This is a genomic window from Kouleothrix sp. 19917 (assembly GCF_057073505.1).
The window spans coordinates 634,388-749,730 of the sequence record NZ_CP097099.1; the positions used below are offsets into that span (position 1 = coordinate 634,388).

Annotated in this window: 85 protein-coding genes (1 of these 85 cut by a window edge); 43 read left to right on the top strand and 42 right to left on the bottom strand. The window is 64.0% G+C overall.

The genetic code is table 11. From position 1 onward, the window contains the following. Nucleotides 1-13 precede the first annotated feature (13 nt). The 3 genes from M1P90_RS02590 to M1P90_RS02600 all read left to right on the top strand — a co-directional run bounded on the left by M1P90_RS02590 (nucleotide 14) and on the right by M1P90_RS02600 (nucleotide 10,070). Nucleotides 14-2,278, top strand: a complete 2,265-nt coding sequence (locus tag M1P90_RS02590; RefSeq protein ID WP_483701096.1) for a LamG domain-containing protein — start codon at nucleotides 14-16, stop codon at nucleotides 2,276-2,278. Between the two features lie 2 nt (nucleotides 2,279-2,280). Then, complete coding sequence (locus tag M1P90_RS02595) at nucleotides 2,281-3,675, top strand: ComEC/Rec2 family competence protein (protein WP_483701097.1); 1,395 nt, start codon at nucleotides 2,281-2,283, stop codon at nucleotides 3,673-3,675. 89 nt (nucleotides 3,676-3,764) lie between these two features. Further along, nucleotides 3,765-10,070: a DUF6603 domain-containing protein gene (locus M1P90_RS02600; protein ID WP_483701098.1), complete on the top strand. Its 6,306-nt coding sequence runs from the start codon at nucleotides 3,765-3,767 to the stop codon at nucleotides 10,068-10,070. A 45-nt stretch (nucleotides 10,071-10,115) separates the two neighbouring features. Here the strand turns inward: M1P90_RS02600 and M1P90_RS02605 are convergent, their stop codons facing one another. The 3 genes from M1P90_RS02605 to M1P90_RS02615 form a co-directional block, all read right to left on the bottom strand. Next, nucleotides 10,116-14,285: a tetratricopeptide repeat protein gene (locus M1P90_RS02605; RefSeq protein ID WP_483701099.1), complete on the bottom strand. Its 4,170-nt coding sequence runs from the start codon at nucleotides 14,283-14,285 to the stop codon at nucleotides 10,116-10,118. A 163-nt stretch (nucleotides 14,286-14,448) separates the two neighbouring features. Beyond that, nucleotides 14,449-14,745: a GNAT family N-acetyltransferase gene (locus M1P90_RS02610; protein ID WP_483701100.1), complete on the bottom strand. Its 297-nt coding sequence runs from the start codon at nucleotides 14,743-14,745 to the stop codon at nucleotides 14,449-14,451. 172 nt (nucleotides 14,746-14,917) lie between these two features. After that, nucleotides 14,918-15,571: a CDGSH iron-sulfur domain-containing protein gene (locus M1P90_RS02615; RefSeq protein WP_483701101.1), complete on the bottom strand. Its 654-nt coding sequence runs from the start codon at nucleotides 15,569-15,571 to the stop codon at nucleotides 14,918-14,920. 126 nt (nucleotides 15,572-15,697) lie between these two features. Between M1P90_RS02615 and M1P90_RS02620 the strand changes: the two genes are divergently transcribed. The 3 genes from M1P90_RS02620 (at nucleotide 15,698) to M1P90_RS02630 (ending at nucleotide 19,575) form a co-directional block, all read left to right on the top strand. Continuing rightward, complete coding sequence (locus M1P90_RS02620) at nucleotides 15,698-16,777, top strand: hypothetical protein (RefSeq protein ID WP_483701102.1); 1,080 nt, start codon at nucleotides 15,698-15,700, stop codon at nucleotides 16,775-16,777. 216 nt (nucleotides 16,778-16,993) lie between these two features. Then, nucleotides 16,994-17,986, top strand: coding sequence for a hypothetical protein (locus M1P90_RS02625; RefSeq protein WP_483701103.1), 993 nt, complete (start codon nucleotides 16,994-16,996; stop codon nucleotides 17,984-17,986). 269 nt (nucleotides 17,987-18,255) lie between these two features. After that, nucleotides 18,256-19,575, top strand: coding sequence for an adenylosuccinate synthetase (locus M1P90_RS02630; RefSeq protein WP_483701104.1), 1,320 nt, complete (start codon nucleotides 18,256-18,258; stop codon nucleotides 19,573-19,575). Nucleotides 19,576-19,801: 226 nt separating this feature from the next. Here M1P90_RS02630 and M1P90_RS02635 read toward each other — a convergent pair whose 3' ends face one another. After that, nucleotides 19,802-20,227, bottom strand: coding sequence for an ester cyclase (locus tag M1P90_RS02635; protein ID WP_483701105.1), 426 nt, complete (start codon nucleotides 20,225-20,227; stop codon nucleotides 19,802-19,804). Nucleotides 20,228-20,476: 249 nt separating this feature from the next. Here M1P90_RS02635 and M1P90_RS02640 point away from each other — a divergent pair, with 249 nt between their 5' ends. Continuing rightward, nucleotides 20,477-21,280: an STAS domain-containing protein gene (locus tag M1P90_RS02640; protein ID WP_483701106.1), complete on the top strand. Its 804-nt coding sequence runs from the start codon at nucleotides 20,477-20,479 to the stop codon at nucleotides 21,278-21,280. A gap of 59 nt (nucleotides 21,281-21,339) precedes the next feature. Next, the gene (locus M1P90_RS02645) at nucleotides 21,340-22,002 is read left to right on the top strand and encodes an endonuclease III domain-containing protein (protein WP_483701107.1); all 663 of its coding nucleotides are present in this window, start codon (nucleotides 21,340-21,342) and stop codon (nucleotides 22,000-22,002) included. A 63-nt stretch (nucleotides 22,003-22,065) separates the two neighbouring features. On the opposite strand, the gene M1P90_RS02650 is transcribed toward M1P90_RS02645, so the two are convergent. Next, nucleotides 22,066-23,484, bottom strand: coding sequence for an amidase (locus M1P90_RS02650; protein ID WP_483701108.1), 1,419 nt, complete (start codon nucleotides 23,482-23,484; stop codon nucleotides 22,066-22,068). Between the two features lie 187 nt (nucleotides 23,485-23,671). On the opposite strand from M1P90_RS02650, the gene M1P90_RS02655 reads away from it, so the two are divergent. The 5 genes from M1P90_RS02655 to M1P90_RS02675 all read left to right on the top strand — a co-directional run bounded on the left by M1P90_RS02655 (nucleotide 23,672) and on the right by M1P90_RS02675 (nucleotide 32,967). Continuing rightward, nucleotides 23,672-26,584 (top strand): insulinase family protein, encoded by a 2,913-nt coding sequence (locus M1P90_RS02655; RefSeq protein ID WP_483701109.1) that lies wholly within the window; start codon nucleotides 23,672-23,674, stop codon nucleotides 26,582-26,584. A 200-nt stretch (nucleotides 26,585-26,784) separates the two neighbouring features. After that, a complete protein-coding gene (locus M1P90_RS02660; protein WP_483701110.1) occupies nucleotides 26,785-28,104 on the top strand; it encodes a BCD family MFS transporter in 1,320 nt (439 codons plus the stop codon). Nucleotides 28,105-28,875: 771 nt separating this feature from the next. Then, nucleotides 28,876-29,304 (top strand): chorismate mutase, encoded by a 429-nt coding sequence (gene aroH / locus M1P90_RS02665; protein ID WP_483701111.1) that lies wholly within the window; start codon nucleotides 28,876-28,878, stop codon nucleotides 29,302-29,304. A gap of 145 nt (nucleotides 29,305-29,449) precedes the next feature. Further along, nucleotides 29,450-30,499, top strand: a complete 1,050-nt coding sequence (gene aroF, locus M1P90_RS02670) for a 3-deoxy-7-phosphoheptulonate synthase (RefSeq protein WP_483704739.1) — start codon at nucleotides 29,450-29,452, stop codon at nucleotides 30,497-30,499. 671 nt (nucleotides 30,500-31,170) lie between these two features. Then, on the top strand, nucleotides 31,171-32,967 hold the full coding sequence (locus M1P90_RS02675; RefSeq protein WP_483701112.1) for a PPC domain-containing protein: 1,797 nt from the start codon (nucleotides 31,171-31,173) through the stop codon (nucleotides 32,965-32,967). A 73-nt stretch (nucleotides 32,968-33,040) separates the two neighbouring features. Here the strand turns inward: M1P90_RS02675 and M1P90_RS02680 are convergent, their stop codons facing one another. The 3 genes from M1P90_RS02680 to M1P90_RS02690 all read right to left on the bottom strand — a co-directional run bounded on the left by M1P90_RS02680 (nucleotide 33,041) and on the right by M1P90_RS02690 (nucleotide 33,825). Further along, entirely contained in the window at nucleotides 33,041-33,196 is a 156-nt protein-coding gene (locus tag M1P90_RS02680) for a Flp family type IVb pilin (RefSeq protein ID WP_483701113.1), read from the bottom strand. A 76-nt stretch (nucleotides 33,197-33,272) separates the two neighbouring features. Next, a complete protein-coding gene (locus tag M1P90_RS02685; protein WP_483701114.1) occupies nucleotides 33,273-33,428 on the bottom strand; it encodes a Flp family type IVb pilin in 156 nt (51 codons plus the stop codon). Nucleotides 33,429-33,669: 241 nt separating this feature from the next. Then, complete coding sequence (locus M1P90_RS02690; protein ID WP_409570920.1) at nucleotides 33,670-33,825, bottom strand: Flp family type IVb pilin; 156 nt, start codon at nucleotides 33,823-33,825, stop codon at nucleotides 33,670-33,672. Nucleotides 33,826-34,043: 218 nt separating this feature from the next. Here M1P90_RS02690 and M1P90_RS02695 point away from each other — a divergent pair, with 218 nt between their 5' ends. Beyond that, a complete protein-coding gene (locus tag M1P90_RS02695) occupies nucleotides 34,044-35,267 on the top strand; it encodes a hypothetical protein (protein WP_483701115.1) in 1,224 nt (407 codons plus the stop codon). A 102-nt stretch (nucleotides 35,268-35,369) separates the two neighbouring features. Here M1P90_RS02695 and M1P90_RS02700 read toward each other — a convergent pair whose 3' ends face one another. From M1P90_RS02700 to M1P90_RS02725, 6 genes are all read right to left on the bottom strand, one after another. Continuing rightward, on the bottom strand, nucleotides 35,370-36,515 hold the full coding sequence (locus M1P90_RS02700; RefSeq protein ID WP_483701116.1) for a carboxylate-amine ligase: 1,146 nt from the start codon (nucleotides 36,513-36,515) through the stop codon (nucleotides 35,370-35,372). Between the two features lie 58 nt (nucleotides 36,516-36,573). Then, nucleotides 36,574-37,938, bottom strand: coding sequence for a circularly permuted type 2 ATP-grasp protein (locus M1P90_RS02705; RefSeq protein ID WP_483701117.1), 1,365 nt, complete (start codon nucleotides 37,936-37,938; stop codon nucleotides 36,574-36,576). Between the two features lie 70 nt (nucleotides 37,939-38,008). Then, nucleotides 38,009-38,947 carry an ATP-grasp domain-containing protein gene (locus M1P90_RS02710; protein ID WP_483701118.1) on the bottom strand — a complete coding sequence of 313 codons (939 nt, stop codon included), beginning with the start codon at nucleotides 38,945-38,947 and terminating at the stop codon, nucleotides 38,009-38,011. A 129-nt stretch (nucleotides 38,948-39,076) separates the two neighbouring features. After that, entirely contained in the window at nucleotides 39,077-39,769 is a 693-nt protein-coding gene (locus M1P90_RS02715; RefSeq protein ID WP_483701119.1) for a dienelactone hydrolase family protein, read from the bottom strand. 30 nt (nucleotides 39,770-39,799) lie between these two features. Next, on the bottom strand, nucleotides 39,800-40,093 hold the full coding sequence (locus M1P90_RS02720) for an antibiotic biosynthesis monooxygenase family protein (protein WP_483701120.1): 294 nt from the start codon (nucleotides 40,091-40,093) through the stop codon (nucleotides 39,800-39,802). Between the two features lie 16 nt (nucleotides 40,094-40,109). After that, complete coding sequence (locus M1P90_RS02725) at nucleotides 40,110-40,829, bottom strand: esterase family protein (RefSeq protein ID WP_483701121.1); 720 nt, start codon at nucleotides 40,827-40,829, stop codon at nucleotides 40,110-40,112. A 226-nt stretch (nucleotides 40,830-41,055) separates the two neighbouring features. Here M1P90_RS02725 and M1P90_RS02730 point away from each other — a divergent pair, with 226 nt between their 5' ends. Together M1P90_RS02730 and M1P90_RS02735 are read left to right on the top strand one after the other, a co-directional pair. After that, nucleotides 41,056-41,688 carry a zinc ribbon domain-containing protein gene (locus M1P90_RS02730; protein ID WP_483701122.1) on the top strand — a complete coding sequence of 211 codons (633 nt, stop codon included), beginning with the start codon at nucleotides 41,056-41,058 and terminating at the stop codon, nucleotides 41,686-41,688. 143 nt (nucleotides 41,689-41,831) lie between these two features. Beyond that, entirely contained in the window at nucleotides 41,832-42,719 is an 888-nt protein-coding gene (locus M1P90_RS02735) for a hypothetical protein (protein WP_483701123.1), read from the top strand. A gap of 24 nt (nucleotides 42,720-42,743) precedes the next feature. Here M1P90_RS02735 and M1P90_RS02740 read toward each other — a convergent pair whose 3' ends face one another. The 14 genes from M1P90_RS02740 to M1P90_RS02805 form a co-directional block, all read right to left on the bottom strand. Beyond that, nucleotides 42,744-43,523, bottom strand: coding sequence for a nucleotidyltransferase domain-containing protein (locus M1P90_RS02740; protein ID WP_483701124.1), 780 nt, complete (start codon nucleotides 43,521-43,523; stop codon nucleotides 42,744-42,746). Nucleotides 43,524-43,748: 225 nt separating this feature from the next. Continuing rightward, nucleotides 43,749-45,005 carry a glycosyltransferase family 4 protein gene (locus M1P90_RS02745; protein ID WP_483701125.1) on the bottom strand — a complete coding sequence of 419 codons (1,257 nt, stop codon included), beginning with the start codon at nucleotides 45,003-45,005 and terminating at the stop codon, nucleotides 43,749-43,751. Nucleotides 45,006-45,195: 190 nt separating this feature from the next. After that, nucleotides 45,196-46,230 carry a glycosyltransferase family 2 protein gene (locus tag M1P90_RS02750; RefSeq protein ID WP_483701126.1) on the bottom strand — a complete coding sequence of 345 codons (1,035 nt, stop codon included), beginning with the start codon at nucleotides 46,228-46,230 and terminating at the stop codon, nucleotides 45,196-45,198. Further along, a complete protein-coding gene (locus M1P90_RS02755) occupies nucleotides 46,230-47,261 on the bottom strand; it encodes a glycosyltransferase family protein (protein ID WP_483701127.1) in 1,032 nt (343 codons plus the stop codon). Before M1P90_RS02755 ends, M1P90_RS02750 begins: the two co-directional genes overlap by 1 nt. A 107-nt stretch (nucleotides 47,262-47,368) precedes the next feature. Next, a complete protein-coding gene (locus tag M1P90_RS02760) occupies nucleotides 47,369-48,073 on the bottom strand; it encodes a class I SAM-dependent methyltransferase (RefSeq protein WP_483701128.1) in 705 nt (234 codons plus the stop codon). A 2-nt stretch (nucleotides 48,074-48,075) separates the two neighbouring features. Further along, nucleotides 48,076-48,822: a DUF268 domain-containing protein gene (locus tag M1P90_RS02765; RefSeq protein ID WP_483701129.1), complete on the bottom strand. Its 747-nt coding sequence runs from the start codon at nucleotides 48,820-48,822 to the stop codon at nucleotides 48,076-48,078. Nucleotides 48,823-48,850: 28 nt separating this feature from the next. Continuing rightward, on the bottom strand, nucleotides 48,851-49,549 hold the full coding sequence (locus tag M1P90_RS02770; protein WP_483701130.1) for a hypothetical protein: 699 nt from the start codon (nucleotides 49,547-49,549) through the stop codon (nucleotides 48,851-48,853). A 24-nt stretch (nucleotides 49,550-49,573) separates the two neighbouring features. After that, nucleotides 49,574-50,827 (bottom strand): ABC transporter ATP-binding protein, encoded by a 1,254-nt coding sequence (locus tag M1P90_RS02775; RefSeq protein ID WP_483701131.1) that lies wholly within the window; start codon nucleotides 50,825-50,827, stop codon nucleotides 49,574-49,576. 120 nt (nucleotides 50,828-50,947) lie between these two features. Then, nucleotides 50,948-51,370 (bottom strand): four helix bundle protein, encoded by a 423-nt coding sequence (locus M1P90_RS02780; RefSeq protein ID WP_483701132.1) that lies wholly within the window; start codon nucleotides 51,368-51,370, stop codon nucleotides 50,948-50,950. Nucleotides 51,371-51,417: 47 nt separating this feature from the next. Beyond that, entirely contained in the window at nucleotides 51,418-52,341 is a 924-nt protein-coding gene (locus M1P90_RS02785) for an ABC transporter permease (protein ID WP_483701133.1), read from the bottom strand. Between the two features lie 13 nt (nucleotides 52,342-52,354). Next, nucleotides 52,355-53,278 carry a glycosyltransferase family 2 protein gene (locus tag M1P90_RS02790; RefSeq protein WP_483701134.1) on the bottom strand — a complete coding sequence of 308 codons (924 nt, stop codon included), beginning with the start codon at nucleotides 53,276-53,278 and terminating at the stop codon, nucleotides 52,355-52,357. A 6-nt stretch (nucleotides 53,279-53,284) separates the two neighbouring features. Continuing rightward, the gene (locus M1P90_RS02795; protein WP_483701135.1) at nucleotides 53,285-54,352 is read right to left on the bottom strand and encodes a glycosyltransferase; all 1,068 of its coding nucleotides are present in this window, start codon (nucleotides 54,350-54,352) and stop codon (nucleotides 53,285-53,287) included. Beyond that, nucleotides 54,349-55,020, bottom strand: a complete 672-nt coding sequence (gene udk / locus M1P90_RS02800; protein WP_483701136.1) for a uridine kinase — start codon at nucleotides 55,018-55,020, stop codon at nucleotides 54,349-54,351. Before udk ends, M1P90_RS02795 begins: the two co-directional genes overlap by 4 nt. Before the next feature lie 286 nt (nucleotides 55,021-55,306). After that, a complete protein-coding gene (locus M1P90_RS02805; RefSeq protein ID WP_483701137.1) occupies nucleotides 55,307-56,977 on the bottom strand; it encodes a PA14 domain-containing protein in 1,671 nt (556 codons plus the stop codon). 319 nt (nucleotides 56,978-57,296) lie between these two features. On the opposite strand from M1P90_RS02805, the gene ilvA reads away from it, so the two are divergent. The 4 genes from ilvA to M1P90_RS02825 all read left to right on the top strand — a co-directional run bounded on the left by ilvA (nucleotide 57,297) and on the right by M1P90_RS02825 (nucleotide 64,509). Further along, entirely contained in the window at nucleotides 57,297-58,529 is a 1,233-nt protein-coding gene (ilvA, locus tag M1P90_RS02810) for a threonine ammonia-lyase (protein ID WP_483701138.1), read from the top strand. Between the two features lie 251 nt (nucleotides 58,530-58,780). After that, complete coding sequence (locus M1P90_RS02815) at nucleotides 58,781-60,256, top strand: PP2C family protein-serine/threonine phosphatase (protein WP_483701139.1); 1,476 nt, start codon at nucleotides 58,781-58,783, stop codon at nucleotides 60,254-60,256. A 422-nt stretch (nucleotides 60,257-60,678) separates the two neighbouring features. Continuing rightward, the gene (locus M1P90_RS02820; protein WP_483701140.1) at nucleotides 60,679-62,442 is read left to right on the top strand and encodes an ABC transporter ATP-binding protein; all 1,764 of its coding nucleotides are present in this window, start codon (nucleotides 60,679-60,681) and stop codon (nucleotides 62,440-62,442) included. A gap of 297 nt (nucleotides 62,443-62,739) precedes the next feature. Next, nucleotides 62,740-64,509 carry an ABC transporter ATP-binding protein gene (locus tag M1P90_RS02825; RefSeq protein WP_483701141.1) on the top strand — a complete coding sequence of 590 codons (1,770 nt, stop codon included), beginning with the start codon at nucleotides 62,740-62,742 and terminating at the stop codon, nucleotides 64,507-64,509. Nucleotides 64,510-65,581: 1,072 nt separating this feature from the next. Here M1P90_RS02825 and M1P90_RS02830 read toward each other — a convergent pair. From M1P90_RS02830 to M1P90_RS02850, 5 genes are read right to left on the bottom strand one after another with little or no spacing between them, the layout of a single operon-like run. Continuing rightward, nucleotides 65,582-66,076: a hypothetical protein gene (locus tag M1P90_RS02830; RefSeq protein ID WP_483701142.1), complete on the bottom strand. Its 495-nt coding sequence runs from the start codon at nucleotides 66,074-66,076 to the stop codon at nucleotides 65,582-65,584. Next, complete coding sequence (locus M1P90_RS02835) at nucleotides 66,073-67,347, bottom strand: DUF58 domain-containing protein (protein WP_483701143.1); 1,275 nt, start codon at nucleotides 67,345-67,347, stop codon at nucleotides 66,073-66,075. The genes M1P90_RS02830 and M1P90_RS02835 overlap by 4 nt, the downstream gene beginning before the upstream one ends. After that, on the bottom strand, nucleotides 67,347-68,312 hold the full coding sequence (locus M1P90_RS02840; protein WP_483701144.1) for an AAA family ATPase: 966 nt from the start codon (nucleotides 68,310-68,312) through the stop codon (nucleotides 67,347-67,349). The genes M1P90_RS02835 and M1P90_RS02840 overlap by 1 nt, the downstream gene beginning before the upstream one ends. Continuing rightward, nucleotides 68,309-68,941 (bottom strand): hypothetical protein, encoded by a 633-nt coding sequence (locus M1P90_RS02845; protein ID WP_483701145.1) that lies wholly within the window; start codon nucleotides 68,939-68,941, stop codon nucleotides 68,309-68,311. The genes M1P90_RS02840 and M1P90_RS02845 overlap by 4 nt, the downstream gene beginning before the upstream one ends. Next, nucleotides 68,938-69,798: a DUF4129 domain-containing protein gene (locus M1P90_RS02850; protein WP_483701146.1), complete on the bottom strand. Its 861-nt coding sequence runs from the start codon at nucleotides 69,796-69,798 to the stop codon at nucleotides 68,938-68,940. Before M1P90_RS02850 ends, M1P90_RS02845 begins: the two co-directional genes overlap by 4 nt. Before the next feature lie 629 nt (nucleotides 69,799-70,427). Between M1P90_RS02850 and gatB the strand changes: the two genes are divergently transcribed. From gatB to M1P90_RS02865, 3 genes are all read left to right on the top strand, one after another. Then, entirely contained in the window at nucleotides 70,428-71,879 is a 1,452-nt protein-coding gene (gatB, locus tag M1P90_RS02855; RefSeq protein ID WP_483701147.1) for an Asp-tRNA(Asn)/Glu-tRNA(Gln) amidotransferase subunit GatB, read from the top strand. Nucleotides 71,880-72,880: 1,001 nt separating this feature from the next. Next, entirely contained in the window at nucleotides 72,881-73,792 is a 912-nt protein-coding gene (locus tag M1P90_RS02860; protein WP_483701148.1) for an ABC transporter ATP-binding protein, read from the top strand. A 341-nt stretch (nucleotides 73,793-74,133) separates the two neighbouring features. Then, nucleotides 74,134-75,018: an ABC transporter permease subunit gene (locus M1P90_RS02865; RefSeq protein WP_483701149.1), complete on the top strand. Its 885-nt coding sequence runs from the start codon at nucleotides 74,134-74,136 to the stop codon at nucleotides 75,016-75,018. A 147-nt stretch (nucleotides 75,019-75,165) separates the two neighbouring features. Here M1P90_RS02865 and M1P90_RS02870 read toward each other — a convergent pair whose 3' ends face one another. Next, nucleotides 75,166-76,011: a phosphodiester glycosidase family protein gene (locus M1P90_RS02870; RefSeq protein WP_483701150.1), complete on the bottom strand. Its 846-nt coding sequence runs from the start codon at nucleotides 76,009-76,011 to the stop codon at nucleotides 75,166-75,168. Nucleotides 76,012-76,062: 51 nt separating this feature from the next. Then, nucleotides 76,063-76,977 carry a murein hydrolase activator EnvC family protein gene (locus M1P90_RS02875; RefSeq protein WP_483701151.1) on the bottom strand — a complete coding sequence of 305 codons (915 nt, stop codon included), beginning with the start codon at nucleotides 76,975-76,977 and terminating at the stop codon, nucleotides 76,063-76,065. A 298-nt stretch (nucleotides 76,978-77,275) separates the two neighbouring features. On the opposite strand from M1P90_RS02875, the gene M1P90_RS02880 reads away from it, so the two are divergent. After that, nucleotides 77,276-77,590 (top strand): hypothetical protein, encoded by a 315-nt coding sequence (locus tag M1P90_RS02880; protein ID WP_483701152.1) that lies wholly within the window; start codon nucleotides 77,276-77,278, stop codon nucleotides 77,588-77,590. A gap of 164 nt (nucleotides 77,591-77,754) precedes the next feature. Here the strand turns inward: M1P90_RS02880 and M1P90_RS02885 are convergent, their stop codons facing one another. Both M1P90_RS02885 and M1P90_RS02890 read right to left on the bottom strand, forming a co-directional pair. Then, on the bottom strand, nucleotides 77,755-78,762 hold the full coding sequence (locus M1P90_RS02885; RefSeq protein WP_483701153.1) for an AAA family ATPase: 1,008 nt from the start codon (nucleotides 78,760-78,762) through the stop codon (nucleotides 77,755-77,757). A gap of 773 nt (nucleotides 78,763-79,535) precedes the next feature. Next, entirely contained in the window at nucleotides 79,536-80,252 is a 717-nt protein-coding gene (locus M1P90_RS02890) for a PQLLE family protein (protein ID WP_483701154.1), read from the bottom strand. Nucleotides 80,253-81,249: 997 nt separating this feature from the next. Between M1P90_RS02890 and M1P90_RS02895 the strand changes: the two genes are divergently transcribed. After that, nucleotides 81,250-83,007: an AAA-like domain-containing protein gene (locus M1P90_RS02895; RefSeq protein WP_483701155.1), complete on the top strand. Its 1,758-nt coding sequence runs from the start codon at nucleotides 81,250-81,252 to the stop codon at nucleotides 83,005-83,007. Nucleotides 83,008-83,387: 380 nt separating this feature from the next. Here M1P90_RS02895 and M1P90_RS02900 read toward each other — a convergent pair whose 3' ends face one another. Continuing rightward, nucleotides 83,388-84,602, bottom strand: a complete 1,215-nt coding sequence (locus M1P90_RS02900; protein WP_483696970.1) for an IS701 family transposase — start codon at nucleotides 84,600-84,602, stop codon at nucleotides 83,388-83,390. A gap of 143 nt (nucleotides 84,603-84,745) precedes the next feature. Between M1P90_RS02900 and M1P90_RS02905 the strand changes: the two genes are divergently transcribed. The 15 genes from M1P90_RS02905 (at nucleotide 84,746) to M1P90_RS02975 (ending at nucleotide 107,891) form a co-directional block, all read left to right on the top strand. After that, nucleotides 84,746-85,927 (top strand): AAA-like domain-containing protein, encoded by a 1,182-nt coding sequence (locus tag M1P90_RS02905; RefSeq protein ID WP_483701156.1) that lies wholly within the window; start codon nucleotides 84,746-84,748, stop codon nucleotides 85,925-85,927. Continuing rightward, nucleotides 85,890-87,377: a WD40 repeat domain-containing protein gene (locus tag M1P90_RS02910; RefSeq protein ID WP_483704741.1), complete on the top strand. Its 1,488-nt coding sequence runs from the start codon at nucleotides 85,890-85,892 to the stop codon at nucleotides 87,375-87,377. The genes M1P90_RS02905 and M1P90_RS02910 overlap by 38 nt, the downstream gene beginning before the upstream one ends. A gap of 1,793 nt (nucleotides 87,378-89,170) precedes the next feature. Further along, nucleotides 89,171-89,536: a hypothetical protein gene (locus M1P90_RS02915; protein WP_483701157.1), complete on the top strand. Its 366-nt coding sequence runs from the start codon at nucleotides 89,171-89,173 to the stop codon at nucleotides 89,534-89,536. Between the two features lie 95 nt (nucleotides 89,537-89,631). Then, the gene (locus M1P90_RS02920) at nucleotides 89,632-90,795 is read left to right on the top strand and encodes an IS256 family transposase (RefSeq protein ID WP_483701158.1); all 1,164 of its coding nucleotides are present in this window, start codon (nucleotides 89,632-89,634) and stop codon (nucleotides 90,793-90,795) included. A 134-nt stretch (nucleotides 90,796-90,929) separates the two neighbouring features. Then, nucleotides 90,930-91,781 (top strand): TolB family protein, encoded by an 852-nt coding sequence (locus tag M1P90_RS02925; protein ID WP_483701159.1) that lies wholly within the window; start codon nucleotides 90,930-90,932, stop codon nucleotides 91,779-91,781. Nucleotides 91,782-92,876: 1,095 nt separating this feature from the next. Continuing rightward, nucleotides 92,877-93,881, top strand: coding sequence for a LacI family DNA-binding transcriptional regulator (locus M1P90_RS02930; RefSeq protein ID WP_483701160.1), 1,005 nt, complete (start codon nucleotides 92,877-92,879; stop codon nucleotides 93,879-93,881). A 203-nt stretch (nucleotides 93,882-94,084) separates the two neighbouring features. Further along, nucleotides 94,085-96,247, top strand: coding sequence for an amylo-alpha-1,6-glucosidase (locus tag M1P90_RS02935; protein WP_483701161.1), 2,163 nt, complete (start codon nucleotides 94,085-94,087; stop codon nucleotides 96,245-96,247). Nucleotides 96,248-96,361: 114 nt separating this feature from the next. Next, nucleotides 96,362-97,840: an extracellular solute-binding protein gene (locus tag M1P90_RS02940; RefSeq protein WP_483701162.1), complete on the top strand. Its 1,479-nt coding sequence runs from the start codon at nucleotides 96,362-96,364 to the stop codon at nucleotides 97,838-97,840. Nucleotides 97,841-97,916: 76 nt separating this feature from the next. Further along, on the top strand, nucleotides 97,917-98,906 hold the full coding sequence (locus tag M1P90_RS02945) for a carbohydrate ABC transporter permease (protein ID WP_483701163.1): 990 nt from the start codon (nucleotides 97,917-97,919) through the stop codon (nucleotides 98,904-98,906). A gap of 28 nt (nucleotides 98,907-98,934) precedes the next feature. After that, complete coding sequence (locus M1P90_RS02950) at nucleotides 98,935-99,834, top strand: carbohydrate ABC transporter permease (RefSeq protein WP_483701164.1); 900 nt, start codon at nucleotides 98,935-98,937, stop codon at nucleotides 99,832-99,834. A gap of 69 nt (nucleotides 99,835-99,903) precedes the next feature. Continuing rightward, the gene (locus M1P90_RS02955; RefSeq protein WP_483701165.1) at nucleotides 99,904-100,656 is read left to right on the top strand and encodes an HAD family hydrolase; all 753 of its coding nucleotides are present in this window, start codon (nucleotides 99,904-99,906) and stop codon (nucleotides 100,654-100,656) included. A 69-nt stretch (nucleotides 100,657-100,725) separates the two neighbouring features. Further along, nucleotides 100,726-101,283, top strand: a complete 558-nt coding sequence (locus tag M1P90_RS02960; RefSeq protein ID WP_483701166.1) for a hypothetical protein — start codon at nucleotides 100,726-100,728, stop codon at nucleotides 101,281-101,283. Nucleotides 101,284-101,373: 90 nt separating this feature from the next. Next, nucleotides 101,374-103,710, top strand: coding sequence for a glycoside hydrolase family 65 protein (locus tag M1P90_RS02965; RefSeq protein WP_483701167.1), 2,337 nt, complete (start codon nucleotides 101,374-101,376; stop codon nucleotides 103,708-103,710). A gap of 303 nt (nucleotides 103,711-104,013) precedes the next feature. Next, nucleotides 104,014-105,033 carry a TIGR03617 family F420-dependent LLM class oxidoreductase gene (locus M1P90_RS02970; protein ID WP_483701168.1) on the top strand — a complete coding sequence of 340 codons (1,020 nt, stop codon included), beginning with the start codon at nucleotides 104,014-104,016 and terminating at the stop codon, nucleotides 105,031-105,033. Nucleotides 105,034-105,587: 554 nt separating this feature from the next. After that, the gene (locus M1P90_RS02975; RefSeq protein ID WP_483701169.1) at nucleotides 105,588-107,891 is read left to right on the top strand and encodes a sodium-translocating pyrophosphatase; all 2,304 of its coding nucleotides are present in this window, start codon (nucleotides 105,588-105,590) and stop codon (nucleotides 107,889-107,891) included. Nucleotides 107,892-108,045: 154 nt separating this feature from the next. Here M1P90_RS02975 and M1P90_RS02980 read toward each other — a convergent pair whose 3' ends face one another. Continuing rightward, complete coding sequence (locus tag M1P90_RS02980; RefSeq protein WP_483701170.1) at nucleotides 108,046-108,474, bottom strand: zinc-ribbon domain containing protein; 429 nt, start codon at nucleotides 108,472-108,474, stop codon at nucleotides 108,046-108,048. A 220-nt stretch (nucleotides 108,475-108,694) separates the two neighbouring features. Continuing rightward, a complete protein-coding gene (locus tag M1P90_RS02985) occupies nucleotides 108,695-110,335 on the bottom strand; it encodes a DUF2357 domain-containing protein (RefSeq protein WP_483701171.1) in 1,641 nt (546 codons plus the stop codon). A 102-nt stretch (nucleotides 110,336-110,437) separates the two neighbouring features. Here M1P90_RS02985 and M1P90_RS02990 point away from each other — a divergent pair, with 102 nt between their 5' ends. Continuing rightward, nucleotides 110,438-111,331: a hypothetical protein gene (locus M1P90_RS02990; protein WP_483701172.1), complete on the top strand. Its 894-nt coding sequence runs from the start codon at nucleotides 110,438-110,440 to the stop codon at nucleotides 111,329-111,331. A gap of 118 nt (nucleotides 111,332-111,449) precedes the next feature. Here M1P90_RS02990 and M1P90_RS02995 read toward each other — a convergent pair whose 3' ends face one another. Then, nucleotides 111,450-111,977, bottom strand: coding sequence for a DUF2867 domain-containing protein (locus tag M1P90_RS02995; RefSeq protein WP_483701173.1), 528 nt, complete (start codon nucleotides 111,975-111,977; stop codon nucleotides 111,450-111,452). A gap of 183 nt (nucleotides 111,978-112,160) precedes the next feature. Beyond that, nucleotides 112,161-112,391, bottom strand: coding sequence for a hypothetical protein (locus M1P90_RS03000; RefSeq protein ID WP_483701174.1), 231 nt, complete (start codon nucleotides 112,389-112,391; stop codon nucleotides 112,161-112,163). 494 nt (nucleotides 112,392-112,885) lie between these two features. On the opposite strand from M1P90_RS03000, the gene pabB reads away from it, so the two are divergent. Both pabB and M1P90_RS03010 read left to right on the top strand, forming a co-directional pair. Beyond that, entirely contained in the window at nucleotides 112,886-114,640 is a 1,755-nt protein-coding gene (gene pabB / locus M1P90_RS03005; protein WP_483701175.1) for an aminodeoxychorismate synthase component I, read from the top strand. After that, nucleotides 114,637-115,343, top strand: the 5' portion of a protein-coding gene (locus M1P90_RS03010; RefSeq protein WP_483701176.1) for a glycosyltransferase family 4 protein. 481 nt of this gene lie beyond the right edge of the window; only the first 707 of its 1,188 coding nucleotides appear in the window; the start codon lies at nucleotides 114,637-114,639; its stop codon lies off the right edge, out of view. Before pabB ends, M1P90_RS03010 begins: the two co-directional genes overlap by 4 nt.

Here is a 115,343-nt window from a genome sequence, read left to right on the forward strand (position 1 = left end):
GAGGAACTCAGCAATGAGCATTGTCGAGAGCCATCTGGTGCTGCACCTGCCACTCGACGAAGTGACGAACGCAATGGCGGTTGATCGCTCGGTTCACAATCGGCACGGCCGCATTGCCGGCAACCCGCAGCTGGTCGCCGATAGCACGTTTGGCAGCTGTATGCGCTTTGATGGGCAGGATGACGCGATCACGGTGGCAAATGCCGACCTGCGCGCGCCAGCCGAGCCCGATTCGCCCGCGCCCGACCCGCGCAACCCCGCGCATACGGTCGCTGGCTGGGTGCGCGCCGAGCGCTACCCAAGCGGGCGGGCCTGGCTGCTCAGGCAGGGGCAGAACAGCCCGGGCGCGCACCACTGGCTGCTGATGCCCAGCGGCGAGCTGGCGATTGGCGTGTGGAGCGGCGTGCAGTTTGCGCCAGCGCTGCCGCTTGCTGCCTGGACACACATCGCCACCACCTACGATGGCGCGCAGCTGCGCTGCTACCTGAATGGCACGCAGGTGGGCGAGCCCAAAAATGCGCGGTTTGATTTTGCGAATTTCGATCTGGCGCTGGCAATGCCAGGCATGGCCGAGCTGTATTTCGCGGGCAGCATGGCCGGTGTGCGGCTGTATAGCAAGGCGCTCGACGCCGACGACATCCGCCAGATCATCGAGGACGACCGCAGCGCGCGCGCGGCTTTTCGCGCCAGCCACCCGATTGAGTTTAGCCTGCACGATGACGACGCCCAGCCCGTGCTGGCGATTTTCGACACGCCCGACGGGCACAGCGCCCAGCTCGAGATCGCCAACCGCTCGGGGCAGCCCCTGCTGCTCGACACGCTGACGGGCGACGCCAGCAAGAGCAACCACCACTTCGAGCTGCGCTTTCGGCCGGGCGTGCTGGCGAGCGGCGGCGGCGCAATTGCCGTTGACGAAGACGGGTGGAAGGTTGGGCGACTGCAGCAGGCCGATGGCAGCAGCTCGCTCTACCTGCTGGCAACGCAGGCCGTCACGCTCGACCCTGGCGGCGCGCTGCGGCTGACTTTACAGAATATTGCTGCCGATGGCCGGCGCGGCGCGCGCGGCAGCCGGGTTGAGCTGCACTATGGCCGGCTGACCTATGGCGGCACTGCGCTGAAAGTCAGCGGCTACCGCACCCAGCACATCAATATCATCAACCAGCGCGGCCTGCAATACCTCCCGCTCCATGTGGGCTTTGTTGGCACAAGCACCGTCGTCAACAACGGGCAGGACCAAACCCTGCGCCTGCGGATCGTGAACGCCGCGCCCCAGCCCATTCAGCTTGTGCCAGGCTCGGCCGACCCGCAGGCCTACTCGCGCTTTATTCTCTCCTTCGACGCGCCCGACGACGCCGACCCGCAGGGCGACTGGGCGCTGGCGACTGCCAGCCAGCTGCGCCGAATCAAGCCCGCCGCCAGTGGCTGGAGCGTGATCGAGCCCACGGCCAGCGCCAAATCGCTGGAGTGGGAAATCCGGCCGCCCACGCAGACCGCGCTGGCAGCCGGCCAGGAAGTTGTGGTGAGCCTGGGGCCGATCGCTACCACGCTGGCAGCCGGCCACACCAACCTCTACCTGCGCTACCAGAACATTCCCGGCTACTGGGACGGCCAGTTCGCCTGCGTGATCGAGAAATCGCCGCTGTTCTACGACAAGCAGAATAATGTGGGCGTTGGCACTTCGACGCCCCAGGCCAAGCTACAGGTGATCAACACCAACCAGGATCCCAATGGCAACACCCTGATTCTGGGGCCAACCAATGCTACGAACCTGCGCATGGGCTACGACCAGAACTACAGCTGGATACAATCGCATGGCAGCAAGCCACTGGCGATCAATGCGATTGGCAATAATGTCGGCATTGGCATCAACATCCCCGATGCCAAACTGCATGTGGCCGGCGGCCCGGCGCTGTTCAGCGGTGGCCTGAAGGTGGCCGGCGGGCAGCCGGTGTCGGGCATCCCGATCATTGAATTTCGTGAGCAGCAGCTGCGTTTCGAGAACCACACCGGCTCCGAACGCATCCTCACCTACACCTTCACCTTCTCGCGCCCGGTGCTGGCCGCCCAGCCCATGCTGAAAACATGGTTTCTGCGCTACAACCGCGGCCGCGAATATGTGCAAACTGCTGGTGTGGGCTGCTACAAAACCGAGATCAGCGGCAACGTGGTGACGGTGTATACCACCTTTTACCTGAAAGACAACACAGGTTACTACGACGACCCCTACGAAGGCGAGGCCGTGGTGGTGGTGATCGCCAGCTTGAGCCAGGCGGTGTAAGCATGGATATTGATGTGCCGGCGCCAGCAGCCGAAGGCTGGAAACGTGGCTTGCTGCAGATTTTGTTTGTGTCGATGGGCCAGGGCGATTGCTGCGTGATCACATGCCCGGATGGTAGGCATGTCATGATCGACTGCGGCTCGAAGGTCGATGAAAAGGATAGCTCGTGGGACCATGTTGCCGGCCCCGAGCTGCTGCGCTCCCCATATGTGTTTGAAGCCGCAGGCGCGGAACGGGACCTTGAAGCCCTGATCCTGACACATCCCGACATCGATCATATCAGCAAGGTCAGCGAGCTGCTGGGCGCTGAGACTGCCAGCTATACCTATGCGCCCGCAGACGATGACCCGGGATCAAAACCCAAAGGAAAGCTGACTGGATCGAAGCGCCCAAAAAACGAAGGTTTCCGCATGGTCAAGGCTAAAAAGGTCTATTTCAGCCATACACAGCGCACCACAGACGACTTTTTCAACAGCCCGCTCCTGATCTATCCGACCAACGATTGCAGCGGCACAATCTACAATCTTCTGCATGTCGAGCAGCTGTGCTGTGTGAGCATCAATGCGACAGAAACGAAGCTGGATACCTGGACCAAATCCACAACTGAGCCAATCACCGCAACGCGCAAGCCGTTTTCTCGGGCCGATCATGCCACGAAAAATATCGACCGTAATGGCGTGGTGGTGTGCAGCGGCAAGTATAAAGAAAAAGACTGGTCGATCAAGATCATCGCGGGCAATGTTGCGAAAAGCCTGATCGACCGAGATCCTTCGGATGGTGATGGGCGGAACGCGGGCAGCCTGGTGACCCTGATCACCTATGGTGCGGACAAGATCCTGATCTGCGGCGATATGACGGTAAGCACCGAGAGCTACCTGCTTTCCGGCATCTGCCTGGTCAAGAATGATCTGCAGAATTTATCCCTGATCCAGCTGCCGCACCATGGCAGCAGTCTCACGTCCTTCGGACAGGGGTTTGCCGACTGGGTGAAAGCCAAGCGCGCCGTAGTGAGCGTGCAGCTCTACGAGCATGCGCACCACCTGCCCGGCGGCGCTGTGATCGATCGGGCGCTTGCGCACGCGCAAGACTATGATTCTCATTTTATTCACTACTGGCGCTCTATATCAGATGACCGCTTTGTAGAACTCAAGAACGAATGGGAAGATGTGACCAAAGGGGTGAAATATACGCCACTGCCCCTTCCCCAGCCGAACGCCAGGCGCTATCTACGCACAAACGCGCCTGCCGATGCCGAGACTGTCATTATTCTCGATGGTTTGAACACACCATCATCGAGCAAAAAATATGCGCTGTATCAGAAGCCGATTGCCAAGGAAGTGCGCTCGACTGCGCAGGAAGGCCATATCTGGTACTACTTCGACGGGTCGGGCACGTAAGATCCTGCAGGCGGCTTGCCCGTGAACGCGCTGCCCAGCCGGTTTTGAGCGTCTGAAAGGGCAGCGAGATACACAGATGTGAGGATGTGATGGACCAGGCAGAGCTAACCCAGCTTGTGCGTGACCATATCAGCGGCACCACCTTTGCGCTGCCGGCGGCGCTGCTGCGCTCGGCACAGGTCGATGCGCTGGCGGGCGATTTCTTCCCAAATTCTGCGCTGACGCTGCACGGCGCTGCCGAGCGCGCAACCACCGACGCGAATACCGTGATCCGCATTCACGGCACCGGCACATTTGCGCCGCTGCGCGATCTGTCCGTTGATCTGGATTTTTGGCTGATCAATGGGCAGGCTGCGCTGCGCATGGTGGCGACGGCCGGGGCGGGCTGGGGCCTGGGCAGCGGTCTGCCGCCCTTTCAGCACACCCTGGTTGGCGATCTGGTGTTCAGTGGCGCGCCGCAGATCACGCTGCGCTCGCACCCGGAAGGCAGCTCCACGCCGGGCGCGCACTTTGAAGGCGTGCTCGACCTGGCGAAGATGAGCGGCGGGCTCTCGGCGCTGGCCGGGCAGAACCAGCTGCCGCTGGCTGGCGAGATCGTGATCACCGAAAACGGCTCCTTGCTCTACTATGTCGATCTCCAGTCGCCGCCCATGCCGCCAGTTGATTTGTGGGTTGGCACAGTGGAGGATCTGACCTTTACGGTAGGCAACGAGCTGGCCCGCGACACGCGGCGCAACACCTACTCGGCGCGGCCGTATATGCTCGTGGCGGCGCGGCTGCCGTTTACCGCGCAGGGTGTGAAGCGCGCAATCTCGCTCGAAACGCAGATCAGCGCGCTGGGCGATAGCTTCCGCCTGCGCGCCGATGTGTCGGATGTGGGCAAGGCCGCGCTCGACGAGCTGGGCGCGCTGACCAACCAGGTCAGTCTGGCCAGCATGCCGCTGCCCGGCGGGGTGACGCTTGAGCAGCTGATCGAGCTTGACGAATTCTACCTCGACATCGATCTGCAATACGCTAAAAAAGTCACCCTGATCGGCCTGGGTGTGAAAAGCACGCACCAGTGGGAGCTGCTGCAGATCGCGCGCACCGGCAGGAAAGTGACCATTGGCGAGCTGCGCGCCCGCATGCTGCTGTACGACCCTTTCGATGCGCAGGGGCGCCAGGGCGTGATGCAGATTAGCGGCGAGCTGGCGATTGGCGCGGGCGTGGTGCATCTGGCGGCGCAGGCCCCCGGCTGGCTGCTCCAGGGCGCGCTGAAGCCTGGCACCAGCATTCAGCTGGCCGATCTGCTGGGGATGTTCTTTGACACCAGCGCAGATGTGCCGCCGATGACGATCGATGAGCTTGAGATCACGCTTTCACCGCAGCACTACCAGCTTGCGCTGGAGCTGGACGGGCACTGGCCGCTGCCAGTCAGCGGGCTCGATCTGGTGATCGAAAGCGTGGCCTGCAATCTTGCCTACCGGGCGGGCAGCGACCCAAACTTTGCTGTGTACGGAATCTTCGCGGTTGGTGGCGTGGACGTGATGCTGGGCGCCAGCTATCCTGGCGGTGGCGCCGGCTGGCAATTCTCTGGCCGAACCGGCCCGGGCCAGGCCATCCCGATTGGGGAGCTGCTGGCCGACCTGGCGCACATGTTTGGCGCGAATACGCCACCCGCCACGCTGGCGGGCCTGGTGATCAGCGACCTGTCGGTGTCGTTTGATACCAAGCTGCGCCACTTCACGTTTGGCTGCCGTGCGCAGTTCCCAATCGGCAGCCATGCGGGCGATGCAGTTGGCGTGGAGGTGCTGATCGACGTGCAGCCCGATGGCGCGGGCTACCGCACGCTGTTTGGCGGCACCATGAACGTCGCTGTGGCCGAGCTGCCCGCGCCGCTCGTGTTCGACCTGCGGCTGGCTGCTGCGCCGGCCTCGACAACGTTTCTGGCGGCCTACAGCCACAGCGGCGGCGCGCAGCGGCTGAAGCTGGCGGCGCTGCTGCGCGCCGTGATCGCCGCCGAATCGCCCGAATTCTCACTGGTGGCGCTGGTCGGCGATATTGAGATCGACCTGAAGGATGTGCTGCTGGCCTACCGGCGCACGCAGGCCGCCAGCGGCAACGCGCCACAGCAGGGCAAGTTTCTGTTCGGCCTCGATCTCGGCGTGGATCTGAGCCTCTCGAACCTGCCGCTGATCGGCCAGCACTTCCCGCCCGAGGAGCGCTTCGGTGTCGAAACCCTGCGCGTGCTGCTGGCCTCGGCCGCGTTCACCGCCACCGAAGCTGGCGAGCTGAACGCGCTGCTGCCCCCTGGCATTGCGGCCCTGCCAGCCGACGACAGCCAGGGCGCGCTGGCGCGTGGCGCGCAGGTTTCGGCGGTGCTGCGGCTGGGCAGCCAGGGCCAGCGTACCCTCGCGATGCCGCTGGCTGGCAGCACCGCGCCCACGCCGCCTGCGCCACGCGATGCTGTGGTGGTAAGCTCAGACACCGCCAAATGGTTCGATCTGCAAAAATCGTTTGGCCCGGTTCACTTCGAGCGCGTCGGCGTGGAATATCGCGAGCAGGCCTTGCGCTTTCTGCTCGACGCGGCGCTGAGCATGGCCGGCCTGACACTTGCGCTCGACGGGCTGAGCTTTGGCTCGCCAATCGACCATTTCGCGCCAGTGTTCGATCTGCGCGGCCTGGGCATTTCCTACCGCAACGACCCGGTTGAGATCAGCGGCGCGCTGCTGCGCATTCCTGCCAGCGCCAACCAGCCCGACGACGAGTACGATGGTGCGGCGGTCATTCGCACCGCAAAATTCTCGCTGGCCGCGCTTGGTTCGTACACCACCATCGCCGGCCATCCCTCGCTGTTCATCTACGCCCTGCTCGACCAGCCAATTGGCGGGCCGGCCTTCTTCTTTGTTACCGGGCTGGCGGCTGGCTTTGGCTATAACCGCCGGGTGGTTGTGCCGCCCGTCGAGCAGGTTGGCAGCTTTCCGCTGGTGGCGGCTGCCCAGCGCCCCGCGCCAATCACGGGCGCGCAGAACCCGGCCGCGCTGCTTAAATCGACCCTGGCCAGCTTTCGCACCAGCCTGCCGCCAGCCGATAACGCGCTGTTCTTCGCGGCGGGCATTCGCTTCACCTCGTTCAAGGTGATCGACTCGTTTGCGCTGCTGATTGTGTCGCTCGATGATCGCTTTCGCATCGACCTGCTCGGGCTTTCGACCATGGTTTCGCCGCCCGACGTTGGCGCGGGCGTGACACCGCTGGCCGAGATGCAGCTTGCGCTCAAGGCCAGCTTTGTGCCCGACGAAGGTTTTCTGGGCGTGAGCGCCCAGCTTACCAGCGAGTCGTACCTGTTTTCGCGCGCCTGCCACCTGACCGGCGGCTTTGCGTTCTATGCCTGGTTTGCTGGCCCGCACAGCGGCGATTTCGCGCTGACACTGGGCGGCTACCACCCGGCCTTCCAGGCCCCCGCGCACTACCCGCGCGTGCCGCGCCTGGGCTTCAACTGGAACTACAGCGACGCGCTGACGATCAAGGGCGACGCCTACTTTGCGCTCACGCCTGCCGCGCTGATGGCGGGTGGCCACCTTGAGGTGAACTGGCACTCGGGCGATCTGCGGGCGTGGTTCAACGCCGGGGCCGATTTCCTGATCGGCTGGAAACCTTACCATTATGATGCGCGCGTGTTTGTCGATGTTGGCGCTGACTACACCTTCTGGTTTTTCGGTACCCACCACCTGAGCGTGCATGTTGGCGCGGATCTGCATATCTGGGGGCCGGAGTTTGCTGGCACTGCACACATCCAGCTGTCGATCATCTCGTTCGATGTGGCGTTTGGCGCGCGGTCGCGGCCAGAGGCGCAACTGATCGAATGGGCCGATTTCAAGCGCGCATTTCTGCCCGAGCAGGTGCTTGGCGTGGCCCTGCAGGCTGGCCTGATCCAGAAGCGCAGCGACGCCGCGCTGGATCTTGGGCTGATCGAGCCGCAGCAGCTGGTGCTGGCGACAAACACGCTGGTGCCGTTTACCGAGGCGCAGATCGGCGGCCAGCCAGTGCAACATCTGGCGACGCTCTACGCCACTGGCACCGACAAGCCCGCGCTGACGCCGCTGGCGCGCGGGGATGCCGGCTACGCGCCGAGCCAGCCCACCGGGGCGCGCGCCCAGCCGGTTGGCCTGCCTGCGGTTGGCGCGGTTGGGGTGCTGCCGCCAACCGTGATTGGCCCGCAGCCCGCCGACGCCCCCGAGCGCAACCCTGGCACGCGGCTGAAATCGAGCTACAGCGTCACAATCACGCGGGGAGGCAAGGCCGCCGAGCAGGAATTTGTGTTCACGCCGATCACCAAGCCTGTGCCAGCCGCGATGTGGGGCCAGCTCGACGCGCAGCTCAAGCCGCGCCTGGATGCTGAGGCGCTGGTGCAGCACACGCTGGCCGGCTTCGAGATTCGTCCGGCAGCGCCGGCACAGGGCGCGCATACTGCCCCGCTGCCGCTGGCGAAGCTGGGCCACCCGGCCGGCATTGCGGGCGCGCTTCAGTTCTTCCAGTACCATCTTCCGCCGCTTGGCGACGGCACCTACACAGTGACGATCAGCCAGCAGGTTGCCAGCACTGGCGACCCCGCCAACCTGCCCAGGCGCATCCCCGCCGACCGCTTCGATACCAGCACGCAGTTCACTGTGGCGGCGGCACGCCTGACCCTGGCACCCGGCGATGTCCAGTCGCTGTTCCCGCCCGAAGGCAGCCTGGGCGATCATGCAAACGTCCTGCCGCACGTGGTGCTGAGCGCCAGCGCGCTGCCCTGGATGCAGCCTGGCGCGCCCAGCCCCGCGCACGTGCCCTGGCTGGCGCTGCTGCTGTTCGACGAAACGGAAGCCCCGGCGGTGCGGGTGGCCTCGCTGGCGGCATTGCGCGACCCCAAGCAGCTGCCGGCCGAATTCCCGCTTGCGGCGTTTCCTTCCGGCAGCGTGCCAACTGCGCAGCTGGCTGGCGATAAGCTGGCCGTGATCGATGTGCCGCAAAAACGCCTGGCGGAGCTTCTGCCCGCGCCAGCCGAGCTGGCCTTGCTGGCCCATGTGCGCCAGCCACTCGACAGCGCGGGCCAGCCGGCCGGCGAACCAGTGGCCGTGGTGATTGCCAACCGCCTGCCGCACCTCAGCCGGCGCAGCACCGCGCACCTGGTTGTGGTGGCCGGGCTGTTCCCCAATGGCACGCTTGAGCCAGGCGCGCTGCCAGCGAGCGGCCTGGTGCGATTCGTGAGCCTGAAAAGCTGGAGCTTTGCCTGCACCAGCAGCGAGCAAAACCTGCAAGGGCTGCTGAATGGCCTGAACCGGCGGCGCGCTGTGCTGACGCCCGACACCACACTGCCGCGCATCATGGCGGGGGGCGAGCAGGGCAGCGGGCTGTACCACGGGCCATGTGTGGCCGCGCCCGCGCCACTGGCGCGTGCCCTGCCGGTGCATGCCGCCCGTGAGCTGGTGCTTCCCAGCGCCCGCGTGCCCGATCTCTCGTATGCAGCCGCGTGGGAGCTGGGGCGCATGCTGGCGCTGCAAAACCAAAGCGTGGCGCTGGGCCTTTACCACTGGAAACGCGCCCGCGCCCAGCTTCGCAAAAGCGCGAACACGCCCAGCTACCTGCCCTTCGCAAGCCCATCCCCGGAAGCGACGATCCTGCCACCAGCCGTGCTCAGCTGGTGCGCCGACCTGATGATGCTCAAGGGTCTGCCCTTCAACTACCTCGTGCCCAACGAAGCAATGCTGCCGCGCGAGGCGCTGCGCTTTTTCTCGATTGATCGCGGCTGGCTTGATTGCTTGCTCGACGGCGTGTTTAGTGTGGGGCGCGTGACGACGCTTGGCCAGCAGCTTGAGGCCGAGCTGCTTGCAGAATTTGGCGTGGCGGTGTGGGAATATGTCGCGGCGCTCCAGCAGGCCGCGCAAAAACGCCCTGACGTGGCTGCCATTGCCGATGGGGGCGGCGATACCACGGCACCGCTGGTGCTTAGCGGCGTGCTGCTGCGCTCGGATGCGGTGGCGGGCTGGCCGGGCCTGCTGGTGCAGGCGCATAGCGCCGCAGGCGAGCCACTGGCCGAAATGCGCCGCGAGCAGCTTTCGCCAAATGTGCTGCTGCTGGTATGTGCCGGCGAAGTCGCGGAGATCGGCATCTACCAGAAGCCCGAGTCGCTGCACTTTGGCTTTGATACGCCCGACCAGGAGCATACGGAGCTTCACAAGGAAAATCAGCGCGACGATGGCACCGATGCCACAGTGGCGCAGGTGCCGTGGGATGCAGGCACCGGCATCGTGCAGATTGGCGAGCTGGCCAGGCGCATGGCTGGCAAGGTGGGCGAGGCCGAACTTAATTCGGCGCAGTTTGCGCGCTGGATGATCGAGCAAACGCCGCACATCTCAATTGCGCGGCCGAGCGCGTAGCACTTGCCAGAAAGCGCGCACGTAGCGGGTGGCTTTGTTCGCCTGCTACGTGCGCGCTTTTTGCGCGTCTTCGGCAGTTTGCCATGCGCGCAGCAGGGCGCGGTGCGAGGGGACGGCCTGGAGAAAGGTTGCGCGCTCGGCATCATTGCCGATCTGGGCGGCGCGCGCTTCCAGCCGGCCATAGGCTTCGGCCAGAAATGCGGCGGCGCGTGGGGTGCCCGCAGCGAGCAGCGCTTCGTAGCATGCCAGCTCGACGCGAAATGGCTCGGCGGTGCCGCGCAAGGTGCCGCCAGCCATGTGCGCCAGAATCGGCTCGACGTGGAGAAGCGCCTGTTCTGGCTGCCCCTGCGCGAGCGCCAAACGCGCCAGGCCCGCGCGCGGCTCGGTGGCGAGGTGCGGCTGGTTGAGCTCGTCGCGGATGCCGAGCGCGGCGGCGTAGGCGTTTGCGGCTGCCTCGGTGTCGCCGCGCGCAGCCTGCGCATGCCCGATCACGGTCAGCGCGGCGGCTTGCTCGGGGCGTGCGCCCAGCTCGCGTGCCAGCTCCAGCGCGGCCCCGGCCTCGGCCAGCGCGCCCGCGTCGTCGCCCTGCTGGTGCAGCAGCAAGGCAAGCTGGCTGCCCATCGCGCTCACCGACCAGCGCTCGCCCAGGGCGCGCTTGAGCGCCAGCGATTGCCCGTAGTGCGTTTGCGCGCTGGCGAAATCGCCTTGCGTGTGGGCAGCCTGCGCCAGGCTGTTGAGCGCGCCACTTTCGCCACGCCGGTCGCCAACCTGCTGGTACAGCGCGCGCGCCTGTTCGAAGGCGACGCGGGCGGCAGCGAAAGCGCCCGCTACCAGCGCCACTTCGCCCAGGTTGTTGAGCATGCCGCCTTCGCCGCGCCGGTCGCCAATCGCGCGATATTGCTCCAGGGCGGCGGCAAAGGCTGCCTGCGCGGCGGCGTAATCACCCTGAAAATAGGCCACAATGCCGAGATTGTTGTGCGTATCGCCCTCGCCCTGGCGGTCGCTGTGCGCCTGGTAGGCCGCGAGCACCCTCGTGAACAGCGCCGTGGCGGCGGCATAGTCGCCCTGGTGCTGGGCGACCGCGCCGAGGCTGCGGGTGGCACTGGCTGCCAGCCGCGCGTCGTCGAGCGTGCGCGCCAGCGCGGCGGCGGCGTGCAGGTGGGTTTGCGCGGCAGTGTAATCGCTTTGCCAGAGCAGTGCGCGCCCAAGCGCCAGCTCAGCGGCGGCTTGCAGGGCGGGCAATTCTGCCGCGAGGCCAAGCGCAGATTGGGCGGCGGCGCTGGCGGCCGGGTAGTCGCCGGTTACGTCGGCGTAGTTGGCGCGGCGCAGCGCGACTTCGGCCTGTTCGGGCGCGCCAAGCCGGGCCGCCAGCGCGCCCAGCGTGTCGAGCGCCTCGGCCTGGGCGCTGCGCTCGCCTTGCAGGTCGAAAATCTGCTCGCAGGCGCGCATCAGCCGGTAGCGCTCGGCGGCGTCGTCGTTGGGCGCGAGTGCCAGCGCGCGCCCGAAATACGCCAGCGCATCGATATTTGCGTAGCGCGCGGCGGCGGCCTCGCCGGCCCGGCGCAAATACTCGCGGCGCTTGGGCAGGTTGGCACTATGGTCGTAGTGAAAGGCCAGCAGATCAAGATTCTGTCCGCCATCCATTCGCTCAAGAAAGCGCGCCAGCTGGCCGTGCAGGTTGGCGCGCGCGCGGCTGGTGAGGCTGTCGTAGGTCACTTCCTGCGTAATAATCTGTGTGAACAGGTAGGCCAGCTCGGGCTCGCCCTCGGCCAGCGCCGTTAGCTCAACCTGGCTTAGCTCTTCCAAACTTTGTTGCAGTGCAGCATTCTGGCCAAGCGCCGGCGCAGCGCCATTCAGCCAGCCCACGCTGAAGCGCCGCCCGATCACGCTGGCAACTTTCAGCAGCGCTTTCTGGTGCTCGCTGAGCTGGTCGACCCGGCTAAGCACCAGCGCCCGCAGGTTGAAGGGCAGATCGAGCGCGGCGACGGCGGCTTCGTTCCACGGGTCGATGCCGCGGCTGTGCAGGTAGGTGAGCAAGCCCTCAATGGCGAAAGGGTTGCCCTGCGCACGCGCAATGATCTGCTCGATCAGGCGCGGCGGCACGGTGCCGTGGTGGTCGGGCAGCAGCTGCGCCAGCTTGGCGCGCAGCACCTGCTCGGCGGCGGGCGCGGCGAGCGGCGCCAGCGGGATGCCGGTGAAGTTTTCCAGCGCTTCCACGCGCGGCTCTTGCAGGCGCTGCAAGCGTGGCGGGCGGTAGGCCAGCACAATCAGCACCGGCAGCTCGGCGCAGGCGCGGCCCACCTGCTCCAGAAGCTCGTGCGAGGCGGCGTCGATCCACTGAAGGTTGTCGAGCACCAGCAGCAGTCCGCTCCCCTCGTCGGCGGCTTCGCGCGCGGCGGCACCGAGGCATTCCAGCAGCAGCGCATGCAGCGCCGACTGGCGAAACTGTGGCGCGAGGCTCTGGGTGAAGGCGTTTTCGGGCAGGTCGAGCCCAAGCAGCGGGCCAAGCAGCGGCAGCGCCTCGGCGCGCTCGGGCGCGAGATCATCGACCAGCCGCTCCAGCGCACGGATCTGGCGGCGCGCTGGCAGCTCGGAATCGATCTCGAAAAATGCGCGCCAGATCGGCTCCCACACCAGGTAGGGCGTGTTGTCGCCATACGACTGGCCGGCGCCACCGAAGCCGCGCATGCCCTGCCGGCGGGCCAGGCGTGTGGCCTCGGCCATCAGGCGCGATTTACCCAGCCCGGCCTCGCCCGTAATGCCAATGATCTGGCCCTGCCCGGCGAGTGTGCGCTCCAGCAGGATTTCTACTGTGCGCAGCTCGGCCTCGCGCCCGATCATCGGCAGCGTGTAGGTGGGTTCTTGCAGGCGCACAGCTTGCGCGCGCGCCCCCGTCAGGCGAAACACCGGCAGCGGGTCATGCAGCCCTTTCAGGCGGATGGGCGGCAGCGGCTCGGTGAGGAAGGCATTGCCCAGGCCGGCGTGCGCGCGCCCGCTCAGCAGGATCTCGCCGGGCGCTGCGGCGCTCATCAGGCGGGCGGCGCGGTTGGTTTCGCCCCCCTGCGCGCCATAAGTGCGGCGCGTGGCCGCGCCATATGCGCCGGTGCGCAGCATGCCCTGGCTGATGCCAATCTGCGGCAGGGTAATGGCGGCCAGCTCGGCGGGCGGCGCGCACAGATCGAGCGCCGCCGCCGCTGCGCGCTGAGCATCGTCTTCGTGCGCTTGGGGCGCGCCAAACACCGCGTAGAAGTAGCTGCCTTTGTCGCCGATCGTGAGCTGAATAAGTGTGCCGTCGTAGCTGGCCAGCACCGATTGCACCCAGCGGATGTAGGCGTCGAGGCGGGCGCTGGCCTCGGGGTCGGCGTCGTAGTCGATCCCGCCAAAGCGCACAAACATGGCAACCACCGGCCGCAGCTCGGTGACGAATTCGCTCAGGCCGGCCTGCAGGCGCGCAAACACCGCTGGCAGCAAAAATGGGCGCGCGGCTTCGGGGTGGGTGTTGAGAAAAGCGAACTGTGCCAGCAGCGCGATATTTTCTTCGGCCAGTGGCACGGCAAGCTGGTTCTTTGCCTCGCCCGGCAGCACGGCAAAGCGCTCGCCGCCCGATTCGCGCCATTCGGGGTTGCCGAGCGTGCTGGCCAGCAGCGCGGCGCTGGCTTTGTCCAGCAGGATGTCGCCAGCGCGGGCGGCCTGGTCGGCCTGCGCCAGTCGCGTCACCAGCGCGCCGGCCAGCACGTCAATGCGCTGAATCGAGGGGTCGCCCACCAGAAAGCGGCGCGCCTGCCCGCTGCTCAGCCCGATCTTCACCGCAAGCTCGGCGCGCAGCCCGCCCGGCAGCGAGCGGCCAGCCAGCTGCTGCATGGCGCGCTGAAGCGCCAGCGCGCAGGTTGCTGCATCGCGCGCTGCCGCCTGGCGGCCGGCTGCGTCGGCGGTGGGCGCGCCAAACCAGCACGTCATCGCGTCGCCGCTAAAGCTGAGCACACTGCCGCCAACCCGGTCAACTTCTGCGATCAGCAGGTCGTAGACGCGGTTGAGCACCTGCGCCAGCACTTCGGCGCCCTGGCGCGGCCCAAGGGTCTGGGCCAGCGTTTCGGCCAGCGGCGTGAAGCCCGAAATGTCGGCCGAGAGCGCAGTGCCATCGGCAATGGCGGGGAGCGGCTCGCCACCCGCCAGCTCGGCGCGCCGGTCGGCGGGAATATAGGCAGCGTACAACATGGCGGACGGCTTTCTTCCTTGGAAGGCGATTTGTACAGCTGAGACGAAGGACGAATGACGAATGACCAAGGCGCGCTTCGTCATTCGTCATTCGTCTTTGGTCATATCCAGCACTGGCGATAAGATGGGTAGAAACTCAGTTGGTTAGTCTTGCCTGCGCGCCCTACGCGCCGGCTGCCACCAGATCCTGGTATTCCGGGTGACGACGAATGTAGCTTGCGACGAACGGGCAGCGCGGCACGACCTTCCAGCCATGCGCGCGGGCGTCGTTGAGCGCGAAGCGCGCCATGTGCCCGGCAATGCCGCGCCCTTCCAGCGCGGGCGGCACTTCGGTGTGCAAATAGACGATGGTGTCGCCGCGCATCTGGTACTCGATCAGCGAGCGCTGGCCGTCGATTTCGACTTCGTAGCGGTGATGGGCTTCGTTATGCTGCACGGCGGGCAGTTCATTGGTAGCCATGATTTCCTTTCTAAAAAGAACGCGAACGCTGCGCGCATTTGCAATAGTTGCTATGGTTATTAACCACCAAGGCACGAAGGCACCAAGATTTTATAGTACTCTCAAGGCCTTGGTGTCTTGGTGTCTTGGTGGTAAACGTTCCCAGCCTGTTTGAAAGGTAGTGTGCCGCACCCTAGCCGCGAAAGCCAATTTTGCTGTGCGTGCCGTCACAGAAGGGCTTGCTGCCCGAGCCGCCGCATCGGCACAGGGAGGCTTTGCCGGCGGCCATGCACGTTTGCCCGCTTGCCGCACAAACCTCGAACGCGCCCATCACGAGCAGCGGCCCGTTCTCCGTCGGCGTCACGACGATTGCGGCCGCCGCGCCTTCTTCCGGCGGGCGCAGCGATTTCTCGGCAAGCGTGCCGGGCGCGTGGAAATCGATCTTTTTGTGGGTGTTGTCGCAAAACGGCTTGCTGGCCGATTGCCCGCAGCGGCACAGCGCCAGCCGCGTGTCGTGCGCGAGGGTGGTGCCGTCGGGCGCGCGCACCTCGATATCGCCATGCAGGTAGAGCGGGCCATCGGGCTGGGGCGTAATCTGCACGGTTTCGGGCGGCGCTTCGGCGGCCCCGCCGTCCAGGCGCGTGAAGTGCAGCGCGCCGCTCGGGCAGCGCATGATCACCTCGGCAATCTCGTCGGCGCTGGCGTTTTCGGGCTGCACCCACGGGCGGTGGTTGGTGTCGAACACGGCCGGCAAGCGGCGCACACACTCGGCGGCGTGGATGCAGCGCCCGGTGTCGTAGGTGACCTCAATCGCGTCCGTCCGGTAGCGGTGCGTACGATCTGCCATCGGTTTCTCCTCTCGTTTGTGCGTGGCGCTAAGTATAGCCAAAAATAATAAATTTGTCACTTGACTTAGTGCCTTTTATACACTATACTCTTAGTGTTGAATATACACTAAATTGTGAGCACGACGATGACGCACACACTTGCAACTGTTCAGGCACTGCTCGCCCGCGCCGGCATGCCAGCCGATGTTTTTGGCCCGCTCGCCAGCGCCGACGTTCTGCGCCAGCGCTTTCGCGCGCTGATCCTGGCCGCGCACCCCGATCACAACCCGGCCCAGTCCGACGCGGCGAACCAGGCGTGTCAGGCGCTCAACGAATGGTACGCCGCAGCGCAGCGCCAGCTTGCCGCTGGGGTTTATGGGGCGGTGGCGCGCATTCGCATCAGCAGCGGCCCGCGTGAGTATGTGGGCTATGCTGCGCCAATCGCTGGCGAGCTGTGCGACTTGTTCCCGGCTGAGGCCGACGGCGGGCCGGTGCTGCTCAAGGCCGCGCGCCACCCGCGCAACAACGACCTGCTGCAAGCCGAGGCGCGCACGCTGCGCGCAATCGAGCGCGGGCTGGCCGGCCAGCGCGTGCGGGCGCACTTCCCCACCCTGGTCGAGCATGTGGTGCTGAGCGACGCGGGCGGCGCGCGCCGGCAGGTGAATGTGCTGCGCGCCGAGGCGGGCGTGTTCTCGCTGGCCGAGGTCATTCGCGCCTACCCGGCCGGCCTGCCCGCCGCCGACGCAGCCTGGATGTTCAACCGGGTGCTGGCCGCGCTTGGCTCGCTCCATAATCTGGGCCTTGTGCACGGCGCTGTTACGCCCGCGCACGTGCTGGTGCGGCCAGCCGATCACAACGGCATGCTGGTGGGCTGGTGTGCCAGCGGGCCGGCCGGCGAGCCGCTCAGGCTGCGCAGCCCGGCCTACGCCGCCGACTACCCGCCCGAAGTTGCGGCGCGCGAGCCGGCCACACCCGCCACCGATCTCTTTATGGCGGCGGCGTGCATGACGCGTCTGCTTGGCGGCACCCCCGCCAGCGGTGCGCTGCCGCGCGCAGTGCCGCGCCCAATCGCGAACCTGCTGCGCGCCTGCATGCTGCCCGCGCCGCAGCGCCGCCCCACCGACGCGTGGGCCGTGTTCGACGATTTTCACGAGCTGCTGGGCCAGCTGTATGGCCCGCCGCAGTTTCGCCCGTTCGCAATGCCACAAGCCGGTTATCAGGTTTGAATGTTTGAAGGTTTGAGTCTCTCAAACTCGCCAACCTGCAACCTGCTAACCTGCAACCGAATTCTTTACCACAGAGGCACAGAGGCACGGAGATTTTGAGTGCAGAGACGAACCACCGACAACTCAACACTCAACATTCAACACTCAAAACTCCGCCAGCCTGCAACTTGTCAACTTTGCCAACCTGCAACCTTATAACAACAAAGGAGCACAATCATGGGGTACTCGGATTGGAGCGATGCGGCTTTTCATTCGCGCCAAAGCCAGCGCAAGGCCACCAACCAGTCGGCTTTTACCTACGACGCGCAGGTGCGCGCCAGCGGCGTGGCGCAGGCCCACCCGGATATGAACCCGCACAGCGCGACCCGCGAAAGCCGCGACAGTGCTGCGCACCCCGACTCGATCGCGATTGCCGTGGCGTTTGACGTGACCGGCTCGATGGGCAGCGTGCCGCGCGTGCTGCAAACCAAGCTGGGCGCGCTGATGCGCGTGCTCATTCAGAAGGGCTATGTGGCCCACCCGCAGGTGCTGTTCGGCGCGGTTGGCGATGCCTATTGCGACCGCGTGCCACTCCAGATCGGCCAGTTTGAGTCGGGGCTGGAGATGGACGACGACCTGGGCAAAATTTACCTCGAAGGCGGCGGCGGCGGCCAGGTGCACGAAACCTACGAGCTGGCGCTGTACTTTATGGCGCGCCACACCAAGATCGATTGCTACGAGCAGCGCGGCCATCGCGGCTACCTGTTCACGATTGGCGACGAGAAGCCCTATGGCGCGGTGAGCAAGCAGCAGGTGTGCGAGTTCATTGGCGACACAATCGAGCGCGACATCCCGGTGGCGCGCATCGTGGCCGAGGTGCAGGAGCGCTACGAGTACTTCCACATCATCCCGACGAACACCGCGCACGGCCGCAGCGCCGAGGTGGAGGAGCGCTGGCGCGAGCTGCTGGGCGAGCGCGTGCTGCTGCTCGACGACGAGGCGGCGGTGTGCGAAACGATTGCGCTGGCGATTGGCCTGTGCGAAGGCGCGATTGGCGACATCGACAGCGGCGCGGACGATCTGGTGCAGGCGGGCTACGACCCGTCCGCCGCCAGCACTGCCGCCACCGCGCTGGCACCCTACGCCACCGCGCGCGGCCCGCAGCCTCGCAGCGCCGCCGGCCTGCTGCCCGCCAGCGTTGGCGAACTGCTCGACGACGGACGGCTGTAGTGCGCTTTTAGCGCAGGGGTCAGGGGAATAGGGAATAGGGATTGGGCATTGCAATGCTGGCATTGACCGCAGAGGCGCAAAGGCTGCAGATGTGTGGAGATGGTTTCTCTCACTTCATGCATCTGCGCTTTGCGCATCAGCGGCGGGCGCTTGAGAAGCACCAGCGGTAGTGATTGCAACCAGTCCGCACTTCGCAACGCGCTTTTTTTCCCATCCTCTGCGCTCTTTGCGTCTTTGCGGTTAGTATGTTCTTCTCCGGGAGCAGCACGATGAACCGAGCATTTCTGACCGTCGACCTGGGCTTTGGCGACGCCGGCAAGGGCGCGGTGGTCGATTTCCTGACGCGCCAGTTCAGCGCCCACACGGTTGTGCGCTACAACGGCGGCGCGCAGGCCGGCCACCGCGTGGTCGCGCCCGGCAACCGCGAGCACGTCTTTTCGCAGTTTGGCAGCGGCACGCTGGCTGGCGCGGCCACACACCTTTCGCGCTTTATGCTGCTGGAACCAATGGCCATGCTGGAAGAAGCGCGCCACCTGCGCGCGCTCGGCGTGGGCGAGCCCTTTGAGCGCACCACCGTCGACGCGGGCGCGCTGGTGATCACGCCCTTTGCGCGGGCGATCAACCGCCTGAGCGAGCTGGCGCGCGGCGATGCCCGCCACGGCAGCTGCGGCATGGGCGTGGGCGAAACCATGATCGATTTTCTGGCGCTGGGCGGGCGCGCGCTGTTTGCGGGCGACCTGCTCGACCGCGACCGGCTCCACGCCAAACTCAGCACGCTGCGCGAAGCGAATCGCGCCAAGCTCGGCCGGCTGGCCCTGCCCGACACACCCGAAGTCGCCGCCGAGCGCGCGCCGCTCGACGACCCCGACTGGGCCGACTGGCTGCTCGATGATTACGCGGTCTGGGCCGAGCAGGCGCGCATCGTACCGGGCGAGTTTCTGCACACAATCCTGCAACGACCGGGCGCGGTGGTATTTGAGGCCGCGCAGGGCGTGCTGCTCGACGAATGGCGCGGATTTCACCCGCACACCACCTGGAGCACCACCACGCTGGCGAACGCCGACCGGCTGCTCGACGAGGCGGGCTATGGCGGCGCGATAACGCGCGTAGGTATTACACGTGCCTACACAACACGCCACGGTGCTGGCCCGCTGCCCACCGAAGACCCCGCGCTCGCTACGGCCCTGCCCGATGCGCGCAACAGCTTTGGTGCATGGCAGCAGGGCTTCCGCGTCGGCTGGCTCGACATCGTACTGCTGCGCTATGCGCTCGACACGGTTGGCCCGCTCGACACGCTGGCGCTGACCTGCCTGGACCGGCTCGAAGCGCTGCCCGAGGCACAAATCTGCCGCCGCTATCACGACGGCGCGGCCACGATCGAGCGGCTCGTACCCGGCCCGGCCGAGCCATCGCTCGAATACCAGGAAACGCTCACGCAGCAACTGTTCCGCTGCCGCCCGCAGCTTGAGCGAATTGACATAAACAGGTTGCCCGCGCTGCTGGCCGCCGAAACTGGCGTGCCGGTCGGCATCCTTTCGCGCGGTGCTGGCCCGCTTGAGAAGGAAATTGTGCCAGGAGCGGGCTTGTAAGCTCAGCACAGCCGCCAGCATCGTGCTGGCGGCTGTGCTGCTGAGATTGAGCTATTTGGTTTTACGCCTTCGGCAGAGCGGTACTCATCAGTTTCTTTGTGAAGGTTTCCGCGCGCAGCGCGGAAACCTTCACAATTATGATCGAAACTACCTTGCTGCCGCAGGCATAAAGTACGATGTTGTCACGCAACGTTGCGCAACTGCGGCTATAAATTAAGCGCCGCGCCTATGCCTCAACCAGCGTCGGCACACCCGACGTTGTGATCTGCTCCATCAGCGCATTGATCGGCATGTAGAAGCGCAGCTCGGCAATCATGCCGTCGCGCAGGTCGTACAGCACTGCATACGGCACGTTCACGTCGTGCTGGCTGGCAGGCACGCCAAAGAACTCGCCCGTGTGCCGCCCAACGAAGCTCGCCTCCAATGCGGCCTTTTCGCCCTCGACCAATACGGCTTTGATCTCAGGCCGCGCATCAAAGGCATCCTGATGCAGCCAGCGAATAAATTCCGCCACCTCTTCGCGCCCCTGAATCGTCTGCCCGCCCATCGTCACGAACTGCACATCGGGCGTGAAAAACGCCGCGATTGGCGCGCGCCGCAGCAGCGCGTCCAGGTACGTCGTCATCACCGCGCGGGTTGTCTCCATCGACATACCAAACCTCCTTGTTGTATGAAAGAACGGTTCGGCGCGAGCGCTACGCCGTCGTGGAGTCATGGTGAAGCGCATCATTCGGCAGGAAAATGCGGCTGTGTAAATGTGAGAGAGGGGCAGCCGCCTGCGCTTATAGTACCCGATTGCCCGGGTTGTGTGCGTGAAGAACTCTTCGCCTGCGGGAACGATTCCTTCCCCAAAAGCCGTGCGGCGATGCTATAATTTGCTATCAACGCTGCGAGGGAAAGTATGCGGTTGTGGCAGCACCCAACGTTTCGCTACCTCTGCTATGGCGCGTTTTTTGGCGTTCTCTTCCCTGTGATTGCTATCGTGGCCGATATCGCGTTTCGCGGCCTTCCTCTTACGCTGGCGGCGGTGCGGCAGGCGCACATGTCGCAGCCACTCCACTGGATCATCGACACAGCCCCATTCTTTCTTGGCTCGCTGGCGGCGCTGGTGGGCCTTAAACAGCAGCAGCTTGCCGAAAAGAATGCCGCCCTGACCGCGCAAAACGCCGAGCTCGAAGCGACGATTCGCCGGGCTGAGCGGGCTGAAGAAATCGCGCAGCTCAATGCCGAGAATGCCCGCCTTTCTGCGCAGGAGCGCGCGTATTTCGCGGAGCTGGAGCAGGCGCACGAGCAGCTTGCGCAGGCCACGCACACCATTCGCGCGCTGGCTTTGCCGCTCATTCCCATTCAGCGCGGCGTGCTGGTGCTGCCGCTGATTGGCACCTTCAACGCAGCGCGCATGGCCGACCTGCGCACAGTGCTGCTGGGCGGCATTGAGCAGCACCTCGCGCAGGTGGTGATCCTCGATTACACCGGCGTCGAAGATATCGACCCGCCCGGCGTTGCTTCGCTGCTCGATTCGATTCAGGCAATGGGCTTGCTGGGCGCGTCGGCGGTGCTTACCGGCATCACACCAGCGGTTGCCCAACGCCTGGTTGATAGCGCGATGCGCCAGGAAGGGCTGTGGTATGCAGCTGATCTGGCGGGCGGCATTGCGCTGGCGCGCAAGCTGATGGACGGCGGTGGCACGGCGCTGGCGGTATAAACGGGTGCCGCTCCTTGCTGCTATACTGTCGGCGAATTCCACCCGTCCGCAGGAGCACCATGACCCTCCCAAATTTCGATATTGACACCGTGCTGGCGATTTTGCGCGAGGCGATGCCGCGCTTCGAGCAACCCCTGATTGAAGCCATGGGCGAGGCCAGCCAGACGCCCTTCCACATTCTGATCGCAACGATTCTCAGCCTGCGCACCAAAGACACCCTGACGGCCGTGGTTGCGCCGCGCCTGTTCGCCGCCGCCGATACGCCCGCAACCATGCTGGCGCTCAGCGAGGAGCGCATTGCCGAGCTGATCTACCCGGTGGGCTTCTACCGCACCAAAGCGAAAAGTATCCGCGCGGTCTGTGCTCTGCTGCTGGAACGGCACGGCGGCGCGGTGCCAAATACCCTCGACGAGCTGCTGGCGCTGCCCGGCGTTGGGCGCAAGACGGCGAACCTGGTGCTGACCGCTGGCTATGGCCTCCCCGGCATTTGCGTGGATACGCACGTCCATCGCATCTGCAACCGCTGGGGCTATGTGCACACCAAAGACCCCGAGCACACCGAGCTGGCGCTGCGCGCCAAGCTGCCGCCCGAGCACTGGATTTCGATCAACGGCCTGCTGGTGACACTGGGCCAGAACATCTGCCACCCGACCTCGCCGCGCTGCAGCGAATGCCCGGTCGCAGCCTACTGCGCGCGTGTGGGGGTGGTGCGGAGTCGCTAATTTGCCAAACCTGAAACTTTCCAACCTGCAACCCGCCAACCTGTAACCTGCAACCTGCCAACTTTACAGCGCAATCGCCGGGCGCTGCTGCCCAAAACCGGTGGCCTGCTCAAAGGCGTGTGCGATCTGCAAGAGCCCGAACTCGTCCTGGTGGCGAGCGACGAGCTGCAAGCCCACTGGCAAGCCTTCGGGCGTGAAACCGCACGGCACGCTCATCGCCGGCAGGCCGGTCAGGCTGATGTATGAACACGAGCCCATCCAGTCCACATACGTCGCCATTGGCACGCCATTGATCTCTGTCGGGTAGGGCGTCTCGACATCGAAGGGCGGCAATTGTGTGACCGGCAGCGCCAGAAATTCGTAGCGCCCCATGAACGAACTAACGCGCTCGTACAGCGCCGTGCGCTCCCGTTCGGCCCAGGCCACCTGCGCGCCGCTGAGCTTGCGCCCCTGCTCAATATTCCACACGACCGTGTCTTTCATCTGCGCGCGGTGTTCGTCGAGCAGCGCGCCCAGCCCGCTTTCAAAGCCCCACGCCCGCACAATTTGAAAAATCTCGTTGGCGTCCTTCCAGTCTGGTTCGGCATCCTCCACCACGCAGCCAAGATCGGCCAGTACGTGGCGCTGGCTTTCCAGCGCGGCAGTGATGCGCGGGTCCACCGGCAGGCCGCCGAAATCGCGCCCCCACGCCACCCGCACGCCGCGCAGGTCGCGCTCAAGTGGCTGCGCAAAGCGGCTGCCCGGCTCGGCAATCGAAAGTGGCGCGCGCGCGTCGGGGCCGGCGATGGCGCTCAGCAGCAGCGCGACATCCGCCACGGTGCGCGCCATCGGGCCAACCACGCCCAGCGTATTCCAGGCCATGCCGGCCGGGTAGTTGGGCACGCGCCCCGGCGCTGGCCGCAGCCCGACAACGTTGCAGTAGCCGGCCGGGTTGCGCAGCGAGCCGCCCATGTCGCCGCCGTCGGCAATCGGGATCATGCCGCAGGCCAGCGCCACCGCCGCACCGCCGCTCGATCCGCCGCAGGTCTTGCTCGTGTCGTAGGGGTTGCGCGTCGCGCCGAACACCGGGTTGAAGGTTTGCGAGCCCGCGCCAAATTCGGGCACGTTGGTTTTGCCAATGCTGATCGCGCCAGCCGCCTGAATGCGCTCGATAATCAGGTCGCTGCGGTCGGGCACGAAATCGCGAAAGATCGGCGAGCCCTGCGTGGTGCGAATTCCGCGCGTGTTCGCCAGGTCTTTGTGCGCAATCGGCAGGCCGAACAGCGGGCCAGTGGCTTCGCCCCGCGCCAGGGCTGCGTCGGCGGCGCGCGCGCGTTCCAATGCCTGCTCGGGCAGGAGCGTGACGATTGCGTTCACCAGCGGGTTCACACGCTCAATCTGCGCGAGGTGCGCGCGCATCACCTCGGTGGCCGAAAGCTCGCGTGCGCGGATGCGGCGGGCCAGCTCGGCCGCGCTCAGAAAGCAAATTTCGCTTGTTGGCATAGTGCAGCTCCTCCAGGGCGGGTCGCGCCGATTATATGCGCGCGCGCGTGCCGCCGCAAGCACCAGGGCCGGCGTGCATCTGGTACAATAGGGGCGCGCATTGCCGCGCATTTGCCTGCCAATGCAGTAAATATTCCCGGCGCAGGGCCTGGCGCGCTAATGAGTGCCTTCAGATAAGGAAAAACGTATGACGACATTTGGTTTCGAGCTGGTCGAAGATCGCGAGATCCCCGAGATCAACACGCGCGCGCAGCTGTATCGGCACACCAAAACCGGCGCCGAGCTGCTGTCGCTCCAGAACGACGACGAAAACAAAGTGTTTGGCATTACCTTCCGCACACCTCCTTCCGACTCCACTGGCGTGGCGCACATTCTTGAGCACTCTGTGCTGTGCGGCTCGCGAAAATACCCGGTGAAAGAGCCTTTTGTCGAGCTGATCAAGGGGTCGCTGCAAACATTCGTGAATGCAATGACCTACCCCGACAAAACCTGCTACCCGGTGGCCAGCCAGAACGTGCAGGATTTTTATAACCTGATCGATGTGTATCTCGACGCGGTGTTTTTCCCGCGCCTGACGCCCGCCGTGCTCCAGCAGGAAGGCTGGCACTACGAGCTCGACACGCCCGACGGCCCGCTGAGCTACAAGGGCGTGGTCTATAACGAGATGAAGGGCGTCTATTCCTCGCCCGACAGCGTGCTGGGCGAGCAGTCGCAGCAGGTGCTGTTCCCCGACAACACCTACAGCGTCGATTCGGGCGGCAACCCGCGCAACATCCTCGACCTGACCTTTGAGCAGTTCACCAACTTCCACACGCGCTTCTATCACCCCTCGAACTCGCGCATTTTCTTCTATGGCGACGACGACCCCACCGAGCGCCTGAAGCTGCTGGACGCCTACCTGAGCGAGTTCGAGCGCGCCGACGTCGATTCGGTCGTGGCGCTGCAATCGCGCTTCGCCGAGCCGCGCCGCGTGGCGCGCACCTACGCCGGCACGCAGGAGGATGGCGAGAAAAAGGCCATGCTCACGCTAAACTGGATGCTCGACGAAATTGACGACATCGAAACCGACCTCGGCCTGGGCATTCTGTCCTACATCCTGATCGGCACCTCGGCCTCGCCGCTGCGCAAGGCGCTGATCGATTCGGGTCTGGGCGAAGACCTGACCGGCGGTGGGTTGAACGATTCGCTGCGCCAGATGACGTTTTCGGTGGGTTTGAAAGGAATCGATTCACACGACGCCGACGCCGTCGAGGCGCTGATCCTCCAGACGTTAACCCAGCTTGCGCAAGCGGGCATCGACCCCGAAACCGTTGACGCCGCCATGAACACGGTCGAGTTCAGCCTGCGCGAAAACAACACCGGCTCGTTCCCGCGCGGCATTGCGCTGATGCTGCGCGCGCTCAACACCTGGCTGTACGACCGCGATCCGTTTGCCGCGCTGGCATTCGAGGCCCCGCTGGCCGCGCTGAAAGAGCGGCTGGCCGGTGGCGAGCACTATTTCGAGGGCTTGCTGGCGCGCTACTTCCTGAACAACCCGCATCGCGCCACCCTGGTGCTCACGCCCGACGCCGAGCAGGCCCGCCGCGACGCCGACGCCGAGCAGGCCCGCCTCGACGCGGCCCGCGCGACCATGGACGCCACCACCCTGGCCGATGTTGCTGCGCAAACGCTGGCGCTGCGCAAAGCCCAGGAAACGCCCGACTCGCCCGAATCGCTGGCGACCATCCCCAGCCTGACACTGGCCGACCTGGAGCGCACCAACAAGAACATTCCGATCACGGTGCTGGAAGAGCCCGACGCCAAAGTGCTCTACCACGATCTGTTCACCAACGGCGTGATCTATGTGGACGTGGGCCTGAACCTGCACATGCTGCCCGCCGACCTGCTGCCCTATGTCACGCTGTTTGGCCGCGCATTGCTCGAAATGGGCACCGGCAGCGAAGATTTCGTGCAGCTCTCGCAGCGCATTGGCCGCACCAGCGGCGGCCTGTGGACGCAGCACCTTTCGGCGGTGGTGCGTGGCTCGCAGCAGGCGGCGGTGTGGCTGTTCCTGCGCGCCAAGGCCATGCCCGAAAAGGCGGCCGACGTGCTGGCAATCGTGCGCGACGTGCTGCTGGATGTCCGGCTCGACAACCAGGAGCGCTTCCGCCAGATTGTGCTGGAAGAAAAAGCCTCGCAGGAAGCGCGCCTGATCCCCGGCGGACACAGCGTGGTCAATACCCGCCTGCGCGCCAACTTCAACGAAGCCGACTGGGCCTCCGAGCAGATCGGCGGCATCAGCTATCTGTTCTTCCTGCGCCAGCTCGCGCAAGCGGTCGACGCCGACTGGCCGAGCGTGCAGGCCGCGCTGGAGCAGATCCGCCTGACGCTGGTAAACCGTAACGCCATGCTTTGCAACGTCACCACCGACGCCGAACACTGGGCGCATTTCTCGCCACAGCTGCACGGCTTCCTGGCTGGCCTGCCCGCCACGCCCGCAGTTGCCGAGCGCTGGGCGCCGGCGCAGGGCGCGCGCTTCGAAGGCTTGGCCATTCCCGCGCAGGTCAACTACGTGGGCAAGGGCGCCGACCTGTACAAGCTTGGCTACAAGCCCAGCGGCGCGGCCTCGGTGATCGCCAAGTATCTGCGCACCACCTGGCTGTGGGAAAAAGTGCGCGTGCAGGGCGGGGCCTATGGCGGCTTCAGCGTCTTCGACCAGCGCTCGGGCGGCTTCACCTTCCTTTCCTACCGCGACCCGAACCTGGCCGCGACGCTGGATGTCTACGACCAGACCAGCACCTTCCTGCGCGAGCTGAAGCTGACGCAATCCGAGCTGGAGCGCAGCATCATTGGCACGATCGGCGATGTGGATAGCTACCAGCTTCCCGACGCCAAGGGCTACACCTCGATGGTGCGCTACCTGGTTGGCGACACCGACGAAATTCGCCAGCGCATCCGCGAAGAAATTCTGGCCACCACCGGCGAAGATTTTGTGGCGCTGGCCGACGCGCTCGATCAGGTGGCCGACCGGGGCCTGGTGGTGGTGCTTGGCTCGCAAACCGCGCTGGAAGCCGCCAACGCCGCGCGGCCCGGCTGGCTGGAAATCACCAGGGCGCTGTAAAGCCTTTTGTTGGCGCAAGTGTGCCAAGCGACGAAGGACGAAGGGCGAACGCACGGCGAGCGTCTTGCGTCCTTCGTCGTTTCGGCTTCTCCAGGCTCGCCAGCAAGTACGCACTATGCACTACACTTACGTGCATCGCAATGCTGCAGGTGCGACACTCATATCTGGCCGCAATTTCATCATACACAGATTAGGTTGCCATGTCATTCACAAAAATCGTGCGCCTGGGCATGCTTCACATGGCCGTCGCAATCACGCTGGTGCCGATCAACAGCACGCTCAACCGTATTATGATCAGCGAGCTCGGGCTGGCGGCGACGCTGGTGGCCGCGCTGGTGTCGCTGCCCTACCTGTTTTCGCCCTTGCAGGTCTGGATCGGTTCCTACTCCGACACGCACCCGCTGCTGGGCTACCGCCGCACGCCCTACATCCTGCTCGGCCTGCTGCTCTGCGCCTTTGGCGCGGCGCTGGCACCACGCGCGGCCTTCGCCATGCACGACAACCTTGCCACCGGGCTGCCGCTGGGCGTGCTGGCCTTTGGCGCATGGGGCATGGGCTTTAACTTCGCCACGGTTTCCTACCTCTCGCTCGCCACCGACCTCGCGGGCGAAGAACAGCGCGCCCGCACCGTCGGCGTGATGTGGTTCATGCTGATCACCAGCGTGATTGTGACGGCGATTGTGTCGGCGCGCGCGCTGCGGCCCTACAACGCCGCGCCGCTCAGCCCGGAAGGCGTGGCCGCGCTGTATCGCGTGTTTTACTGGGTGGTGGGCGTGGCGCTGGCACTTGGCGCAGCTGGCTTGCTCGGGCTCGAGCGACGCGGCGCGGCGGCAAACATTGGCCCGCGCCAGTCGTTTGCGGCGATGCTGCGCGCGGTGGGCGCAAATGCCCAGGCGCGGCTGTTCTTTGTTTACCTGGTGCTGCTGCTGATTGCGCTGCTCGGGCAGGATGTGCTGCTGGAGCCCTATGCCGCCGACGTGTTTGGCGTGCCCGTCAGCCGCACCACCGAGTACACCGGCATCTGGGGCATTGCCCTGCTGGTGGCGCTCTTGCTTGCCAGCCCGCTCACGCGCCGCGTCGGCAAGGCGCGCGCCGCCGCGCTGGGCGGCATTATTGCCGGCCTCGGCTTGGTGCTGATCGCGGCCAGCGGCTGGCTGCAGCTCAAAGCACTGCTGATCGTCGCGCTGGTGATTTTCGGTTTTGGCAGCGGGCTTTCCACTGCCACCAACGTCGCGCTCATGCTCGACATGACGCTGGCTGGGCAGGTTGGCGCGTTTATTGGCGCATGGGGCATGGCCGACGCGCTGGCGCGATTGGGCGGCACGCTGCTCAGCGGCGTTGTGCGCGATACGATTAATGTGCTGACGGGCAACGCGGTGGCGGCCTACACCAGCGTCTTTCTGATTGAGGCCGCGCTCTTGGGCGTTTCGCTCGTGCTGCTGCGCCGGATCGATGTGGCGCGTTTTCACGGCGGCGAGGCACCTTCGGCAGTGGAGCTTGCCGGCTATGCCGAGCTGTAGGCTCTCATCTGCGCTTTATCTTTGGCTCACATGAACTTTAGCTAGCCGAACAATAATACCCTTGCGATGTCAAACAACTTGCAAGCTGCGGTGCGGGTGGTTTGGCAGGGCGACCTTTCTCCCTCCTTCACGATGCCAGGCGGGTCGGGCAGCCCGCCTGGTTTCGTATTTCTCCCTCTTTCTTTCCTGCATAGATTCGTCTGGGGCTTCTGCGTTGTTTTGCATTTCTTCCCGCTGCACAAATTCGCCGGCGGCTTCTGCTGTATTTCGCATTTCTATAGCTAAACTTTATCGTTGGCTCACGTAGAATTTAGCTGGCGGAACGATAATACCTCTGCGATGTCAAACAACTTGCAAGCTGCGGTGCGGGTGGTTTGGCAGGGCGACCTTTCTCCCTCCTTCACGATGCCAGGCGGGTCGGGCAGCCCGCCTGGTTTCGTATTTCTTCCCCTGAGTGTTCGCTTCGTCTGTGCGCTGCGCGCCCAATTCAGCAGTTGACGCGCCCCTGCATCTCTGCTATACTCGCCGCAACTCAACCGAGCGCGGAGCACGTAATGCCAGCTGGCAGCCAGCAATTTTATTTTAGCTTTTATTACTTTACCGGCCGAAAGGACTGGTTGCTTCGCGTTGAGTAAGGGCTGAAAGCAGAACTCAAACAGGCGTGGAGCAACCCGCTCCGCGCCTTTTTCTTTGCGCGTCGAGCGGGCAGTGCTGCCAGGATCGTCACCGTGATGATCGGCTGCTGCCCGTTGTGTTTTAGTGGAGGGTACGATGTCCTACGCTTGCCGTGGTATCCGTGGTGCCACAACCGCCGACGATAATACCCGCGAGGCAATTCTCGCCGCCACCCGCGAGCTGCTCGAGCTGCTGATCGCCGCCAACGACCTGCGCCCCGATGATATTGCCAGCGCGATCTTTAGCACTTCTGTCGACCTCAACGCCGAGTTTCCCGCCGTCGCCGCGCGCCACCTGGGCTGGCTCGACACGGCTCTGCTCTGCACGCACGAAATGGCCGTGCCCGGCAGTTTGTCGCGCTGCATCCGCGTGCTTATTCACTGGAACACCACCCGCAGCGCGGCGGAAGTGCGCCACATCTACATCCGCGGCGCGCAAAACCTGCGGCCCGAACGCGCCTCGCTGCCCGCCCAGGCCAACCGGGCAACCGAGACGCTCGATATTCCAATGGCAGCCCAAAGCTGAGCCCGCTGGCGCTCGGCTTTTTTATTCTGGAGCAAGAACTATGGAGCCTTCCCAGGCCATACTGGCAATGCGACCTACCGAGCGGCAGCTGTATGCCGTTCGCGACATTGATATGCTGATCGAACTAGCAAAGGAGAACCCGGCCATGATCGTGATCATGCGCGCCACCGCCACCGAGGAGAACATCGAATCAATCATCCACCGCCTGAAGGAGTACGAGCTGCAAGGCCGCCTCATCCGCGGCGAAGAGCGCACCATCATTGGCGTGGTGGGCGCGGCCATTCCACCCACTCTGCAGGAAGAGATCGAGCGTTTCGAAGGCGTGCAGGAAACCGCGCGCATCACCCGCCCCTACAAGCTCGCCGCCCGCGAGTTCCACCCGCACGACACGGTTGTCGATGTGCGCGGCGTGAAGGTGGGCGATGGCTCGTGTGTGGTGATCGCTGGCCCCTGCGCGGTCGAGAGCGAGGCGCAGATCATGGCTACCGCGCGCGCTGCACGCGAGGCTGGCGCGAACATGCTGCGCGGCGGTGCGTTCAAGCCGCGCTCGTCGCCCTACACCTTCCGCGGCATGGGCGAAGAAGCATTGCAGCTGATGGCAAAAGCGCGCGCCGAAACTGGCCTGCCGATTGTGACCGAAGTGATGACGCCGACCGATGTGCCGCTGGTGGCGCGCTACGCCGATGTGCTCCAGATCGGCGCGCGCAACATGCAGAACTACCAGCTGCTCGAAGAAGTTGGCCGCACTGGCATGCCTACGCTGCTCAAGCGCGGCCTGTCTGCTACCATCGAGGAATGGCTGCTCAGCGCGGAATACATCATCGCGCAGGGCAACCCGAACGTCATTCTGTGCGAGCGCGGCATCCGCACCTTCGAGACAGCCACGCGCAATACCATGGACCTGAACGCCATCGCGCTTGGCAAGCGCCGCTCGCACCTGCCCGTGATTTCCGACCCGAGCCACGGCACCGGCAAGTGGTACCTCGTGCCGCAGCTCTCACTCGCTTCCGTGGCGGCCGGCGCCGATGGCCTCATACTCGAGATTCACCCCGACCCCGACCGCGCCAAGAGCGACGGCGGCCAGTCCCTTACGCTTGAAAACTTCGCCGCCCTGATGCCGCGCATTGCCGCAGTGGCTGGCGCGCTGGGCCGCAGCATGGCCGTCAACGCCGAGCCCGAGCCGGTTGGCGCCTAACAACGACAGACGGGCGGTTTCTCTACGGTGAGAGAAACCGCCCGCTCCCCAATGCCTTGACGCCCCTTCGCCATCTGCTATAATGCGCCTGCCTTGTTGCCACGCTAGTGGGAGTCTGCCTCGTGATGCGATTACGTCCTCAATTGCAGAATGGTGCAATTGCACTATTTGTTATGCTTTTAGTAGTGCAATTTGCTCTTTGGCGAGAACCAGTTAATGCTCAACAGGGGCAAATTACTTTAGCACCTACGAACACTGATGTAACTGGCGCGCCTGGCCAGACTGGAATTCCTGTTAATTTAACACTAACGAATAATAGTCCAATTTCTCGCACAATTTCTATTAGTCAGTCGAATGCAACGTCTGGTGTTACAATCGTTATATTAGCTTCTTCTCAATTTCTTGCCCCGAACAGTTCAGTGACAGTCTCTTTACTTGTAAATTACTCATCAAGCTTACCTACAGGTTCTTTTATCGGAACCGCTATCATTAGTGCTTCATCATCTGATACTCCTAGCGCTTCAGCATCGGCCCAACTCACATTTAGAACAAGTGGCTCGCCACCTACAAGTACGCCTACAGCTACTGCTACGGTCGGCCCATCACCAACCGCTGGCGCAATCTGCCCCGAGGCCGACGACCCCGGCAGTGATTTCGGCGGGGCGCACCAGTTGCTGGTCGACATTGGCGAGCGCCACGGCATCTGCTCACGCGGCGACGAAGACTGGTTTAAGTTCGGCGCAGTCGGCGGCAAGGTCTACACCATCGACATTCCGCAAATGGACGCCGGGCTCGACCTTTCGCTGGAGCTGTTCGACTCGAACGGCACCCGCCTGACCTTCAACGACGATTATTTCAACCGCACGCCCGGCCAGCCGAACGCCAAAGACATCAAGCCGCGCATCCAGTCGTGGCGCGCGCCAACCGATGGCACCTACTACATTCGCGTGCGCGATACGCTCAACCTGGGCGGCAGCGATACGACCTACACGATCATTGTTCAATCCGAAAGCTACGGCCCAACGCCCGTTACAATTAACGAGCTCTGCCGCGATCTGTATGAAGAAGATGGTCTGCCCGAACAAGCGCGACTAATCACCTCGAACGAAACGCAGCCCGATCATGTGCTGTGCCCCACTGGCGACGCCGACTGGGTGAAGTTCTTTGGCCTGGCCGGCAAGACCTACTATATCTATACCGACACGCGCAACAAGGGCGCGGGCGCGCAGCCCGGCACCGAGGCTGGCGCCGATACGGTGATGTACCTCGCCGACCGCGATGGCGTTTCGATCATCGATTTCAACGACGACCTCGGCCGCGATGGCGAGTCGCAATCGCTCAACGACGGCACCGCGCCCTCGCTCGACTCAGCGATACGCTTCATTCCTTCCGCCGATGGTTTCTACTATGCGCAAGTCAAGAACGTTGGCGATATTGGCAACCAGTTCATCAAGTACAACATCACGCTCAAGCTCTGCTTGCCGGGCCAGGAATGCCGGCGCGATGCCGTTGCAGCCAGCCAGCCGACATCGTCGATTCCAACACCAACCAGCGAATTTGGCGTCCCCACCAGCACGCCGACCAGCACGCCGACTGCCACCTCAACATCCAACACCAACAACTTCCTGCAAAACTCGCTCAAGCCCGGACCACTGGTGAACGGCCCGCTGCACGGCTTCGCCGATCCGTCCTTCAACCAGGTGTGGCAGCGCAGCGACCAGCCAGTGGCTGAGCAGCGCACGGCGCGCAGCTGGATGTGGGGCCCACGCGGCCTGATGGCGCGCACCGAAGGCTACATTCAGTCGGCCAGCGGATTGCGCCAGGTGCAATACTTCGACAAAGCGCGCATGGAAGTGAACAACCCGCGTGGCGACCGCAACAGCCAGTGGTTTGTTACCACCGGCCTGCTCGTGGTTGAGCTCATCAGCGGGCGCACGCAGATCGGTGATAGTGAGTTTGTGCAGCACTACCCCGCTAACATCCCGATTGCGGGCGATCCCGACGACGCAAACGGCCCGACCTACGCGAGCTTTGGCGGTGTCACGGCGTTGCAGCCCGGCGATCGCAGCGGCCAGCTTCCTGCCGAAACAATCAATCGTGCCGGGCAGGTGGGCAGCTATGCCGGCCCGCAGCGCCCCGAAACCACGCTGGCGCATTATGTGCCTGAGAGCGGCCACAACCTCCCGCAGGTGTTCTGGGATTACCTGAACGGAAGCGGTTTGGTACGCGACGGCAATCGCTATCGCACAGCCACGTTGTTCGATTGGGTGTTTACACTTGGCTACCCGATCAGCGAGCCATACTGGGCGCGCATTCAGGTCGGCGGCGTGCCACACGATGTGCTTGTGCAGGCGTTCCAGCGCCGCGTACTCACCTACTCACCCGACAACCCCAGCGGCTGGCAGGTCGAGATGGGCAATGTTGGCCGTCACTACTACAGCTGGCGCTATGGCGAAGAACTGCCGTAAGTGAATCGCCCCACAAACGTGACCGCCCGGTGTGCATACACCGGGCGGTCGCATTTCGAAGTAACGATGCAGCTTACCGCAAGCCGCTGTTGACCGTGCTGAAAAGCGTGCTGACTTTGCCACCAACCAGTGTCAGAACACCAATCACAACAACAGCGATGAGCACTAGGATCAACCCATACTCAACCAGGCCCTGCCCTTCTTCCTTTGCGAAAATGCTGAGGATCATAGTTTGAACTCCCATTTTGAAAAAGAAAACACCCCACCCGACTGGGTGGGGTGTTTTCGTATGGGGTAAGAAAAGCTTAGCTCAGGCCGCTATTGATCGAGCTGAAGACCTGGCTGACCTTGCCGCCGAGCAGGGTCAGAATACCGATAACAACAATGGCAATGAGCACCAGGATCAGCGCGTACTCGACCAGGCCCTGTCCTTCTTCCTTAGCGAAAAAACTGCGAAGCATTGAGATTGTTCCTTTCGACTTAGATGATAACTGCGACGTAGAACGTTTCTACGTCACTATAATCGCACATCCCCACAGCGCTTTCAATAGTTCGATAGTACCAAAGGTTAAAAGTACTAAACCAGTATGAGTATCACCCTAAAGTAATGCCTTGCGAGGACAAGGACCGACCAGAAGAAGACACAAAAACGCCGCCGCGCAATTTGCGCGGCGGCGGTGAGAGCGTTGAACTGGATGAAGCCTAGCCGAGGCCGCTATTGATCGAGCTGAAGACCTGGCTGACTTTACCGCCGAGCAGGGTCAGAATACCAATGACGACAATAGCGATGAGCACCAGGATCAGCGCGTACTCGACCAGACCCTGACCCTCTTCCTTAGCGAAAAAACTGCGAAGCATTGCTGTGGATCCCCTTTCGTGGTAAAGTTACAAAGAACTGATGAACAACTGACAGCAGTATTATGCCAGCTAGTGCTGCCCACCTCAATGGCTCATAGGTACTATTCTCTACTATGCACTGTCGATAGTTTTATGAGTTTCCGAGGGGTACGCAAGGGCTGGTAACACGGGCCGGAACGCGCATCTCCTTCGGCGGAGGGTTTGTGCTGGCCTCTGCTATGCAACAGATTTTTCGCCCATTTCAGCCAGAAGGTTCGAACACACTCATGCAGCCGGGAAGTTTGCTGCGCCGCTTGCGCGATGAGCCGCAGGATGCGATTAGCCGTATTGCCGGCGAGATTGGCGCGCGCCCGGCTACGTCACTTGGCGAGGCGCAGGCAGCTGCCTACATTGATGGGCGGATGCGCCGCGCTGGCTTGCGCGTGTCGGCGGATGCGTTTCGTGCGCCAGTTGGCGTGGGTTGGGATGGGGTGGCGATTGCGCTGCTGGCTCTGGTTGGCGTGGTATTGTATTACTGGCTGCCAATTCCCTCGTTAGCTCTGGCGCTGTGGAATACGGGCCTGGCGGCGGCGGGCTGGTGGCGACCAAACGCCCCTTTGCTCCAGCGCAAGCGGCCGAGCCAGAATGTGATCGCAACACGGGCGCTCAATAGCCAGCCGCGCTGGCGCGTGGTGCTGCTCGCGCCGCTCGATTCGCCGCCCGTGGCTGGGCCATTGGTACGGGCACTGGCTGCGCCGCCGCGCCAGCTGTTTGGGCGGCTGCTGGCCTGCGTGGCGATTGCCTTGCTGTGTGTCGGCGCGTTTTTCGGCCCGGTAGAGCTGCGGCGTGTGCTATGGTACTTGCAGTTTGCTGGTGTTGCGTATCTGATCATGCTTGCTGCGCTCGACGCCTGGCTGGCGCGCGCACCTGCGACGGCGGGAGCCGCCAACCACGCAGGCGCACTGGCCGCGCTCCTGCACTGTGCCGATACCCTTGCTGCGCTTGAACATAGCGAGCTTTGGGCGGTTGCGCTTGGCGCGAGCGCGGGCGGCGCGGGCCTGGCCGATCTGCTGCGGCGCTACCCGTTTGATCGCGCAATGACACTGTTTGTTGGCCTTGAGTCGCTGGGCGGCGGGCGGCCGAGCTTTGCCACACGTGAAGGGCGCTTGCCACCCCGCCCGGCCGATGCCCTGCTGCTGCGGCTCGCCGCCGAGGCCGATGCCGCCGACCCGCTGATCGATGCCGAGCCGCGCCTGTATACAAGCGAACCGACGCTGGTTGGGCCGCTGCGCCGCGCCGGCTTTCGCACACTGACGGTTATTGGGCTGGATGGTGAAGGACGGGCGGCCCTGCGGGGCAGCGCGAATGATACCCCCGAAGAAATCGACGGCGCGGCGCTCGACCGTGCGATTCGGCTGGTGCAGGCGCTGGTCAAGCGGATCGACGAAACCGAGCACGATTAGCGTGATGAAAGCGTGAAGCGTGCGGCTGGCACCACAAACAACGACGCGACAGCGCGAAAGCTGCCGCGTCGTTTGCTGGAAGGGTGTGTACGGCGCGCTATCCTACGCCCCGACATCGACCATTGGTACGCCTTCCATTGTTTCTGCTATCAGGTTGTCGACTACAGCCTTGAGGTCGTTGGTTTCTTTGAAAATATGCAACTGCCGGTCGGCGCTGCTGCCCTGCTCGCACATTGTCAGCAGGTACTCAACCTCCTTGCGGCTGCCCAGGTCGTCCACCACGTCGTCCACCAGCTCGACAATTTCGTGCACGAGCGCCTTGGCATCCACCTCGGTGCGCTTGCCGAAGTCGATTAGCTTGCCTTCGAGGCCGTAGCGCTGCGCGCGCCATTTGTTTTCGTTGATCAGCGCGCGGCGGTAGACACGGAAGGTCGTGTTCTGCTCAAACATGCGGTAGAACTTGACGATCAGCGCCTGCATGACGGCTGCCAGCGCGAGGCATTCTTCGACCTTGGTGGCGATGTCGCAAACGCGGAATTCGAGCGTGCCGAACACCGGGTGCGGGCGCAGATCCCACCAGATCTTCTTGCCGTTGTCGATGCTGTGCGTGTTGATCAGCAGGTTGATGTAGCTCTGGAACTCGCTGGCCGAGTGGAAGGACGGCGGGATGCCCGTGCGCGGGAAGTTTGAAAAGATTGACGCGCGGTAGGATTTGAAGCCGGTGTTGCGGCCCATCCAGAAGGGCGACGAGGACGAGAGCGCGAGCAGGTGCGGCAGGATGTAGCGCGCCACGTTCATCAGCTCGATGGCGACGTCGTCGTTGGGCATGCCGACATGAACGTGCATGCCGAAGATGAGCAACTGGAGCGCGAGCTGCTGCATTTCTTCGACCACGCCTTTGTAGCGCTCGAACGGCGTGATCTCCTGGTTCATCCACGACGAAATTGGGTGCGTGCCAGCCGCGACGATCTTCAGGTTGTGCACCGACGCGAGGCTGGCGATTGTGCCGCGCAGCTTCACGACCTCGGCGCGTGCTTCGCTGATGGTGCGGCAGGGGTTGGTGCCGACCTCAACGATGCTCTGGTGCATTTCGGGCTTGATCTGTTCGCGCAGGATGGTCTGGCCGCGATCAAGAATCTGGGTGATGTACGAGCGCAGCTCGCGCGTTTCGGGATCGACGACCTGGTATTCCTCTTCAATGCCGATGGTAAAGGGGAAATCGGGTGACATTGGATCGTACATGCTCATGGCTTCGCACCTTTCCGTGAGAACCAGACGCTGTGCGCAAAAACATAGCGCCTAACGCTCATAACGTGTCCACGAGGAATACCGGCACCGTCGAACCGCCGCCAGCCGTGACATTCAGCAGCGTGACGGTGGAAAGGCGGCACAGGCTGCCGCGCACGTCGGTGCCAAACAGGAAGGGGTCGGTATCGACCAGGCGGCGGCCGATCTGGAGCGCGCCATCGATCATAGCCGGGTAATCTTCGTAGGCGATTTCAACGCGCTCTTGCAGCACAAACGGGCTTTGCTGGGCTTCGGTCAGCGCCTGCGCCCACGCGGTCGGGCTGGTTTCCCAGCCGATCACAATGCCCTTGCCGCCGTATTCGTCGTTGGGCTTGAGCAGCAGGCGCTCCTGGTTGGCGCGCGCAAATTCCAGCAGGTCGATCGACGCGCCCTGGTAGGTCGATTGGCCGGGCCGCACCATGCGCGTCCAGGGCACGTGCTGGGCAATCGCGGCGCGCTCGTCGGCGCTGAACTCGTGCTGCACGGCGTCGTCGGTCAGCACGGCGAAGATCGATTTCTTGTGCAGCAACTTGGCGCGGAAGGAGTTGACCAGGCAGACCTTGCCGGCGGCGTAGGCTTGCACCAGCGGGTGTTCGAACACGGCGTCGCCGTAGTGCATAATGAATTCGCTGGTGAGCACGCGCTTGTAGACAAGGTCGATTGGTGTGGTGCCATCGGCGGTGTCGGCGTAGAGCCGGCCGTCCGCAAAGCGTAGCTCGTCGGGTGAGCAGATCACGGCTTCGAGGTTGTGCTCGCGGAAGAATTTCTGGAACAGCAGAAATTCGGAGTGTGTCGGCAGCCCTTTCCAGTCGAGAATGGCGATGCTGGGCGGGCGTGTGCTGTCGAAGGCGCGCCAGGCCTGGAGCAGCGTGTCGAGCAGGTGGTGGCGGGCTGGCAGCGTATCGAGCTTATAGCGCTCGGCAAAGCGCTGCATGGCCGGAAGCTGCAGGAACACCTCGGAGAGCACATCTTCGTAGGCGATCGCGGCCGGGCTTTCGGCGTTGTACTCAACAAACTGCAGCGAGCGGCCATCGACGGTCAGAAAGGTGTCCATGCGCGAGTGCGCGCTTGGCTCGGGGTAGCCGGGGTGCATGGCGATCAGCCGCTCCTCGGCGGGCGTGAGCGCGAGGTCGGCGCGCAGCGCGGGCTCGTCGATCATGCGGCTGGCGAGCCGATGCGCGGCCGCCGTCACCAGGCCAACCGCGCGCTGCACCAGCGCATACTGGTCGTGCGTGATGAAGCGCGGGCGCAGCACCGAAACCAGCGGGCGCTCGCCAAAAAACAGGTTGCGCGCGCGCTGCTCGGCGTCGAGCCGATCCTGCGTGGCGCGGGCGGTGTCGGCGTCGAGCAAGCTGTGGTAGTGGGCAATTGCTTCTTCGAGCATTGGGGCCTCCAGCAGGCCGGAGAACGGCGTCGGCGGCGAGAGATGCCAGCCGCCAGCGCCGCGCTTCGGGCTAGGTGTTCAACAGCTTGTTCCAGCGCATGTCGCTCGGCGGGGTGCGGCCGGCCTTGGCCTTTTCGATGCACATATCGGCCATGGCCTTGACCACCCAGGCGAAGAACTTTTCTTTCAGCGACCAGTAGTCCATGTCGGGCGCGGGGTTGGTGAAGTCGATCGCGTAGGGCACGCCATCTTTCAGCGCGAACTCGCAGGTGTTCATGTCGTAGCCAAGCGCGCGGCACAGCGTGAAGGCATACTCGACGACCTTGTCGTGCTCGTCTTTGGTCAGGTAGTCGGGCTCGTCGAAGTAGCGATGCGGGTAGGGCGCGTTGATGTCGAACTTGATGACCTGGATCTGGTTCTGGCCGATCACCAGGCAGCGCACGAATTTGTCCCACTCGATGAATTCCTGCAGCATCATGCACTCGATGCCGGTCTGGTTGTAGGCTTCCCAGAGCTGTTCCATGGTGTGGACTTTATAGACGTTCTTGAAGCCGCCGCCCCAGGCCGGCTTGAGAATCACCGGGAAGCCGCCGACGTAGTTGACGTGATCTTCCCAGGGGATGCGGTCGGCCAGGTTGCGCAGCGACTCGTGGTGCACAATCCCTTCGATGTAGGAGTGCGTGGGCAGGGCGACGCTGCGCGGGTGCGGCACGCCCAGGTAGGTGGCGATGCTCGCGCCGGTGAACTTGTCGTCGGCGCTCCACCAGAAGGGATTGTTGACGATAAATGTGCCGCTCATCATGGCGGTTTTGAGGAATGCGCGGTAGTAGGGCACCTCGTGCGAGATGCGGTCGACAATCACGTCGTACTCGCAGGGCTCGGCCATGCGCGTGCCGCCCAGCTTCACAAACTCGGCAGTTACCCCGTCGTTGCGGCGGTTGACTTCTTCGATAAATGCGCCCGGCCAGGTATTTTCGCGGCCGACCATGATGCCGATTTTTTTGGTCACACCTTCCCCCTTATCATTTGAGAATCGAGAACTAGCGAAGGGCGTATGCAATACGCCCAGACCTTGCGAAGGGCGAATTGCATATGCTAACAGCAGACTGCCAACTGCCTACTGCCCACTGACCGCTGCCTACTGCCCGCTGCCGATATGTTCGCGGAAAAAGCCCAGAACGCGCTCCCACGAGTCGTGCGCGGCGTCGGCGTTGTGGTTGCGCCCACCGTTGAAAAACGAGTGCTTTGCGCCCGGGTAGATTTTGATGTCGTGGGCAACGCCATACTGGTCGAGCGCGGCGTCGAGCGCCTCGCCGGCCCTGGCGGTGAAATCGGCCCCCGGGAAGGAGCCAACCACCGGGCAGGCGCGCTCCACCGCTTCGAGCGGGCGCGGGTTCATGGAATAATAGGGCGCGATAGCTTTCAAACGATTGTCGGTACACGACCACGCGATTGCCAAGCTGCCGCCCATGCAGTAGCCCGCCGCGCCAAGACGCTCGGTGTCCACCCCGGGTTGCTGCGCCAGGTAGGTCAGCGCATCCTGCAAATCGCGCACGCCAGCATGGTCGAGCGAGTGGCGCATCAGGCCGCTCATCAGGCGTGCCATGCACAGCACGCGGTTGCGCCCGCTGAACAGATCAACCGCCAGCGTGATGTAGCCCTCGCCCGCAAAGCGCCGCGCAATCGAGCGAATGTCGTCGTTCAGGCCAAAGGCCTCGTGGATGACGACCAGGGCAGGAAAAGGCCCCTCGCCGGGCGGGCGCACCAGATAGCCACCAAGCAGGGGCATCGAGAAGGACGGAAAACTGACCGACTGCGCCGACAAAGCCATCGGTTTCCTCCAACATCACGCACAAGCGCGCTACAGCTCGACGGCAGTGAAGTGCTCGACCGTTGGGAACGGGTCGTAGAAATGATGCAGCAGCCGCTTCCACTCCAGGTACTCGGGCGAGCCACGAAAACCAAGCGTGTGATCTTCGAGGCGTTCCCAGCGCACCAGTAGCAAGTATTTTGCCGGGGCTTCCAGGCAGTGTTGCAGCTCGTGGCCCCGGTAGCCCGCCATCGACGCAATAATTGGCGACGCCTGACGGAAGGCGGCTTCGAACTCGGCCTCGTGGCCGGGAATGACCTGGAGCATCGCGGCTTCGAGAATCATACGCCCCCTGCGCGGCCTAATCGGCGCCGTTGATATACATCGTGATCATTTTGTGCCAGAACGGCCAGTCGTGCGCCCAGCCATCCCACCAGCGCATAGCGTGCCAGACGCCCTTGCTCCATAGCGCGTCGGAAAGCTCGCGGTTGGTGCCGGCGGCGCTGTCGTCGCGGCCAATCGCCATAATGATTTCGAGGCGGCGCAGGTCGTTGGCAAGCTGGCCTTCCTGCAAGTAGCGCACAATGTCTACCGGGTTGTGGCGGTGCACTTCTTCGTCGTGGTAGCCGCCCAGGAAGCGGTGGATGTCGTAGTAGCCAGCAAAACCAAGCACGCGGTTGAAGTGGCTGGGGTGGCGCAGGCCAAACATCATGGCGTGAATTGCGCCAAACGAGCAGCCGTGCACCATTGTGAAGTGGTTGCTGTTCTGCGAGCGCACAAAGGGCAGCACCTCGTTCAGCACATAATTCTCGTACTGATCGTGGCGGTGAAGGCGGCCGCGCGGGTGCGCCCATTCGCAGTAGAAGCTTTCGGCATCAACACTATCGACGCAGATAAGCTGAACCCAGCCTTGCTCAAGGTGGTGCGAAAGCGCGCCCACCATCCCACGGTCTTCGTACTCGTAGAAGCGGCCCTGCGAGGTTGGGAAGACGATCACGGGCGCGCCGGCGTGGCCAAACACCAGCAGCTCCATGGGACGGTTAAGCGAGGGGCTGTCCCAGCGATGATACGCGCGGTGCATGTGCTCAAACTTTCTTGCTGAACAGGTCCATTTGGGGCTGCGCTATGATACCGCGAGGCCCTAGAGCTGTCAATCATCGGGAATTCGGCGCGCTGCAACTATTGGCACGCGGCACTCGTATAAGTAGCAGAGGTGATTACATGTAATTGCGCGCCCGCCTCGCAGCGGCAACGCGCGAAGACTGTGCACGGGTGTTGCTGGCAACGCCTGGATGTAAGGAATGATCATGAGCGAACGACCATGCCGGCGCTGCGGCGAGCAGAATCCGACCGACGCGCTGTTTTGTATCGACTGCGGCGCGGCGCTAACGAACGCCAGCACCGGCCCGACGACGCGCCTGCCGGGGATTGTGTGCCCGGCCTGCTATACGCATAACCCCGACGAGTCGCGTTTCTGCGCAAAGTGTGGGCGCAGCTTCGAGCCCGAGGCACCGGCACCAAAGCCGATGCCAGCGCCTGCGCCGCGCCCGGTTCGGCCCGCGCCCAGCGCGCCGCCGCGCCAGAGCTACCCGCGCACCGCCACCCCGCCGACGCTGTACCGGCCAGTTCCGCCTGCCCCGCCGCATCATCACGGCGGCGCGCGCAACAACCCCGGCCCGATCGTCTTTCTGATCGGCCTGGTGATTCTGCTGATGAACGGCGCAATCTGGCCCGGCATCCTGGTGCTGATCGGCCTGAGCATGCTGTTTACCCAGCTTGCGCGCGGCCACACCGACCGGGCGGTCAAGGCCATGCTGTGGTTTGGCGGGCTGGCGCTGATGTTTGGCTCGGGGCGCTTTGGCTTTGGCCGGTTTCTGATGTTCGCCGTGGTGATTATGGTCGTGATGAACCTGTTTGGTTCTCACCGCCGCATCTGGTAAACCGAACCGAACACTGAAGAAAAGGGGCTGGCGTGCTGCGCCGGCCCCATTTTTGTTGGTGCAGCCAAGAGCTGGCATAGACATTGCTAAACAGGAAGGCAGGAAGAGCGGAGCTGCGAGCATGGCTCGCGAGGAGAGACACCGTGAAGAACACCATTCTTGGCATATTCAGCGACCCAATTCAGGCGCGGGAGGCGATCGACGCGCTGCGTGCGAGCGACTTGCCAATCGACGACGTGTCAATCGTTTCGCGCGCAACCGAGTCGGGCGCGCCAATCAGCAGCGTCGATGATGTGTCGGCGGGCGAGGGCGCGGCGGTTGGCGCGGTGTGGGGCGGCCTGGTGGGTCTGGCGGCCTTGCTCATCCCGGGCGTAGGCCCGTTCATTACCTTTGGCGCGCTTGGCGCGGCGCTCACCGGCCTGGTAACCGGCGCGGTGGTGGGCGGCGTTTCGGCGGCGCTGATCGATTTTAGCGGCATCCCCGAGGACGAAGCGCGCAATTACGAGCAGCAGGTGAATGCCGGCAAGACACTCGTGGCCGTGAAGCTTGACGAAGAAAACGCGATCGAGGCGCGGCGCATTCTGGTGGGCCAGGGCGCCGACTCAATCCGCGACAACCAGACCGGCCTGACCGATGGTGGCGCGCCGGTGCATGTGGCAACCTACGACGCCAGCGGGCAGTCGGTGAACCAGGCTGCCGAGTATGGCGCGCCGGTCAATCCCACCACCGTGGATCATAACCCCGACGTTGTGACGCGCGTCGAGCCTGCGCCCAATGGCGCGCTGCCGATTGTGGAAGATACGCCATCGGTGGGCGACCCTGTGAGCGCGGGGCGCGTCGCTGCGGCCCCTGCCGATGCACGCCCGAATGTTACCAGCGGCGACAAGGTGACCACGCCCGAGACGCTGGGCGTGCCGCCGACCGAGCTGACGCCCGACAGTCCGAACGTGACGACGCCGGATCATCCCGACGAGCCGGGTTTCGATGAGCCCGACACGAACTTGCCGCGCACCGGCCAGCGCACGATGTAAAGAAAACAGAAACCGGGGTTCTGCTCAGGCAGGGCCCCGGCTTTTTTGTGCCTCGCGCACGGCGCGCTGAATAAGCGCTTCGGTTGCTGCAAATTGCTCCAGCGGGGCGCCCGGCCGCCATGCCATGGCTTGCTCGATAGCTGGGGCAAGCGCCGGAAAGGCAGCCTGCGCCCAGCGCGCGGCGGCCGGTTTGCTCGCAATCGTGCCGTGCGCGAGGGTATAGAGGGCGCGGCACATCGACAGGATGGCATAGGCCTGGTAGTCGGGCTGGTGCAGCCGCGCCGGCTCAGCGAGCATTGGCTCCCACCATTCGGCCAGCAGCGCGCCAATCGTCGCGCGCAGCGCGCCCGGCCCCACTGGCTCGATCTGCGGGGCAATCGGCGGGCCGGCGACAACAATGCCGTGCTCGCGCAGAATTGCGCGCTGCAGCACCCAATCCCAGCCGTGCGCCGCCCGGTAGAATGCGCCTTCGTTCAGCGTGGGCCAGGGCGTGCGGTCGGTGGGGTCGTAGCGCGGCAGGGCTGCCCACGCCAGGTAGGAACCTTCGAGCTTGGCGGCCCACGGGTCGCCGCTGTGCCAGAGCTGCTGGTGCGCCGCGCCAAGCTTCTCGAACGCAAAATCGGGCAGCACGTCGCGCGTGACGACCAGGAAATCGACGTCGCTGGTGGCCAGATCGAAATCGCCGCTGGCGAGCGAGCCGTACAGGTACAGGCCGACGAACTGCTCGGCCAGCGCTTCCTGCACGGCTGCCAGCAGCGCCGCGAGCGTGCCGTTGATGGCAGGAAAGGGTGTAGGTTCAATCATAGCGTGACAACCGTGAGAATAACCGCAAAGAGCGCAAAGGGCGCGAAGGGTTACAGGTTTTTAGGTTTCAGGTTGAATGTTACTGGTTGCAGTTATGACGAATGATGGTGACGACTTATCCTCACTATCTTCGTGTCTTCGTGCCTTCGTGGTGAAAGAGAAGCGGGTTTCGTTCGGGGTAATATTTTTCCACCTTCGTGCCTTCATGGTGAAAAGAAGCGCGTTTCAGCCGCCCCGTAGGCGGCGGCGCAGCAGGCCGAAGGCGCGGCGCACCTGGCGCGCGGCGTAGCGGTGCGGCAGCATGGCGCGTTCGTCCAGATGCACCAGGCTTGGCCGCACTGGCGGCAGGTCGAAGTGCTGCGGAAGCTGAATGGGCTGGGGTGGGCCGGCACGCTCGCGCAGCTCGGCGGCGAAGGCGCGCCATTGCCCGGCGCTATGCTCGGGCGTGTAGCGCTCGGCGATGCGCTCGCGGGCCGCGCGTGAGAGGCGCTGCCACAGGCCGGGTTCTTCGCGCAGCCGCCGCACCGCCGCCACAAACGCCTCGGCGCGGTCGCTCACCAGCAGGCCAGTGACATTGTGCTCGACCAGCTCCAGCGCGCCGGTGGGCGTGTCGAGACAGATCGGCACCACGCCGCTGGCCATCGCCTCCATCACCGCCATGGGCAGCCCTTCCGAGTCGGAAAGCAGCACCAGCGCGTGGCTTCGCAGCAATTCCTCGCCAATGCGCTCGCCGCTGACACTGCCATGCAGCTGGATGGGCAGGCCCGCGCCGTCGCGAGCGAGCGTATCTTCCACCATTCTGCGCGACGGCCCATCGCCAAAAAGTGCGCCACTGGTGCCTGGCACGGCGCGCACCGCCCGGCAGATCGCGCGGGTGACATCGAGGGCACGCTTGTGCGTTTCGGCCAGCCGCCCAACGTAGATCATGCGTAAGTCGTGAGCGGGCGGGCGCGCAAACTCGGTGGGGAGCGGCGTGCTGTTTGGGATGCAGCGGATGGTGGTGCGGGTTGCCTGCCCGGCAATACGCGCCTGCACGCGCCCTTCCACAAAATGCGACACACACACCAGCCCGTCGATCTGCTGCTCGGGCGGGCCAAGCACAAACTCGTCGATCAGCGCGTCGTAGAAGGGGTCGTCGCCATGAATTGCGCCAATTGTGACGACGCCGGCCGGGCGTAGCCAGCGCGCCGCGAAATACGCCGGGGCCACGTAGTCGGGCGCGAACACGTCGGTGCCCGCGCTGGCCCGCAATACGCGGTGCAGCAGCGCCTCGGTCGAGCGCGGGCGCGGGATGCGCTGCGTCGGCACGCCTGCGCGCTGCAAATCGGCAGCGGTTGCCCCGGTGGCACGCCCGCCGCTGTGGAATAGCAGCGCCTCGGGATGCTCGCCCTGCGTGTGCAATGCTGGCAGCAGCCGCCGCAGCACCGTGTTCGGGCCGCCAATATGGGTGGGGCTATCGTAAGCGCAGAATGTGATGTTCATAGGTATATGTGCAATTAGAGCCGGCTGGCTATAGCGAAGGGCAGAGCAATTAAGCCACAGAGCGCACAGAGGACACTGAGTACGCTAAAAAATAAGTTCTTTATACAACGGCAAGCTTCCAGAGTACTGAGTTTGGTTTTACTGCTCGGTGATCTCTGTGTTCTCTGTGGCCCGGTTGTTTGGCTTTCGGCTAAGCGATGGCGGTTGGCGAGCTTGCCAAAGCCTTGAGCAGAAACTTGGCGCGGCGCGGCGCATCGATTGGCGCGTGGCGGGCCAGCGGCGAGCGCTGAAAGCGCCACCAGACCCACGGGCCAAGCGCGGTCGAAAGGCGGCAAACCGTGTACCAGCGCAGGCCAAGCACTGGCAGCAGCGACGGCTCGCGATAGCGCTGGCTGGCACGATTGGCGGCCAGCAGGCGGCGCAGCCAGCCGTCAGCGGCGGCGATGAATGCGCGCGTTGGCGCAATCTGCGCAGTGCTGATCGCCTCGTGAGTGGCCTGCTCGGCGGGCGCTGGGTTGATCCCAAGCGCACGGAGCTGCGCCAGGCGCACAAGCGCCGAGCTTGCCTGCTGCGTGGCGCGCTGGCGCTGCCCGACCTGCGCGGCGTGGGCGCGGTAGTCGAGCAAAATTTCGGGCAGGTTGGCAAGCTGGCTGTGCGCGGCGATTTCCAGCCACATGGCGTAGTCCTCGGCGTGGATGAATTGCGTGCTGTAGCGCAGACCGTGCCGGCGCACTATATCGCCGCGCAGCATGGCGGCCGGGTGGGCCAGCGCGCTGCGGAATACTAACTCACAGCGAATGGCGGCATCGTCGGTGGGGTAGCGCTCGACGCGGGCGGGCGCGTCGCCAAACACGCGCACCCAGCTTCCGCACGCGCCAAGCTGCGGCTGCGCGTCGAGCAGTGCGACCTGGCGGGCCAGCCGCTCGGGGCGGCTCGTGTCGTCGCCATCCATGCGCGCGATGTAGCGCCCGCGCGCCAGCTCCAAGCCCTCGTTCAGGCGCGCAATCAGCCCCTGATTTTCGGCGCTGCCCGCCAGGCGCACCCGCGCATCGCGCCCGGCGTAGGCCGCCAGCAGTGCGCCCGTCTCGTCGGTCGAGCCATCATCAAGCACAATCAGCTCGAAATCAGCAAAGGTCTGCGCCAGCATGCTATCGAGCGCGCCGGGCAGGTGCGCGGCGGCGTTGTACACCGGCATCACCACCGAAACGGCGGGCGGCTGGTTCATCACGTTCCCGCAACGCCAGCCGCCAGAAGAACATGCTGGATGCGCTGGTGCCACATATGCTCGGCCTCGGTGCGGCGGGCGTAGGCGGCGGCGATCTTCGCGCGGGCCGGCTCGTTTTTGATGTAGAAGCGCGCTTTTTCGGCGCACTCTTCCAGCGTTTCAAAGGGCACGTATTCTTTGCCCGGCTCGTAGTAGGTGTCGAGCAGCGGGGCCTGGTGCGCCAGCATCAGCGTGCCGCTCAGGCCCATTTCAAACACGCGCCCCTTGATCTGGCGCACGTTGTTCTGCGAGCTGTCGAGCGGCGTGAATGAGACCTTGCTGCGGTTCCAGATGCCATTCACCTGCTCCAAACTCAGCACGCTGACTTCGTCGGCGATGCCGGGCAGGGCGTATTTGAGAATGGTGCGCTGCACCGTGCGCTGGGCGCGCTTGAGCGGCGCGTCGTGGCTGGCGTTGGGGTGGATGTAGCGGCGTGTGCCTTTGCCATAGGCTTGCAGGCCGGCATGGCGCGCCAGCCAGCGGATCTGCGCGCCGCGTGCGCCATAGACCTGGCCCATAAAGCTGAAGTCGATGTCTTTGCGAGTTGCGCGCCCATCCCAGAAGCCGCTGCACGCCCACTGCGCGTGGATGAGGTTGGGGAATTCGGCCTTGTGCTGGGCGTAGATCGTTGGGCTGTTCGTGACCATAAAGCTGTACCAGGGCGCATATTGTCTGGAATAGCTTTCCCAGCGCCACTCGTCGTCGCTGTTCCACGCAATGATCGGGCAGATGCGCCCGGCTTCGCGCAAAGTTTCCTGGTCGAACTCGTCTTTGTGGGTGGCAATAAACACCGCGTCGTAGCCGCCACCGCGCAGGGTGGCCAGAAACACGCGCCGCATCTGCTCAGCGCCAACCGCCGCCGCCGTGAAGTAGTCGAAGAAATCGGCCTGAATGCCCATGCGCTCGGGCACTTTGTACATGTAGTAAAACTGCGGCTCGAGGCCGCGCGGGCTGCCGTAGTAGTAGTAGGATGTGCAGACAAGTAATTTCATGGCATTAGTGCATTATCAAGAAAGCAATGCGGGAATTAGGTAAGAGTTTCTGCATTGTAATCACCAAACCCTCACCCCTATTCCCTAAACCCTGCGCTGAAAGCGCATTAGCTCGCGCCGCGCTTGCGCGCAAATACATGGCAGCCAAAGCACAGAATCTCAGCCGAGCCGGTGTCGGCTGCCGAAAAGCGACCCAGCGCACCCAGCAGCACGCGCAGCGCCAGCCGCTCGTGCAGGCGCAAACGCCCGCTGGCATGCTGCCCGGCCATGCGCGGGATGCGTCGCGTTTCCTGCGCCACGTACTCGAAGTAGTTGCCGTTGCGCTGGAAGTCGAGCAGCTCGAAGTCGTGCTGGGCGAGGTAGTGATCGTAAAAATATTTGCTGAAGCCGGTGTAGAAATGATAGGGCGCGAAGTGCGTCAGGCTGCAGAAGGGCGCGGTGAGCAGCAGCCAGCCGCCCGGCCGCAGCAGGCGCGCAAACTCGGCCATGGCCTGCGCCGGGTGCGGGATGTGCTCGAAAACCTCGGTGCACATAATTGCGTCGAAGGAGGCGTCGGGCTCGGGAATGCTGGCAATGTCGCTGACAATGTCGAGCTTGCTCTGGTCCCATGTTCCAGTTTGCAAGCCTGTGCCATCGCCCTGCCCGTCGTACTGCGCAAAATCCTGCGCGACATACTGCAGGTGCGCGCAAAAACGCTCGAACTGGCGCTCGCCCGCCCCGGCATCGAGCAGGCGCGCGCCAGCCGGGATTTTCTGCAAGGTGTGCTCGATCCAGGCCACGCGGGTGGCTTCGTTCTGTGTGCCGACGGCCATGCTTATTCCTTTACAAACCAGAAACAGCCGCAGCCATATTCCTGCGCGTCGGCCTGGGCCTGCGTGGCGGGAACGATCAGCCCGCCATCGCGGGCGTGGTCGGGCACCAGCGCGAACTCGCGCAGGGCCAGCCCGGCGAAGGCGCGCACAATCTGCGCGTAGGCGTAGATGCGGTGGGCGTTGAAGATCACGCGCGGACGCCCGACCGGCGTGACGAACAAGAGCGAGCCGCCCGACGCAAGCACGCGCTGCAGCTCGGCCATGGCTTTCATGTCGCCATCGGGGTCGATCGGGTCGCCATAGCGCCCCAGGCCCACGTGCTCGACCGTGTGCATGCACGACAGCGAGGCAATGCTCGCGTCGGGGAAGGGCAGCGCCAGCAGGTCGGCAAACTCCGAGCTGAGGTTGCTCATGCCCAGGTCGGCCGGGCGGTAGTCGTAAAACTTCACCGGCACAAAGGCCGACGCAATCGCGCTGAACTGGAGCGTCGAGGCGATGTCGACGTGGAGCGCGGGGCGGGTGCGCGCCAGCACGCGCGCGGCCCAGGCCGGGTGGTAGGTGTAGTGCCGGTCGAAGGGCGTGTTGGCGGTGCTGTCGCGCAGGTGGGCCTGGTGTTCTGCCCAGACCGGGCGCGGGCGGCTAGCCGGTGTGCGGCGCTGGAATGCGCGAAACTGCCGCACAAACTGGGCGTAGCGCAGGGCATCGCGCAGCTGCCGCGTGCCAGGGATGCGCCGAAACTTCTCCATCATGCCGCTGCGCCGTTCTGCTTCACGCTGCTCATTTCTGCCCGCTGCGCGCCACGCGGCGCACGCGCCCGATTGCCCGCTGGTAGGTTTGCCGCGCCCGGCCAAGCAAGCCGCGCCGCGCTGGCTGCGGCTGGCGCAGCTGCGCGGTGACATAATTCTGGAAATACGTGCTCAGGGCCGCGCGCGCGCTGCCCGGCGCGGAAACAATCACATCTTCCAGCACCACGGTGTAGCGCGGGCCGCGCGCATCGAGCGCCTGCGTGACGGCGGCAATATCGGGCCAGGCACTGGTTTCGTGCGGGCGCGGCGGCGGCGCGAGGAACATGCGCGCATCGTCGATCAGAATGATGTGGTCGGCGCTGGCCCCCACAATAATCGCGATCTCGTCGAGCACCGGGCACTCGTCGCCCGCGCCATAGGTCGCGCCATCGCTCCAGTGCGCGTCGAGCCAGAAGATCGCGGGCGCGCCAAGCTGCGGAACGACCTCGGCCAGCTTTTCGCGGGTGTGGCCGAACAAAAAGGTGATTTGCGGCACCCCGGCGTGCGCGGCGACGGCCTGGCGATAGATCGATTCTGCGAACTCGATGGTAAAGACGTGTTTGAAATGGTTGCTGGCCCAGCGCGCCGTGTTGCCCATGAAGGTGCCGGTTTCAACAAAGGTGCCGATCGCATGCTCGCGCATAAGATGCAGCACAATCGCCTCGGGCGGGCCTTGCCGAATATTTCCCATGCTGTGTTTGCCTTCTGTGCCGCGCTATTCGGCCGGCTCAATCGTATACACGTCGGAGTTCATCAGCAGCCCGCCGCGCGATGGGTTGGCAGGTTGCTCGCCCTCGGCAATCTCGCTGACCGACACATGGCCCAGGCCGGGCACATAGTAAAAAGGCCGGCCATAGGTTGAAAGGCCCACGGCAAACTGCAATTCCGAGGGGCCGAGCGGCAGCTTGCACTGAAACGTCACCCGGTAGCGCCCGGCGCGCAGGTCGCTCGGCTGCGACCAGTAGGTGATCACCGGCGTGCTGTCGACCGTCACCAGGCCAAGCGCGGCCACGACCTGTTCGAGCGGCTTGAACAGCTCGAACTCAAGCGTCATCTGCCACGGTTCGCCAAGCCTGAACTCGGCCTGCGGCTGGCCGGCCAGTGTCGCGAAGCTCAGCGTGCTGGCGGTGCCGGGCGCGCCTTCGCCCGAGCGGGGCAGCGCGATCTGCGCGCTCAGGTCGTCTGCGCTCGACGCGAGGTATTGCGTGATGACCTGATCAGTTGGGCCGATTGCGGCGACTTGCCCCTGCCGCAGCAGGATCGCCTGGCTGCACAGCGTGCGCACCGCCGCCATGTTGTGGCTGACGAACAGCACGGTGCGGCCGGCATTCGCCACATCCTCCATCTTGCCCAGGCACTTGCGCTGGAACTGCGCGTCGCCAACGGCCAGAACCTCGTCGACAATCAGGATCTCGGGGTCGAGATGCGCGGCGACCGAGAAGGCCAGGCGCAGGTACATGCCGCTGGAATAATGCTTTACGGGCGTGTCGATAAAGCGCTCGACCTCGGCAAACCCCACAATTTCGTCGAACTTGCGCTCGATCTCGCTGCGTTTCATGCCGAGAATGGTGCCGTTCAGGAAAATATTTTCGCCGCCGGTCAGCTCGGGGTGGAAGCCAGTGCCGACTTCCAGCAGCGTACCGACGCGGCCGCGCAGTTCGGCATAGCCCTCGCTTGGCTCGGTGATGCGCGAAAGTACTTTAAGGAGCGTGCTTTTGCCCGCGCCGTTGCGCCCGACGATGCCCACAACCTCGCCGCGCCGCACCTCAAACGAGACGTCGCGCAGCGCCCAGAAGGACTCGTTGTGCGTTTTCGGGCGGCGCTCGCCGCGCAGCGCGCTGCGCACCCGCCGCGCCGGCGCGAGCGCCATGTCGGCGAGCGTGTCGCGCAGGGTTTTGTAGCGCTCCTGCGGCCCGCCGATGGTGAATTGTTTGCCCAGCCCCTGGGCGCGAATTGCTATGTCACTCATTTATTTGTTTGCAGGTTACAGGTTTGCATGTTGCATGTTGGGCTAATTATCGTTGGGAGGCTGATATTCGAGTTGTTTCTCATAGTTTGCAGGTTACAGGTTTGCGCGTTGCATGTTGATCTAATCGGCGTCGGGAAGCTGATATTCAGTGTATTCCTCGCGCAAGCGTCGTTCGGCTCCAGCATTGCTCAGATACTGCATGAAGCGCGCAATCTGGCGGCTGCATAGCTCTGCAAGCTGCGTAAGTTCATGAAAAAGTGCCTGATCGATATATCCCGCGTCAAGCGCGACATATAACTGAGCGCGTAGTTCGCCGGCAGAGCCTTTCGCGCGGCCAAGAAATTCGATAAATAGCCCTTGGGTGCGGCTCTCGAAGCCTTCGGCAATGTTTGACATAACCGAAACGCTAGCGCGTCGCATCTGGTCGCGAAGGCCAAAATCGCGTGCAAAGGTTCCCTGGCTTGAGAGCGCGTAAATGCGTTGTGTCAGCTGCCGTGCACTCTGCCAGGCTTCAATTTCTTCGAACCGCGTGATTGTTGGCACGTGCGCCTCAACCTGCAAACTTGCTGACTTGCAACCTGCAACCGTTTCTATACTACGTCGGCGAAATTTTTCTCCATGCGGCGGAAGTAGAACGCCCCGCTCGCCAGCAGCGCCAGCGCCGCCAGCGTCGAGACCAGCACGACCACGCCGGGCGCGTCGCCGGTGCCGAGCAGCGCCCAGCGAAAGCCCTCGACCACGCCAACCATCGGGTTGAGGCCGTAGACGGCGCGCCACTGCGCGGGCACGATGCTGCTCGGGTAGGCGATTGGGCTGGCGAACTGCCAGATCTGCACCAGAAACGGCACGACATACCGCACATCGCGAAACTCGACATTCAGCGCCGAGAGCCACAGGCCCACGCCCAGCGCCGTGACCAGCGCCAGCAGGAGCAGCAGCGGCAGCCAGACGACATTCAGCGTTGGGGCGACCTGAAAGTAGACCATCATGCCGAGCAGAACGATAAACGCCAGCACGAAATCGATCACGCCCGAAAGCACGGCCGCGATTGGCACGACCAGACGCGGGAAATAGACCTTCTTGATCAGGTTGGAATTGCCAACCAGACTGTTCGACGCCTGGCTCAAGCCGTTGGCAAAGAAGGTCCACGGCACCAGCGCGGCGTAGGTGTAGATCGCATAGTTTACTGGCACGGTTTTGTCGAAGCCGCCAAGCGTGCCGAAGAACAGCGTAAACACGACCATGGTAAAAAACGGCTGGATGATCGCCCAGGCTGCGCCGAGCGCGGTTTGCTTGTAGCGCACCTTCACATCGCGCCAGATCAGGAAGTAGATCAGCTCGCGGTAGACCCACAGCTCGCGCAGTTGCAGCGCGATCCAGCCGCGCGACGGGCGAATAATCGTCACGGGCGCGTCGGCGGGGGCGGGCGTGGCGGCTGGCGGTGTGCTGGGTGCCAGGGGATCGCTGGGTGGGCGGCTTTGCGCCTGCATGATGTTCTCGGTATTGTCGGCCATATAGTGCATTATATCACGGGATGGCGTGCTGCTGCCGTTCGCGGCGGGCGCGCCGATTGCGCGCGGTGTGAATGTCGATCAGGCGCTCGAGCCGGGCCGGGCTGCCACTGCGCATGCGCGCCAGTTCGCGGCGCAGCGTCAGCGTTTCGCCCAGGTGGCGGGCGTTCCAGGCCCATGCGCCGAGCAAGGCCGGCTGGCGGAAGCGCACGATCTTTGCCATGGTTTTGAACGCTAGCGCGGCGGCAAACGGTACGATCCGCCGCCAGCGCATGGTTTTGAGGTAGGTGCGCAGGCTGTTTTTGGTGGTTTCGTCGTCCCAGCGCCGCCCGCCCGCGCTGCCGCCGCGCTCGTGATACACCAGCGCGCCGAAGTCTTCGAGCACGCGCCAGCCAAGCAGCCATGCCCGCCAGCACAGGTCGGTGTCTTCCCAGTAGAGAAAAAAGCCCTCGTCGAAGCCGCGGAGCTGCTGCCATGCCGCCCGCCGAACCATGAGCGCCGCGCCGGGAAGAGCGGCTGTTTCGCCCAGCCGCGTGGGCACCTGCGGCGGGGCTTCGTCGGGGTAGAGCGTGGTGGGCGCAATCAGCCCTGCATCGGGCGTATCACGCATATCTTCAACCAACATGTGGAGCCATTCGGGCGTCACGCGCACATCGGGGTTGATGAACACAAGCAATTCGCCACGCGCCGCCGCCGCGCCCTGGTTGCATGCCCGCCCAAAGCCAATGTTTTCGCGGTTGGCCAGCACCTGCGCGTTAGGCGCAAGCGCGGCGGCGCGGGCAGCGGTGCCGTCGGCCGAGGCGTTGTCGACCACCAGAAGCTCACAGGGCGTGTAGCGCGTGGCGGCCAGCGCGCCCAGGCATTCGGGCAGCAGGGCGGCGCTGTTGTAGGTGACAACAATCAGCGAGACGAGCGGGTTTTCGGCGTTGGTGTCAGGCATGGCGTATTAGCTCACGGCGCGGCGATAGGCGGCGACAGTTTGCGCGGCGATGTTTTCCCAGTCGAAGGCGCGCGCGCTTGCCAAGGCTCGCTCGCCCAGCGCGGGCAGGTCGGCGTGCGCGAGGGCGCGGCTCAGCGCGGCAGCCAGCGCATCGGCGTCGCCAGGCGCGAACAGAAAGCCATTTTCGCCTTCGCGCACCAGCTCGGCGACGGGCGGCAGCGCGGGCGCAAGCACGGGCCGGCTGTAGGAAAGCGCGGCCAGCAGCGCGCCTGAGGTGAGCATGCTGCGGTAGGGCAGCGCCACCAGATCGGCCGCGCCGAAGTAGGTCGCCAGCGCGTCGTCGGGCACGAACTGCGCCTGCACGCGCGCGCCCGCAATGCCCCTGGCCTGCTGCTCCAGCGCGCTTGTATAGGCGTGATCTTTGGCCGCGCCCGCGATCAGCAGGGTGCCGCGCCCTTCGGCGGGCAGTTGAGAAAAGGCGGCTAAGAGATCTTCCAGCCCTTTGTAGGGCCGCAGCGCGCCGAGCGCCAGCGTCACGCGGCCAGTGGCGGGCAAACCCAGCGCGGCGCGGCTGGCGGCTTGCGCGCGCGGCGGGCCATATGCGCCGATGTAGTTGCCGTGCGGAATGACCGTGCAGTGCGGCAGTGGGCCATAGCGCGCTTCTAACAGCGAGCGGGCGGCATGGCTGTGCGCAATGATCGCGGCGCTGCTGCGCGCCACAGCGCGGTACACGCGAGCGGCCCAGGCCGGGTGGCGGGTTTCGTGCGGCTGGAGGTTGTGCGCCGTCCATACCTGCCGCACGCCGCGCGCGCGCAGCGCCGCCAGCACGGCCAGAAAGGCAATGCTGCGGGCAGCAGCCTGGGCGGCGCTCGGGTGCTGCGTCAGCTCGTCGAAGAAATGCAGGTGCAGAATGCGCGGGCCAGCGCCAAACAGCGCGCGCGGCAGCTCGGCGCGTGGCCGCCCGCGCCGCACCAGAACGGCATACGCCGCCATTGGCGCGTAGAGCCGGTCGAGGTAGGGGTTGGTGGGTAGCTGTGGCGGCAGCGAGTAGACCGTGAGCGCGGGCTGGGTCATGCTGCGCCACGCTCGTGCAGCATCAGGGCGATGCGCGCCGTGACCATGTCGATGGCAATGGCGTTGAGCCCGCCACGCGGAATGATGATGTCGGCGTAGCGCTTGGACGGCTCGACAAACTCCAGGTGCATGGGCCGCACGGTGGTGAGGTATTGCTCGATCACCGACTCGGCGCTGCGCCCGCGCTCGACAATATCGCGCTGCAAGCGGCGAATGATCCGCATGTCGCTCTCGGCGTCGACAAAGAGCTTGATGTCGAGGCGTTCGCGCAGCGCGGCGTCGGCAAAGATCAGAATGCCTTCGATCAGGATCACCGGGCGTGGCGGCACGATCTCGGCGGGGCCGCGCACGTAGGTGGCGAAGTCGTAGGTTGGCACATCGGCCGGCTCGCCGCGAATCAGCGCGTCGACATGCGCAATAAACAGCTCGTTATCGAAGGCGTCGGGGTGGTCGAAATTGATCTGGCGGCGCTCGGCCAGCGGCAGGTGCGCCAGGTCGCAGTAGTAGGAATCGTGCTGGAGGTAGGTGATGCGGTCGCTGCCAACGCGCTCAAGAATCGCCTGCGAGACGGTGGTTTTGCCCGAGCCGCTGCCGCCCGCCACGCCAATCACCAGCGGGCGCGCGGAAGCTTCGCGCTGGTATGCGTATGGCTGCTGCGGATCGGCCATGGTTGCGCCTTGCTCGGCTCGTTGCTGTTCGCGCATTCGGGCATGCGCGGCGCTGTTAATTGTAATGGGAAGCTGCTCGTGTGACAATGGCCTGCTCTGCTACTGCAATGCGTAGACGGCGCGATTGTACCACAGGCAAGGCGGGGCGGCGCACATGTTTGCGCCGCCCCAGGTTTATGCCAAAATCACAAATCCATCCACAGATGGCGCAGATTACACAGATAGGAGGTCTATCATCTGCGTAATCTGCGTCATCTGTGGATACTTGTCGTTCTCCCGTGCCAGTTTACGGCTCCTGGAAGCTCGCCTGCTCCCAGATACGGTCGTTCAGGTAGCCCTGCACGCGGGTGATGTAGTCGTTGGCGGGCTGGGTGTGCCAGCGACCGGCGAACCAGCGCCCCATGCAGCCCCACGCATCGCCAGCGGCATAGTTCTGCCCCTTCTCGACGTCGTTCAGCCACCACTCGTAGCCTTCGTAGCAGGCGCGCCAGATCGCGTAGGCGGTGTCGGCGTTGAAGGCGGTTGAGTTCTCGATGCCCGGCCATGCCGATTGCTCGTAGGGGTAGCGGTTCTGCAACACGCCCCAGCTTTCGGGGCACTGCCCGGCCACGCCATCCACGCCCAGGCCGTGGCCCGGCGCGCAGCGCGTGGCGTCGGTGGTCCAGTCGCCCTTGGTGCTTTGCCGCCACCACGACTCGACGGCGGCCTGCGCGCGCACCATGTCTTCGTCAACGCCCCACTTGCAGGCCGTCCACTGCAAAATTTCGTCGGTGCTGCCGGTGAAGTTGCCCGTCACGCGCGCGGCGATCTCGCTGTTGGCGCGCGGGTCGCCGCTCAGGAAGCTGCTCGACAGCTTCTGATTGCCGGGCGTGGCGTTATAGGCCGCGTTCGCGCCTTTGTTCTCGGGCCGGCGCTTCACCGCTGCGGCGCACGCGGCGTCGCTGGGCAGCGCCGCGCCGGGTGGCAAGGTGCTGAAGTAGCGCCCGGTGCCAGTGCTGGCGGTCGGTGTGGCAGTCGGCGCGGTTGTGGTTGCGGTTGGAACGACTGCCGTGGCGGTTGGCGCGCTGGTGGGCGCGGCGGTTGCCGTCGGCGCGCTGGTGGGTGTGGGCGCAGGTGCCGCAGCCGCAGGGAACAGCTGGCTTTGCGGGATCACCTGCTTGGCCTGGCTGGCGCTCGACCATGCCAACGCGATCTGGGCGGTGTTTGTACTTTCGTAATATTCGAGCTTCAGGTCGTACTGCTGCCCGGAAAGGAGCGCAATCGTGCCCTTGTTCTCAGTGGCGGTGTGGTTGGTCCAGTTATTCACCAGACGCTTGCCATTCACCCACAGGCGCACGCCGTCGTCGGAGGTGGTGTAGAAGGTGTAGGTTTCCGAGAAGCGCGGCAGCACTTTGCCCTGCCAGCGCACCGAGAAGGTATCCGCGCCCATGCTACTCGCGGGCGCGCCGCTGCCCCAGCTGAAGTTGACCGTGGCGTCGGTGCGGGTGAGCTTGAGCGCAGTGAAGTCCTGATTGTCATAATACTGACCGGTCAGACCGCTGCCCGCGCTCGTTGTTCCAGTCGCGAGTGCGAGCTGGCCGGCCGCGTCGTTCCACTGGTACAGCGTACCCCAGCCCGGCGCGAACAGGCCGATTTTCAGCGTGTAGTTGCCAGTGGTCGCGTTCGCGGGCACAGCCCAGCTGGCGCGCAAGGTGCGTGCCTGCCCGGCCGCGAGCGCCTGGTTGTCCCAGGCTTGCTGGAAAACTTTCTGACCGCTTGGGCCGTATACTTCCAGATCCACAAGCGCGCTTGTGGCGGCGCTACTCTGCACCACCACGTCAATCGCGACGGCGCTGCCGGGCGCGGCGGTGGCGGGCGTGGCGCTGGCGCTGCTGCTATAGCTGGCTGCCGAGGTGGTGTGCGGCACCAGCACGGCAACAACACAGAGGGCGAGAACGAGCAAGACAATGCGTTGCAAAACGGGGTTTCCTTTCCATATCCTTGTCACCAATCTTCACCAAGTTTTTACCAGATCGCCTGCGCCAGGTCTACACGATTACGCTCATTCCATGCCCACGTTTGCGTGTAGCACCCAGAATTGCCTTGCCAAAGCTGCGCCCGCGAATCGTACAAAGACGCATATTTGTTCGTTTCCCACGATCCTGCGGCGTTTTGTCTCAGCTTTCTGTGGAAGAGTGTATGGCGCAGCACGCCCGCTGGCGCGTGGTACAATACGGCTTCGAAACCATTGGGACGCTTAAGAAGGGCGGTCATCCGCCAACAGCGAGGTTGCTGCTATGACTGTCACGCTGGCCGATATTCAGGCTGCCCGGCGGGTGCTGCGCGGGGTGATCAGCGCCACGCCCGTGCTGGCCGACGAGCGCCTTTCCGACGACCTGGGCGCGCGCGTGTTTTTGAAGGCCGAAAACACCCAGCGCAGCGGCTCGTTCAAAATTCGCGGCGCGTACAACACGATCAGCCGGCTCGCGCCCGAAGAGCGCGCGCGTGGCGTGATCGCGCACTCGGCGGGCAACCACGCGCAGGGCGTTGCGCTGGCCGCCAAGCTGCAGGGCATTCCCGCCACCATCGTCATGCCCGAGCGCGCCCCGCTCACCAAGGTCGCGGCCACGCGCCGCCTCGGCGCAGAAGTGATTCTGCACGGCGCGACCTTCGACGACGCCGGGGCGCACGCGCGCGCCTTGCAGCAGGAACGCGGCCTGACCTATGTGCACGCCTTCAACGACGAGCGCGTGATCGCCGGGCAGGGCACCATCGGCCTGGAGATTGTCGAGGCGCTGCCCGATTTGCAGGTTTTGGTGGTGCCGATCGGCGGCGGCGGCCTGATCGGCGGCATCGCAACTGCCGTCAAGGCGCTCATGCCCGACGTGCGAATTGTGGGTGTGCAGGCCGCCGGGTGCGCGCCCGTGCTTGAGTCGCTGGCCGCTGGCGAGCCGGTTACCTCCGCAACCGCGCGCACCATTGCCGATGGCATCGCGGTCAAGCGCCCCGGCGACCTGACGCTGCCAATCATTCGCGAGCTGATTGACGAGGTCGTGACGGTCGATGACGACGAGATTGCGCGCGCCATTGCCCACGCCGCCCAGAATGTGCGCCAGGTGGTCGAGGGCGCGGGCGCGGCCGGGCTGGCGGCGCTGGTCAGCCGGCGCGTGGCAGTTGCGGCGGGCGAAACCGTGTGCACGGTGCTGTGCGGCGGCAACATCGATGGCAACCTGCTGGCGCGCGTGCTGGAGCAGGTGCTGGTGAAGCAGGGGCGCTATATGCTGCTGCGCACGTCTGTGGACGACCGGCCGGGCAACCTGGCCCCGCTGATCGACCATGTGGCGCGGGCTGGCGCGAATGTGATCGATATCTTCCACCGCCGCGCCGTCTGGCTGGTGCCGGTCGACCGCGTGGGCATCGAGATGGTGCTGGAAGTGCGCGACGAAGAACACGCCCAGCAGGTTCTGCACGACCTCGCCCGCGCCGGCTATGTGGTCGAGCGCGAAGGGCAGGGGCTGTGGCCGGGCTAGGTGCCAAACTGAGCCACAGAGAACACCGAGAGCACTGAGCGAGAAAACCAAACTCCGTGCCCTCTGTGCGCTCTGTGGCTTAAATTCCTTCGTTATAAAACAAAATCCTCCGACGCAGGTTCGCGAAAACGCACGCGGGCCTGCGTTGATTCTGTGTACAGCTTGTCATCGAATGCTCACCTCTCGCTGATTGTGCGCGCCGGGCAGGCTGCTATACTCGACAACGAAGCCTAATAGTCCGACATCGTGCCATGACAACATTTTTCTGGTTTGCCCAAACTGCAAATACAATTACCCTGGTTGTCGCGCTCGCCGCGCTGCTGCTGGTGCTCTGGCTCGGCCCGCGCCGCTGGACAAACCTGAGCTTTGCGCTGTTCCTGCTGGCCCTGAGCACCTGGATGGGCTTTAGCATCGTGGGGCGGCTGCTGGTGAACGTGCCGCAGCTTGGCGGCAACCCGGCCGCCGTGATGAACTGGGTGGCGCTGGGCTTTGCAATGCTGGGCGTCACGCTGTTCTGGTTTGTCGAAAGCTTCTATCCGCTGGGCCGGCGCGCGCGGCTGGCGCTCAACCTGCTGGCCTTTGTGATCTATGCGCTGTTCGTGGTGCTGCTGCTGCGCAACGAAATCGTGACCGACGTGCGGCGCGGCTCCGACGGCGGGATCGATTTTGGCATCACGCCATTCGCCACCGCGCTGTCAGCTTTTCATTATTTATTTGAAGGAATAGCGCTGGCACTGCTGGTGCGCAATGCCGCGTGGCGAACGCACCGGCCATTGCTGATTGGGGCGCTGATCGTGACAGTTACCACCGTCGCTGCGCTCCTCAGCCCGGCCATCTCGGTGCAAACCTACACCATCGCCATCGGCGCGCTGTTCATGGCCTACGAGGTCGTGAAGCAGCAGCTGTTCAGCCCGATGGTGCAGCTCAACCAGCACCTCGAGTCCGAGGTCGAGCGGCGCACCGCCGAGCTGGCGCAGTCGCTGGAGGCGCAGGAGCGCGTGCGCAGCGAGCTGGCCGCCGCCCGCACGATCCAGCTCAGCCTGCTGCCGCACACCACGCCCGCGCTGCCGAATATCAAAGTCGCCGGCAGCTCCATCCCGGCCAAAGAGGTCGGCGGCGATTTCTTCGCCTACCACACCTACGCCGATGGCCGGCTGGGCGTGGCGGTTGGCGATGTCAGCGGCAAAGGCATCCCCGCCGCGCTGCTGATGGCCCTCGCGCTCAACACCTTCGAGACGCTGGTCGACACCTACCACGACCAGGGCGACCTGCTGGAAGCCTGCAATCTCAGCCTCGCGCCGCGCATGATGCAAAGCCGCCAGAATGCGGCGTTTCTCAGCGTGGTGCTCGATGGCCGCAACTACGAGGCGCAGGTTGCGAATGCCGGCCTGATCGCGCCGTTGCTCTGGCGCGGCGGGCAGGTGCAGTATGTCGAAAGTTTTGGCCTGCCGCTGGGCGCGATGCACGGCGCGAGCTACACCGAGCAGGTCGTTGCGCTCCAGCCCGGCGACAGCCTGCTGCTGGTGAGCGACGGCATTGTCGAGGCGATGAACGCTGGCGATGAGCTGTGGGGTTTCGAGCGGCTGGAAGCGGCGTTTCGCGCGCATGGCGGCGGCGAGCCTGTGGCAATTGTCGATGCGCTGGTGTGTGCGGTGCGCGGGTTCGTTGGCGATGTGGCGCAGCACGACGACATGACCGTGGTGGCCTTGCAGATCTGCCCGCCGTAGGGCGCGTATCATGCTCATCGCAAGATACGCACTACAAAGCTAAGAGCGTAGTTTGTAGTGCGTGGACCTAAACCTACTGCCTAGCAAATAAGGATGTCGAGAGCATTTTCACCACCAAGACACCAAGGCACCAAGGCTTAAGAAACCTATAAACCTTGGTGCCTTGGTGTCTTGGTGGTTATTTAAAAGGTAGTGGACGCAAATCTTCCAATAGCGCTCAGCCACCAATTTCGCCGCATCCCACATTTGTCCCCCGATTTTCGCCCCATCACCCGCGCGGCTGTGGTATAGTGCAGCCGCACCTTCGTATATCGATATATTGCCCCGGCCGCGCACCTGGCCCGCCTCGCGGCGGCGCGCTTTGCTGCGCCCGACCCCATCCGTCTGCGGCACGCGCCGCACCCAGAGCGAAAGGAGAATGCATGCACCGCTTGTTTCGCGGGAGTGGCGTGCGCTTTTTGCTGCCCTACACCCGGCCCTATCGCGGCCACTTGCTGCTTGGCACGCTCTACGCGGCCATTGGCGCAAGCGCCAGCGCCTACAGCCCGGCGCTGCTTGGCCGCGCCATCGACGACCTGCGCGCGGGCGTGGCGCTCGATGCGCTGCTGTGGTACGCGCTTGGGCTGGTTGGGCTCGCCACCACGCTGGCGATATTCCGCTACATGCTGCGCATGCTCAGCGGCGCGGTGGCCGTAGGCGTGACCTACACCATGGGCCAGGCGATGTTTGCGCGCCTGCTCCAGTTCGACCAGCGCACGCTGCGCGACTATGGCACCGGCGACCTGCTGTCGCGCGGCACCAGCGATTTCATCTACATCTGGCGATTTTTCAGCGCCGGCTTTCAGATGTCGGCGCACGCGCTGTTTCTGCTGGGCATCGGCTGCGGCATGATGGCGCTCACCAGCCCCTTGCTGGCCGGCATTGTGGTGGTGATGCTGACGCTCAGCGTGGCGCTGCAGCTTGGCTTCAACCACACCATCGAGCACGCCTTTGTGCGGGTGCAGCGCGAGCTGGCGCGCATGTCGGCCTTTTCGCAGGAGCACCTCGGCGCGGAGCGCATGCTGGCCGCCTACACGCAGGAGCCGCCGACCATTCGGGCGTTCGAGCGCGTCAGCGAGGGCTATGCGCGTGAAAACCTGCGCTACGTGTTGATGTCGAACGCGGTGACGCCACTGCCGAATCTGGTGGTGCGCCTGGCCTCGACGCTGGTGCTGGCAATCGGCGGCATCATGATTATTCAGAAGCAGCTCACCCTCGGCCAGTACGTGCAGTTCATTGTTTACCTGACGCTGCTGAGCAATGCGGCCCTGCAGCTCAGCCGCGCAGTCGAGCGCCTGCAGCAGGGCAGCGCCGCCGCCGAGCGCATTGGCGAGGTGCTGCTGCGCCAGCCCGAGATCGTCGATGCGCCCGACGCGGTCGACCTGCACCCGCGTGGCGCGCTGCGCTTCGAGCATGTGAGTGTGCGCTTCGAGGGGCGCTCGGTGCTGCGCGACGTGTCGATTGATGTGCCGGCCGGCACGACGGTGGGCATTGTTGGCGCGACCGGCGCAGGCAAGAGCACGCTGCTCAGCCTGATTGGGCGGGTGCGCGACCCCGACAGCGGGCGCATTTTGCTGGACGAGCACGACCTGCGCAAAGTGAAATTGTCGGCGCTGCGCCGCGCGCTGGGCTACGTGCCACAGGAAACGCTGCTGTTTGGCATGTCGCTGCGCGACAATATTGCGTTTGAAGGCATCGAGATGCCGACCAGCCGGATTGAAACTGCGATGCACGCCGCGCGCCTGGTGAACGACCTGCCGCAGCTCCCGCAGGGTCTGGCCACGGTGGTAGGTGAGCGCGGCACCTCACTTTCGGGGGGGCAGCGCGCTCGCACGGCACTCGCCCGCGCCCTTGTGCGCGACCCGCAAATTCTGGTGCTCGACGATGCGCTGGCGAGCGTGGACGCGCACACCGCCGCGCAAATTCTGGGCGAGCTGCAAGGCTACCGTGGCGAGCGCACCTGCATCATTGTGGCGCAGCGCATCGCCGCCGTGCGCGACGCCGACCAGATTGTGGTGCTCGACGAGGGGCAGGTGGCCGAGCGCGGCACGCACCAGCAGCTTCTCGCAGAAGATGGCCTCTATGCCGCAATGTACCGCCGCGAGCTGAAGCAGGCCGAGGAAGAAGATGAGCGGGTGAACGGGTGAGCGCAGTTGGCGGTCGGCGGTCGGCAGTTGGCAGTTGGCAGGAACGAACGGGTGACAAGATGACAAGGTGAAGGGGTGAAAGGGTGAGCGCAGTTGGCAGTTGGCAGTTGGCAGTTGGCAGGAACCTGAAACTTTCAACCTTCAAACCTGCAACCCGAAAACCTTCGCGCTCTTTGCGGTTAATCATCCTGTCGTCAGTTGTCAATCTAAAATCTCCGTGCCTCTGTGTCTCTGTGGTGAATTTCGCGTTCGTCATTCGTCATTCGTCGTTCGTCTGCCGGCAAGGAGATCAGTTCAATGACTGAAGCACGCCAATCGCGCAGCCAGGACGCTGCGATGTTCAAATTGCTGGCGACCACGCTTGCGCCGCACTGGCGGCCAATGGCGGTGGCGCTGGTGCTGTTGCTCGTCACTGCTGGCTTGAGCCTCGCGCCGCCTTACCTGCTGGGCCAAACCATCGACGGACCAATTGCGCGTGGCGACACAGCCGGGCTGTGGCCGCTGGCCGGCTTGTATGGCGGCGCGGCGGTTGCACTGTTCCTGTTGCAGTACGCGCAAACCTATTTCCTGCAGCAGGCCGGCCAGCGCGCGCTCGCCGATCTGCGCACACTCTTGTTCCGCCATTTTATGGGGCAGGACCAGGCCTTTTTCGGGCGCTACCCGACCGGCGAGCTGGTGACGCGCCTGACCAGCGATATCGATGCGCTGAACCAGTTGCTTTCGAGCAGCGTGGTGACGATCCTGACGGAAAGCGTGACGCTGGTGGCGGTGGTGCTGGTGATGTTTGCAGTGAACTGGCGGCTGGCGCTGCTGGCGCTGGGCGTGCTGCCCATTCTGCTGATGGTCACGCGCTACTTCCGCTGGCGCATCCGCCGCTCGTCCACCGGCGAGCGCACCGCGCTGGCGATGATCAGCGGCTTCCTGAACGAGCACCTGAACGGCATGCTGCTGGTGCAGCTGTTTGGCCGGCAGCCTGCCAGCGCGCGCGACTATGGCGTGTACAACCACGGCTACCGGCAGGCGCTGCTGGTGCTGCGCCAGAACAGCGCAATGTTTCTGGCAGTGCAGGAGGTGCTGGCCGCGCTGGGCCTTTCGCTGCTGCTGTATGGCGGCGGGAATGGCGTGCTGGCCGGCTGGGCCACGCTTGGCACACTGGTGGCGTTTGTGCAGTATGCCGACCGTGCTTTCCAGCCGATTCTGCGCCTATCGGAGGAGTATAACTCGGTGCAGATCGGCCTCGGTGCGGCCGAGCGCGTGCAGCGCATGCTCGAGTCGCAGCCGGCGATTGTGCAGCCAGCCAGGCCCGTGGCCCTGCCACGCGTGCGCGGCGCGGTCGAACTGCGCCACGTGAGCTTTGCGTATGTGGCCGACGAGCCAGTGCTGCGCGATGTTTCGCTCCAGATCCCGGCCGGGCAGACGGTGGCGATTGTTGGCGCGACCGGCGCGGGCAAGTCGAGTTTGGTAAGCCTGCTGGCGCGCTTCTACGACCCGCAGATGGGACAGGTTGTGCTCGATGGTGTGGATATTCGGCAGATGGATCTGGCGGCGCTGCGCCGGGCAGTGGCGGTGATCCCGCAGGACCCGGTCTGCCTCGCGGGCACAATTGCGATGAATATCCGCCTGTATCGCGACGATATCAGCGACGCCGAGGTGCGCCGCGCTGCCGAGCTGAGCAATGCCGCGCACTTCATTGAGCAGCTGCCGGGAAGCTACGACTACAAGGTTGCGCCGGGCGGCACGAACCTGTCGGTTGGGCAGCGACAGCTGTTGTCGCTGGCGCGCGCGCTGGCGCTGAGCCCGAGCGGCGTGCTGGTGCTGGATGAAGCGACCAGCAGCATCGACACGGCCAACGAGATGCTGATCCAGCAGGCGCTGGCGCGCATTCTGCACACGCGCACGAGCGTGGTGATTGCGCACCGCCTGAGCACTATCCGCGACGCCGACCGGATTATTGTGATGGAGCGCGGGCGCATTATTGAGGATGGCACGCACAGCCAGCTATTAGAGCGCGGCGGGGCGTATGCGCGGCTGCACCGGCATCAGTTTGGCACACAGGCGAGCCGGTAGGGGATGGGCGTATGCTATACGCCCGAACTATGCTTGAACCGCAAAGAGCGCAAAGGGCGCAGAGAGTTGAAGGTTTGCAGGTTGCGGGTTGCAAAGTTTGCAGTCTGCTCGTCATTGCCGACTGCCGACTGCGAGGATACACCGCAAAGGTAGGGGGAGAACGGAACCACGAAGGCACGAAGGCACGAAGGACGGAAGACGAAGGACGAAGGACCAATAAGTTTCACCGCAAATGGCGCAAAGAGCGTGGAAGTTGGGGGAGAACGGAACCACGAAGGCGCGAAGGACGGAAGACGAAGGACGAAGGACCAATAAGTTTCACCGCAAAGGGCGCAAAAGGCGCAGAGAGTTGAAGGTTTGCAGGTTGCAGGTTGCAAAGTTTGCAGTCTGCTCGTCATTGCCGACTGCTAACTGCCAACTGCCGACTGCCGACTGCCGACTGCCGACTTGGAGGATAAGCGCAAAGAGCGTGGAGTTGGGGGAGAACGGAACCACGAAGGCACGAAGGCACGAAGGACGGAAGACGAAGGACGAAGGACGAAGGACGAATAACTTTCACCGCAAAGGGCGCAAAGGCCGCGAAGTTTTTGGGTGCGGAACCACGAAGGCGCGAAGACCCAAGCGCATATTGATGGTGTTTTACAATTTAACCCAAACAGCCCGCGAAGGCGGGCTTCGCTGTAATCTAGCCCGCTGCTTTAGCGGCCGGGGCGAAATGGTTGTCTGATTATTTTGTAAAGGCTCATCAATACGCCCGAATCACAAAGGCAAAGAAAGGTAGCGACCGGTACACCATCATTGCCGGGTGGTACACTGCCATTGTCGGGTGGTACACTGCCATTGCCGGGTGGTACACTGCCTTTGCCGGCTGGTGCAGTGTCATTGCCGGACGGTGCGGTGCCTTTACCGGGTGGTGCAGTGTCATTGCCGGGCGGTACATTGCCGTTGTCGGGTGGTACAGTGTCGTTGCCGGGCGGTGCAGTGCCAATGACGGCTAGTACACTGTCGTTGCCGGGCGGCTCCTCGTGCGCAGGAGCTTTCGTCCTACGTCTTTCGTCTTTGGTCGGTGTCGCTATCCCCCATCGCGCTGGAGGGTGCGCACAAGCTGGCCGAGCGCGACAATCGCGACCACGCCGAAGAAGATTACCCAGCCAAAGCTGATTGCAACGCGCAGAACGAGCGCGAGGCCGCCAAGCGCCAGCCCGGCACCCGCGACCGCGCCCACAGAGCGCAGGTGCGCGCGCTCAAACGTGGCCGCGTCGGCGACCTCGCCGGCAGCGCGCAGCCGTGCCGCGAAGCGCGCCAGATCCCACGCCACCAGCGCGGCCAGCATGCCAAGCAGCAGCACGGGCGCGGGCGCGCCCTGCGACGGCCCGGCGGCAGCGACGATGGCCGCGCCGGCCAGCCCCACGCCGCTGACATTGGGAAGCTCGCGCCACACACCCGCCAGCCAGGCAGCCCCCACAAGCACCGCAGCAAGTGTGCCGATCCAGCGCCCGGCGATCGCATAGGCAAGCGCCAGCAGCAGGGCCGCCACGCCGATCGCCAGCAGGGCATTTCTTTTCATATTCTCCCTCGCTGCGGCATGGGCCGGCTCAGCGCCGTGTCGGCAAGCTGGTGGAAGGGCAGCGCCACATCCCAATCGATCACGGTGATGCCGGCGCGGCGAATGTCGGCTAGCAGCGTGGCGCGCTCAAGGTTCGCCAGGCGCGCAGCCAGGTCGAGCGCCGCGCCGGGGCCGTGGGCCTGCCGCTCGAACAGGATTGGGTTGGGCGTGATGACGAGGATCTGGTAGCCGCGCGCATGGAGCCGCCGCAGCACATCGCGGTCGCGCGATTTGAGCGGGCTGATCAGAATAAGCTGCGAGCGCGCCGGAAACAGGCGCGTGGGAATGCGGTCGAAATCCTCGAACACCGGCGCGTCGCCCAGCTCGGCGCGGGCCAGGGCGCGCAGCACGCGCTCGCGCTGGAGCTTGCCGTAGCCAGGGTAGGTCCAGTTGAGCGTGTTGCCGTAGAGCAGCAGCCCCACGCGATTGCCCTGGTCGAGCAGGGCAGTGCCAAGCGCGGCGGCGGCCTGGATGCTGTGCTCAAGCAGCGCGCCGCGCAAGGTGTGGACGTTGCTGCTCAGGCGCACGTCGACGATCAGGCCGACCTCGGTGACGCGCTCTTGCTCGAACTCATTGACAAAGAGCTGGTCGGGGTGGCGGGCAGTGGCGCGCGCGCTGACCCAGCGCGTCGGGTCGCCGGGCTGGTAGGGCCGCACGCCAAAGAACTCGATGCCGGGGCCGCCCTGCCGCGCCGGAATCGATCCGGCGTAAATCTGCGTCTGGCGCGGGCGAATGGCGAGCCGCCGCAAGCGCAGCACATCGGGCAGGATGAACAATTGGCCGGGCGCATTGACAAACGCCTCGCGGCCCAGGACGCCAAGCGGCTCGCGGGCGCTGGCCTGCACCCCGGCGAACTGAAACACGCCGCGCGCCCCGCTGACGCTGTAGGAAAACTCCGCGCTCGCGCCCGCCGGCAGGGCCGTGAGCAGGCGCGGCGTGCCTTCGGTCACGGCCAGCCCGGCCGGCACGCGATCTTCGAGCAGCAGGTCGGCCAGGGCCGCGCCGGTGTTGGTGACGCTTACTTGCACAGTCACAGGCGTGCCGGGCGTGGCGCGGTCGCTGCTGAGTGTGCGCGTGATGCGCAGGCTGGGCGCGGCCGGGCGGGCCAGCAGCGCGGCGGCCAGCCACACCAGCGGCAGCAGCGCAAAGGCCAACACCGCGCCCTGGAGCGTGGCGAGGCCGGCCAGCACGAGCGCGTAGATCAGCGCGCCCAGCAGCAGGGCCGGTCGCATCAGCGCGCCCCTTCGAGCGTCGGCACCGCCACGGCGCGCACCACGTCGGAAAGCACGTCGTCGGCGGCGCGGCGCTGCATCCAGAAATCGGGCGTGAGCAGCAGGCGGTGAATCAGCGCGGGCTTCACAAAGGCCTTCACATCATCGGGAATAACATAGTCGCGGCCATCGAGCGCGGCCTGTACGCGGGCTAGCTTGAGCAGCGCCAGCGAACCACGCGGGCTCGCGCCCACCGCCACGCGCCGGTCGCGGCGGGTCGCTTCCACCAGCAGCACGATATAGCGCTCGACATCTCGGTCGACATGCACATCCTCGATTGCGGCGCGCAGCCCGAGCAGCTCGTCGCGGCTGGTTGCGCGCTCGACTGTTGGTTCGTCTTCGCGCCGGGCGCGCCGCCGCCGCAGGATTTCCTGCTCGTCTTCGATGCTGGGGTAGCCAACCGAGAGCTTCATCAGGAAGCGGTCGAGCTGAGCTTCGGGAAGCTGAAACGTGCCTTCGTACTCAATCGGGTTTTGCGTCGCCAGCACGATAAACGGGTCGGGCAGCGCCATGGTTTCGCCTTCCAGCGTCACCTGCCCTTCCTGCATGGCTTCCAGCAGCGCAGATTGCGTTTTGGGCGAAGCGCGGTTGATCTCGTCGGCCAGGATGATGTTGGCGAAGATCGGGCCTTTGCGCAGCTCGAAACGGCCCTGCTGGCGGTCGTAGACATAGCTGCCGGTGATGTCGCCGGGCAGCAGGTCGGGCGTGAACTGAATGCGGCGGAATTCCAGCCCGAGCGCGCTGGCGAAGCTTTTGGCGATCAGCGTTTTCGCCAGGCCGGGGTAATCTTCCAGCAGGACATGCCCGCCCGCCAGCGCCGCCGCGAGGATCTGCGTCAGCAGGGCGCGCTTGCCCACAATGGCGCGCTCGACCTCGGCAAGCACGCGCGCGCCCAGCGGGGCGACATCGGTCACGGCCAGATTCATGGGGTGCTCCGTTCCTCTTCTTCGTCGTCGGTATGCAGTTGGCGTTCGAAAAAATGCACCACGCGCTCGGGCTCGATGTCGAGCGGGTCGGCTGTGCTGGTGCTGCGGCCCAGCCACTGCCAGAGCCATGCGAAGCGCGCGGGCGGCACGAAATTGCGGCGTCCGGCGCGCAGGAAATCGCGCACGTCGGCGGGCATGCCCAGGCTTTCGCTTTCCAGAAACTGCCAGGCTGGCACGCCCTGCGTTTGCTCGGGCGAGGCCAGCAGGTTCATCGCAAGCTCGCCCATGCGCTGCGAGAGCAGAAAGCGCGCATAGCGGTCGTTCGCGGCGCGCTCAAGCAGGCCGGCCCAGGAATACAGCGTAGTGGAAGCGGGCGTGGCGGGTGGCGGGCTGGCGTAGCGCGGGCGCTGCGGCGGGGCCATGCTGCGCAGCGCTGCCACCAGCGCCACCAGCACAAAGCCGCCCCACAGCACATACTGCGGCACGCTGCTGAGCAGCACGCCAGCCACAAACCACAGGTAAAGCAGCGGCACCACCACGGCCTCGCGCACCGCGCCGATGATCGTGAGCGCCAGCGCGACGGCGGCCAGAATGCCCACGCCAAGGAGAATGGCAGTTTGCCGGCTCATCGCGCGCTCCCATAGCCTTCGGCAATCGCCGTCAGGCAATCGAGCGCTTCGCGCTCCTCGCGGGCGCTGGCCTCGCGCGCGCCATAGCGCACCCGCTCGAACAGGCGCGTGAGCTGGCGCACGTGGTCGTCGCGCACGCCCGCCGCCGCCAGCGCCCGCTCGAATTCGCGGGCGGTCATGCTGTCCGAGCGCTCGACGCCGCGCCCTTCGGCCAGGATGCGGCTCATCTCGCGGTAGCAGCGCAACACCGTGTCTTTCAGGTCGGCCCCAGCCTGCAAGCCCGCCACGGCAGCCTGCGCCTCGTCGGCCAGCTGCGCCAGCGGGGCACGTGGGGCACGCGCGCGCCGCCACGCAATCCACACCGCGGCAATAATCATGGCGGCCAGAAGCAGGCTAATCAGCAGTGTGAGCCATGACGAGGGCTGGGCGGTGAACTCGGGAAATGGCTCGACATTGCCGGGCGGCGGCGTTGCGGCGGCTGGCACCGGGGCGGGCGGGCTGTCGCCGGGCAGGGCGTGAAGCAGGCCAAACAGAATATAGAAGACCAGCACCGCCGCCATTGCGATCAGAAAGCGGCGCAGCAGCTCGCGGCGCAAATCGGGCGAGATGATCAGCCCGATGCCCAGGATCACCAGCATCACCAGCATCACGACCGCCATCACGCGCTGCCAGAACGCCGCCGACACCGGGTCGATTGCGCGCGTCGGCCCGCCGTCGGCGAACACGGCACGCAGGCGGCTAAGGTCGTAGACGTGGCCGGGGGCGAAGGTGAGGCTGGGCAGGCTCGCAGCGAGCAGGAGGAGGGCGGCAGCAGCGCCGCCGAGCCAGATCAGCATCCTGATGCGATCGCGCGGCATCATTTCTCCAACAGTGGATGAAACAGAACGTTTGGGTGGTGCGCGTGATTATACCAGCATTGCCGGGCGCGTGCCAGCGCGGGATCATGCTATAATGCCCGCCAGAACGCCGCCGCTGTGGGTGTATTGTGCCCGGCCCGTGAACGGGCGGGCTACATATGGCGAAGCCCGCCTGCGCGGGCTGTCTGGGTAAGCTGAAGCAGGCTTGCAGCCCGCTTCAGCGGGCTTTGTATCTTGTAGCCCGCTGCTTTAGCGGCGGGCAGGGGCGCGATTGTGAGCCGTGCAGAATTCGCCTTATGCCCGGCCCGTGAACGGGCGGGCTATATATGGCGAAGGCCGCCTGCGCGGGCTGTCTGGGTAAGCTGAAGCAGGTTTGCAGCCCCGCTTCAGCGGGCTTTGTATCTTGTAGCCCGCTGCTTTAGCGGCGGGCGGGGCGCGATTGCGAGCCGTGCAGAATTCGCCTTATGCCCGGCCCGTGAACGGGCGGGCTGGCTGGGTAAGCTGAAGCAGGTTTGCAGCCCGCTTCAGCGGGCTTTGTATCTTGTAGCCCGCTGCTTTAGCGGCGGGCGGGGCGCGATTGTGAGCCGTGCAGAATTATACGTCGCACCGGCTACTGTGGGGGGAACCCAATGGAATATCTGGTTACGATCGGGCTTGAGGTGCATGCCCAGATCCGCACAAAATCGAAAATGTTCTGCGGGTGCAGCGCCGAAGTTGCCGGTGCCGCGCCAAACACGCACGTCTGCCCGACCTGCATGGGTCTGCCCGGCGCGCTGCCCTACATCAACCGCCGCGCCGTGGAGATGGCTGCGCTCACCGGGCTGGCGCTGAACTGCCGCATCCAGCATAACAACGTCATCAGCCGCAAAAATTATTTCTACCCCGACCTGCCTTCCTCCTACCAGCGCAGCCAGTTCGACGACCCGCTGTGCGTGGCGGGCTGGGTCGAGATCGCGGGCGAGAACGGCAACAAGCGCATTGGCCTCACCCGCGTGCATATCGAAGAAGATACCGGCAAGCTCAACCACCAGTCCGATGGCGCGTCGCTGGTCGATTTCAACCGCGCGGGCGTGCCGCTGATGGAGATCGTTTCCGAGCCCGACCTGACCTCGCCCGAGGAAGCGCGCCGCTACTTCCAGAAGCTCCAGCAAGTGCTGCGCTGGATCGGCGTGAATACCGGCAACATGGAAGAAGGCGCGCTGCGCTGCGACGCCAACGTTTCGGTGCGGCCGGTTGGGCAGAAAGAGTATGGCGCGAAGGTCGAGATCAAGAACATGAACTCGTTCCGCGCGGTCGAGCGCGCGCTGACGTATGAGATTCAGCGCCAGATCAAGGCGCTCGACGCGGGCGAGCTGATTCGCCAGTCCACGCGCGGCTGGGACGAAGATCGCGGCGTGACGGTCGAGCAGCGCCTGAAGGAAGGCTCGGAAGATTATCGCTACTTCCCCGAGCCCGACTTGCCGCCGCTGGTGCTGAGCGACGAGTGGATCGCGGCGCGTGGGGCCGAGCTGCCCGAGCTGCCGCACGAGCGCAGCGCGCGCTTTGTCGCCGCTTACGGCTTGAACGCGAACGACGCCGACGTGCTCACGGTCGATCGCGCCGACTCGGAGTATTTCGAGCAGGCGGTGGCCGCCGCGCAGGCGCAGGGTGTGGCCGCGCGCGATGTGGCGAACTGGGTCACGGGCGAATTGTTCCGCCTGACCAAAGACACTGGCGAGTCGCTGGCCGACATCCACGAGCGCTTCAAGCCGGCCTATGTTGGCGAGCTGATTACGCTGCTGGCGAACGGCACGATCACGCGCACCAGCGCGAAAGAAGTCTTCGAGGCCAGCTTCCGCGATGGCAGCGCGCCATCCGAGGTCGTGCGCACGCGCGGCCTGGCGGTGATCGGCGGCGGAGACGCGCTGGCCGCGATGGCGCGCGAAGCGATTGCCAGCAACCCCAAGTCGGTGGCCGACTACAAGAGCGGCAAGACCGTCGCGATCAAGTTTCTGGTCGGCCAGGTGATGAAGGCATCCAAAGGCCAGGCCAACCCGCAGGCCGCGCAGACCGCGCTGGAAGACGAGCTGGCGAAGGTGTGATCATCGCAGCGTGACGAGGACGAATGACCGAGGACGAAGGACGAACGTGCGGATGCTCGCGCTCGGTCCTTCGTCTTTGTTTGTGGGCCTTTTACCACCAAGACACCAAGGCACCAAGAACCGCGGAACCACTGAACTGCGGAACCTGCAACTTGAAAACATTCAAACCTGCAACTTCTCCCTGCCTTCGTGTCTTCGTGGTGAAGCTAAATCGCGTACACCGCCTATGGATGCAATTGTTACCGCTTACCACCAAGACACCAAGGCACCAAGAACCGCGGAACCACTGAACTGCGGAACCTGCAACTTGAAAACATTCAAACCTGCAACTTCTCCCTGCCTTCGTGTCTTCGTGGTGAAGCTAAATCGCGTACACCGCCTATGGATGCAATTGTTACCGCTTACCATCAAGACACCAAGGCACCAAGAACCGCGGAACCACTGAACTGCGGAACCTGCAACTTGAAAACATTCAAACCTGCAACTTCTCCCTGCCTTCGTGTCTTCGTGGTGAAGCTAAATCGCGTACACCGCCTATGGATGCAATTGTTACCGCTTACCATCAAGACACCAAGGCACCAAGAACCGCGGAACCACTGAACTGCGGAACCTGCAACTTGAAAACATTCAAACCTGCAACTTCTCCCTGCCTTCGTGTCTTCGTGGTGAAGCTAAATCGCGTACACCGCCTATGGATGCAATTGTTACCGCTTACCATCAAGACACCAAGGCACCAAGAACCGCGGAACCACTGAACTGCGGAACCTGCAACTTGAAAACATTCAAACCTGCAACTTCTCCCTGCCTTCGTGTCTTCGTGGTGAAGCTAAATCGCGTACACCGCCTATGGATGCAATTGTTACCGCTTACCATCAAGACACCAAGGCACCAAGAATCGCGGAACCACTGAACTGCGGAACCTGCAACTTGAAAACATTCAAACCTGCAACTTCTCCCTGCCTTCGTGTCTTCGTGGTGAAGCTAAATCGCGTACACCGCCTATGGATGCAATTGTTACCGCAAGCCTGAGCAAACGCTACGGCCCGCGCGCCGCCGTCGACGCGCTCGATCTGCGCGTGCCAACCGGCAGCATCTTCGGGCTGCTCGGGCCGAATGGCGCGGGTAAAACCACAACCATTGCGATGCTGCTGGGGCTGGTGCAGCCAAGCGCGGGCCGCGCCGAGGTGCTAGGCCACGACGTGCAGCGCGCGCCCGCGCAGGCGCTGGCCGGCGTGGGCGCAATGGTCGAAGCGCCGGCCTTCTACCCCTACCTGTCGGGCCGCAACAACCTGCTGGCGCTGGCGCGCGCCGAGGGCCTGCCGCCCGAGCGCGCCGACGCGGTGCTGGCGTTGGTCGAACTGAGCGCGCGTGGCAAGGACAAATACCGCACCTACTCGCAGGGCATGCGCCAGCGCCTGGGCATCGCCGCCGCGCTGCTGCGCGACCCGCAATTGATTATTCTCGACGAACCAACTAACGGTCTCGACCCGGCTGGCCAGATTGAGATCCACGCGCTGATCCGCAATCTGGCCGCCAGCGGGCGCACCATTCTGCTTTCTTCGCACCTGCTCCACGATGTCGAGCAGCTATGCGACCGGGTGGCGATTTTGAAGGAAGGGCGGCTGCTGGCTGGCGGCGCAGTGAGCGAACTGCTCGGGCGCGGGCGTGGTCTGCTGCTGCGCGTGGCCGCCGAGCCCGAGCGCGCCGCCGAGGTGCTGCGCGCCTTGCCGTGGGTCGCGGGCGTCGTGCCGCAAGGCGATGCCTTGCGCGTCGATGCGCCCGCCGAGCGCGCCGCCGAGCTGAGCACCGCGCTGGCTGCGCGGGGCATCGCCGTGGCCGAGCTGCGCCCAAGCGCCGCTACGCTGGAGGATTTCTTCCTGACGATCACGCGGGCCAACGACGACGGCGGGTGACGTTTTACCACAGAGGCACGGAGACACGGAGAAGTTGAAGGTTTGAAAGTTGAACGTTGCTGGTTGTGATGACCGATGACCGATGACTGATGACTGACCGCCAGAAAATTTACCACGGAGGCACGGAGACACGGAGACACGGAGAAGTTGAACGTTGCTGGTTGCTGGTAGGGCAAAATCCCAAGATTTATCCACAGATTGCGCAGATTGCGCAGATTATGGCTCTCATATCTGTGTAATCTGTGGATACATGTCGTTCCATTCAATCCTGACGTGGCCTTCGGCTGTATGTGTTGAAAATTCAACACTCAACACTCAAAACTCAACACTTCTGAAACACCATGCTCAACCTGATCCGCTCCGAATGGTTCATTCTGCGCCGGCGCCCGATTGTGTGGGTGCTGCTGGCCCTGCTGGTGGGCTTGTTTGTGCTGCTGCGAATCACCGAGTATATGGTGGTCGCGCTGTACGATGGCACGCTCACCGGCGGCGAGGCACGCATGGCGCTGCTGCGCGACGAGCAGGTGCAGCAGTTTCGCTTGCAGCTCGCTTTCCCCGGCATTTTTGGCGCGGCGCTCGGGCATATCAACAGCGTGGGCGGGCTGTGCGCGATTGTGCTGGCGGCTGGCGCGGTCGGCAGCGAGTATAGCTGGGGGACATTGCGCGCCGCGCTGGCGCGCCGGCCCGATCGCGGGCGCTGGCTGCTGGCGAAAATCGCCACGCTGCTGCTGGCGCTGCTGGCGGGCATTGCGATTGTGCTGCTGGCTGCGGCACTGCTTGGCGCGTTGCTTGGCGGGCGCGGCAATGTAGGGGCGGCGCTGCTGCAACTTCCGCTGGGTGTGCTGCGCGCGCTGCTCGTGCTGCTGCCCTACGTCATGGTGACGGTCGCCAGCGCAATTATTGGGCGCGGGGCGCTGGCCGGCGCGGCGGGTGGCTTTCTGTTTCTGCTGCTGGATGTGGGCCTGGGCGCGCTGTCTGCGTTTGGGCAGCTCAGCCCCGCGCTGGCGCTGCTGGTCAACCTCGTGCTCCAGCCGAATATCAACACGCTGGTGGTGCAGAACAGCCGCAGCTTCGGGCTCGACCCGGCGGTGCTGGCAAGCTCGCTCGACCTTGCGGCGCTGCCGGGGCCGCTCCATGCAGTGCTGGTGATTATGGCATGGAGCGCGCTTTTTGGCGGCTATGCCCGCTGGGCGCTGGCGCGGCGCGACGTTGGCGGGGCGGGGTGATTTGCGACCGACAACCGAAGGTCACCACGAAGGCACGAAGACACGAAGACTTTGAATTATTGTCGACTGCTTACTGCCATCTGCCGACTGCATACTGCCTCCCGCCGACTCCTGACTTCTGACTCCCGACTTCTGTCTTCTCGCCCACTACTTTCCCTCCACCAGCAGCACCGTCGGCAGCGGGCCAAATGAGTCGATTGTTTCTTCGAGCGCGCCATCCTTCAGGTACATCCCCGTCGACGAGCCGCCGTCGAGGTTGAGCGCCCGGTCGATTGCGAGATCGCTCTGGCTGAGCCACGCCGCCAGCCCGCGCAATGTCCAGCCCGCGCTCGGCGCAGCGATGATCAGCAAGCGCCCCGACTGGTCGAGTGCCAGAGCCGAGCGGCGCGACCGCTCGCCGTTGTCCTCGATTTCGGCGGGGATGTTGCCCGGGAAAATCAGCATGGGGAAAGATTGCAGCGCCTGGTCGAGCGGCTCGGCCGGGTCGTAGGTTTCGTCGCGCAGCGGGCGAATGCTGACGCTGCCGTCGGGCGCAACCGCGAGCATGCCGCCAAAGCCGGCGTAGCTTTCGCCGCTGGGCGCGCCATCGCTGACGAGCAGCGCGGTGGTGCGATATTCTTCGGTGAAGAAGCCGCCATTGATCGCAAGGATTGGGTTGGCCTGGCTGAACCAGCTGCGCAGCGGGCGCGGCTCGTCGGGGGCATAGGCCACGCGCAGGTGCACGGCGGCCGGGTCGACGCGCACAATCACCAACGGGGCGGATTTGCCGTCCTGCTGCGCGTCGATGCGGCGCATCTCGACGCCGGGCCGGCCGGCGAGCCAGCCGGTGTCGGGGGCGAGCGTGGCATTCGGGAGCGTTGGCGCGGGCTGTGCTGCGGTGGGAAAAAGCGTCGCAATTGGAATGGGCCGCTGCGCGGGCGACGGGGTTGTGGTGATGTCGCAGCCGCAGAGCAGCAGTACGCCGGCAATACTGAGATGTCGCAAAATTTTCACAACAATAACCTGCGTGTCGGTTGATGGCGGCGCTATTATACCAGCCGCCGCTCAGGGCGCGGCAACGGCGGGCAGCAGATTGAAGCCGACGCCCGAAGGCCGGCCATCGCTGCCGGTGTCGCGCGTGCTGGCGGCGAGGGCGGCCGCCCAGGCGCGCGTGCCGTCGGGCAGGGCGAGCTGATACCACAGCGTGTAGGCGAGCGCGCTGGTGGCCGCGCTGTCTTCTGGGCCGGCCCAGACGGCGAGCAGCGGGTAGCGCGTGCCGGGCGCGAGCGCCAGTTCGCCCAGCGGCGCGGGTGCGGCGTCGGGCGGGGCCGACCAGAGCGCGAGGCTGGTGGACATGGGTTGGCTGGCGACAATCGCTTCGCCGCTGGCATCGGCGGGCAGCATGCGCCGGGCAATCGTGTGAACCGGGTTGCGCCAGCCCAGCGCAGCGGGCAGATCGGGCGATGCGATAGGCCAGTAGCCGGGGCCGGGCGGGCAGTTCGGGCCGCAGCGGAAGGCGTAGCGCGGCGCGTCGCCATTCACCACGCCGGTGGTGACAAACGTGCGCAGCTCGAAATGCAAGTGGTTCGGCACATCGTCGCCGCGCCGCAGCACCCGGCCAAGCAGCGCGCCACGTGCCACCGTATCACCCACACGCACGCTCAGCGCGGGGTCGAGGTGGCCGTACATCGACACCAGATCGCCGCTATGCCGCACCAGCACCACGCGCCCGGGATAGTTCGCGCCGGCATACACCACCTCGCCGGCCGCAATCGCGTAAACATTCGCGCCGGCCGTGTCGCCCTCCTGGGCATACCAATCCTCGCCGGTATGCCAGTATCGCGGGTTATACCAGGTATTCTCGGTGCCAAAGCCGTGCCGGATGATGAAGCCATCGCCGAGCGCTCGCCCAGCCACACCAATTGGGTAGGAAAAGGTTGGCTCGATGGCCTGCAGGTGCGTTGGCTCAGGCGATGGCAATGGCGCCGCGCTTGGCGAAGCAGGAATGGTGCTTGGTCGTTCCGTGGGTGCCGCGCTTGGTGCCGGCAGGGCGGGCAGCGGGGCCGTTGGCGCGGCAGGCGTGCCGGCTCTGGATTGGCACGCAGCCAGCGCCAACAATAGCAATAACGAAACGAGAACCCGCAATTTTGGTAGCTCCTGTCTGGCGTTTCTGCCCAACACCGCAGCACGAAGCAGGCCAGTAATCTCCCGCAAGAGCGGCGCAACGCCGGGGTGGCCAGTGCGTAGATCAGTGCATGGACGTTGAAAGGAGCGTGCAATGAACTACGAAGGGCTGATCTTCCTCTACATCGTCATTGGGGCCGGCGTGGTTTTTGCGTCGTGGGCGTGGTCGCGGGCGCGCTCGGACGAGCTGATCGAGCGGTGGGCGCAGCACGAGGGCTTTCAGTTGCTGTCGAGCGAGCCGCGCACATGGTTTCGCGGGCCGTTTTTCTGGCGCACCAGCAAGGGCCAGACGGTGTACTACGTGCGTGTCAGCGACGCGCAGGGGCGCGTGCAGGCTGGCTGGCTGCGCTGCGGTGGGTCGTTTCTGGGCCTGTGGAGCGATCAGGTGCAGGTGGAGTGGGAGGCGTAAAATCCCAGAACCGCAGAACCAAGAACCAAGGGCGCGAAGCACTTTCATCTTCGCGCCCTTGGTTATTTTGTGACGAGCCGGATGGTGCGATTCACAGATACGCTTTCGCTCCAGAAAACCACATCTGTGTCATCTGCGCAATCTGTGGATCGTTTCGTCCCGCACTACGCCGCCATCGCGGGCGGAGTATCCTGGCGCGAGCGGTCGCGCACGGCCTCGGCAGCGGCGATCCAGCCTTCGACCGTGGTGGGTTTGGGCGCGCGGCTGCGCAGGTAGCCCTGCACGGCCGGCCAGCTGTCGCCGCCGACGATCTCGGCGTAGCGCGTGAAGAAGCGCTGCTCGGCCTCGGCCGGGTCGCGCGGGGCGCTGGCAGTGGCGGCTGGCGCTGGTGCCTCGGCAAAGCCAATATCGTCGTCTTCTGGTTCGGGCGCGGCAACCGGCTCGGTCGCGCGGGGCTTGGGCTTCTCGGCCTTGGCAGTCTTCTTCTCAGCGTCGGGCACCAGGTCGGGGTAGAGCGTCGCCAGCGTGGCGGGGTAGCGCTTGTTCATCTTCAGGTGCGCCGGGCGCGGCGGCTTAATGATCGGCGTGATGGTGCGCTCGTCGCCTTCGCGCTCGACCAGCAGCATCGCGTCGGCCTCGTAGGCAATATGCTCGTCGGCCAGCACGCGCATGCCCTCATCCTGCAGGCCAGCGGTGTCGGCGCGATATTTGCGCGCCAGGTGGCCGATGACAATCACATGGAAGCCGGCCTGCTTCAGCTCGGTGAGGCCGGTGTAGACGGCCTGCATGTTGCGGTTGATCGAGGCGTGCTCGTCGAAGCCCACCCCGGTTTTGCGGTCGGTCTCGGCACCGGCGCGGCGCTGCGCATAGGCGCGCATTGCCTGAAACACCTTGGAGATTGAGTCGAGCAGCACGGTGTCGCCGGGCTTGCCCAGGCCGCGAATTTCGTCCATCGCCTCGACAAGCGCCTTGAGCGAAAGCGACTGCATGACCTGGATGCGGCGGTGAATGCCCGCCTTGCCGCTCAGGTTCTGCGCGGCGCCCTCGGTGTCGAGCACCCAGAGTGTGCCGCTGCGGCGGGCGCTGGCCGCCAGATGCGACTTACCGGCGCCGGCCTGGCCGGTGAGAATATACAGGCTGCCGGTTTGTAGCTCATCCAACCGCTGAAACATGGAAACCCTCCTTGGCGAAGACCGCGCGCGGTCATCTTACTCGTACTCTGCGCATTACTCACGTTTGCCGGCGCGCTTGGTGCCTGGCTGGATATGAGTGTAGCACATATGTTCTTGTTTGTAAAGGGTTTCTTTTGTTTCATGGCTGCTATGGCTGGGTAGGCGTGTCTGGGCGGACCTGTCTGGGTGGATCTGTCTGGGCGGACCTGTCTGGGCGGACCTGTCTGGGCGGACCTGTCTGGGCGGACCTGCGTGTCCGCCCTTATTTATTGCGAGGGCTACGCGCCCTCGCGCTCTGCGGTTGGGGCAGCTGGACTCACTCGGAAGGCTGTCGGGGCCTGCGCGGCCCCGTGCCCCGCGGCAAAAGGCCGGCCGCGGCCCTCTGCACTCCCCGGCCGGGACTGCGTCCCTGGACCCTGCAAAGAGCGTGGCCGGCATACGAAATGCCGGTAGGTCATGCCTCCGTTGTGGATGGAGGCAAGGCATTGGGCGATACGTGCTTTACCAGCTTTGGAAGCTGCCGCCTTCGCTTATCATTTACTGCCAGCGGGCAGCATAACGGAGGCATGACCCAATCACATTCCAGTTGATACCCACATCAACTTTGGGGTTCGGGGCGATAGCCCCGACGCCGGGTGCCGGGGCAGCGCGAGCCCCGGCGGCCTTGCGGCCTGAGCAAACTGGCTTATTCACAGGTACTGCTTGAGCAATCAGGGCGGTAGGGGGGGTGGGCGGACACACAGGTCCGCCCAGACAAGTAGGTCCGCGCAATCCTATGGGTTCGGCGTTGGCGCAGGAGCGGGTGCCGGGGTGATGCTGCGCGCGGCGCTGCTGGAGCCAAACGGCATGCCAAGGCGTTCGCGCAGGCGCGGGTTGTGCTGCAACGCCGTGGTAACAATGGCGCGATAGCGCGAGACCCAGTGCGTCAGTTCGTCGAGGGCGGCGTTTTGCGCTGCGGTGGCCTCGGTGGCCGCAGCTATGGCGGCGATCTGCCTGCGCCGTGCCTCGGCAAAGGCGAGCATGGTTTCACGCTCGGCGCTGAGGCGTCGCGCGCCGTAGCCATACCGCGCCAGCATGTCGCGCACATCGGCAACGCCGAGTGCATTGTCGTAGAGCTTGGTGGAAGCGGCGATCAATGCGTCGGGCGCGCCGGGGGTTTGGCTTTGCAAGCCCAGGGCGCGGCGTTCGGCCGAGCCGTAGGCATAGAGTGCACGGACGACGCGAGCCAGCGCGACGTGGTTGGTGCGGGTTTGTTCTTCGGCGGCGCTGGCCTGCAGCCGGGCGGCGCGCTGTGCGCCAGCGGCGACCGACTGCGCGCTCACAGCGGCGACGGCCTGGGTGTGCAGGGAAATGCCGGCTTGCAGGTGATCGGCGTCGTAGCCATACTCGCTGACGAGCGCCAGGATCTCGGGGTCGTTCAGGCTGTTGCTGAGCAGGGTGATGGCGGCTTGCAACCGCACGGCGATGGTTCGGGATGTTTTGTTGCCCATGAGCGATCTCCTTTTTGGTTGATAAGTAGGACGTATATGTCGTGGATTGATCGCATGATGTTCGGGTAGCGGCCTGGCTGATTCGTGCAGTGTTTACCAACCTCTGTGCAGCGTTTACCGACCTCTGTGCGGTGCTTGTCAGCCGTCGTGCAGTGCTTGCCAGCCGTCGTGCAGTACCTGTTGGCCTCCATGTGGTGCTTGCCAGCCGTCGTGCAGTGCTTGCCAGCCGTCGTGCGGTGTTTACCGACCTCTGTGCGGTGCTTGTTAGCCGTCGTGCAGTGTTTGCCGACCTCTGTGCGGTGCTTGTTAGCCGTCGTGCAGTGTTTGCCTGGGTCATGGCCGACTTGCTTGGCGAAGAGGATAGCAGATTACGATAGTAGTGCATAGGTGGGCTAGGTAGCAGTTTTGTTTCGGTTTAGTAATTTTCACTTGCCTAACGATTGTGAGGGCTGCGCGCCTTTTTTGGGCGGACACATAGGTCCGCTACTACATAAGTCCGCCTCTACAGTTGCACTCCCAGGTCGGGGCCTTGCCCCGAACCCCGTAATGAACGTGATCATCTTGCGAAGCGCCATTCTGTCATGCCTCCGTTGTGGATGGAGGCAAGGCATTGGGCGATAGAGGCTGTGGCGAAAAACGGCGTGATAGGAGCGCAGACGTTGCGTGTTAGATGCCAGCGGATGGCATAACGGAGGCATGCACGCCAATCATTGCATTTGATACCGGCATCAAATTTGGGGTTCGGGGCGATAGCCCCGGCCGGGGTGCTGGGGTGGGAACCCCAGCGGCCATGCGGCCCGAGCAAAATGGTTTGTAGGAGGTACTGCTTGAACAATCAGGTCGGTGGGGCGGACACACAGGTCCGCCCAGACAAGTAGATCCGCTCAGACAGCCTGCGGCCTGAGCACACTCTCAAAGCCACAAAATCAGTGTAAAATGAAGTCCCAATTCCACCGCGAGCCGCGTTTAGTATGTAACCCGCCTTATAAGGATCGCTATGCCCGCGCCGACACAAGCCGATTTCGACCGCCAGCTGAGCTTGCTGGAAGCGACGCGTGGTCGCCTTGGCGCGCAGCTCGAGCGGCTCGCGCGAGTGGGCGCAGCATATGCGCCACCCGAACTGACCACCGACATCCAGGCAGCACGCGCCGAGATTGCGCGTATCAAAGGTGTGCTGCGCGGCTGGGGCGTGCAGGCCGACGACATGCCCAACGATTTCGAGCAGGGCATGCCCGCGCAGCCGCACCGCCTGCGGGTGTTTATTAGCTATAAGCACGAGGGCGCGCCCGACGCGCCGCTGGCAGCGGAGATCGCGGCGGCGCTGCGCCCCGGCTGCGATGTATTTATCGACACCGATCTGCCGATTGGTGCGCGCTGGGCCGAGCAGATCCGGGCCGAGATGGCGCGCGCCGACGTGCTGATTGCCCTGATGTCGGAGCGGGCTGCCGCCAGCGAGATGGTGCGCGAAGAGCTGGCGCTGGCGCACTCGCTCAGCCAGGGAAGCGCCCGCCCGCGCATCCTGCCAGTGCGGGTGGCCTACCGCGCGCCCTTCCCCTACCCGATCAGCGAATATCTGAACCCGCTGCAGTGGGCATTCTGGGATACGCAGGATGACACAGCGCGCGTGATCGAACAACTGCGGCGGGCGCTGGCCGGCGGGGCATTGCCGCTCCAGAGCGATGCAGATAAAAAGCAGATGACAGACCAGGCGCGCACGGTCGGCGCGCCGACGGCCAGCGCGCCGCTGGAAGCCCCTGAAGGTAGCATGGCCGCCGACTCGCAATTCTATATTGCGCGGGCGAGCGATGCGCCGGCGATTGCAGCCGTTGCCGGCACCAGCGGGCGCGGCGCAACGCTGACGATTAAAGGGCCGCGCCAGATGGGCAAAAGCTCGCTGCTGCTGCGCGTGGCCGAGACCGCGGCGAATGCGGGCAAGCAGGTTGCACTGCTTGACTTCCAGCTGTTCGAGGAAGGCGCGCTGCAGGACGCCGATGTGTTCTTCCGGCAGTTCTGCGCCTGGCTTTCTGATGCGCTCGATCTTGACGACCGCACGGACGAGCACTGGATCGCTAGCCTGGGCAACAGCCAGCGTTGCACGCGCTACCTTGAGCGCTATGTACTGAAAGCGCTCGGCGGGCCGATGCTGCTGGCGATCGACGAGATCGATAAGACGGTCGATTCACCGTTCCGATCGGATTTCTTTGGCATGCTGCGCGGCTGGCATAATAGCCGCGCGTTCAAGCCGATCTGGCGGCAGATCGATATTGCGCTGGTGACCTCGACTGAAACCTACCTGCTCATCCCAAACCCAAACCAGTCGCCATTTAATGTGGGTGAAGTGGTGCCGTTAGGTGATTTCGGTACGGCAGATGTAGGCGAGCTCAACCAGCGGCATGGCGCGCCGCTCGACGCGGCCGGGCTGGCGCGCCTAAACGAACTGCTTGGCGGGCATCCCTACCTGACACGGCGCGCGCTGTACTTGCTGGCAAGCGGCGCGCACACGGCGGCAGCGCTGTTTTCAAATGCGGCAGCCGAGCATGGGCCATTTGGCGATCACCTGCGCTACCACTTATTCCGCATGCATAGCCACGCCGAGTTGGTGCAGGGTTTGCAACAGGTGCTGCGCGCCGGTCGTTGCGATGACGACACGGTGTTCTGGCGCTTGCAGGGCGCGGGCCTGGTGCGCGGCGAGGCACACCAGGTGCAGATGCGCAACCAGCTGTATGCAAGCTTCTTTGGCGCGCATTTGCGGTGAATGACACAATGACATGATGACACGAAGAATAGAAATACTATAACCACCAAGGCACCAAGGCACCAAGGCACCAAGGGAGTCAGGTACAAGCATCGTGATACCCATGCCATAGCTTGTATAAAATCTTGGTGTCTTCGTGGCTTGGCGGTAAAACAAAAAGAAGAAGGACGATAACCACCAAGACACCAGGGCACCAAGGAAATCAGGTACAAGCATCGTGATACCCATGCCATAGCTTGTATAAAATCTTGGTGTCTTCGTGGCTTGGCGGTAAAACAAAAAGAAGAAGGACGATAACCACCAAGACACCAAGGAAATCAGGTACAAGCATCTGCGAGTAAGTACGTTATAGCTAAGGTTTTGCAGAAATAGGCGAAAGCTCAGGGTAAAGCCAAACGGAGCTTGATATCGGACAGAGTCATGCCTTGGTGCGATTGTTCGATGGCCCAAGCAAGCGTTTTGCCCAAGGTCTCGCGAGCGATGGTGCGACAGGACTCGCCAATGGTCATCAGGCGTGTGTGAGCCCATTCGAAGGCACGATCATGCTTCAATTGGCGCATCAGAGCCGTGTACGCCAGGACGACGAGGTGCATGTGCCTGGTCTGGCCCATCCCGTCCCTGAGCTGACACTCGCCCATGCCCAAATGCTGCTTCCCGTCCCGATGAAAGGTCTCCGTCCCTGTCCAGCGCTTTTTGTAGACCTTCAAAATGCGATGAGCTTCCCACTGGGTTCGGTTGCTGATCAGGATCTTGCGTGGCGTCGCAGCTTCTGCTTCTGACCACAACACCAGAATACGCACTGGGTGGTTGACATTGGGCAGACGAACGGACTTGGTGAAGTACCATTGCGTGTGACCGCCGACCGTAAACTTGGTGCGAACAAGCGGCGTGAGCGTTTTGACCCACTCAGTCACGCTGGTCTGCTTCCCGCTGACTACAATCACTCGGTTGGCTTTCAAATCACCGATGTAGCTGCGACCTTTGGCGTGGAGGGTGTTCATAATTGGCGCGTTGGTGAAGTAACTGTCGAAGGTGAAGTCGCCCGGTATGTCCTCAGCGACAACCCAATCGATCAGTTCCTTAGCGAGGTCGGTGTGATTCTTGAACGGGCGCTCGTCGTCGCACTGCTCGCGCTTGCGGAAGCGCCGGAAATCGAGCGGATAATGCTTCCCACTCGGGTTGACGTAGTTGGCAAACAGGTAATCGTGGGCGATCAGGTGGCGTTTGTCGGCATGGTCCCAGAAATAGCCGACATCCTCTATCAGTTTGCCGTCATGATCTATCAAAGTGTTATCGATCGCGATAACGCCGTCGTGACGATAGCGCGTTGCAGCGTCCTGTTGAAGCCATTCGAGCCGGTGCGCGTTGATGCGCTGGACATCCCAGGGCGCTTCAGTCAACCATCGATTGAGAGTGGATTGGTCGGGTGGGGCGGCAAACTCTCGCGTGATACCGCTCACGGTCTTGTGCTCCGCTACAAACAGCCCGGTCAGGTATTCGGCAAAGTGGCGGCGTGAAGGCTCATTTGGAAACAGGTCGGCGAACTGGACCAGCAGTTCCTCGACCACCTGTGGTATCGCGACAATTGCTGGCACCTGTGCCTCCCAACTGGTAGACCAACGCTCGCCTGATCATATGCTCAGAAGCTTGTTGCCGCAAATCTGCAAAAGTCCAGTTATAGGCTATATGAAATCTTGGTGTCTTCGTGTCTTGGTGATAAAACTAAAAGCGGTGGCGAATGACGAGCGACAGCATCTACACAATTGGCGGCACGGTGCAGGCCGGCAGTGGGCTATATGTGGAACGCGCGGCCGACGCCGAGCTTTTGCAGTTGTGCCGCGAAGGCGCGTTCGCGTATGTGCTGACCGCGCGGCAGATGGGCAAATCGAGCCTGATGACTGAGACGGCGCGGCGCTTGAATGCGGAAGGCATTCGCACTGTGCTGATCGACCTGACGCTGATCGGCACATCGCTGAGCGCCGAGCAATGGTACCTGGGCCTGGCGACCGAGGTGGCCGACCAGCTTGGGCTGGCGACCGAGCCGGTGGCGTGGTGGAACGCGCGCGCACACCTGGGACCGGCGCAGCGGCTGACCGAGTTTCTGCGCGATGTAGTGCTTGGCGAAATCGCAGAGCGGGTTGTGATCTTTGTCGACGAGATCGACACCACGCTGAGCCTCGACTTCACCGACGACTTCTATGCCGCGATCCGCGCGTTGTACAACGCGCGCGCGCAGCAGCCCACGCTGGAGCGCTTGTCGTTTGTGCTGATCGGCGTGGCTATCCCCGGCGACCTGATCAAAGATCCCCAGCGCACACCGTTTAATATCGGCCGGCAGATTGAGCTGAGCGATTTCGGCGCAGATGAAGCATTGCTCTTTGCTGCTGGCTTGAATTTACCTGCTGAGCAAGGAATGCGCGCACTTGCTCGCATCCTCGATTGGACGAACGGGCACCCATACCTGACCCAGCGCCTGTGCGCGGCAGTTGCTGCACAGCCACCCGCTGAACGTACACCCGAGTGTGTTGATGTACTGGTCCACGACTTGTTCCTGGGAGAGCAGAGCCGGCAGGATAACAACCTGCAGTTTGTGCGCGATATGCTGACGCGGCGCGCACCCGACCCGGTTCGTGTGCTGACGACCTACCGCGATGTGCTGCGCGGACTGGTAGTGCTCGACGACGAGCGCGCATTGCCTAAGGCGCACCTGAAGCTGGCAGGAGTGGTGAGGCGCGAAGGGCGCGCACTCGAATCGCGTAATCGCATTTATGCCACGGTGTTCGATGCACATTGGGTCAACGCGGCGTTACCGCGCGACTACCTGCCACGCCGTTTGCAGCGTTGGCCTGATCGCCATTGGCGCGCTGGCGGCGCTGGTGCTGATGCTCGCCCTCTTTCTATTCGGCTCGCGTTCTCGTGAAGCCGAGCTACAAGAGCAGAAAGATGCCGCGGTTGCCGCGCAGCAAACATCGCAGACGAACGAGAACAGCGCAAAGACTGCAGTAGCAAACGCAGAATTGGCGCAAGCAACTGCAGTAAGCGCGGTCAAGAATGCGCAGGAAGCCAACCGGGCCACGCTGCGGCAACTGATGGTTTCCGATGCGCAGGCGGCACTAGCAGAAGGCAATCTTGATCAGGCACGGCTGCGTGCGCTTATCGCGCTGCATGCCGACTCCAGGCTTCAACAGGCTGAAGCAGTATTGGCGCAGGCAGCGGTTGCACCAGGCACGCGGCGGCGCCTGGCTGGCCACAGCTCCGACGTGAATGCGGTCGCGTTCAGCCCGGACGGCAAGACCGTCGTGTCGGGGTCCTACGACAGCACGCTGCGGCTGTGGGACGTGGCGAGTGGGCAGAGTGTGCGCACGCTTGAGGGCCACAGCGACGCCGTGTATGCGGTCGCGTTCAGCCCGGACGGCAAGACCGTCGTGTCGGGGTCCTACGACAGCACGCTGCGGCTGTGGGACGTGGCGAGTGGGCAGAGTGTGCGCACGCTTGAGGGCCACAGCGACGCCGTGTCAGCGGTCGCGTTCAGCCCGGACGGCAAGACCATCGTGTCGGGGTCCTACGACAGCACGCTGCGGCTGTGGGACGTGGCGACTGGGCAGAGTGTGCGCACGCTCCAAGGCGATCCCGCCCTCATGTATGCGGTCGCGTTCAGCCCGGACGGTAAGACCGTCGTGTCGGGGTCAGGAGACAGCACGCTGCGGCTGTGGGACGTGGCGAGTGGGCAGAGTGTGCGCACGATCCAGAGCCACAGCGGCGCCGTAAGAGCGGTCGCGTTCAGCCCGGACGGCAAGACCGTCGTGTCGGGGTCCTCAGACAGCACGCTGCGGGTGTGGGACGTGGCGAGTGGGCAGAGTGTGCGCACGATCCAGAGCCACAGCGACGCCGTAAGAGCGGTCGCGTTCAGCCCGGACGGCAAGACCGTCGTGTCGGGGTCAGGAGACAGCACGCTGCGGCTGTGGGACGTAGCGAGTGGTACCAATCTGCGCACGCTTGAGGGCCACAGCTCCGACGTGAATGCGGTCGCGTTCAGCCCGGACGGCAAGACCGTCGTGTCGGGGTCAGGAGACAGCACGCTGCGGGTGTGGGACGTGGCGAGTGGGCAGAGTGTGCGCACGCTCCAGGGCCACAGCTCCCTCGTGTATGCGGTCGCGTTCAGCCCGGACGGCAAGACCGTCGTGTCGGGGTCCGACGACAGCACGCTGCGGCTGTGGCAGGTTCTCTCGTTGAACGAGCTGATTGACTGGACCTACGCCAATCGCTATGTTCCGGAGCTGACGGCGGAGCAGCGCGCGCGCTATGGGGCGGCGCTGGTTGGCATGGATGCGACGCCTGCGGCGAGCCCGGCGGCTACGGCGGCTCCGTAGGGTGGTGTTTCACAGGTGAGATTGCCGGGGCCTGCGCGGCCCCGTGCCCCGCGGCAAAGGCTCCCTCTCGATAAAAATCTGCCGGGGCCTGCGCGGCCCCGTTCCCCGCGGCAAAGGCTCCCTCTCGATAAAAATCTGCCGGGGCCTGCGCGGCCCCGTGCCCCGCGGCAAAGGCTCCCTCTCGATAAAAATCTGCCGGGGCCTGCGCGGCCCCGTGCCCCGCGGCAAAGGGCCGACCGCGGCCCTCTGCACTCCCCGGCCGGGGCGCTGCCCCTGGACCCCTTAATGAGCGTGGCCGGCTGGCGAGATGCTTTGCGATCATGCCCCCGTTGTGGATAAATGCAAGGCATCGGTCGATAGAATGCTGTGGCAATACCGGCGTGGTAGATGAATAGAGATGTTTTGTTTGATGCCAGCGGCAAGCATAACGGAGGCATGCCACACAAACCTCAATATAATGACCACCTAAAATTTGGGGTTCGGGGCGCAAGCCCCGACGCCGGGTGCCGGGGCGGCGCGAGCCCCGGCGGCCTTGCGGCCTGAGCAAGCTGGCTTGAAGCTGGCACTGCCTGTCATGCCTCCGTTGTGGATGGAGGCAAGGCATCGGACGATACGTGCTTTACCAGCTTTGGAAGCTGCCGCCTTCGCTTATCATTCACTGCCAGCGGGCAGCATAACGGAGGCATGCCACACAAACCTCAATATAATGACCACCTAAAATTTGGGGTTCGGGGCGATAGCCCCGACGCCGGGTGCCGGGGCGGCGCGAGCCCCGGCGGCCTTGCGGCCTGAGCAAGCTGGCTTGAAGCTGGCACTGCCTGTCATGCCTCCGTTGTGGATGGAGGCAAGGCATCGGACGATACGTGCTTTACCAGCTTTGGAAGCTGCCGCCTTCGCTTATCATTCACTGCCACCGGGCAGCATAACGGAGGCATGACCCAATCACATTCCAGTTGATACCCACATCAAATTTGGGGTTCGGGGCGATAGCCCCGACGCCGGGTGCCGGGGCGGCGCGAGCCCCGGCGGCCTTGCGGCCTGAGCAAGCTGGCTTGAAGCTGGCACTGCCTGTCATGCCTCCGTTGTGGATGGAGGCAAGGCATCGGACGATAGGCGCTGATCACTATCTGGTTTGTTGCGAGGGCTACGCGCCCTCGCGCTCCGCGGCAAAGGGCCGGCTGCGGCCCTCTGCACTCGCCGGCCGGGACTGCGTCCCTGGACCCTGCAAAGAGCGTGGCTGGCCTGCGAAATGCCCGTTGTCATGCCTCCGTTGTGGGTGGAGGCAAGGCATCGGGCGAGAATTGCTGTACCAACTTGTTAGCTTCGAATTCTTATATTGTTTGCTGCCAGCGGATGGCATAACGGAGGCATGCACGCCAATCATCGCATTTGCTACCGGCATCAAATTGAGGGTTCGGGGCGATAGCCCCGACGCCGGGTGCCGGGGCGGCGCGAGCCCCGGCGGCCTTGCGGCCTGAGCAAACAAAGAAGGGTGAGGCAGACACGTCAGTCCGACCAAACGGCGAAGATCGCTGCGTTACCTGCCTAACATGATTACTACTTTACTATGTATAACGAAACATTAAAAGAGTAACCGATGGTTGGATTATTGTTCATTATATCGCGTTATACACAAAAATAGTGTGTACAGCAGACTACCCAAACGGTTGCCAGTTAATTAGAAAATGTTAATATGTGCGTTTAGTACGTACATTTTAGATTGGAAAGAAGATAAAGATATGCTACTATCTCATTGTGCATGGATATAATTATAAGCATATGAAGGAGTGGGTATGCGCAGCATGAAGAATGTATATTTGTATGGCGTATGTATGGCACTATTCTGTACACTGATACTTCCGATGAATGCACATTCACAGCAAAATATAACAGGCATTTTCTTACCGATGATAAGCAAGGTGCCGCCACCAGACTTAGCGGTACTTGCAGGAACGCAAGGTCAAAAACTTCCGGGTAACTGGCATATTGACACAATCGTCCTAGGCGAACCCGCTCGCGTTGGGCAGACACTTTCTTTTGCCTGCAACGACTTTGTGTGGGCACCACAGCATCCGCGTATTGCTTGCTCTCTTTTCGAGTCCCTCGGTCAAGAGGCGCGGTTTGCTGGTGTGCGCGCCGGCGACTTTTCGACGGTGTAACATAGGTTCTGTACTTTCGGAAAAGACCACCGCCGGAGAAGGCGGGGTCGGGTGTATCCTTGGCGTTGCTGAGACGACCAAGAAAGGAGCACCCGATGACCCGCCAGCCCGATTGTACCCTATCCGACGACCTGATGCGGATGATCACTGAGCACGGATTGGACGCCCTGCCCGAACTGATTCGCGTCATGCTCAACGCAGCCATGCAGGCCGAACGTCAGCAGTATCTGCGCGCCGCGCCTTACGAACGCACAGCCGAGCGCCAGGGCTACGCCAACGGCTACAAGCCCAAGACCGTCACTACGCGCGTGGGTGACATCACCTTTGCCGTGCCGCAGGTGCGCGACAGCAGCTTCTATCCCTCGGCGCTCGAACGTGGTCTGCGCAGTGAGCGTGCCCTGACCCTGGCCTTGGCCGAGATGTATGTGCAAGGTGTGTCGACCCGCAAAGTGGCGGCGATCACCGAGCAGTTGTGTGGCGTACAGCTCGACTCCATGCAGGTCAGCCGCGCCGCTCAGCAGCTTGACGAGCAGCTCTCGCAGTGGCGCGAACGCCGCTTGGGCAAGACGCGCTATCTGTACCTGGATGCGCGCTATGAAAAAGTGCGTATTGATGGGCAGGTGCGCGATGCCGCTGTGCTGCTGGCGATGGGCGTTCTCGAAGACGGGAGACGTGCGCTCTTAGGCGTGTCCGTCGCCGTGAGCGAGCAGGAAGTGCATTGGCGTCTGTTTCTCCAATCGCTGGTCGAGCGTGGCTTGAGTGGCATCGAACTGGTGATTAGCGATGCGCATACCGGTCTGGGAGCGGCCCGTAAAGCCGTCTTTGGCGGGGTGCCGTGGCAGCGGTGTCAATTCCATCTCCAGCAGAACGCGCAAGCCTTCGTGCCGCGCCAGGAGATGAAACGCGACGTCGCCGCTGCCATTCGCACGATCTTCAACGCGCCAAGCCGTGCAGCGGCTGACGTCTTGCTCGCTCAAACAGTGCAACAGTATGCCAAGAGTGCCTCCAAGCTCGCGACCTGGTTGGAGACGGCTCTTCCCGAAGGATTGACCGTGTTTGCCTTTCCCGCACATCACCAGCAGCGCGTGCGCACAACCAACGGATTGGAACGCCTGAACCAGGAAATCCGCCGGCGCACGCGCGTGGTGGGAGTGTTTCCGAACGAAGCCTCCTGCCTGCGACTGGTGACGGCACTCGCAATGGAAACCAGTGATGAATGGGAGACCGGCAAAGTCTATCTATCCCCGACGCCTGAATAGCTGTCCGGCAACGACGGTTGCCAAGGAACACGCCAAAAGTACAGAACAGATGTTGACTAATCGACTTTTCGGGCCAAGAAAGTGCTATTGATGGATTTTACGGCGAGCCAGACTGGTCTCCCGATGGTAATACAATGCTGCTCACAGGCCAGACGCTTGAACTGCTTTACATGGATGGCAGCCATACGACATTGTTGCCAAAACCTGTAAGCCCAGGATTTGCAATATGGTCGCCAAGCGAGCGTGCAGTGATGTATCCAAACGAGCCACAAGGTTTGGCCATACATCCTCTTACTGGCGAATTGCCATTCACAATTCCAGCACAGAGCTTTTTTGCATACACATGGTCGCCCGACGAAAAGTATATTGCATTTGGTGAGGATGTAACAACGCTACGCTTGGTGATAGTCGACCTCAATACCCGCGCCCGCACAAGAACTATAGATGGTGATGTTGGATACTTTCGATGGTCGCCGGATGGGAGCCAACTTGCCCTTGTGCGTGGGCCACTGGGTGCTCAGCACGTCTATTTGGTCGGGCCAACTGGCAGTGCAGAGCGAGACCTGGGCATAGGAGTGCGTTTTGTTTGGTCACCAGATGGTCAACATATTCTTATTCAGGAGGCGGTTGATTCTTCGAGCTGCCAATTAATAAATCTCGTAGATAATACGCGGACCTCAATTTCCATTCCGGATACATTTAATCTTTTGTGGTCTCCTGATAATCGTACGTTGGCGTATATCGTAGACAACAGGACGCTGTTTCTAACGGACATTGCCACAAAAGCGACGATCAAAATTGAAGAGCCTGTAATGATTGGTGCATTAAGTTGGTCACCCGACAGCGAAAGAGTTGCAGTCATGGCCTCAACAAGTGCAGATTTTGGTGGGATTTCAATACAGCTATCCATCATCCAACGCGCAGATGGATCTACCCAAGAATATAGCTACCCTAATGGAATTATTGGGTATCAGTGGCTAAAGTAGCGTGAAACGTTACCCTATATCCATATACGAAATTTTCGTGATACAAATAAATTTTGAGTGCGGCCTTTACTTATAGTTTTGCCAAAGGGATGCGAATACCTGCCCGCATCCCTTCGCCATGCCAAACGCCAGTGATTTCCTAGCAGCCGTGTGCCACGTCCGCAACGTTGTTGAGGTAGGTGAAATAGCCCTGCGCCGCGCGCGACGGGCTTTCGCGGGCAAACCACGAGTAGTGCACCTCATCCTCGGGGTGGTAGGTCGTGCCATTCAGCGTGACCTGTCGCCAAGCATGGCGGTGGTTGCAGCAAAGCCCCGCGAGCGAGCATTCAAGCCCCGCGAGCGAGCATTCAAGCCTCGTGAACGAGCATTCAAGCCTCGCGAACAAGCATGTGACACATTGGAGCGACGATTTGATGCACATAGATGGCTGTGTAACACCATTGAGCGACCATGTGACGCCTTGAAATATCCCCAACAATCAAATTGCGCAAAACGCGCCGCAACTTGGATTGCTATCTATTGTTTGCTGCCAGCGGACGGCATAACGGAGGCATGCACGCCAATCTTTGCATTTGCTACCGGCATCAAATTTGGGGTTCGGGGCGATAGCCCCGACGCTGGGGGTGCAGGGGGCGGGCGTCGCCCCCTGCGGCCATGTGGCCCGAGCAAACTGGCTTGAAGTAAGTACTGCCTGGAATGCCTTCGTTATGGATGGAGGCAAGGCATCGGGCGAGAATTGCTGTACCAACTTGTTAGCTTCGAATGCTTATATTGTTTGCTGCCAGCGGACGGCATAACGGAGGCATGCACGCCAATCTTTGCATTTGCTACCGGCATCAAATTTGGGGTTCGGGGCGATAGCCCCGACGCTGGGGGTGCAGGGGGCGGGCGTCGCCCCCTGCGGCCATGCGGCCCGAGCAAACTGGCTTGAAGTAAGTACTGCTTGCGGCCTGAGCAAACAAAAAAGGCGGACACACAGGTCCGCCCAGACAGCCTGCGACCCGAACCGGCTTGACAAGCACAAAACCTCGCGCTATGATACGCTAACGCAAACGTTTTCAATCTGGTTCGCGCGCTGTGTTCGAAAGGCCAGCCATGTCCAAGCGAACAATTGTCGAAATCGCCGAGCGTGTGGGCGTCTCGCCCGCAACAGTTTCGCGCGCATTGAACAACGTCCCCGGCGTAAGCCCCGACAAGCGCCGCGAGATAATAGCCGTTGCGGCCGAGCTCGATTACCACCCGAACGCGATTGCGCGCAGTCTGCAAGGCCAGCGCACCAACACCGTCGCCTATGTCGCCGATGTCAGCAACCGCCCGGCGGCCGACCTGCTGTTCAAAGATTTTATTACTGTGCTGGCCGACCGCTGCGCGCAGCACGGCATGGATCTGCTGATCCACCCGGCCACCAATGGCGCATCCAACCTGGCCGACGTTGGGCGGCTGCTGCGCTCGGGCCGCGCCGATGGCCTGATCCTCGCCGACACGCGCCTGCACGACCCGCGCCTGATTGCGCTGGCCGAGCAGGGGCTGAGCTTTATTGCCTTTGGGCGCAGCGCGGTGGGCCACGATTACGCCTACGTCGATGTTGATGGCGAAGAAGGTGTCTACACGGCCACGCGCCATGTACTCGGGCGCGGCCACCAGCGCGTGGCCTTTCTGGGCATGCCGCTCGAGTATTCGTATGCGCTGCACCGGCGCGATGGCTTTCTGCGGGCCATGCGCGAAGCCGGCCTGAATGTGCCGCCCGCGTATGTTGACGTAACGCTGAATAACGAAAGCGATGCGCGCCGCGCCATGGAGCGCCTGCTGGCGCTGGCCGAGCCGCCAACCGCCTTTGTCGCCGCAAGCGACATGCTGGCGCTTTACGCGATGGGCGTGGCGCGGCGGCACGGGCTGGAAGCCGGCCGCGACTACGCGATCATTGGCTTTGACGACCTGCCACTGGCGGCACACACCGCCCCGCCGCTCACCACCATGCAGCAACCCTTCGACCAGGTGTGCGACGAGCTGATCGCCATGGTGCTGCGCGTGCTGCAAAACGAGCCCGGGCCGCGCCAGGTGCTGCTGCCGCCGCGCCTGGTGGTGCGCAGCACGACGTAGGCGCGGCGGGAAGAAACCAGCTCTCAGACGAGGCAAGGCTTTTTTTATTCGCTATTACGCAAACGTTTACGTACCTGCCAATTCGGTGGCACATAACGTGCAGAGATAGTAGGCACTACTCAAACGTTTTCAGTGTTGTCTGTTTTGAGAAAGCTCTTTCGGTTGTATACGTAAACGTTTACGTTATCTAAGCTAGGTTCGTTATGGCTGCACGCGCGCTGCAATTTGGGCCATACACACTGGACGCTGTTGCGAGCGATGGCGTTGCCACGCCGTATTTCCTGGCTGGGCCGCATATGTATGCCGTAGGCACCTCCGATGGCGCGGTGACGCCGATTGGCGCGGAGCACCTGCTTGGCGAGATGGGCGGCATCTGGGCGCACCCGATCAAGGTTGCCGACGGCGTGACGGTCGCGCTGGCTATGCCCGGTGGCACGCCGCTGCCACGGCGCGAACGCAGCGTGACCGAAGCGCTGACGCATCTTGAGTGGCGCGAGCGCTATGCCGGGCTGCGCTTGCTGCGGCGCGATTTTGTGGCCGACGACGCGGCCGCCTTTGTGTCGCTGCTTGAGCTCGAAAACATTGGCGACGCAGCACTGTCTGGCGAGCTGGAATTGGCGGTATGGCTGAAATTCCTGGGCTGCTGGTTTGGCGCGCTGCCAGGCGGTGGCGGGCGTTACTGGCGTGAGGGCGCGGCGCTGCTGGGTGCTGACGAGCACTGGCCGGAGGCGTGGGGCGTGGCCTGCGGCACTGGCGAGGCGCCCGCGCGCTGCGCGATTGCCCCACGCGATGGTGGGGGTTCGGTTGCGACGCTGGCCTACCCGTTTGCGCTGGCCCCTGGCGCGCGGGCGCGCTGGCAGTTCACGCTGGTGGGCGAGCACCAGGGCGGCCACGCCGCCGCGCGCCGCATGCTGGACGAGCTGCATGGTCAGGGCGCGGCGCTGCTGGCCCGCAAAATCGAACGCTACGCGCATAGCGCATTTGGCGGCGTGGCGCTCGCCACACCCGACCCAGCGATTGATCGCGGTTTTGCGCTGGCCAAAGCCAATTTCGAGCTGCTGCGCGCCGACTACGCGCCCGCGCTGCCACCCTACTTCCTGGCTGGCATCCCCGAGTACCCGCAGCTGTTCGGCTGCGACACCGAGTACAGCATTCCCGGAGCGGTGGCGGCTGGCTTTGCCGAAACCAGTCGCAGCGCGCTGCTGGCGCTGGCAGCCTACGGCGAGCGCGCCTGCGGCCGCATCCCGCATGAAATCACCACCAACGGGCGCGTGTTTCACCCCGGCAACACGCAGGAAACGCCGCAGTTCGTAATCGCCTGCTGGGATTTTTTCCGCTGGACTGGCGACCGTGCCTTTCTTGAGCAGGTTTTCCCGCTCTGCCGCGAGGGCATCGACCAGTACATGCCAGCGCTGTGGGGCGCGGTCGGCGGCATCTACCCGATTGGCGACGGCGTGGTCGAGCGGCCCGGCATGGGCGCGCGCAAGCTCGACAGCACCTGCTACCTGTTTGGTGCGCTGCGCGCCCTGCGCGACATGGCCGCCGCGCTCGATATGCCTGCCGAGGCTGCGCGCTACGCTAGCCGCCTTCATGAGCTGGGCGAACACTTCGAGCAGGACTGGTGGCTGGAGGACGAAGGCATGTACGCCGACTCGCTCCACACCGATCTGCGCCCGCAGCTCGACGGCCACTGGACGGTGGCGCTGCCGCTGCAGCTAGGCATGGCCAGCGACGAGCGAGCGCGACGCGCATTAGAGCGCATCGAGCGCGAATGGGTGAACGAGTGGGGTTTGGTGCATACGCATGGGCGCGAAGAGTCGGTGTGGACGCTGCCAACGGGTGTGCTGGCGCTGGCCGCATTCCGCTATGGCAAGCCCGAGCTTGGTGTGCGCCTGCTGAAAAATATCGCTGCGACCACCGAGCGCGGCACGCTTGGCACCTTCAAGGAACTCATTCCAATCGGGCTGTGCTTTGTGCAGCTCTGGTCGGCCGGGCTGTATGTGCAGGGCCTGGTCGAGGGCTTGTTTGGGCTGCGGCCACGCGCAGATCGGCATGAGCTTGGCATCGCGCCCTGCCTGCTGGCAGAATGGCCGGCCGCGCAGCTCAACGGCGTACGCGTGGGCGCGCACCAGATCGATATTCGCGTCACAGAAGGTGGGTTGTACCTGACGCATCGCGACGGCCCGGAACCACTGCGCCTGCGTTACCGGCTGCCGGGTGTGGTGGAAACCGCATCTGCCGCGCTGCACAGCGACGCGGAAGGCACGTGGCTGGAGCTTGACGTTCCAGCAGGAGTGACATACCAGATCGCGCTGCAGGGCGCGCACCTCGATATTCAGACCAATTCGGCCCAGGTGGCCGTGTAATGTGCGCAGCCGCGCAGAAAGGTGGTGATGCTCTTGGCGCATGGACGCGCCGAACCGACGACCAAGCAGTATCAGAAGGGTGAGACCTGGCACACATATGCAAGGAGGCATCAGATGGTAGCTCCCAAGCGAGTAAGTGGACTGATTCTTTTGCTGGCGCTGCTTGTGCCGCTGCTGGCCGCATGTGGCGGCGGTGGCAGCACGGCCAGCCCAACGGCGGCCACGGGTGGTGGCGAAGCGGCAACGGCCGCGCCTGCTGCTACAGCGGCCAGCGCCGAGCAGCCGACCGCAATGGCCGAGCCAACGGCGATGGCCGAACCGACGGCGGCCAGCGCCGAGCAGCCGACCGCCATGGCCGCGGCCACCGCTGCAAGTGGCGGCGAAGCCATGAACGCGCCCAAGATTGCAGTGGAAGATGGCGCGGTACTGCGCGTTTCGAGCTGGGGCAACCCATCCGAGCAGAAGGTCAACACCGATTCCTTCGCGCGCTTCAACGAAATGTACCCGAACGTGAAAATCACGTACGAGCCACAGCCCGACAACTTCCAGACCAAGATCAAGGCCGACTTCGCCGGCAACACCGAGCCCGACGTCTTCTACCTCGACTCGTCGCTGATGACGGCGCTGGCCCCGAACGACCTGCTGCTGCCGCTTGACGATGCGATGGCTGAAGGTGGCGTGAAGACCGACGACTACGTGGGCGACCTTGTTTCGCTGTTCCAGCAGGACGGCAAGACCTATGCGCTGCCCAAGGACCAGGGCTCGCTGGCGCTGTTCGTGAACGACGACATGGCTCAGAAGGCCGGCGTTGACCCGGCCAGCCTGAAGACCTGGGACGACGTGACCGCCGCTGCCAAGAAGATGACCGCTGGCGATGGGCCGGCCAAGGTGTACGGCATGTGCGCCAACGCCGACAGCCAGCGCGGCACCGCCTTCATTCTGCAAACCGGCAACCCGATCATTCAGGATGGCAAGGCCGTGTTCAACCAGGATAATGCCGTCAAGGCGATTGACTGGTGGTATGCCTTCAAAAAGGACGGCACCGGCGAACTGTTCAAAGAGCTGGGCGCGGGCTGGTGTGGCGAGGCCTTCGCCAAGGGCAAAGTTGCGATGGTGGTCGAAGGCGGCTGGATGCTGCCCTTCCTGGCCGACCCGAACAACGGCGCGGATAGCATGAAGTACACCGCCCTGCCGCTGCCGGTTCCGGCCGGCGGGAGTGAGGCGACGCTGGTGTTCACCAATGGCTGGGCCGCCTCGGCGCGCACCAAGTACCCGAAGGCCGCCGCCGCGCTGGTACTCTTCCTGACCAGCGCCGCCAACCAGAAGCCGATTCTCGAAACCGGCTTCGCGCTGCCGACGATCAAGAGCCTGCTGAACGACCCGTACTTCGACCAGAACCCCAACGCCAAGGTACTGGCCGAAGCCCCCTCGTATGGCAAGGTCGCTGACCTGGTGTTTGGCGGGCCGGCCAAGAAGGACGACGCGCTGAAGCCGATTGGCGATGCGCTTGAGCAGGTCTTCTCGGGCGGCGCCGACGTGAAGAGCGCGCTCGACCAGGCTGCGCAGTCGGTCGATCAGGTGCTGAGCCAGTAGGCTCATTCGTGGCAATGGCATCGGGCCGGGCGGGGCTGCGCAGCTTCGCCCGGCCACACACCAAGGAGGGTTCCCGATGGCCACCTCGACAACGGCGGCCGGCACCCGCAGCGCGCACCAGCGCAGCCTGGCGCGCCAGGAAGCATTTACCGCCTACCTCTTTATCGCGCCATACCTGATCATCGCGGGCATTTTCACGGTCGCGCTGCTGGCCTATGCCTTCTATATCAGCTTCACCGATCTGAAGTCGTCGCTTTCGCGCACCTCGAACTTTGTTGGGCTGCGCAACTACATCAACGCGTTTCGCGACCCAGAATTTCAGATCTCCCTGATCAACGTCTTCTGGTATTTCGTGATCGTCACGACGCTGCAAACCATTGGCGCGATTGCCGTGGCGATGCTGCTGAACGCCAAACTGCGCGGCCAGCGCCTGTATCGCACACTATTCTACGCGCCCAGCGTGGCGTCCTCGGCCGTGATTTCGATGATCTTCCTGTGGCTCTACCTGCGCACCGGCTGGATCAACTACTTTCTCGGCACCGACATCGCCTGGATCAACGACGCGCGTGGCCTGTTCCAGCTCATTCTGTCGCCCTTTGGCGTGAAAATTACCTCGACCTTCCTGAAGGGGCCGAGCATCACCTGGATGGCGCTCATGGCCATGAATATTTTCACGACCATTCCGTCGCTGATGGTGATCTTTCTGGCCGCGCTGCAAGACATCCCGGCCTATGTGTACGAAGCTGCCGAGATCGACGGCTCGACCGGCCTGCACGCCTTTTTTAACATCACGCTGCCGCTGCTGCGCCCGGTGATCACGCTGGTGATTGTGCTTGGCACGATTGGCACCTTTCAGGTCTTCGACCAGGCCTTTATTATGACCAAGGGCGGCCCGCTCAAATCGACGCTGACGCCGGTGCTGCTGATCTACACGAAAACGTTGGGCGAGGGCACCTCGTCGAACGCGGCGCTGGCCGCCGCTATGGCCTTTATTCTGGCGCTGATTATTTTCTTCTTCACCTTCATCCAGCGCCGCTATATCGAAAGCTCAAGCGAACGATTCTAGCGCCTTGCGCCGAAGGAAGGAGCCTGGTATGGCAGTTTCTGTTGAGCAGCGCCCGCTGGCGGTGTCGTCGCCGCGGCCATCGCCCCGCCGCAGCGTAATGGTCGCCCTGCGCTACATCCTGATCACCGTCGCGGCGATCATTGTGTTTATGCCCTTTATTCTGTCGTTTCTCGGCACATTCAAGAGCAACCCCGAGGTTACGGCCTACCCGCCGACCTTTTTGCCGCGCGAGTGGCACCCCGAAAACTGGGTGCAGACCTGGAGCGTCGAGATCAGCGGCGCGGGCAAGAATGTGTTTGCGCGCTGGTTTTTCAACAGCTTCTGGCTGGCAGCCGTGAACATGGTCACGCAGGTGTTTTTCTGCTCGCTGGCGGCCTACGCCTTTGCGCGCATGCGCTTCCCCGGCAAGGAGCTGATCTTCTCCTTTATTATTGCCAGCATGGCCATCCCCGGCGCGGTGACGCTGATTCCTGGCTATGTGTTTTTCGCCAAGCTCGGCTGGATCAACACCTACTGGCCCTTGATCGTGCCGAAGCTGGTGGTGCCTTTCGGCATTTTCATGCTCACGCAGTTCTTCAAATCCATTCCGCGCGAGCTGGAAGAAGCCGCCTACATGGATGGCGCGAGCCGCTTCCGCACCTACTGGAGCGTTGCGATGCCGCTTTCGCGCCCGGCCCTGATCACGCTGGCGATCATCCAGTTCCAGGGCTCGTGGAACGATTTTCTTGGCCCGCTCCTGTACCTGCGCGATGCCAAGCTGCTCACGCTCACCGTTGGGCTGAACTTCTTCAAGACGCAGTACGCGGTTGAGTGGAACAAGATCCTGGTTGGATCGATGTTCAACGCGATTCCGATCCTGATCATCTTCTTTATTTTCAATAAGTACTACATGGAAGGCGCGAGCTATAGCGGGCTTGCGGGCCAGTAAGCAGTGTGCAGCCAGCAGACGGCAGCCCAATTGTTTCCTGCCGACTGCATACTGGCAACTGAGGACACTATGCGTTTCCAGGGGGCTATTTTCGATATCGACGGCGTGCTGGTGGATTCGCCGCACGAGCAGGCGTGGCGCGATGCGCTGGCGCAGCTTATGGTCGGGCCGTGGGCGGCGATTGCCGCAAGCACGCGCTATGCGCCCGAGCGCTATACCAGCGCCGTCTACCAGGAATATGTGTCGGGCAAGCCGCGTGAAGCCGGCGCGCAGGCCGCGCTTGACTATTTTGGCGTGCCCGACCCCGACGGCCGGCGCACGGAGGAATATGGCGCGGCCAAGCAGCGCCTGCTGCTGGCGCTGATCGCGCGCAGCGCCTTTGCCGCCTACGACGACGCGATTCGTCTGCTGCTGCGCCTGAAGGCGGCGGGCGTGCGCGTGGCGGCGGCGTCGTCCTCGAAAAATGCCGACCTGTTTCTGCAAAAGGTGCCGCTGGCGCGCTTTCGCAATGCGTTCCCTTCGCTCGCGCCCGACGCCACCCTGCTCGACGTATTTGACGCAAACGTGAACGGCCGGGCCGTGCCACGCGGCAAACCCGACCCGGCGCTGTTTCTGCTGGCTGCCGAGGTACTGCGCGCCGCGCCCGACTCCTGCCTGGTGGTGGAAGACGCACCATCCGGTGTGCTGGCCGCCCGCGCCGCTGGCATGGCGTGCCTGGCGCTGGCCCGCCACGGCGACGCCGCCGCGCTGCGCGCCGCCGGGGCCGATTGGGTTGCTGCGGACGCGGATGCCGTGCCGCTCGCTGCCCTGCTGGCCGGCTGATGCGAGCCATTGACAATCGCCTGCGCGGGGTGTACATTCATCTTCAGCCCACACACAGGAGGCCCGAAGATGAATGCTCCGTTCCTGCTCAGCCCGGTGCGGCGCGCGCTGCTGATAGCTACCGCTGTGCTGCTGGCCATGGGCATGGCGGCTGGTCTGGCGCTGGCGCGCCCATCTTCGCCTGCCGCGCGCGCCGCCGCCCAGCGCGAGGCCCAGCACCTGTGGAGCACGCGCTCCTTCTCGCATTATCGGCTGGTGGTTCACGCGCCGTCGTGGTGCAAAATCGACGCCGAGGTGGAGCAGGAGCGTGTGGTCAAGGTCTTCCAGAATTCCTGCCCGGTCAATGCGCTCACCGTCAGCGACCTGTTCGCCTATGTCGACAATATGAACCTGCACCCCGACCGGCAGTATTGCGGCCCGAACGGCTGCGAGTGCGTCGAGCAGCGCTTTGCGCAAACCGAGTACGACGCCACGCTGGGCTACCCGCGCGCGATTCGGGTGCGGCGGCAGCGCAGCGCCAACTGGGATGGCCTGTGGGGCTACGTTGTTCAGCACGGCCTGCCCAGCTGCCTGACCCCGCCCGACACCGACATGGTGACGGTGGTGTCGCTCCAGCCGCTCAGCTAAACCTCCCATTTCTTCGCTTCGGGCAAACGCCCGCGAAACGTGTGCCGCGCACTGCGCTGCCGCGTTTTTTGTGTTACAGGAGCATGTGCCATGAACACCGCTCGCCCACACATCACTTTTCAGCCCAACGCCGACGCGCGCTGGCTGCTTGAATACGATGGCTTCGACCCCGCGCTGGAGCCGAGTATCGAGGCGGTGTTTGCGCTGGCGAACGGCTATGGCGGCACGCGCGCAGCATTGGAGGAAGGCAGCCCCGTCTCGCGGCCGTCGGCGTTTGTGGCGGGCGTATTCAACACTCCGGCGCGGCCGCAGGCGCCCGAGCTGGAAGCGCCCATTCCCGAGCTGGTGGTCGCGCCCGATTGGTCGCGCGTGCGCATTACGGTGGAAGGCGCAGAGCTGCGGATTGGCGCGCCCGGCTGCGAGCTGCTCGAACAGCGGCGCGTGCTCGACATGCGGGCGGGCGTGCTGCTGCGCTCGTGGCGCGTGCAGGATGCGGGCGGGCGCATCACACAGCTCACAAGCCTGCGCTTTGTCTCGCTCGATAACGCGCACGCGCTGGTGCAGGTGCTCACGCTCCAGCCCGAAAACTACGACGGCACCGTCGCGCTGGAATGCATGGTGGACGGGCGGGTGATGAACGAAAACCACACGCCGCACCTCGCGCCGGTTGCTGCGCGAACGCTCCCTGCCGGTCAGCTGCTGGCCGTGCGCACCATGCAATCGGGCTACCAGCTCGCCTATGCGGCGCACGCAACCGTGCTCGACGCAAGCGGCGCATCGCTGGCCGGCACGCCCACTCTGGCTCAGGAACAGATCGGCATGCGCTGGGAATGGCAGGCCCGCGCCGGCCAGCCCGTGCAGATGCAAAAGATCGTTGCATGCGTCAGTTCACGCGACACCGCGCAGCCCATGCTGGCCGCGCCCATGCTGCTCGAAACGCTCGTCGGCACGGGAGCCGAAGGCTTGCTGGCCGCGCACACACGCGCCTGGGCGGCGCGCTGGGAACGCACCGACGTGCAGATCAGCGGCGATGACGAGACTCAGCGCCAGGTGCGTTTCGCGCTCTACCACCTGATCGGCGCGGCCCACGCCGACGAATACGCCTCGGTGGGGGCGCGCGCGCTCACCGGCGAGCGCTATCGCGGGCATGTCTTCTGGGACACGGAAACCTTTGTGTGGCCGTTTTACCTCTTCACCGCGCCCGAAACGGCCCGCGCGCTGCTGATGTATCGCTACCACACGCTTGCGGGAGCGCGCCACAAAGCGCAGGATCTGGGTTATCGCGGCGCGCTGTTCGCCTGGGAATCAACCGACACCGGTGAAGAAACTACGCCACCATTCATCACCGTGCCGGGGCTGGGCCGCCAGCAGATCCTGACTGGCCTGCAAGAACATCACCTCGCCGCCGACATCGCCTACGCGATTGTGCAGTATCGCCAGGCCACCGGCGACGATGCGTTTTTCTTCGAGTATGGCGCAGAGATGCTGCTGGAAATTGCGCGCTTCTGGGCCAGCCGCGCCCACGCCGGGCCGGATGGGCGCTTCCATATCGGCACCGTGATCGGCCCCGACGAATACCACGACTCGGTGGACGACAATGCCTACACCAACATCATGGCCGGCTGGTCGCTGCGGGCGGGCGCAGGTGCCGCCGCCGAGCTGGCGCAAGCCGAACCGGCGCGCTGGGCGGCATTGTCATCCAGGCTTGAACTAAGCGACGGCGAACCAGGCAAGTGGCGCAAGGTGGCCGACGCACTGGTGACCGGCTTCGACCTGCGCACCGGCTTGTTCGAGCAGTTTGCTGGCTACCACCAGCTCGGCACAATCGACCTGCGCGACCACGATACCGCTGCCATGACCCTTGATGTGAAGCTCGGCTGGGACGCATTGCAGCGCCTCCAGGCGCTCAAACAGGCCGACGTGGTGATGCTGCTGTTTCTGCTGTGGGACAGTTTCGCCCGCGACGTGCGCGCGGCCAATTTCCGCTTCTACGAGCCGCGCACCACCCACGACAGCTCGCTTAGCCCAAGCATCCACGCGCTGGTGGCCGCGCGCCTGGGCGACCTGCCGCTAGCCGATTCCTACCTGCGGCGCGCCGCCCGCATCGACCTCGATTTTGCGCGCAAGGGCTGGGCCGGCGCGAGCGGCGGCGTGCATATCGCCGCGCTGGGCGGCATTTGGCAGGCGCTGGCATTTGGCTTTGCTGGCTTCTATCCCGCCGACGAAGGGCTGCGCTTCCGCCCGCAGGTGCCGGCGCGCTGGGGCGAACTGCGCCTGCCGCTTCAGTGGCGCGGGCGGCTGCTGCGCATCGTGGCGAGCGCGAGTGGCCCCGCCGCAATCACGCTTGAGCAGGGCGCGCCGCTCCCAGTCGCCATCCACGACGGTGCGTGGCGCACGCTGGCTGCGGGCGAAACGCTCAGCGGCTAGCGTAAATTTTCACCACCAAGACACCAAGGCACCAAGGACGAGAATGTAATCCTTGGTGTTTTGGTAGTTATCGGACGAGCATAATCCACAGATTGCGCAGATTACACAGATATGAAGCCTCTCATCTGCGCAATCTGCGTCATCTGTGGATGGTTCCCAGGCAACTGCTTCGCTCGTTTGTAACTTCCCTGCATATACTCAGTGCATCGCACGGTGCCGCCAGCCCGCCGCCATGACGCATTGCGTAGAGCCGCGATGTCGTCTATAATCGCGGCGCTGACGCCATTGTTGGAGGAGTTGCCAATGAAGCTCGACGCCGCGCTGGCTATTGATGCCGCGCACCTTCGCGATGTGGCCGGGATCGCGCGCGCTGCCGAAGAAATCGGCTTTTCGGCGCTGTGGGCACCCGAAACCCAGCATAATGGCTTTTTCCCGCTGCTCCTTGCCGCCGAACACAGCCAGCGCATCCAGCTTGGCACAGCGGTAACAATCGCCTTCCCGCGCAGCCCCATGGTCATGGCGCAAAACGCCTGGGACATGCAGGCGATCTCGGGTGGGCGTTTTATTTTGGGCCTGGGCACGCAGGTCAAGGCGCACATCGAGCGGCGCTACAGCACGCACTGGGAAGCGCCGGTGCCGCGCCTGCGCGACTACATCGCGGCGCTGCGGGCGATTTGGCAGAGCTGGCAAACCGGCGAACGCCTGAACTATCAGGGCCAGTTCTACCAGCACACGCTGATGACGCCCTTCTTCAGCCCCGGCCCGATCCGCCAGCCGAATATTCCAATCTACATTGCTGGCGTGAACGAAGGGCTGGCGCGGCTGGCGGGCGAAACCTGCGACGGCTTCCACATCCACCCGTTCCACAGCGCGAAATACATCACCGAGGTCGTGCGCCCGCAGATCGCCGCCGGGGCGCAGGCTGCCGGTCGCACCCCTGCCGACATCACGCTGGTGAGCAGCGCGTTTCTTGTCAGCGGGCAGAACGACGCCGAGATCGAAACGGCGCGGCACATGGCGCGCGAGCAAATTGCCTTCTACGCCTCGACGCCGACCTACCGCGTGGTGCTGGCCTGCCACGGCTGGGAAGACGTGGGCGAGCAGCTTTCGCGATTGGCAGCCATGAAGCGCTGGAGCCAGATGAGCGCACTGATCACCGACGAGATGCTGGAAGTATTCACGGTGCAGGCGCCGCTTGAAGGGCTTGGCGCGGCGCTGCGGGCGCGCTACGACGGCGTGCTCGACCGGGTGTTCAACTACCTGCCCTACGTGCCCGGCGCGCACGATGCCCTGTGGCGCACCTTGGTGGGTGCGCTGAGCTGATGGCAGGTGGCAGTAGGCATGCGGCAGGAAGAAGCGTTGCGACTGACACCCGCTGACTCCTGACGCCTGGCTTCTGGCAAAAAGAGGACGGCTGCCTCACGGCAGCCGCTTCAGGGGAGCAACGGTGTAGTTCTAACCAGCGCCTTTCGTGCCCAGTAGCGCTGCTGATGCCCGTCGCTGCATCAGGTTGTCTGCCTTAGGTAATAGCACATTGCGTGCCACGGATCGCCAGTTTTGCCGGAAAATGCGCCAATTGCACGCCAAACAGCCCTATGCTACAATACGGCGCCTCCCGATGGTAGTACACAAGGCAACGGCGCGCTGAGCGCTTGCGCCCGCGGCAGTGGCAGCACAGGTTCGTGTGTATGCGCTGGCGCGCTGTTTTTTCCGGCGCGGCATACCAGCGCGAGGCCAGGCACGTGCCGGCGCAGCCCAACGCCAGCGCGCCAACCGATAGAAAAGGAGAATCGCGCATCGAAGCACTTGTGGGCAATGTGGCCCATTTCGCATCCCTATATGAAATACGCATCCAGCCAATGTGAAGGAGTCGATCTATGCCGGAATTGATGGCAGGCTTAACGGGTTTCGAAAAAGGCGCAGTGCTGGTGGTGCTCGTCATCGCCATCCTGGGTATCGCCTACGCCTTTGTTCTTCGTGCCCAAATTCTCTCGCAAGATAAGGGCACCGCGCGCATGCAGGAAGTATGGGGCTTTATCAAGGATGGCGCCAATGCCTACCTGAGCCGCCAGTTCCGCACCATTATGATCCTGATTGGTATTCTGACCTTTGTGCTGGCCGCCAGCGTGCTGATCATCCCGCCCACGCAGGAAGCAACTGAGGTCTTTGGCAGCAGCGCAACCGCCTGGGTGGCGGTTGGCCGCGCAATTGCCTTCCTGATGGGCTCGCTGTTCTCCTACGCCGTGGGCTTTGTGGGCATGAACGTGGCGGTTGAAGGCAACGTGCGCGTGGCCGCTGCCGCCCGTAAAGGCTACAACCCGGCCCTGCAAGTGGCCTACCGCTCGGGCACAGTCACGGGCATGCTGACGGTGGGTCTGGGCCTGCTTGGCGGCACGCTGATCTTCATGGTGTTCGGCATTGCCGCGCCGGATGCGCTGCTGGGCTTTGGCTTCGGCGGCTCGCTGATCGCGCTGTTTATGCGCGTGGGCGGCGGTATCTACACCAAGGCTGCCGACGTCGGTGCCGACCTTGTGGGCAAGGTTGAGGCTGGCATCCCTGAGGACGACCCGCGCAACGCGGCGGTGATCGCCGACCTCGTGGGCGACAATGTTGGCGACTGCGCCGGCATGGCCGCCGACGTCTTCGAGAGCTTCGAGGTCACGATTGTGTCGGCGCTGATCCTGGGCCTGGTGCTGGGCGATGTGGCGCGCGGCACGCTTGGCGATGGCGCATACGACATGCGCTTTGTGATTTTCCCGCTGATCCTGCGCGGCATTGGCGTGATCGCCTCGGTGATCGGCAACACGATTGTTCGCACCGACGAGCGCACCCGCAACGCCATGCGCGCCATGAACAACGGCTTCTACCTCGCCGCCGTGATCTCGGTGATTGGCTTTGCCATCGTGACGCTGTTCTACATGATCGACCCGAACACCGGCGCGGTGGACTGGCGACCGTTTATGGCAACCGTGGCTGGCATTCTGCTGGCGATTGTGCTCGACAAGGTGACGGAATACTTCACCAGCACGCACTTCAGCCCGGTGAAGGAAACCAGCCGCGCCTCGCTGACTGGCTCGGCCACCAACATCCTTTCCGGCCTGGCGCTGGGCTTTGAGTCGAGCGTTTGGGCGGTAGTCGTCATCGCCGCGTCGATCCTGTCGTCGGTGCTGATCTACTCGGGCGAGCCGGCCGCAACGCAGTTCACCGCCATTCTGTATGGCGTGTCGCTTACCGGCATTGGCATGCTCACGCTCACGGGCAACACGATCTCGATGGACTCGTTTGGCCCGATTTCGGACAACGCCAACGGCATCGGTGAGATGAGCGGCCTCGACAAGAATGCGCGCAACGTCATGGACGACCTGGACGCGGTGGGCAACACCACCAAGGCTGTCACCAAGGGCATTGCGATCGGCTCGGCCGTGATCGCGGCGGTGGCGCTGTTCGGCTCGTTCCTGACCGACACTGGCAAGGTGCAGACGCAGCTCGGCCAGACGCCGCTGGCGGGCATCAATGTCGCCTCGCCAATGGTGTTTATTGGTCTGCTGATTGGTGGCGCGGTGCCGCTGCTGTTCTCGTCGCTGACCATTCGGGCGGTGGCGCGCGCGGCGGCTGAGATCGTGAATGAAGTGCGCCGCCAGTTCAAGATCCCCGGCATCATGGAAGGCACCAAGCTGCCCGACTACGCCCGCGCCGTGAGCATTTCGACCACCGCCGCGCAGAAGGAGCTGATCAGCCTGGGCCTGATTGCCGTGCTGGTGCCGGTGATCGTCGGCTTCCTGCTGGGTGTCGAGGCGCTGGGCGGTTTCCTGGCCGGCATCATTCTTTCGGGCCAGCTCATGGCGGTGTTCCAGTCGAACGCGGGTGGCGCGTGGGACAATGCCAAGAAGTACATTGAGGAAGGCAACTTCGGCGGCAAGCACTCCGAGCCGCACAAGGCCGCCGTGGTGGGCGACACGGTGGGCGACCCGCTGAAGGATACAGCCGGCCCGGCGCTCAACCCGATGATCAAGGTGATCAACCTGGTGTCGCTGATCATCGCGCCAATCATTGTGTCGATCCGCGTCCCCGGCCAGGGCCTTGGCATTGGCACGATCATCTCCATGCTCGTGTGCATCGCGGCGCTGATCTGGGCGATCTGGCAGAGCAAGCGCGAAGCGCCAGGGATGAGCGGCAGCTAGCACTGCACATCTGAAAGCCGTTGCTGGTTATGACAAAAGACGAAGGACGAATGACCAAGCCAAGTTGGTCATTCGTCCTTCGTCTTTTGGCTTTCTAAACACAAAAAACAGGGCGGGCCGCAGCTGCGGCCCGCCCTGTTTTGTTCAGCCAGACTTACCAGCGGCTTGAGCGGCGCTGCTGCTGGAAGCAGTCGTCGCAATACACCGGCTTGTCCCCGCGCGGCAGGAAGGGCACTTTGGCCTCTTTCCCGCAGCTTGCGCACGTCACGGAGTGCATTTCGCGGTCGCCGCCACCGCTGAAGCTGCGCCCACCACCGCCACCGCCGCCGCGCCGGTTGCCGTAGCCACCGCCGCCGCCGCCATAGCTGTCGCGCTCCCCGTAGCCGCCACTGCTGTAGCTGTCCCGATCGCCGTAGCCGCCGCTGCTTCGGCCACCGCCTTGCTTGCGCGCCTGCCTGCAGGAGGGGCAGCGCGTGGGCTCGTTGGTGAAGCCCTTCTGCGCATAAAACTCCTGCTCACCCGCCGTAAACACGAACTGCGTGCCACAATCCCGACACGTCAACGTTTTGTCAGCGTAGCTCATCGCTCGCCATGCTCCTTTGGATCTTCTGCGATCCGCTCCTAACCAGTAAGTCAGACGGGGGTTTGGGTACGACAAGCTCGGTTTGCGCTTGCAGCGGGCAAAGCATCCGGGGCACTTCGTGGGGGCCAAACCTTATTCGCCACTATAGCATATCACTTATCAGATTTCAAGAGGCAGAATCCTAACTATGCGTGTATATAAGATAACTTTGTAAAGAGTTTTATGGAGAAACTCGCAACCAGCGATCAATTTCTTCAGAAAGCACACCTGTGCGCCCCGGAAGTAGCGGCACAGTGCCAACGCCGCTTGAAAATCGCTCGGGGGAGACCGGCGCGGGATAGAGCAATAGCGCGCCTAACGTCGTGCGCCGCCCACCGCAGCCAATTGCGCCAAGGTAGGTGTATGCGTCGCCAAAGGCATCGGGCGGCAGGCTGCGGCCGTCGGCCTCGAGGCGGTATTTCGCGTCGAGCAGCAGCACCTGCGGGGGCGCGTCGTCGCGCCGCACCTCGATCGCCAGGTCGGGCACGTGCGTCGCGTGGTCGAGCGAACCCAGGCGCAGGGGTTCCGCGCGCGGAACCCCTGCGCCTGGCCGGTAGCGCGGCTGGTAGCGCAGCGTGAAGGTTGTTTCGCCGCGCGCGATGACCAGCAGCGGCATGCGCTCGCTCAGCGTCACCACCTGTTCCAGGGCATCGTCGGCGCTGCGCTGGCGCGTTTCGATCAGGTGCTGCTCGCGCACATCGCCGCCGAGCGCCAGCAGCGCGGATGCGACCTGCAAGGCGCACCAGCTCTCATACAGGCGCGGCAGATCGGCAATTGGCGTGGCGAAAAGCGGGCTGTCAAAGGCGAGCTGCGGCTGCTGGCGGAGCGCCTGCCACATGGCATAGACCTCGCGGTAGGCTGGCTCGCGCTGCAACAGTGGCGTTGCGCCCCGAAAGGTCGGCAGCGGCGCGACACCGGCCAGAAAGGGGAGCGCGCGCAGTTCGCGCAGGGTCGTTTCGGCGGCGGCGCAACCGGCTGCGATCTGCTCGGCGCGCAGGCGGCGCGTGCTGGACGTGTTTGTGTAGGCTTCGCTGGCAGTCAGGCGCGCCGCCTCGCGGCTGGCGAGTTGGCCAGTGGTGCGGGCGTGGCGCAGCAAGGAGGCCAGCAGGTGCTTGAGCAGGCGGTGCTCGTAGATGTCGGCGGTGGGGCGGGCGCGCTCGGCGGGCAGCTCGCGTGGCAGCACGCCACCGCCCGGTCGCAGTGCGGCTTGCAGCTCGGCGGCAGCCTCGGGCGGGGCCGGCTCGAACTCGGCGCGCGCCAGCCCGGCAATCGCCCCGGCGCTGATCTGGTCGGCCTGGCCGAGCGGGATGGCCTCGCGCCCGCCGCGCAACTGCTCGCGTGGGCGGGCGGCGATGCGGCGCACTGCGCGCGCAAAGCCATCGAGTCGCGCTTCAAACAGGGCGTAGAATTCTTCGGCGGGGCTGTGCTGCCAGGGCGCGCCACGCACAAGCTCCGCGCCTTCGGCCCCCGCGCCGGCCAGGGCGGCCACCAGCCGGTAGGCCACGCGCTGCACGTCGTCGATCAGTGCCTCGTAGGCATCCTGGTCGATTTTGCGCGTCAGCACGCGCAGCGCCCACGCCTGGCGCGTTTCGTCGCTGGCGGCGCGGCGCGTGAGCAGCAGGCGGTGCAGGCCAGCCGCCGTGCCAGGGTTCCAGCGCCAGCGCCAGCTCGTTTCGCCCGGCCGCAGAAACGGCTCCAGCTCCTGCCCATCGACGGCGAGCGCCAGCGCTGCGCCGCCAGTCGCGCACACAAACTCCACCGGCTGGTGCTCGGTGATCGGCGGCAGCTCGGCGTGATCGGCCAGGAGGGCAATTTCAAGCATTGGGCGAACCTGTGCGCAGGCGGAACCAGCCGTATTGTACCACCCGACCGCATGCTGCGCGGCGCTGTGGTATACTGCTGCTGGCAAAATCAAAGCGAACACTTGTTCTATTTTACCAGCTATTTCCTGCCTATGTTTCCCGCCCACGAACGTACCTCAACACTGCGCCTGATCGTCATCGCGCTGGCCTCGCTGGCCGTGCTGATGCTTATTTTTCGCCCGAGCGATTCGGCGCAGCGGCTGGTGTCGCGCTGGCAGCCCCAGCCGCTGCTCACCGCGCCCGAACCGCAGGCGCAGCAGCCGGGAGCGCCCGCGCCCGAGCCAATCGCTGGCGACGCGCGCCCGCTCGACCAGTTCGACATTCAGGTGGACGATGGCCTGTACGCCGACGAACGCGCCGCGCTGAATAGCGATTTGCAGGCCGCGCTAGGCTATGTGGTCGGGCGTTTTGGCAGCGGGCCGAGCGCGCGTTTCACTGCGATGGTGCTGAACCAGGGCGGCTGCGGGCTGCACGGCATTGCCTACACCGACATTCGGCAGGTGCAGGTGTTTAGCTGCCCAAGCATTGCGCGCGACCGCGCAGTGGCGATTATGGCGCACGAGTTTACGCACCAGCTTGAGCAGGATCGCTATGGCCCGGCGCACATGAGCGCGGATTTGATTCTTTCCGAAGGCACGGCCACCTGGGCTGCCGGCAAATACTGGCTGGGCGACGCGCCAAGCTTCCGCGCGTATGTGCAGGCGCAGCGCAAAGCGGGCAGCTACTACCCGCTTGCGACCGATTACAACGGCCTGGGCATTGGCGCGATGAACACGCTCTACTACGAGTGGGCTAGCTTTGTCGAGTTTTTGGTGAATACCTACGGGCGCGAGCAGTTCGACCGGCTGTATGTGAGCGGGGGTGGCGCGATTGGCGCGGCCGACTACCAGGGCGTGTATGGCAAGCCGCTCGCCGCGCTCCAGCAGGAATGGCTCGCCTGGATCGACTCCGCGTAAACGCGATTCAACAAGACTTCACCACCAAGACACCAAGACACCAAGTTTTCAAGAACTTAAAAAACTTGGTGTCTTGGTGTCTTGGTGGTAAATATCTCCCTCGTGGTTTCTTTCTCTTCTATACGCTGTTTTCCAGTGTGTGCAGGCCGCGCCGCAGCATTGCCGGCACAACCAGGCGGTGAAAGAAGCGCACCGGCAGGAAATACAGCCGCCCCGGCCAGCCATTGAAGCGCACCACTGTCGACACCACCACCTGTTCGCCGCCGCTGGCGGGCGCGCGCAGCACCGAAACGCGGAAATCGAGGTGGCGATCATCCAGCCCCAGCAGCACTTCGTCCGCCGCGCGCGCATAGACCTTGAACAGGCCGCGCTGCGCGAGTGTTTCCAGATCGCGTGGGCGAGGGCCACGGAGCGCGCCGGGCGGCATGGTCTTCAGGCCCGCCAGCCGCACCACGCGGTCGCGCAACGCCATCAGGGTGCCAACCCAGGCCGGCGCGCTCGTGAGTGCCGCCACCACCAGCGCGTCGATGTCAGCGGGAGCGCCGGGCGGCAAGCGCGCCGCATAGGCATCCGCGTAGTCGGGGCGCGCAAAGGCGTGCTCGATCAGCGTGCCAGCGGGCAGGGCCACGGCGTGAACAGCGGGCATTGCGTTCGCCTTTCATTTGCAGCCGGGTAGAAAACGATGAGCCACAGAAAACACAGAGAGCACGGAGTGTGGTTTTCTTAATCAGCGCTCTCTGTACCTCACCTGATCTTCGTTTCGCTACGGAAAGTTTGATTGACGACAGGCGGCGCTTATCACTCGATCGTCCCGTCTATCCTCTATTCGCTAACTCCCGTACCCGCGTCTCAGCGGGGCGAGCGCGAGCGTCAGCGCGCAGCCAAAGAAGATTGGCAGCGCCACGTTTTCTACGCCAATATGGCGGGCCATTATTGCACTAGCGATGCCAGCAAACAAGCCAACCAGCAGACCGGGGGCGGCAAGCCGATGATGCCCTTGCACGCGGGCAACCAGGGCGGCGGCGGCAACACAGGAAAGAACCACAAGCACAGCGTCCATGATGCGCTCCTTGATGATGTGCGACGGTCGGGCAGCGAGCGTGCTCGTTCCACCCGCTGTTTGTTCAATATATCACAAAGTATGCACGAGTCAAGTGTGATTTTTCACAAAGTATCGGCAATTGTGCCGGGACGCAACGTATGCTACTATTGCTTTTTCGATTTGCGATTTTGGATTTGCGATTTTGCTCAATCGCGTATCAATGCAGAATCAGCACAAGCGAGACCCACAAATGTTGCTTGATTTTGCACTATCTACGCCTGCCTGTGGCGCAGTGAGATCGCCAAATTGAAGTTTACCTGCCCTTTGTTGGTCTGGGCGTATAGCAAGACGCCCTTTGCCGGTCCTTCACCCAAAGACATCCATGCCTCAATACCGTGAAAATAACCACCAATCACCACGTCACCAAGGCTCGAGAGCATTCTAAAGACCTCTGTGCCTCTGTGTCTCTGTGGTGAACGTTCCTGTTATCCTTATTTCAATGGTATTGATCCATGCCCGATTTCCCTTTGCTGCTGTTTGATTTTGCCGACGCGCAGGGCTGCCCGCAGCGCCTGTGCTTCCGCGAACCTGTGCAGGTCATCGTTGCCCACACGCCCGCCGAGGTGCGCCCCGCCCTGCAGGCCGTGGGGCAGGCGGCGCGCGCCGGACGCTATGCTGCCGGCTTTGTGGGCTACGAAGCCGCGCCCGCGTTTGAGCCATCGTTTCGCGTGCGCCCGCCCACGAACGATTTGCCGCTGCTGTGGTTTGGCATCTTCGACGCGCCGCAGCCCGCGCCCGCACTCGCGCCCGGCCCGTTCGCGCTGAGCGAGTGGCAGCCCACCGTGTCGCGTCCGGCCTATGCCGCCGCGATTGGCGCGGTGCGCGAGGCGATTGCGCGCGGCGACACCTACCAGGCCAACTACACCATGCGCCTGCGCGCCCAGTTCAGCGGCGACGACCTGGCCTTCTACGAGCAGTTGCGCGCCGCACAGGCCGCCAGCTACAGCGCTTACCTGAACCTGGGCCGCTACCGCATTCTGTCGGCCTCGCCCGAGCTGTTCTTCCACTGGGACGGCGCGCAGCTCACCAGCCGCCCGATGAAAGGCACCGCGCCACGTGGGCGCTGGCCGGCCGAAGACGAAGAACTGGCCGCGTGGCTGGCCGCCTCGGAAAAGAACCGCGCCGAAAACCTGATGATTGTCGACCTGCTGCGCAACGACATCGGGCGCGTGGCGCGGGTGGGCAGCGTGGCCGTGCCCGCGCTGTTCGCGATCGAGTGCTATCGCACCGTGCACCAGATGACCTCGACCATCACCGCGCAGACGCGCCCCGGCACCGATCTCGCCAGCCTGTTTGGCGCGCTCTTCCCCTGCGGCTCGATCACGGGCGCGCCCAAGATCGAAACCATGAAGCTGCTGGCCGAGCTGGAAGACACGCCGCGCGGCGTCTACTGCGGCGCAATCGGGCTGGTTGCGCCGGGCGGCAGCGCCACCTTCAACGTCGCCATCCGCACTGTCACGCTCGACACCGCCAGCGGCACGGCCGAGTATGGTGTGGGCGGTGGCATCACCTGGGATTCGACCGCCGCCGACGAGTACGCCGAGGCGCTGCTCAAGGCCGCGCCCCTGCGCGAGCGCTGGCCCGCGTTCGAGCTGCTCGAAACGCTGCGCCTGGAGCATGGCGACTACGCGCTGCGCGAGCGCCACACGGCGCGTCTGGCCGAGTCGGCGCGCTACTTCAGCATCCCGCTCGATCCGCCCGCCATCGACGCCGCGCTCGACGGCGCCGCCCGCGCTGCCGGGCCGGGCCTGTGGCGCGTGCGCCTGCTGGTCGATCAGCGCGGCGTGGCGCGCGCCGAATATCAACCGCTGCCGCCCGCGCCGGCCCTGCCGCAGCCGGTACGCTGGGCGCGCACGCCGGTTTCGGCCAGCGATCGCTTTCTGTTCCACAAAACCACGCACCGCGCCACCTACGAATCGCGCCGTGCCGAAGCGCCCGATGCCTTTGATGTGCTGTTATGGAATGAGGAAGAACAAGCGACTGAGTTTACGATCGGCAACCTCGTGGCCGAAATCGCGGGGCACTTGTTCACCCCGCCGCTGAACTGCGGGTTGCTGCCCGGCACCATGCGCGCCGAGCTGCTGGCACGCGGCGAGGTACGCGAGCGCGTGCTGACGCGCGCCGAGGTCGCTGCCGCCACGCGCCTCTGGCTGGTGAATAGCGTGCGCGGCTGGGTTCCTGTTTACCTGCGCGAGCAAGAACAATGACGCCCACACTGCACATCCTTTCGCCGGTTGCGCCCTTCCCGCCGCTCTCGGGCGGCACCGCGCACATCCTGCGCACGACGCAGCAGCTGGCGCGCAGCTACGGCGTGCATTTTGCCGCGCTGGCCGCCAATCCCGCGCAACTGCGCTGGGGGCCGCTGGCGGATGTATGCGCTTCGGTGCAGGCTTTCCCACCTACGCCCCGGCGCGGCCCCGGCCTCGATCCGCCAGCAGTGCGGCTGGAATATTCCGCCAGTCTCGAAGCCTACGCCCGCCGCGCCTGGGCCGCCGCCCGGCCCGACGTGGTGCAGCTTGAGTTCACCAGCATGGCACAGTACGCCCGGCTGGCGCGTGCGACCGGCGCGCTGGTGGTGTGCACCGCCCACAACGTCGCCTTTCTGGCGCAGGTGCGCCGCGCCCGGCAGGAGCGCAACCCGCGCCTGCGCGCCCGCCGCTGGCTTGGCGCGCTGAGCCTGTGGGCCTACGAGCTGCGCGCGCTGCCGCAGTGCGATCTGGTCGTTACGCTGAGCGATGTGGATGCTGCCGCGCTGCGGCGCTGGCTGCCGCGCCTGGCGGTGGAGTATGTGCCGTCGGGGATTGATCTGGCCGAGTGGCCGGTCTGTCGCGACCCGCGCGCCGCCGACGAGGTGCTGTTTGTGGGCAACTACCTGCACCCGCCCAACGCCGAGGGCGCGCTCTGGCTGGC

What these genes read in the sequence shown, in the direction of transcription:
- M1P90_RS02590 (WP_483701096.1), top strand. Translation starts at nt 14, where the DNA reads ATGAGCATTGTCGAGAGCCATCTGGTGCTGCACCTGCCACTCGACGAA.
- M1P90_RS02595 (WP_483701097.1), top strand. Translation starts at nt 2,281, where the DNA reads ATGGATATTGATGTGCCGGCGCCAGCAGCCGAAGGCTGGAAACGTGGC.
- M1P90_RS02600 (WP_483701098.1), top strand. Translation starts at nt 3,765, where the DNA reads ATGGACCAGGCAGAGCTAACCCAGCTTGTGCGTGACCATATCAGCGGC.
- M1P90_RS02605 (WP_483701099.1), bottom strand. Translation starts at nt 14,285, where the DNA reads ATGTTGTACGCTGCCTATATTCCCGCCGACCGGCGCGCCGAGCTGGCG.
- M1P90_RS02610 (WP_483701100.1), bottom strand. Translation starts at nt 14,745, where the DNA reads ATGGCTACCAATGAACTGCCCGCCGTGCAGCATAACGAAGCCCATCAC.
- M1P90_RS02615 (WP_483701101.1), bottom strand. Translation starts at nt 15,571, where the DNA reads ATGGCAGATCGTACGCACCGCTACCGGACGGACGCGATTGAGGTCACC.
- M1P90_RS02620 (WP_483701102.1), top strand. Translation starts at nt 15,698, where the DNA reads ATGACGCACACACTTGCAACTGTTCAGGCACTGCTCGCCCGCGCCGGC.
- M1P90_RS02625 (WP_483701103.1), top strand. Translation starts at nt 16,994, where the DNA reads ATGGGGTACTCGGATTGGAGCGATGCGGCTTTTCATTCGCGCCAAAGC.
- M1P90_RS02630 (WP_483701104.1), top strand. Translation starts at nt 18,256, where the DNA reads ATGAACCGAGCATTTCTGACCGTCGACCTGGGCTTTGGCGACGCCGGC.
- M1P90_RS02635 (WP_483701105.1), bottom strand. Translation starts at nt 20,227, where the DNA reads ATGTCGATGGAGACAACCCGCGCGGTGATGACGACGTACCTGGACGCG.
- M1P90_RS02640 (WP_483701106.1), top strand. Translation starts at nt 20,477, where the DNA reads ATGCGGTTGTGGCAGCACCCAACGTTTCGCTACCTCTGCTATGGCGCG.
- M1P90_RS02645 (WP_483701107.1), top strand. Translation starts at nt 21,340, where the DNA reads ATGACCCTCCCAAATTTCGATATTGACACCGTGCTGGCGATTTTGCGC.
- M1P90_RS02650 (WP_483701108.1), bottom strand. Translation starts at nt 23,484, where the DNA reads ATGCCAACAAGCGAAATTTGCTTTCTGAGCGCGGCCGAGCTGGCCCGC.
- M1P90_RS02655 (WP_483701109.1), top strand. Translation starts at nt 23,672, where the DNA reads ATGACGACATTTGGTTTCGAGCTGGTCGAAGATCGCGAGATCCCCGAG.
- M1P90_RS02660 (WP_483701110.1), top strand. Translation starts at nt 26,785, where the DNA reads ATGTCATTCACAAAAATCGTGCGCCTGGGCATGCTTCACATGGCCGTC.
- aroH (WP_483701111.1), top strand. Translation starts at nt 28,876, where the DNA reads ATGTCCTACGCTTGCCGTGGTATCCGTGGTGCCACAACCGCCGACGAT.
- aroF (WP_483704739.1), top strand. Translation starts at nt 29,450, where the DNA reads ATGATCGTGATCATGCGCGCCACCGCCACCGAGGAGAACATCGAATCA.
- M1P90_RS02680 (WP_483701113.1), bottom strand. Translation starts at nt 33,196, where the DNA reads ATGATCCTCAGCATTTTCGCAAAGGAAGAAGGGCAGGGCCTGGTTGAG.
- M1P90_RS02685 (WP_483701114.1), bottom strand. Translation starts at nt 33,428, where the DNA reads ATGCTTCGCAGTTTTTTCGCTAAGGAAGAAGGACAGGGCCTGGTCGAG.
- M1P90_RS02690 (WP_409570920.1), bottom strand. Translation starts at nt 33,825, where the DNA reads ATGCTTCGCAGTTTTTTCGCTAAGGAAGAGGGTCAGGGTCTGGTCGAG.
- M1P90_RS02695 (WP_483701115.1), top strand. Translation starts at nt 34,044, where the DNA reads ATGCAACAGATTTTTCGCCCATTTCAGCCAGAAGGTTCGAACACACTC.
- M1P90_RS02700 (WP_483701116.1), bottom strand. Translation starts at nt 36,515, where the DNA reads ATGAGCATGTACGATCCAATGTCACCCGATTTCCCCTTTACCATCGGC.
- M1P90_RS02705 (WP_483701117.1), bottom strand. Translation starts at nt 37,938, where the DNA reads ATGCTCGAAGAAGCAATTGCCCACTACCACAGCTTGCTCGACGCCGAC.
- M1P90_RS02715 (WP_483701119.1), bottom strand. Translation starts at nt 39,769, where the DNA reads ATGGCTTTGTCGGCGCAGTCGGTCAGTTTTCCGTCCTTCTCGATGCCC.
- M1P90_RS02720 (WP_483701120.1), bottom strand. Translation starts at nt 40,093, where the DNA reads ATGATTCTCGAAGCCGCGATGCTCCAGGTCATTCCCGGCCACGAGGCC.
- M1P90_RS02725 (WP_483701121.1), bottom strand. Translation starts at nt 40,829, where the DNA reads ATGCACCGCGCGTATCATCGCTGGGACAGCCCCTCGCTTAACCGTCCC.
- M1P90_RS02730 (WP_483701122.1), top strand. Translation starts at nt 41,056, where the DNA reads ATGAGCGAACGACCATGCCGGCGCTGCGGCGAGCAGAATCCGACCGAC.
- M1P90_RS02740 (WP_483701124.1), bottom strand. Translation starts at nt 43,523, where the DNA reads ATGATTGAACCTACACCCTTTCCTGCCATCAACGGCACGCTCGCGGCG.
- M1P90_RS02745 (WP_483701125.1), bottom strand. Translation starts at nt 45,005, where the DNA reads ATGAACATCACATTCTGCGCTTACGATAGCCCCACCCATATTGGCGGC.
- M1P90_RS02750 (WP_483701126.1), bottom strand. Translation starts at nt 46,230, where the DNA reads ATGAACCAGCCGCCCGCCGTTTCGGTGGTGATGCCGGTGTACAACGCC.
- M1P90_RS02755 (WP_483701127.1), bottom strand. Translation starts at nt 47,261, where the DNA reads ATGAAATTACTTGTCTGCACATCCTACTACTACTACGGCAGCCCGCGC.
- M1P90_RS02760 (WP_483701128.1), bottom strand. Translation starts at nt 48,073, where the DNA reads ATGGCCGTCGGCACACAGAACGAAGCCACCCGCGTGGCCTGGATCGAG.
- M1P90_RS02765 (WP_483701129.1), bottom strand. Translation starts at nt 48,822, where the DNA reads ATGATGGAGAAGTTTCGGCGCATCCCTGGCACGCGGCAGCTGCGCGAT.
- M1P90_RS02770 (WP_483701130.1), bottom strand. Translation starts at nt 49,549, where the DNA reads ATGGGAAATATTCGGCAAGGCCCGCCCGAGGCGATTGTGCTGCATCTT.
- M1P90_RS02775 (WP_483701131.1), bottom strand. Translation starts at nt 50,827, where the DNA reads ATGAGTGACATAGCAATTCGCGCCCAGGGGCTGGGCAAACAATTCACC.
- M1P90_RS02785 (WP_483701133.1), bottom strand. Translation starts at nt 52,341, where the DNA reads ATGGCCGACAATACCGAGAACATCATGCAGGCGCAAAGCCGCCCACCC.
- M1P90_RS02790 (WP_483701134.1), bottom strand. Translation starts at nt 53,278, where the DNA reads ATGCCTGACACCAACGCCGAAAACCCGCTCGTCTCGCTGATTGTTGTC.
- M1P90_RS02795 (WP_483701135.1), bottom strand. Translation starts at nt 54,352, where the DNA reads ATGACCCAGCCCGCGCTCACGGTCTACTCGCTGCCGCCACAGCTACCC.
- udk (WP_483701136.1), bottom strand. Translation starts at nt 55,020, where the DNA reads ATGGCCGATCCGCAGCAGCCATACGCATACCAGCGCGAAGCTTCCGCG.
- ilvA (WP_483701138.1), top strand. Translation starts at nt 57,297, where the DNA reads ATGACTGTCACGCTGGCCGATATTCAGGCTGCCCGGCGGGTGCTGCGC.
- M1P90_RS02815 (WP_483701139.1), top strand. Translation starts at nt 58,781, where the DNA reads ATGACAACATTTTTCTGGTTTGCCCAAACTGCAAATACAATTACCCTG.
- M1P90_RS02820 (WP_483701140.1), top strand. Translation starts at nt 60,679, where the DNA reads ATGCACCGCTTGTTTCGCGGGAGTGGCGTGCGCTTTTTGCTGCCCTAC.
- M1P90_RS02825 (WP_483701141.1), top strand. Translation starts at nt 62,740, where the DNA reads ATGACTGAAGCACGCCAATCGCGCAGCCAGGACGCTGCGATGTTCAAA.
- M1P90_RS02830 (WP_483701142.1), bottom strand. Translation starts at nt 66,076, where the DNA reads ATGAAAAGAAATGCCCTGCTGGCGATCGGCGTGGCGGCCCTGCTGCTG.
- M1P90_RS02835 (WP_483701143.1), bottom strand. Translation starts at nt 67,347, where the DNA reads ATGCGACCGGCCCTGCTGCTGGGCGCGCTGATCTACGCGCTCGTGCTG.
- M1P90_RS02840 (WP_483701144.1), bottom strand. Translation starts at nt 68,312, where the DNA reads ATGAATCTGGCCGTGACCGATGTCGCCCCGCTGGGCGCGCGCGTGCTT.
- M1P90_RS02845 (WP_483701145.1), bottom strand. Translation starts at nt 68,941, where the DNA reads ATGAGCCGGCAAACTGCCATTCTCCTTGGCGTGGGCATTCTGGCCGCC.
- M1P90_RS02850 (WP_483701146.1), bottom strand. Translation starts at nt 69,798, where the DNA reads ATGCCGCGCGATCGCATCAGGATGCTGATCTGGCTCGGCGGCGCTGCT.
- gatB (WP_483701147.1), top strand. Translation starts at nt 70,428, where the DNA reads ATGGAATATCTGGTTACGATCGGGCTTGAGGTGCATGCCCAGATCCGC.
- M1P90_RS02860 (WP_483701148.1), top strand. Translation starts at nt 72,881, where the DNA reads ATGGATGCAATTGTTACCGCAAGCCTGAGCAAACGCTACGGCCCGCGC.
- M1P90_RS02865 (WP_483701149.1), top strand. Translation starts at nt 74,134, where the DNA reads ATGCTCAACCTGATCCGCTCCGAATGGTTCATTCTGCGCCGGCGCCCG.
- M1P90_RS02880 (WP_483701152.1), top strand. Translation starts at nt 77,276, where the DNA reads ATGAACTACGAAGGGCTGATCTTCCTCTACATCGTCATTGGGGCCGGC.
- M1P90_RS02885 (WP_483701153.1), bottom strand. Translation starts at nt 78,762, where the DNA reads ATGTTTCAGCGGTTGGATGAGCTACAAACCGGCAGCCTGTATATTCTC.
- M1P90_RS02890 (WP_483701154.1), bottom strand. Translation starts at nt 80,252, where the DNA reads ATGGGCAACAAAACATCCCGAACCATCGCCGTGCGGTTGCAAGCCGCC.
- M1P90_RS02895 (WP_483701155.1), top strand. Translation starts at nt 81,250, where the DNA reads ATGCCCGCGCCGACACAAGCCGATTTCGACCGCCAGCTGAGCTTGCTG.
- M1P90_RS02905 (WP_483701156.1), top strand. Translation starts at nt 84,746, where the DNA reads ATGACGAGCGACAGCATCTACACAATTGGCGGCACGGTGCAGGCCGGC.
- M1P90_RS02910 (WP_483704741.1), top strand. Translation starts at nt 85,890, where the DNA reads ATGCTCGCCCTCTTTCTATTCGGCTCGCGTTCTCGTGAAGCCGAGCTA.
- M1P90_RS02915 (WP_483701157.1), top strand. Translation starts at nt 89,171, where the DNA reads ATGCGCAGCATGAAGAATGTATATTTGTATGGCGTATGTATGGCACTA.
- M1P90_RS02920 (WP_483701158.1), top strand. Translation starts at nt 89,632, where the DNA reads ATGACCCGCCAGCCCGATTGTACCCTATCCGACGACCTGATGCGGATG.
- M1P90_RS02925 (WP_483701159.1), top strand. Translation starts at nt 90,930, where the DNA reads ATGCTGCTCACAGGCCAGACGCTTGAACTGCTTTACATGGATGGCAGC.
- M1P90_RS02930 (WP_483701160.1), top strand. Translation starts at nt 92,877, where the DNA reads ATGTCCAAGCGAACAATTGTCGAAATCGCCGAGCGTGTGGGCGTCTCG.
- M1P90_RS02935 (WP_483701161.1), top strand. Translation starts at nt 94,085, where the DNA reads ATGGCTGCACGCGCGCTGCAATTTGGGCCATACACACTGGACGCTGTT.
- M1P90_RS02940 (WP_483701162.1), top strand. Translation starts at nt 96,362, where the DNA reads ATGGTAGCTCCCAAGCGAGTAAGTGGACTGATTCTTTTGCTGGCGCTG.
- M1P90_RS02945 (WP_483701163.1), top strand. Translation starts at nt 97,917, where the DNA reads ATGGCCACCTCGACAACGGCGGCCGGCACCCGCAGCGCGCACCAGCGC.
- M1P90_RS02950 (WP_483701164.1), top strand. Translation starts at nt 98,935, where the DNA reads ATGGCAGTTTCTGTTGAGCAGCGCCCGCTGGCGGTGTCGTCGCCGCGG.
- M1P90_RS02955 (WP_483701165.1), top strand. Translation starts at nt 99,904, where the DNA reads ATGCGTTTCCAGGGGGCTATTTTCGATATCGACGGCGTGCTGGTGGAT.
- M1P90_RS02960 (WP_483701166.1), top strand. Translation starts at nt 100,726, where the DNA reads ATGAATGCTCCGTTCCTGCTCAGCCCGGTGCGGCGCGCGCTGCTGATA.
- M1P90_RS02965 (WP_483701167.1), top strand. Translation starts at nt 101,374, where the DNA reads ATGAACACCGCTCGCCCACACATCACTTTTCAGCCCAACGCCGACGCG.
- M1P90_RS02970 (WP_483701168.1), top strand. Translation starts at nt 104,014, where the DNA reads ATGAAGCTCGACGCCGCGCTGGCTATTGATGCCGCGCACCTTCGCGAT.
- M1P90_RS02975 (WP_483701169.1), top strand. Translation starts at nt 105,588, where the DNA reads ATGCCGGAATTGATGGCAGGCTTAACGGGTTTCGAAAAAGGCGCAGTG.
- M1P90_RS02980 (WP_483701170.1), bottom strand. Translation starts at nt 108,474, where the DNA reads ATGAGCTACGCTGACAAAACGTTGACGTGTCGGGATTGTGGCACGCAG.
- M1P90_RS02985 (WP_483701171.1), bottom strand. Translation starts at nt 110,335, where the DNA reads ATGCTTGAAATTGCCCTCCTGGCCGATCACGCCGAGCTGCCGCCGATC.
- M1P90_RS02995 (WP_483701173.1), bottom strand. Translation starts at nt 111,977, where the DNA reads ATGCCCGCTGTTCACGCCGTGGCCCTGCCCGCTGGCACGCTGATCGAG.
- M1P90_RS03000 (WP_483701174.1), bottom strand. Translation starts at nt 112,391, where the DNA reads ATGGACGCTGTGCTTGTGGTTCTTTCCTGTGTTGCCGCCGCCGCCCTG.
- pabB (WP_483701175.1), top strand. Translation starts at nt 112,886, where the DNA reads ATGCCCGATTTCCCTTTGCTGCTGTTTGATTTTGCCGACGCGCAGGGC.